We start from the raw sequence: 104,751 nt of genomic DNA, 5'->3' as shown, positions 1-104,751 counted from the left end.
AAGATACGTGCGTCGTAGGTAACGAACCTACGCTTGAACTCTTTAACCGGACGGTTGCGCTGTCTCGCCACTTTGCGGGAACCCGCTACCCGTCTGCACACCTGTTGAGCCAAGTTACTGGACAAGCCGAACCGGGCTCGAATCTCGTAGTAGCAAAGGGATTGCAGTTTGACCGCGTTGACGATCTTCTCCGGCGTGTTCTGGTTGACCCAGTTCAAGGCTTGGCCAAAAGCCTCCATCGTCGCGTCCAATTTGGCGGCTTGCGACTGGGACGCCTTGAGCTTACAGGAGACGGTCAGGACTTGGCTCATAAGTTCATTGTACTTCATCAAAGCGCATTCCTCCCGGCACTGACCCTACGGGTACAGTGCGGGGCTCCTGCGATTTCTAGCTGAATCTATTTGAGAGAGATAGTCTCCTCTGCCATGCGCTGCCCCAGACGACCACCCCCAACCCCTCTTCCACCCTGGGAGAGGAAATGCCTGCTCTAGGGGATCCGGGTCCGCAACAGTTCAAGTGGGCTAATGGGGGATCCCCCTCGAGAGGGGAGAGACTCAGCTCAGCAATATCCGTGCCTAGTCAAAGCAGAGGGCTATTGTTAAGGAATCTAAAGTAAAGTTGAGCTTTTGATATCACTGTTGCCGTCTTGTTACCGAAAGCGCTATCGTCTAAGCATCAAAGCTTTTTTCAAAGCTGCTTTATGGGCCCTGGAGGAGCGACCCCTCTGGGGCTTCTTCCATCCGGCTGCAGCTGAGAGGGCAAGGGATGGCTTTATGGGGTAGGGATCACTCCTCGGCGGACGGCAGGCCCCAGGGCGTGGCTGCCGATGTCAGAACGATAGTAGGCCTTGGGAAACTGCACTTGCTCCACAGCTGCGTAGGCTTGGCGCAGGGCCTCGGATAGGGTTGCCCCTTGGCCGGTAAGACAGAGAACGCGCCCGCCATCGCTCAGGAGCTGCTTGCCTGCCTGGCGGGTACCCGCATGAAACACCAACGCCCCCGTGGTGGCAGCTGCATCCAAGCCGGAGATGGGGATCCCTCGCTCGTAGGCATCGGGATAGCCTGGGGCTGCCATTACCACGCAGGCGGCATAGCCGGGTTTCCATTTGAGCTGGATTTGGGCCAGCCGTCCTTCTATACAGGCCAGCAGCACCTCGTCCAAAGGGTTTTCCAGCAAGGGCAGGATGACCTGAGCTTCGGGATCCCCAAAGCGGCAGTTGTACTCCAACACGTAGGGATCCCCACTGGGCGTGATCATCAAACCGGCATAGATCACCCCCTGGTAGCGGATGCCCCGCCGTTGCAAAGCCTCCAGGGTGGGATCCAGGATCTGGGTTTGGATGCGGGCCAACAGTTCTGGAGTGACCAGGTGATCCGCAGGGGCATGAGCTCCCATGCCGCCAGTGTTGGGGCCGGTATCGCCCTCGCCAAGGCGCTTGTAGTCCTGGGCAGGTGGCAGCGGCACACAAATCTGGCCATCGGTTAGAGCCAAAACCGACACCTCCTGGCCGGGGATAAACTCCTCGATCAGCACCTGATCGCCCGGCTTGGCCAGGGCTGCTTCCAGGGCTTGCACGGCTTCTTCCCGGTTTTGGGCAACGGTTACCCCCTTGCCGGCAGCCAGTCCGTCTTTTTTGATGACCACTGGGAAACTCTGGGAGTCGAGATAGGCCACAGCGGCAGATAGCTCAGCAAAGCCGGTAGCGCGAGCGGTCGGGATCCCCGCCTCTTGCATCAATTGCTTAGCCCAGAGTTTGCTTCCTTCCAGTTGGGCAGCGGCGCGGCTAGGCCCGAAAATGGGCAACCCTGCTGCCTGGAAGGCGTCCACGATCCCCTGCACCAAGGGCAGCTCTGGCCCTACCACCGTCAGGCGGATCCCTTGTACGGTAGCAAACCGCACCAGGCCTTCAATGTCGGTAGCCGCCAAAGCCACGGATTGACAGCGGGGCAGCTGCTGCATGCCGCCGTTGCCGGGGGCACAGTAGATCCGAGTAACCTGGGGAGACTGCAACAGCTTCCAGGCCAGAGCGTGTTCTCGCCCCCCAGATCCGATGACCAGAGCCTGCATGGTGTGCTATTCCGCTGTTTCTAAACCCAGCTTGCCTGTTTTCCGAACATCCCCCATTAGACCATGTTCTTGTACCATTTCTGGGGTGTTGGCGCACTCCGGTCAGTGGACGGCGAGAGAACGGCCCCGCCAAGTCCAGTTGCGGCCGGTGGTGGTGCGGATGGCCGAAGCCAAGATGATGGCCGCTGTCGCCCAACCCCCCACTGCCGTTAGCCACCAGTAGCAGAGGGGCAGATGCGCCCAATGCCGGAGCAGAAGCCGGATGGCCAATTGGGCCAGGATCCCTGCCAAGCTGGCCAACAGCACCTCCAGGGATCCCGTAGCCCCAGCCAGGATCACCCCCAACCAGGGCAAGCTGCAGATCCCCAAGACCGTACCCATTGCCAACACCGCCAAGGCCCAGTTGCGCTCCAGGCCCAGGAACCAGTTTTTGGTCCACCCTTCCCAAAGGGCAGCCCCGTTGGCATACATGCGGCTGCGCACCCGCGGCCCTCCCAGGCAAATTTGCAGGCCCAACCCCTGGGCTTTGATCCGTTGCCCCAGGGCCACATCCTCGATCACCACATCGGCCACTCCGGCATGCCCGCCAACTTGCTCGTAGGCAGAGCGGCGAAACAGCAGGAAGGGACCAAAGGCAAAGGCTTTGGGGTTGTCGGGATCGTTCACGGCGGCAAAGTTGTAACCCACCGCCAGGATGGTCATCATGATGGGTTGCACCAGCCACTCCGCCAGGCAACCGCACACCAATTGCGGCCCTACACTCACCAAGCCGCTGCCGCTTGCCAGCAAATGTCCTAAGGCCGCTTCAATGGCACCGGATCCCAGCCGCACGTCGCAATCCAGAAACAGCAAGTAGTCGGCTTCTACGCGGGCGACGGCTTGGGCACAGGCCCAGTTTTTGCCCACCCACCTTTGGCCTTTGGGACGGGGATCCCCCTTGAGCAGGTGTAGGCGCGGATCTTGCCGTTCGGCAGCCAGGGCTTGGGCCAGCTCCCAGGTGGCATCCGTGGATTCATCGTCCACCAACCACACCTGTAAAGGGGCAGAGGTGCTGTCCAGAATGCTGCTCAGGCAGCCCACCACGTTCTCGGCCTCGTTGTAGGCGGGCACGATCACCGCCAGCCGCTCCATCCCGGCCGCGATTTCCCCTGCCTGTTCCGCCGGGGGATCCCTCAGCCAGGGGGAAGCCCGCAACGCTCGCCTCAGTTGCAGGGCCACTAGGGCAATCGCCAAAGCTGTTAAGGACAATACCCCCGTTAGGATTTCTCGGATCCCCACTCCTGCTTCCCTCGTTGTTTAGATGTGCTCAGGAACAGATTCCCACCTCTAATGCTCTAGCTCTGGGATGGCCCAATGATTTTCTAGGCAGACAAAACCCCCTCTACGATATCGCCATAGGGCCGGGGAAAGATTAGCCAGACCTGGCGCTGGGTTTCCACCAAGGCACGCACCAAAGGGGAAAGATGGGCAATTTCTTCATAGCCACGCTCGGTTTTGAGCTGGATCCCTTGGTCATAAAAGCTATAGCCCTGGACATGGGCAGAGCGGATGCCCAAGTAACTTTCAGGATCCAGCCCGTCCTGCAGCATTTTGGCCTGCACGGCGGCCACCAGGGTTTGGCGTTGTTCCTCAGACAACTGGGTAATGTTGCGGGCCTTGAACAAATCCCGCTCCAAGTAGCGCCGCGACAGATCCGCCAAGATGGGATCCTTCCCCGACATGGCCCAGAGGCGCATGGGGTAGCTGAAGATGATATCGTCGGCAGCCAAGTAGAGGGGGAGCGGCAACTCGAAGGGATCCCCTTTTTGAGCCGCCAGCGAGGCCCAGCACCAAGCGCTGAGGATGGGATCCAGCTCAATCTCCCCCCTTTGCAGGAGCGCCTCTGCCCGCCTGAATAGCCGCTCCAAGATAAAACGGGCACAGAGGCTCTTGGGGTGCTGGTACACCTGGGTGTACATGAAATAGCGCACCACCAGGTAGTGCTCGATGGCCCCCAGGCCTTTGCGGGCGGGGATGGACAGGGATCCCGTCTCCGGGTCATAATCCAGCACCGTTAGGATGCGATCCAAGTCCAGGTGGCCGTATTGGGCACCTGTGAGCAGGCTATCCCGCATCAGGTAATCGAAGCGGTCGCAGTCCAGTTGGCTGGAGATGAGTTGCCCCACCAGCGGCAGGGGAAACTGCTTCTGCAGCACTTGCTGCATCTGGGCCGGCAGTTGGGGATCAAACTCCGCCAGCAGCGTCCTCACCTGGGGATCCTCCCGGAGAATGCGGGCCGTCCAAACCTCGTGTCGGCAGCCGAAGATCTCTTCCCCGGCATGGCTAAAAGGGGCATGGCCAATGTCGTGCAGCAGAGCCGAGGCCAAGGTTACCGCCCGATAGGGACGCAGCTCCGGGTGGCGATGGGCCAATTTGTCGAACAGCCGCCGCGTTACCTGCAGCACCCCCACCGAATGGGTAAAGCGGGATCCCTCTGCCCCGTGGAAGGTAAAAAAGGCCGTGTCCAACTGGCGAATGCGGCGCAGCCGCTGAAAGGCCGGTGTATCGATCAGGCGAATGAGCAGAGCCTCAACCGCGTCCCCTCCATTCAGGCTGATGGCGCCATGCAGGGGATCGTGGTAGGTGCGGGACTTGCAAAACCGTAGCGGCATACTCCCACCATACCTCGCCAATTTTGGGATCCTTGGCTAGCCTGTCTGGGGGTGCTTCCCGCCTCGCCCTATCTATGCCCGCTTTCCCATGCCTCTCTCTGCAAAGGATGCCAGCACCCGAACCCCAGAAAACTCGACTCCAAGACAACAAGACAGCTGGGTGTTCCTCCTCTCCCTGCTGATTTTGATACTCAGTTTGGGGCTAACCGGCTGCTCTGCCAGTTCTGGATCCCCTGTTGTGCCCAGCCCACCCACCCTCACCCGCTACGTTGCCCTGGGAGCCAGCGATGCCGTTGGCTACAACGCCTCCATATCCTGTGATGGCCCAGCCAACGCCGCCGGCACTCGACCCCAGCGCTCAGAGCCCCTGGACTGCCCCAATGGAACGAGCTATGTGCCCCGCCTGGCTCGCTTGCTGCCCGGCCCAGTGGAGCTTATCAACCTGGGCCGTTCGGGAGCGGTGCTCAGCCCCGCCATGCAAGCCCTGAGGCAGGGGATCCCGGCCAATTTGCTGCAGGATCAAGTGCCGCGCCTTCCCCCCGATGCCACCCTGATCACCATTTGGGTGGGCGGAAACGATACCAACGCCATCGCTCTGGCGGCGGCTCAACGGGCTCTCCAAGGTGAGGATCCCTTGCCCTTCGTCGATCAGCAGATCCGACAATTCGCCGCCGATTACCAAACCCTGCTGCAAGCGGTGCGTGCCCGTGCCCCTCAAGCTCGCCTGGCGGTGGCCAACCTGCCCAACTTCGCCCTGATTCCTCTGGGTCAGCAGCAACCCAGCAGCGTGCGCCAACTGCTCTCCCTGATCTCGGTTGGCCTCACGCAACGGGCCATCAACCCCTTAAGCCAACAGGGGATCCCAGTGGTGGACTTGCTCTGCGATCCCCGCTCCTACCGACGCGAGTCCTTCTTTCCCGGCCCGCTGGCCGACGGCTTTCACCCCAACGACCGGGGCTACGCCGATTTGGCCGATGCCTTCTTGAGCGCCCTTCGGCAACCGCTCCCTCCCCAAACCCGCTGCCCTCCCTTTAGCGAGGTGGGATCCCTGCAATGGGATGCGGCGGCAGAGTCCGCCCTCCGAGGTTTTCTCGCAGATGGGTACAGGCCGGCACAATAGGATCCCTGCACCGGGCAAGGGATCCCAAAGGCGCTTAGACGATCCAGCCACGGAGAACGGGCCAGTTTTAGGAAGCAGCTACCGCTGCCGAGGAACGCCGCCGCCGGCCCAGAGCACCCGCTACCGGCTCCGGTTGGGTTTCCACACTCAGGGAAGACACAGACTCCTCTTCAGGGGATTGCACAAAAACCGCCACCGTGGGCTTGCCGGGCAATTGTTCTCGCAAGAAACGGCGCACCACCCGCTCCACTTCGCCCTTAAGGCCGGCCCAGTCGATGTCCAGGCTGCCCCGCTCCAGCGAGCGAGCAAATTGGGGCCACGCTTGCCGAAGGGTGTTCTCCAGAAGGGGTTTCAGGTCGGATCCCTTGAGTTGGTTCCCTTCCCCCGCCAAGCCAAAGGTTTGCACCTGCGGGGTGCAGAGCAACTGGCCGCTGCCGTCCAGGCTGATCACCACCGTCACCATACCGTCTTTGGCGATCTGCTGCCGCTCCTGCATCATCTCATCCATCACCACTCCATCGTGGGAAGCGGCGATCATCTGTAGGCCAGAGGGGACGCGGCCTGTGATGGCAATGCGCTCCCGGTTCACCTCCACCACATCGCCGTTGTCGATGATCACAATGTTTTCCCGCGGGATCCCCATGCTCATGGCGGTTTCGGCGTGCTTGACCAGCATGCGGTATTCCCCGTGGGTGGGGACAAAGAACTTGGGGCGGGTGAGGGCAATCATCAGCTTCTGGTCTTCCTGGCAGCCGTGGCCGGAAACGTGCAGGCCCTTGTCTTTGCCGTAAATGACATTGGCTCCCAGCTCCATCAGCTTGTCGATGACCCGCGAGACCGCGATGGTGTTGCCAGGGATCGGGTTGGCCGACCACACCACCGTGTCTCCTGGCTTGATTTGCAACTGCGGGTGCTCACCGTTGGCGATGCGGGTAAGAGCAGCCAGCGGTTCTCCCTGGGATCCGGTGGTGAGGATGATCACCCGGTCATCCGGCAGGCTGTTGATCACATGCATCGGCTGCAGCGTCTCGTCCTTGCAGCGGATGTAGCCCAAGCGCCGCGCATGAGCCACCACGTTTAGCATGGAGCGGCCCAGCAGAGACACCACCCGACCTTGCTGTTCGGCGATCTGCAGCACCAAGTTGAGACGATGTACCGAAGAAGCAAAGGTGGTGATGATCACCCGTCCCTTGGCTCCCGCAATGGCCTTGGTGAGACCGGGCACCACTGAGGCTTCAGAGGGGGTGAACCCCGGCACTTCCGCGTTGGTGGAGTCGCTGATCAGGCAGAGCACTCCCTTTTCCCCATGTTCGGCCAACCGCTGTAGATCAAAGTACTCCCCATCCACCGGCGTGTGGTCGATCTTAAAGTCGCCGGTCTGAATAATGACGCCCACAGGCGTGTGCAGAGCCACCGTAAAGCTATCGGCAAAAGAGTGGGTGTTGCGAATGAATTCGGCAAAAAAGTGCTTACTCAAGGGAACGATTTCACGGGGGCCAACAGGACGCAGCTCTGTGCGGTTGAGCAGGCCCACCTCCCGCAGTTTCTCTTCCAGCAACGCCAGCGCCAATCTGGGGCCGTAGATGACCGGAATATCAAATTCCCGCAAGTGATACGGGATGCCACCGATGTGATCTTCGTGGCCGTGGGTAACCACCATCCCCCGCACTTTGTCGCGGTTTTGCTTGATGTAGGTCATGTCCGGCAGCACGATGTTCACGCCGTGCATGCTCTCATCGGGAAAAGCCAAACCGGCATCCAAGAGGATAATGTCGTCCTCGTAGCGGAAGGCCCATGTGTTTTTGCCGATCTCCCGCTCGCCGCCCAGCGGAATCATCTGAACGGAAGAGGTGGATTGTGGGATTACAGAACGAGAAGCAACTGAAGAACGTGGTGTTGGCATATGGGTTTAGATCCTCAACAGTAAAAAAACAAAAACAGAAATGGGCACAAGCTATCCCCAACAAGGCTGTGGGTGAAAGCTGAACTCAGCCGCCGCAACTTATTTGCTTCCCAAGCTGGGAAAGAGCTTTTCGGGGAAAAAGCCACTTACCCACAGGTCAAACGCCACAAAAGAGCCCCTTGCAAACCCCTGAAAACCGTGGTCATGGCAGAAGCAAAGCCTAAAAATGCAATCATGAAACTTTCGTCGCCATTTGTTCGGATCCCTTCGATTCAGCCAGTAGGCCCATCTCTTCAAGCACCTGTCGCAAAACCTGCAGAGAACTGGGCTGTAGAGGCGCTAGGGGAAGGCGCGCCCGACCCACTCGCCAACCCTGCATCTCCAATGCGGCCTTAATTGGAACTGGGTTGGTCTCGATGAATAAAACCTTGAACAACGGAAACAGGCGCAGGTGGTGGGCCAAAGCTTGATCGTGTTGCCCCCTGATGTAGCTCTGGATCAGCTCCTGCAACTGCAACCCAACCAGGTGGCTGGCTACACTGACCACCCCGCTCCCCCCCAAAGATAGGAGCGGCAACGTCAGAGAGTCATCCCCCGAATAGATGGCGAAACGCGAGGGAGTGAGTCGCCGAATTTCCGAAGCTACATCCATCATACCACTGGCTTCTTTGATGGCGACAACCGTTTCCAATTCTGCCAATTTCGCTACAGTCTCCGGCTGTAAACTGGCCCCTGTCCGACTGGGAATGTTGTAGAGCAAGATGGGCAGGTCACTGGCTTGGGCGATGGCCTTGAAGTGCTCATAAAGGCCGGCCTGGGTAGGCTTGTTGTAGTAGGGCACCACCTGCAGAGAGCCATCCAAACCGAGTTGAGCGGCCTTTTTTGTGGCTTCAATGGCCTCACGGGTGGAGTTGGATCCCGTCCCGGCGATCACCTTAGCCCGACCGGCTACGGCATCTCGCACCACGCGGAACAGCTCGTATTCCTCTTGCCAAGTCAGGGTGGGAGACTCGCCCGTAGTGCCACAGACCACCAGGCCGTCGCTGCCGTGGGTTGCCAAGTAATCGGCCAAACGAGCGGCCTCATCGTAGTTAAGCTCCCCCTCATCGGTAAAGGGGGTAACCATGGCCGTCAGCACTCGACCGAAGTTCACCGATTGCTTCTCCCCATCAACCACACCAATCCGACGATTAACCGGGCGACCCAGATGAGACCAGTTTGTTTTTCCATCATACCTGCCTTTGCGTTAGGGATCCCGCTTGCCTGCCCTGCCAAGGCCCAGTTTGTGCCTCACCCGGTTGCCACAAGCTGGATAAAAGGGAGATAACAAAGAAGACAGACCGTTTGAACACGGAATGTATAGCCATTTGCCAATCCTGCCCCTACCTTTGGGGGGAGCAGCCTTTCTACCGACACTTGAGGATCCCTATGGACGCCCTAACTGCCCTGAAAGAGCGCATTTCCGCCGACAAATTGGATCCCAGCCGCCGTTTATCGGAAGCGGAGATCCGAGAGCTGGTGGCTTATGCTACGGAAGCTCCTTCTTCCTTCAACATTCAGCACTGGCGGTTTGTTGCGGTCACCGACCCGGAAGACAAAGAGCGCCTCAAATCTCTGGCCTACAACCAACAGAAGGTGGCGGATGCATCGGTGGTGTTTATCATCCTGGGGGATCTGCGGGGGTATGAGAAACTGCCTGAAATTGTGCAAAGAAGCGTTGCTGCCGGGATCCTCCCCCCCGAAAAAGCGGAAGGCTGGGTGAACATGGCCCAGGCAACCTATCTCCACAATCCCACCTTGGCGCGGGATGAAGCGATTCGCTCTGGGGCGATGGCTGCCATGGCGCTGATGATCGCGGCTCAGGCCAAGGGTTTGGTGAGCGGGCCGATGATCGGCTTTGATCCGGAAGGGGTAAAGCGGGAGTTCGGCATTGCCGACCGCTACGTGCCGGTGATGCTGCTGGCGGTTGGATATGCGGCAGCGGGTAACCTGCCGCGCAAGCCTCGCTTGGGGGTGGATGAAGTTCTGGCCTTTGGGCGAGGGCGGGAGTTTTAGCCCCAGACTCAGGTGGGATCCCTGTCGCCCTCTCCTGGGCTCCTACCGGCATCAAGCCTTGAGAAAATGAACCAGCTGTTGCAAGCGATCCCAAGCGGCACCCCTGGCGAGAATCTCGCGAGCTTGGGCGATCCCGGCTCTCCAATCGGGGGCCACTCCGGCCACCTGCAGGGCCAAAGCAGCATTCAAGGCCACCACATCCTGCTGGGCAGGCGTCCCGGATCCCTGGAGAACTTGGGTGAGGATGGCGGCATTTTCCGCCACATCCCCCCCCTTGAGAGCTTGGGTGGGTGCCAGGGTCAGCTCGTAATCTGCAGGGTTCAAGACTTCCGTCCGTACCAGCCCACCGGACAGGATGCCCAGATCGGTGGGTTGCTCCAGACCGGCCTCGTCGAGACCTTCGCGGCTGTGCAACACAATGGCCCCTTCCCGTCCCAACAGGCGCAGGGCCTCTGCCATTACCGGCACCAGCTCCTGGGCGTAAACCCCGATCACCTGGCGGTTGGGATAGAGGGGGTTGACCAAGGGCCCCAACAGGTTGAAAATGGTGCGAACCTTGAGGGCCCGCCGATAGGGGATCACCGCCCGCATGGCCGGGTGCCACTGGGGAGCAAACAAAAAGGTGATGCCCACTTCCGCCACAGCCGCCCGCACCCGCTCTGGCTCAGCCCCCAAGTTCACCCCCAGGGTCTCCAGCACATCCGCCGAGCCGACCTTGCCAGAGGCCGAACGGTTGCCATGTTTGACCACCGGGATCCCGGCTGCACTGACCACAAAGGCCACCGCCGTGGAAATGTTAAAAGTGCTGGCCCCATCGCCGCCGGTGCCACAGGTATCCACCAGGAGAGGCAAGTCCAGCGGGGATCCCAGCGAAGCCCGCTGTAGCACTCGTGCCATGCCGGCCAGTTCACCAGCGCTCACACCCTTGGCTTGCAGGGCCGCCAGAATCGCCCCCGACACCACATCTGGCACTTGGTTCTGGAGCCAACCGTTCATCAACTGTTCAGCTTGGGCTTCGCTGAGAGATTGCCGATCCAGCAACTGCCCCAAAAGCTGTGGCCAAAGGTCAGCCGTTTCCGTCATGGGTCGGGATCCTGGGTGTCAGCGGGTACTTATAGTAGCGTATCCCGCCTCTGGGTCACTTGCCTCGTGCAGGTCGGGCCATGCTGATAGTTGGTATAGTGGGTCTGACCTGGGCCGTTTCCGGCCTCGGCAGGGTGCGTTCTATTCTTCTCTTCCCTCCCGGAGGTTGTGATGAACCCTCCAACTAACCCAAGGGCTTGCAGCCCGCTTGCACGAGCGGGAGCCTTCGCCCCCATCCATGTTGTGGGCGGGGGGTTGGCGGGGACAGAAGCTGCTTGGCAAATTGCCCAGGCAGGGTTGCCTGTCATCCTTTCGGAGATGCGCCCCGTGCGTCAGAGCCCGGCCCATCACACCGATCAGTTGGGGGAGCTGGTGTGCAGCAACTCCTTTGGGGCTGCAGCCAGCGATCGGGCGGCAGGGCTACTCAAGGAAGAACTGCGACAACTGGGATCCCTGGTGATCGCGACGGCGGATTGCCATGCAGTGCCGGCAGGAGGGGCATTGGCAGTGGATCGGGCCCGCTTCAGCCAGGCTCTCACGGAAGCCATTCAAAACCATCCCCGCATCACCCTGCGTCGGGAGGAGGTGACGGAGATCCCGGAGGGCATTGCCGTCCTCTGTACCGGCCCTCTGACCAGCGATCCCCTGGCCAAGGCACTGCAAGCCTTTACGGGCCTGGAGTACCTGAGCTTTTTTGATGCGTCTAGCCCCATTGTTACCGGGGATTCGTTGAACCGAGCGGTGGTGTTTCAGGCTTCCCGCTACGACAAGGGGGAAGCAGCCTATCTCAACTGCCCCATGACGGAAGCGGAGTACGAACGGTTTTGGCGGGCGCTGGTGGAGGCGGAGCAGGCGCCCCTCAAGGATTTTGAACGGGAGGAGCGCAAGTTTTTCGAGGGCTGCTTGCCGATTGAAGAAATGGCGCGCCGTGGCAAAGACACCCTCTGTTTCGGCCCCTTGAAGCCGGTGGGGCTGGTGGATCCGCGCACGGGATCCCGTCCTTACGCGGCGGTGCAGTTGCGGCAAGAGGACAAAGCAGGGCAGCTGTGGAACTTGGTGGGCTTTCAAACCAACTTGAAATGGGGAGAACAGCAGCGGGTCTTTCGCCTCATCCCCGGCCTGGAACAGGCGGAGTTTGTCCGCTTTGGGGTGATGCACCGCAATACATTTTTGAATTCGCCCCAGCTTCTGTGGCCGACCTTGCAATTTCGTCGCCGACCCACGCTGTTTGCCGCCGGCCAGTTGGTGGGCACCGAGGGCTATGCCTGCGCGGTGGCAGGGGGATGGTTGGCCGGACAGAACGCCGCCCGCCTGGCTCTGGGGTTGCCCTTGATCACGCTGCCCCCCGAGACGATGATGGGATCCCTGTTTCAGTTCATCAGCAGCGCCGATCCCAGGCACTTTCAGCCGATGCCGGCCAATTTTGGGCTGTTGCCGGATTTGGAGGGGCGCAAGCTTCGCAACAAGCAGGAGCGCTATGGCCGTTACCGGGATCGGGCTTTGGCTGCTCTGAAAACGACTGGGTTGGTGCGCCAAGTGCAAACCGCCTAGGGGAGCTTGGAGCGTGTTCCCGACCATTGCGATCCAAGTCAAAGTCGAGATTGAGCGTTATCGTCATTTGAAACTAGATTGAGACACTTCCTAGGCGTTTCGCGACCGCCCCCAGCCCCTCTCCCTCTGGGGGAGGAGAGTCGGGAAGCAATGCCACAGAAATATTTAGAAATGTTTCATTCCTATGCCGCGGTAGCAGATCCCAAAACGAGCTGTCAAAAGCTGGGCAAACCTGTTGGCTACCTTCCCTCTTTCTGCTGCTCACAAGACAAAAGGGCGCGCATGGACTCCAACAGTTGGGGTGCCCTCTGGGTTAGGTCTTGATAGAGGCAAATTTGCTGTTGGCAGCGGGCCAGGTTATGGGCTTTGCGGCTGGGGTAGCGCTGGGGATCCCAATTCCAGTAAGCGTCTTCAAACCAATCCTGCAAAAAGCGCATCCCCAATTCCAGAGTAATCAGTTGGATCCCTTGGAGAAGGAGTTCCGGTTGTAGGGCGTGCAAGTTCCCGGTTTGGGCATAGCCCCGCAACCCGGCTAGGATCGCCTCTGGCTGAAGGGTATTTCCTCGTTTGCCCCAGGAGCGCAGGGCATCCCCCAATTCAACATAGAGATTGTGATACATAAAGGTGTCCAGATCCACCAGGCCCACAAATCGCCCCTGCTCATCGAACAAAAAGTTGTTGAACTTGAGATCGGCATGGATGATTTGAGTTGGGATCCCCGAGGGCAGCAGAAGATTGGGCACAGTTTCGATTAAAAACTGCCATTCTGCCTGCACTTCTGGGGCCGGCTCATACTGGCGTAGCTGTTGCCAAAGGTGAGCCGTATCGTGAAAATGCGGGATCTGGAAGCGAAAACGATAGTCCATCTGGGCCAAGAGTCGATGCAGGCGTCCAACGGCTGCCCCCGCCTCTTCCAGATAGCCCCAATTGGGAGGAGTTGGGTGACAGGATCCCGGCAGACAATCCATGACCCGCCACAGCCCTTCTGCCCAGGACAAGTGCAGGGATCCATCGCGAGCGCGGCGGAATTGGGGGACGGGGAAGCCGTGTTGTCTCAGCCATTGGCCGATGGCTTGACCATCTTCAGTGACAGCAGGATCAAATCGGGGGTGAAGGCGCTGGACGATGAAGGATCCCTCAGAGGTGTTGAGTTTCCAAGTTTGGTGAATGAGGCCCACTCGGATGGCTTCGGGTGGCTCTGGATCCCCCAGTTGAAAGTGCTGGACAAGGGGATCCAGCCAAGTCAGGTCAAGCATAGGCAAGGAAGAAATCTATTCAAGCTTGGGGTGCTGGGTCGATCTTTTCGTTTTCAGAGCTGCCTCAAACTGCTTACCACAGCGGCGGCCTTTGAGGCTTACAGTTCAAGTTCTATTGAAGTGGCTTCATGTTGACGATTTTACCGTCCTCGATAAACAGGGCAAGTTGTTTGGGAGGGTGCAGCTTGTTATGCAACCACAGCCTTTTTGCGGCTCACCCGAACGGGATTTGTCGCCGAAACCCACTGCCCCATTGGCCGAGAACTCAGGTGTCGTTGTGGCAAACCCGCGAAAGAGCCCCATTTGCTACCTTAATGAAGGTTGCTGGCCGGACAACCGTTAGGTTCCCTCATCACCCCATGGATACCCGCCTAATCAACATTGGCTTTGGCAACATCGTCGCCGCTGGGCGTGTGGTCGCCATTGTCAGTCCCGAGTCAGCTCCCATCAAACGCATCATCAGCGATGCCCGCGAGAGGGGCCAGTTGATAGATGCCACCTATGGTCGTCGTACCCGCGCTGTCATTATCACCGATTCCGGGCACGTTATCCTCTCCGCCATCCAACCCGAAACCGTTGCCAACCGCTTCCTCACGGCCAAGCCCGGTTTGTCAGAGGAGACCGAGTGAAAGCCCATCGCTGTGAGCCGTTTGAGAAACCAGAAGTGAGATATCCTAAAACAAACCCAAACAAGTCAATTGCCCAGCCGTCTTGCGTCGGTCTCTGTCTATGCCAACCTCTCCTACCCCGGTTTCCTCTGAGTGTACGCAGCAGCAGGGATCCCTTCCGGCTCCTACCCCGCGCGGTCGCTTGGTGGTTTTGACAGGGCCCAGCGGAGTGGGTAAGGGTACGCTGGTCAACCAGTTGCGCCAGCGCCACCCCGAGCTGTATCTCTCGGTTTCGGTCACCACCCGCCCCCCCCGCCCCAGCGAACAGGAAGGTGTCAACTACTACTTTCGCAGCCGGGAGGAATTTCTCAACTTGATTGAAGCCAACGAGCTGTTGGAATGGGCACAGTATGCGGGCAACTTTTACGGCACTCCCCGCGAGATCGTGTTCCAAAAACTCAATCAGGGTCAGGATGTGCTGCTGGAAATTGAGCTGGCGGGGGCCCGTCAGGTGAGGCAACAGTACCCAGATGCCATTCGCATCTTTCTCTGTCCCCCTTCTCTGGAAGAGCTGGAACGTCGCATCCGCGAGCGCGGACAAGACTCAGAGGCCAGCATCGAGCGCCGCCTGGAACAGGCCCGCAAGGAATTGGATGCCCAAGACGAATTTGACTACGTGATTGTCAACGACAACCTGGAGCAAGCGCTGCAGGAGCTGGAAGCCCTGCTCTATCCCCCCTCTCCCTCTTCAAAGGAGCAGCAGCCCTAGCTTCTCCAGCCCCTTCCCGGAACGCTGGTGTCGGTGGTGCAGTAGCTCCAGATTGGGCCTAGGGTTAACTTTCGGTTAAGAAAAAAGCTGCTGGGGAGGGTAGTTTGGCTTTACCAAAAAACTGGGTCTGAAGCCCCGCCCTAAGGCCTACGGCCCGCTGCCGCGATGAGCACCGCTGCTGTGGAGGGGCAACCTGACACGGTAAGTGCTGTCGCAGAACCAGGAACCAGAATCCCCTGCCTTTAGGCAGGGGAGTATGTCAATTGTGAGATAATGGTAAAGCTGCGCTTTCTGTGCAGCCTCTGGTTCTAATCAGTTCTATCTGGCCAATTAGGGGATAGTATGCTGCACACACTATCTGGCCAATTAGGGGATAGGTCTCCAGCTCTGATCGGGATCCACTGTATCCTGGAGCTTTACGACTGCCCGGCCAAACTTTTGGATGATGCCTCTCTGGTGCAACAGGCTTTGCGAGAGGCAGCCAGACGCTCCAACTCCACCTTTTTGGGAGAGCTGTGCCATCCATTTGAGCCACAGGGGATTACAGCCCTCGCTCTTTTGGGGGAATCCCACATCTCCATTCACACCTGGCCCGAAGCGGGCTACGCGGCGGTGGATGTGTTCACCTGTGGTCGCCACACCCGACCGGAAGCGGCCTGTGAATATCTGATCGACGTGTTTCAAGCGCGACGATATTCCCTGCGCAAGGTGCCCCGCCGCACCGCGCAACCGACACTCCTGGAAGAGGCCCCAGACTCGGCTGAGGTGCTCACCTGCGAAGCGAGCCGACGAAGGCGCTGAGATCTTCGCCAATCGCAGCTTTTTCCAAACTGTCATGGGGGCCATCTGTAGGCTGGGTGGGATCCGATTCACCCCAGAGGTCAGTCTATGTTGCTGGAAAAAGCTGTAGCGAGGTGCTTATGAGCAGCCCGAGAAGTTTCTTCTGGGTTCAGGAGTACTTTACCCCTTGGGACTACACCGCCCGTGCCGTCACGCGCATCTTGGCCTACCGAAAAACCCCTTTCCAGGAGATGCTGATCGCCGAGACGGGGGCCTTCGGCAAGGGTCTGATGCTGGATGGGCATTGGCAATCCACTACCGTGGATGAGTTTCTGTACCACGAGGCTTTGGTTCATCCGGCTATGGTGCAGGTCGTGCAAGCGGGCGGGATCCCCCGGCGGGTACTGGTGTTGGGGGGGGCAGAAGGGGCAACGCTGCGGGAGGTGCTGCGTTGGCGCTCGGTGGAGCAGGTGGTGATGGTGGACATCGATGGGGAGGTGGTGGCAGCCTGCCGAGAGCACCTGCCGGAAATGCACCAGGGATCCTTTGAAGATCCGCGGGTGGAGGTGGTGATTGCCGATGCCTTGGATTTTCTCCAGGAAACAGGCCCCATTTGGGATGTGATCCTTTCCGATCTCTCCGATCCCATTGAGTCCGGCCCTGCCTATCGCCTCTTCACCCAGGAGTTTTTCCGCCAGATCCGCTCCAAGTTGCAGCCCGATGGGGCTTTCACCATCCAAGCCGGGCCGACGGGTCCGGTTGAGCTTCATCAACACACCCGCATTGTTCGCACCCTGAAAACGGTGTTTGCCGCTGTGCAGCCCTACGCCATCTATGCCCCCACCTACGGTGGCCCGCTGGGTTTTGCCCTGGCAGCTCAGGATCCCATCTCCCCCAGGCCAGAGCCGGAGCAGATCGACCAGATTCTGAGCCAACAGTTGGATCCCGAGCGAGGGGCACTGCAATTCATCGATGGCATCACCCTTCTGGGCCTCTACCAAGTCCCAGCTCACCTGCGCCGTGCCATTGCCGCCGAGACCACGGTTTATACCCTGGACAACCCGCCTCGCATCGAATAAGGGGCTATCCAGCACCCCGAAGGGATCCCAGGAGAGTTTGTCTTTGGTGCCATAACTTGGTAGATTCGTCTGCAGCCGAATTTTGCTTCCCTAATGAGAGTCTTGGTTATTGGTGGTGACGGATACTGTGGCTGGGCGACAGCCCTGCACCTATCCAACAGGGGTTATGAGGTGGCCATTCTCGATTCCTACGTCCGCCGCCTCTGGGATCTGCAACTGGGGGTTTCTACCCTGACCCCCATTGCCCAGCTAGAGCAACGGGTGGATCGCTGGAAGGGGCTAACCGGCAAGGACATTCCCATCTTTGTCTGCGACGTTACCAACTACGAAGCCCTGATCTCCTGCATGCGCCGCTTCCCGCCGGAGGCCATTGTTCACTTTGGCGAGCAGCGCTCTGCCCCTTACTCGATGATCAGCCGCGAACACGCGGTAATGACCCAGGTGAACAACGTGGTGGGCACCTTGAACATCCTCTACGCCATCAAAGAGGAATTTCCCGATTGCCACCTGGTGAAGCTGGGCACCATGGGTGAGTACGGCACCCCCAACATCGACATTGAGGAGGGGTACATCACCATCGAGCACAATGGCCGCAAGGATACCCTGCCCTACCCCAAGCAGCCGGGATCCATGTATCACCTCTCCAAAGTACACGACAGCCACAACATCCACTTCGCCTGCCGCGTGTGGGGCCTGCGGGCCACCGACCTCAACCAAGGGGTGGTATACGGCGTGCTCACAGAAGAAACCGGCATGGACGAGGTGCTGATCAACCGTCTCGATTACGATGGCGTATTCGGCACAGCTCTGAACCGCTTCTGCATTCAAGCGGCCGTGGGCCATCCGCTGACAGTGTATGGCAAGGGCGGCCAGACCCGCGGTTTCCTGGATATCCGCGACACGGTGCGCTGCGTGGAGCTGGCCATTGCTCACCCTGCCGAGCCGGGCCAATTCCGGGTGATGAACCAGTTCACAGAGCAATTTAGTGTTGAGCAACTGGCGTTGCTGGTGCAAAAGGCGGGAGCCACCATGGGCCTGAAGGTGGAAATCAACCACCTGGAGAACCCCCGCGTCGAGCTGGAAGAGCACTACTACAACGCCAAAAACACCAAGCTCCTAGACCTGGGCCTCCAGCCCCACTATCTGTCCGATTCCCTCTTGGATTCGCTGCTCAACTTTGCTCTCAAGTACAAGGATCGGGTGGATGTGCGGCAGATTTTACCCAAGGTGAAGTGGAAAGGTTAACTCTCCAGGCAAGCTTGGGCCAGGCTCAGCCAGCCGCGCGCCAGGTTGTCCAGGTTATAGCCGCCTTCCAAGCCGAAGAGGGTTTTGCGGGTCACCTGCTCCAGGCAAAGGCGGGCCATGCGGCCAAAGGCTTCCGGCTCTAGCTGCATACCGGCCAGGGGATCCCCTTTGGCACAGTCGAAGCCGGCGCTCACCAGCAGCAAATCCGGCTGGAACGCTTGCAAGAACGGCAAGATCTTCTCGTCGAGGGCCTTTTTGTAGGCCAACCAATCCGAGCCAGCAGGCAAAGGCACGTTGCAGAGGTTGCCGTGGATCCCGGTTTCGCGAGCGGAGCCGGTGCCGGGGTAGAGGGGAAACTGATGGATGGAGGCATAGGCCAGTTGGGGATAGCGCTCCACCACCGCCTGCGTGCCGTTGCCGTGGTGAACATCCCAATCGAAAATCGCCACCCGCTTCACCCCCGGCTGATCCAGCGCCCACAGCGCCGCAATGGCTGCGTTGCTGAATAAACAAAACCCCATTGCCCGTTCTGGCTCTGCGTGATGCCCAGGCGGACGACACAGCACCAGCGCTGGCTGAGCGGTGGTCAAAACCGAGGCAGAGCCGGCAATCCAAGCTCCCACAGCCAGGCGCGCCGCTTCAAAACTTCTCTCCGAGAGAGCAGTGTCGGCATCAATGTGTCCCCCACCTGCTGCTGCCAACTCAGCCACCTGTTGAATGTGCCGACGCGAGTGTACTCGCTCCAGCTCTGCCAGCTCCGCCAAGGGGGGATCCCGCCATTCCAACTGGTTGGCAAAAGGGGCACCACGCAGCGCCTTAACAATGGACTGCAAGCGAGCCGGACGCTCGGGGTGAAATGGCCCAGTATCGTGGCTGAGGAAAATATCAGAATAGTAAACAGGCAACATGGGCAGAGGCAACAAGCTAAGGCAACGCCTTTGCAGTGTAGCTTAAGCCCGCCCCCTCTATCCGTAGAAGACCTCTGACATGGATCCCGCATAGGGGTCAAGGCCAAAAGAGGCTTGTTGGAGTTTTTGATTGACCACATCCCGCACTACCGACCGCAGCAATTCCAGCTCAGAGGAATTGAGTTGATCGCGGCTGGGACACTCATCGGCAGCCAGCCACATGTAGATGGCGGGGACCCGGTTTAGGATCTGCTGCATCATCGCTTCCCGCTCCCTAGCGTCATGAAACACCTGTTGATGGGGGTGCTCAGTGGAGAGGATAGTTTCCAGTTCTCCCAATGCCAGGTACTCAACAATATTAACCAACATCTTTTCCATGATGAATGTCCCTCCTAAAAATCCCTGTCGCTCTTAAAAACAGACATTAAACAAAAAACGCTGCTTCCCCATCTTCCTCCGCTGCTTTTGGCACTGGATTTTGCCTACAAGCCGACCATTTAAGCCGGTTGCAGTTAAGTCTGCCGTCGGGAAGAAGTTTCGGTTTCGTTCGTAAGATCCTCTTGTGCAGCCAATCCTTGCCTCCTCTATTCGCCTCGTTTGCCTTTCCACTTGCCGCTGAAAGCAGCCAATAGGAGCCATCAGCAGCTGGAAAATCTTTTTGCTGGTATTCAGTACCAACGAAGAATTATCAGCGTTCAAGAGAAACAAGGTAGAGCGTTTAACAAAGACTATAGAAACTCGACTGCAAAAGGCAGGAAGATCTTACTCAGCTATTTGTCATTCACTACCCTAACACGTGACTGTGTAAGAAATTGCGGGAATATTAAGAAACTTACATATTTCTTGACAATTGACTAAAACTTCTGTCTGTCAAGGAGGCCCTGGAAGGCAGTTAAAGAGTTGTAAAGAGCAACTCTTCCCTTGGCTCCAAGCTCTGAAGAACTGCCAAATCCAGGGATCCAAAACAAATAGATTTAGCCTGCTATGGGCAGATCGACTCGCTGAGCCTGGATCCAGAAAGACTCTAGGTCATAGTAGTCCCTTTCCTGTTGCATAATCACATGGACAATGAGATCGGCATAGTCGATCAGTATCCAAGAGGCCGATTCCTGCCCTTCGATGCGGCGCGGAGTTTGTTTCCACTCGTCCCAAACCTTTTCCTCAATTGCTCGGGCAATGGCGCGGACTTGCGTAAGCGAGTAGCCGCTGACCAGAAGAAAGTAATCTGCCAAAGTGGAGACTTGGGATACATCCAGCAGAACGATATCGCCACCTTTTTTCTCTTCTGCCGCGCGAGCTGCACTCAGCGCCATGCAATAGATGGGATCCCCAGCAGGGGCAGGCATGAGATGTAGCAACTAAAACCCTCCTGAAACGACTGAGTTAACCTAGGACACCGCTTTTTCTAAAGGATGTAACAAAAAATGATTCCGAGTCATGAGTGTGCGCGGATGAACCACCTGATTCCGGTCTAGCAAAAATTTTAGGCTCAAGTCACATACTCCCACTACGGTTTTAGACAAATCTACAAAAGCCATCTGCCGCAACCGCTCCAATTCTGGGCTGTTGCCCCGATTCGGCTCCAGGGCATCGGCCACGAAAACCACGCAACTGAGCGGATCCATGCCGGGCTGCCCTAGCGTGTGGTTGGCAATGGCCGCCAAAATCTCCGGATCCTGTACCTGAAACTGCTCCCGCGCCACCAGGGATCCCACCTCAGCGTGCAGGATGTGAGGTTCGGCCCGCTCAATTTCATCCAGCTCCCGTTCCTGAGCCACCCTTTGCAACAGTTGCTCCGGCGGGAAAGCCTTGGCCAAGTCGTGCATCAGCCCTGCCCAAGCAGCTTTCTGCTCATCCAGCCCGTAGTGGGCCGCCAGCTGTCGGGCCATCCCCTCTACCCCCAAGATATGGCGGAGGCGAGGAGGAGACACCCGCTCCTGTAGCCAGGCCAACACCTCTTCCCGCCCCAGTTGAGTGCCCATCGCCCTAGTCATTCTGCAGCTTCAGCACGGCCATAAACGCTTCTTGGGGCACATCCACCGTTCCCACCGCCTTCATGCGTTTTTTCCCCTCTTTTTGTTTTTCCAAAAGCTTGCGTTTGCGGGTCACATCTCCTCCGTAGCATTTGGCCAAGACGTTTTTGCGCAGGGCTGGTATGGTTTCACGAGCAATCACCTTAGAGCCAATTGCCGCCTGAATGGGCACTTCAAATTGATGGCGTGGGATCAGCTCCCGTAACTTGGCAACTAGGGAACGGCCTACATAAAAAGCTTTATCCCGATGCACAATCGTGGATAGAGAATCCACCACATCGCCGTTGATCAAAATGTCCAAACGCACCAAATCATCGGCGCGATAGCCAATCATTTGGTAGTCCATGCTGGCATAACCACGAGTGCGTGATTTCAATTGGTCGAAAAAGTCGGTGACCACTTCCGCCAGGGGCAGCTCATACACCAGCGTAGTCCGACCCTGCGCCAGATATTTCATGTCTTTAAAAGTGCCGCGTTTGGTCTCACACAGCTCCATCACGGTACCGACAAATTCCTCAGGAAGAATCACCTCTACCCTGACAATCGGCTCCTCAATGCTGGTGCGCTCGTTGGGGGGAGGCAGCTTGCTGGGATTGTCCACCCGAATTACAGAGCCGTTGTTGAGGGTAACTTGGTACACCACCGTCGGAGCTGTGATCACCAGATCGAGATTGTACTCCCGCTCTAGGCGTTCCTGAACCACCTCCATGTGCAGCAGGCCCAGAAAACCACAGCGGAAGCCGAAGCCCATGGCGCTGGAAATTTCTGGCTCAAAGTACAGGGCAGCATCGTTGAGCTTGAGCTTTTCCAGAGCCTCTTTGAGTTCGGCGTACTGATCGGAGCTGCTGGGGAACAGGCCACAAAACACCATCGGCTTGGCTTCTTTGTAGCCGGGCAGGGGCTCAGGAGCTTTGCGATTCACCAGTGTGATGGTATCCCCAACACGGGCGTGTTCCACGCTCTTGATGGCGGCGGCCATGTAGCCCACCTCGCCCGCATGTAGGGCATCCACCGGCTCTTGGTTGGGACGCATCACCCCCAGCTCGGTAATCTCGTATTCTCGGCCAGAGGCCATAAAGCAAATCTTGTCCCCCGTTTTCACCTCCCCGTCCATGATGCGCACATAGACGATCACGCCGCGATAGGCGTCGTAGTAGCTATCGAAAATCAAGGCCCGCAGGGGCTCCGCCACCGTATCCCGTGGGGGCGGCACCCGCTGCACAATGGCCTCCAGAATCTCTTGAATGCCAATACCCACCTTGGCAGAGGCCAGGATTGCCCCGCTGCAATCAAGGCCGATCACCTGCTCAATCTCGGCAATGACCCGCTCCGGCTCGGCCCCCGGCAGGTCGATTTTGTTGATCACCGGAATAATTTCCAGGTTGTTCTCCAGGGCCAGGTAGACGTTGGCCAGGGTTTGGGCCTCCACCCCTTGAGAGGCATCCACCACCAGCAGCGCCCCTTCACAGGCGGCCAGGGAGCGGGAGACTTCGTAGGTGAAGTCCACATGCCCCGGTGTGTCGATCAGGTTCAAAACATAATCTTGGCCGTCTTGGGCACGGTAGTTCATGCGGGCCGCTTGCAGCTTGATGGTAATGCCCCGTTCCCGCTCCAGTTCCATGCTGTCCAGCAGTTGCGGCTTCATCTCGCGGGCTGAAACGGTGCCCGTTTCCTGCAGGAGGCGATCGGCGAGGGTGGATTTGCCGTGGTCGATGTGGGCGATGATGGAAAAGTTGCGAATACGGGAGACAGGAACGCCGGTCATAAAAACCTGATCAGGGCAAAGATTTTTTACAATGCTAGCCTCTCTGCTCCCCTGCCTGAACTGAGGTTGCCCAGAAGTTGGCTGCCAAGGGGAGAAGACACAGCCCTTCTGCCGGACACCAGAGCACCCTACTGGAATTGGCCGGGACAGCTCCTTTCCGGCAGCGCTGACTAGAGCCGGTACAACAGACGTGCCGCTTGTGTGGCAGGGATGGGATCCGTGAAGATGGAAAAAGCCAGAACGAACTTAGGCGGTGTTGTCGCCAGCTCGCCAGGAGGCTATGGGTCTGACCCGACGGCAGAGGAAGCAGTCCAGAACCCTGCCCAAAGCACTACTTGTCTAACTTCTCAATGTAGGGGCGAATGTCATTGAGGTCGATGTAGCGGTCGGTGGCGTTGCGCAGCTCGCGGGCGATCATCCCTTCGGTGGAGACAACTGTAATCAGCGTGTTTTTGGAACGCAACAGCTCGACGGCCCGCTCAAAATCTCCATCGCCGCTAAATAGAATGATCCTATCGTACTGGCCAACGGTGTTGAACATATCGATTACTATTTCGATATCCAGATTTGCTTTTTGGGAGTACCGACCGGAGTCTTCATCTCGATATTCTTTGAGGATCTTGGTGCGCACAGTGAAGCCCATGCTGATCAGAGCGTCTCGAAAGGCCCTCTGATCATGGGGATCCTTGATGCCGGTGTACCAAAAGGCGTTGACCAATTCAACATTCGGCTGTGATCTAACAAAATAATCCAGCACCCGGCGTGGGTCAAAAAACCAGCCATTTTTCTGTTGAGCATAAAACATATTATTGCCATCAATAAAGATGGAAACCCGAGTGACGGGATGATGGTAAAACATAAAGCTTTTCCGAAAAAAGTAAGGTGAACTGGTCAGAAAAAGAGGATGAAAACGAGGTCACTGACTTTCCACAAGAGCTGCTTCGGGCAGCCAGCACCTTGCTGACACCAATCTCTCATCATAGCCAAAGGTGGGATCCCTTTCTCAAGAATTAACTCTGGGGAGAGGCACCCCTGTAAACCAAAGCGGGTTCCGGTTGCCGCAGGGCATAGCCGGATCCCGGTCGATCGGCTTGGCTAACGTACAGCTCCGCCAATTGTCGAGCCAGGTTACGGATGCGCCCAATGTAGAGGGTGCGCTCGGCTACAGCAATGACACCACGAGCGTCGAGCAGGTTAAAGGTGTGGGAGCACTTGAGCACATAGTCGTAGGCGGGCAGGAGCAGAGACACGGCCAACCGATCCGGCAACACCTGTTTCTGCAGTTTCTGTTGGGTGGTTTCGATCAAACGCTTGGCCTCGGCTTCGTAGAGCCGGAACAATTCCAGTAGCATCTCCGGATCGGAATACTCGAAGTTGTAATAAGATTGCTCGACCTCATTTTGGAAATAGATTTGTCCATAGGTAATCCGTCCCAGAGAAGGATGCTCATTCCAGCAGAGATCGAAAACCGAATCCACCCCCTGCAGATACATGGCCAGGCGCTCTAGCCCATAGGTAATTTCTACAGAAACCGGGCGACAATCTTGTCCGCCCACCTGCTGAAAGTAGGTGAACTGGGTTACTTCCATGCCGTCCAGCCACACTTCCCAGCCCACGCCCCAAGCCCCCAAGGTGGGAGATTCCCAGTCATCTTCCACAAAGCGAACATCGTGTTCTGCCGGGTTCACGCCCAAAGCTTGCAGGCTATTTAGGTACACATCTTGAATGTCATCGGGGGAGGGCTTGATCAACACTTGGTATTGAAAATAGTGCTGCAGGCGATTGGGGTTTTGACCGTAGCGTCCATCGGTGGGGCGGCGACAGGGTTCGACATAGGCCACTCGCCAGGGATCCGGCCCCAAGGCGCGCAAAAACGTGTGAGGGCTCATGGTGCCGGCGCCTTTTTCCAGGTCGTAGGGTTGCAGGATCAAGCAGCCCTGCTCCCCCCAAAACTGTTGCAGGCGAAAGATCAAGTCTTGAAAGGTGTGGGCTGACATGGCAAGGGTTGGGCAGAGATAGAGCAACCCCTATCCTACCAATCTGCTCTCCTCAGTCGAGCGGCTCTTCTTGATCGACTGGATCCGAGTAGTCCCACTCGATGGGGGGCATTTGGTCGAAGGCTTGTTTGAGGGCGCTCTCCCACAGTTTGCGCATCTTGGCCAGGTAGGGATCCCCGGTGCGCAGGCGCAGACGGTGGGTGACCTTGAACTGATCCGCTTGCACCATCACCAAATCGATGGGGGGGCCGACGGAGATGTTGGATTTCATGGTGGAGTCAATGGAGAGGAGAGCGCATTTGGCCGCATCTGCTAGCGAGGTTTCGTAGGAGAGGGTGCGATCCAAGATTGGCTTGCCGTATTTGGTTTCCCCCACCTGCAAAAAAGGGGTTTCCGGGGTGGCCTGGATGCAGTTGCCCTGGCTGTAGATCAAAAAGAGGGCCGGCTCCTCGCCTCGGATCTGTCCCCCCAACAACAGGCTGCACTGGGCGTCGATGCCGTCTTTTTCCAGCCAGGGCCGGTCTTGCTCCTGGATGTACCGAATCTTGGATCCCAGGTAGCGGGCCACGTCGTAGAGATGGGGGAAGGTGTGGAGATTGGAACTTTCCTGTTGGCGCAGATCCCGCTGCACTTCGGTCAAAACGCCCTGGGTGATGGACAGGTTGCCGGAGGTGCAGATCAAGATCACCCGCTCTTCGGGCACGGAAAAATCGAACAGCTTTTGGTAGGTGGAGACGTAGTCCACCCCGGCGTTGGTGCGGGAATCTGCCGCCATCACCAAGCCAAAGCGGGTGATGATGCCAAGGCAGTAGGTCATGCGAACGATGCGGCTCGGCTCTCTGATTGTAGAGGCGATTGTAGAGCATGACTCTAGTCAATAATAAGCTCAACTATACTGAAAATAATGTATAATATGTTCAGTACGGATTACTACCAGTTGATCTTTTCGAGTCTGCCAACATGGTAGCCAAAGCAAAGCAGAAAATTGGTAGTAAGACGACACGGAAACTGCGCTTTGGGTATTCTACTCAAAGCTTTGCGGGATACCGCCATTCTGTTTGGAAACAAACAGAATGCTATCGCTGCATAGTTGAACAGTGATGTTCAGCAGTGTTCAGCGTAAATGTATCAGATCCGCGATCTCTCAAGCTCCTCCAAAAATAGGCCAAGTCGATCAAGTCGATCCCAGCAGTTGAGGCCGGATCTTATGGACTCCGTCCCACTGTGGCGAGCGGCCACCTGATCTAGAGTGGGAAAGCATGGGCAGTGGGTGTGAGAGCATGGCTCCTTTGCAAGGACGACGCCGGCGGTTTTGGATCTGGAGCATGGTAGTCATCCTGTCCGGGTTTATGGGATCCCTGCTGGCGGGATCGGCCCAGAACCTGGGGGCACAAGCGCAGCAGAGCCTGACTCAAGCCCAACTGGAGCAGGCTCAATATGTGCGCAGTTGTGGCAGTTGCCATGTGGCGTTGCCCGCCCAAGTGTTGCCCACCGAAACCTGGCGACGGCTGCTGCAGGATCCCAACCACTATGGCCAGCAGATCCAGCCCCTGAGCGGTGTGGCTTTACAACTGGCCTGGGGCTATTTGCGGCCCAACTCCCGGCCCCTGCGACAAGGGGAACAGGTGCCCTATCGCTTGGCAGATTCTCGCTATTTCCGTGCCCTGCATCTGCAAGTGGAGTTTCCCACTCCTGTGCGGGTGAGCGCCTGTGTGGATTGTCACCCCAGGGCCAATGGGGGGGATTTTGCCAGCCTCTCTGCAGAATGGCAATCTTGAGGAGCGCAACTGAGGCAATGCAGGTGGATCTGGCCACCATTCTGTCAGGCTATGCCCAAGGCTACTTTCTGATGGCCGACGAAGAGACGGGATCCCTGGCTTGGTACAGCACCGACCAGCACGCGGTGATCCCCCTCGATGAGCGATTTCACTGCCCCCGTTCGTTGCGGCCCTTGGTGCGCAGCGGTCGCTTTCAGGTGCGGCTGAACTGCGCTTTTGAGCAGGTGGTAGAGGGCTGTGCCGCTCGTCACCAAACCTGGATTAGCCCCGAGCTGAAGCAGATTTACGCAGCTCTGCACCGGTCTGGCTTTGCCCACAGCTTTGAAACCTGGCAGGGAGAGACCTTGGCAGGCGGGATCCTGGGTATTGCCCTTGGGGCGGCGTTTATCGGCGAGTCCATGTTCTACCGCATTCCCAACGGCTCGAAGGTGGCCCTGGTGAAGTTGGTGGAGCACTTGCGAGAGCGGGGCTTTCGCCTCTTCGACGCTCAGTTGATGAACCCGCATCTGGCCCGTTTCGGCGCCTTTCTCATGGATGGACAAGAGTACCTGAAGCTATTGCAGCAGTGCCTGGGGATCCCTTGTCGGTTCGATTAGACCTGTGATGCTCAAAGCGACAGGCTTCCCAATAGCTGCTGTTAGATCATTGCAGCGGCTCTTGGTGGGAAACTTGGTGGAAAATGAGGGAGGACTCCACTCTGCTGCTGTGAGCGAATACATCCCGTGGTGGGCCAGCACATGGGATCCGCTCTGTTCCCGTCAGTGGCAGATGAGACTGGCTCGCAAACACCGTTCGTTGCCGTCTGTGCTCTTCTGCGCTCAGAACGAAGAACTATTATGCTCAGACCAAAGAACCATTAGATTAGATGGGCATTGTTATAAGGTGAGAGGAGTTCTCTACTGCTGTTGAGATTGTCATGAGCCAAAAGCTTCTGTTCGTCTGTCTGGGCAACATCTGTCGTTCTCCCACTGCTGAGGGCATCACCAATCACCTTTTGCGCAGCAGCGGCCATAAGGAAGCAATTATCTGCGACTCAGCAGGTACGGCAGCCTATCACATCGGCAGCCCCCCAGATAGGCGCATGCAACAAGCAGCCCGATGCTATGGCCTAGAGCTACAAGGCAAGGCCCGCCAGATTCGACCTGCCGACCTGCGCGAGTTTGACCTGATCCTGGCTATGGATCGACAAAATTACCGCGACATTCTCAGCTTGGATCCCCAGGGAAAATATGCCGAGAAAGTGCGCCTGATGTGCAGCTATTGCCGCTCTCATTCTGACGAAGAAGTTCCGGATCCCTACTACGGGGGTGAGGCTGGATTCCATTACGTGATCGAGCTGCTCTGGGATGCCTGTAGCGGCTTGCTGGAATCCCTGGTTCCCGGGATCCAATGCCCACCGTTGCCCCCCCGTGCTTGAGAGCTTGTGTGTTTATTTACAGTCAATTCAAATGGCGATGAGACGGTAGCCAGTACAATAGCTCCGTTTGCGATAGTCATTCCGAACAAGTTTGGGACATTTGTCCTGCCTTCGATCTCTAACCGGCCAACACAAACATACCCCTTATCTGTCTCCCAAAGCAGACTAGGGGAACCTGGGATCCCCAAGTTGCTTTCCTGCAGTCTGAAACAACCATATATCCTGGCCCAGAGGGATCCTCATCTAACTTAATTGCCTCTATTTCCGATGCTGCTCCGGCAATTTGTCGGATTCATCCTCATCAGCGTTTTGTGCAGATCGGGATCCACATAACTCCAGACACCGCGCCTTTGCTTAGGTACGGGCTGAGAAGGGAACTTCCGGCTCCTCCGAGCCAACGATGTACGGGTCGTCTCCAAACGAAGTGTATTCGCTGTAGAGCTCGTCAGCAGTCATGCTGGGCCGCAAAGCCTCAATCAAAAACTCGTCGACGATACGCTTACAAGCGGCAATTGCGGCTTCGAGGGTCTCAAACTTTCCGTACTCGTACTCTTTATATTTCTCCACATAGTGGAAGTTGTCGGCAACCACCACAGTAAATGGGCGCGCTGGATCGGAGCCGGGCATGAGGTGAGGTCTAATGCTGCTGTTACTTCCGACATTATACATTTCTCTTAAGGGTTTATCAATTAGAGGTTTCTAATAAAATAAGATCTTCTTGAATCGTTTGCCAGATGATGGACAAACTCACTTGAAAATACTCATGGATCACAATATTCCGCATTCCCCGCATTTCGTCCCATGGAATTTCAGGATGCGAAGCCTCCACCTCTGGTGGAATGCCGCGAACTGCTTCACCAATAATTGCAAGATTATACAAAACTGCCCCAACTGTCTTTCGATCGACTTGAAATTCATCGAACGTGATGTCTTTTATAAACTCTCGAATCTCTTCAATCGCAGCTAGCACGTCTCTTACTCTGTTCTGCCAATCTCTAGAAGGCACGAACCACCTCCCGGAGAACGGATTCTTGCAGATAGAGCTTGAGGGAGTCAGGCGTACCTAGATCAACCGGACTCTCTAAAATTTCCTCTAGATATCGTTTCAAGCGTACAAAAGTGAACAATCCAACTGGACGGTCAAACTCTACTAGCAGATCGATATCACTGTCTGTTTGCGCTTCATCCCTTGCTACTGAACCAAAGAGCATTAGAGACTTTACGCCAAAGTCCTTCAGAGTGTTCTGGTGATTTGCCAGTAATGTAAGGACTTCCTGTTTTTGCATTACCCAACCTGCAATGAAAAGAAAAGTCCATTAGGAATTATAGCTCACCTATTTCCTCTCAATTACGACTCAAACAAAGATTCATAACGCTTTGCAGGTCGCAGGCACAGTTGAGCCGAGGCACACCTTGCAGAGGACAGGGATCTCTGGGTTCCCGCAATGAGGGCATTTGAGCTTGCTCATCATCTTGTCTCTGGGTACATCTAACGGCACGCACATCTTGCCTTGCCATTAACAGCCAGTTCAAGAAACTTGTCGTCTTTGGGATCACGACACGTCGCCACGCGCTCTACAATCTCCACCAAGACGCCATCTCTAACAAAAGTGCTCAAGAACTCCATCCGTTCTTCCTCGGTTATATACCTTTCAAATCCTTTGCGCCGCAGGACATCGCTCAATTCTTCAACGGTCACACGTGAGATAAGCAATTTGCCTCTCTGTGTTGCCCTGTCAAAGACTTGACGAGTGACAGAACATCTCAACAGGAGCGCACTGATAACAACATTGGTATCAAAAACAAAGCATGGTTCATTCGACATTCAGCAGAGATTCCAGTATCTCAGGAGTTAAGCCACACTCCTGTGCTTTTTGGCTGATTTCATCTATGACAACCTGAAGGGGACGCGGTGGTACGATGAGGTCGCGCAGCCAAAGGTTAAGTAACAACTGAAACTTTCTTTGCAGGTCAGCAGGAATTTGACTGTAAAGTCTCGCTGTATCTGCATCCAGAGGAATGGTAATCACTGTGTTCATCTTTCCAACTCCTCGATGTTGGATATTATTACACTTGAGATTAAGTCGCGCTGGCTAACGGCTAAGCTCACCTGCTACTAACAGCTTTAGGAACTGCTCAGAACATAACACTGGGTCAGGTGCAGCGACTCGTTATGTTGTGTAGATTTTACACCGATTGCCTTTGCTACCTGCAGACCCCAGCGCCCCCTTACCAACAACCTTGACCAGGCACAACTCTGGCGCTGGCAACATAACGGTTGAACTCACCCGCCACCAGTATAGCTAAGCATACAAAGGTTGGCATGATATGGGTCGCTGGGCGTAGCCCCACATTGGTTTCCCAGAATCTTAAGGCGACAACCTTAACCTACCTAGCTATAGTTTTGGGTAATGACTAAAGTATAGCTTCAAGTCGGGTGCAGTGATTTGTTATGTTGCACTTACAATTGGTAGCAAATATTGATACGAGTTTCTAATTTGCTATTCAAAATCTTCATCATTAATCCTTTTCAATGAGGATTGATTGAATGCTTTAAAGGCTAGATTTGGGTACTGTTGCACAATAGCTCTCAATTCTTCAAAAACTGGGCTCGCACCCTCAACCCCAGTTACAACGCACCAGATACGCGCTCGTGTAAGTGCAACAAAGGCTTCGTTACGCTTCTGTAGTTCTGACTCTCCTCTCCAAGCTAATGGCTGGGTAGCACAATGAAATCTGCAAGCATAAACCTTCCACGCCTCATTGCCCTTGGCTCGGAAAATTGTTGAGATCGTGATGCAGTTATCCATGCGAAAGGTATCCAGATTTGTATCAACACCTGCAATAACGCTTTGGATACCTCGCCTTGAGAGTTTAGATTTTATTGCTTCAAAGTACTGCTGTTCTTTATCACCAGTGGGGCAAGTAATCAACAAGTCCCAAGGGTCGAAGCCTAACTTCAGATCTTCCTCCACTTGTTGAGCAATCCATTCCTGCTCTTCCAACTCATCCGAAAAAGTCTGGATGCGTAAAGGTGAGCCTAAAGCGTCCTTGTGAGGAAAATCATCACTGTCTATGGGGTGAGGGCTGTTTTTTGCCTCGCGCGTAACTGTGACTGTTTTGCCAGCTTTGACACTTGCATCTGAAAAATCTCCATCCAGAACAGTGTAACCTAGTTTTTCCCAATCCTCTTTGTTACTCACTCCTTGCAAACAACCCTCTTGTCGCAGTAAGCCCATGTTGATAGCGTGAGCAGCCATGAGAAGCATTTTAGGTGTTCGGTAGCATCGGTTTAAATTGTGTGCCTTGCGCAGTCCTCCTTCGTAGGTAGGGCTGGTTATGGTTCCATCAGGAAGTTTGTTCCCACCTAAATCTACTACTGGTGTTCCATCTGGATTAAGCCCAAAGATATGCAAAGGACGAGGTACCGTCAGGGTTCCAATCCCCTGTGCTTCGTCGTATGCCCAATAAAGTCGTTTTGGGTCAGATAAACTTTTATAAGCTAATCGATAGAAGGATGGGGGCAAATCCTGTCCTTCGTCTATCAAGATCGCATCAAAAAGTACAGGTATGTTCGGCACCCTTTTCTCCAGATCATCGCAAACATACTCAAAAGCCTCTGATGGAGAGCAGTTGCGCCCCATCCTCTCTCTTACATCCTTGACACTCAGAGGACGTATTCCCGATTTTTGGGCTAAGTTACGGTAGAAACCGTTACGCTCTCTTGAACCCCAAGCATGTAGTACTTGTACATTGTGCCAGTTTGGCTCTACATCTCCTTCATCCTGCCGAACCATTTCACGATAGTAAAGACTGATTAAACCTATGATTTGGTCGTAAAGTGCCTGTGTAAAAAACACAAAAGCAATTTTCCAGTCAGGGTGCGCGGCATGGATTTTTGCGGCTCTCTTGGCAAATAGAACGGTTTTCCCTGTTCCTGCTAATCCTCTAACACGCTGAGGGCCATCTGGAACCTCAAAAGCTACCTTTTGCTGTTGATCGTCCAGAAAACGAAGGCGAGATTCCAGATAATGGATGACTCTTACAGGATTTTCGGGTGGCGTTCCTGTGGGTATGGCTCTAGGTTCTTGTCTTGGTAGCGAACCGCCCAGTAAAGCAACTATGTTTTGCCACTGTTCATCAGATAGAGGACGCTGTGGATTTTCGCAAGCGCCCAACTGTAGTTTTTCTCGGAGAGTCGATGGCTTCAGATCCTCCTCCAGCAAAACAACGCCATGGGTACACGGCAAGTCAGAAAATCCTTTATCTTGCCATTCTTGCTCTTTAACAAAGGGTAATACCACTCTGTAGTGTGAGGCGACCAGTCCTCGTGTTTCTCTTCGTTCTGTGAGTTTCGCACTTATTGCAAACATGCCATCCTCAGCTTGAAGCATAGGCAATTCCTCTTCCCTATGCCAATTAGTCATTTTCCACTGATGCCCTTCGATACTTTCAATGTTAGCGATACTGCACCCTTTACACTCAAATACCCACAATCCTAAATCTCTGTGCATAAAGATAACGTCAGGTTCTCTGGTGAGATTGCCTGTGCGTTTAAAAATTGGATACCTAAAGTAAGCTACGCATGGCTCATTCTGAAATGTCTTTTTGAGGCATTCCCAAAACTTTTTCTCTGCTGTGTTTGGGTTAAGTGGAGCATAGTTCTGGAACTTACCTTCTGACATGCTGCTTCCAAATGACTAAACTAAATCTATTTGACTAATAAGACAAGCAATATGACGTCTGAACTCACCCGCGGCCACTGGCTTTGGATGATATGAATAGCTTAGCATACGGTCGGGTGCAGTGACTTGTTATGTTGTGTAGATTTTGCGCTGATCGCCTCTGCTACCCACCGACCCCAGCGCCCCCTTACCAACAACCTTGACTAGGCACAACTCTGGCGCTGGCAACATAACGTTAAAGCTCACCGGCGGCAATGAAGCGCAGCGGAATTGCCGTCCGAGTGCAGCGCCTTGTTAGCGATTTTCATTGCTTTCATCTTTCAACGCGGCGCCTGCAATTACCAACCCAGCTCCAACAATGAGCAACGCCCAACCCCATTGCAACTGCACTGACTGCATAGCCATGTCTGCTAAACCCCGAAACGGATTGCCAGCAAGCTCTGTTTCCATCTGACTTTTCATGTCGGATATTTTCATTTGGAAATTTATAAAAGTAAAAGCCATTACGGCCAAACTACCAACACCGGTGAACCATAGACCTTTATATTTCTTCGTGAGTACAAGCACCAAGGAGACTATCGCCAAAATCAATATCAACGTTCCATCACCTTTGCCATTTTGGAAATAGTTCATATTGCCCATGATCGGGACGCTCACGATAGGCGCGAACACCCCGATGAAAAGAACGATTGAACCGATTAGGCCGAGGATCTGTTTTGTGTTCATGGTTTCTCCTTTGTTGTATCGCTAACATGTGTTTCTGCAGCTAGATGACTGATAATCACCTAAGAAGCAGACTTTTCCATCGCCTAGTGTAATGCTACCCTAATTTGTCTGTATAGTCAACATTTTGAGCGATAATTACCTCCAAAGGGTTTTTATCTGGCTGAATGAGCATTAACACACCCATACCTAGACCCAGAAAGCTCCTGGAGCAAGTCAGTGATGCCCTCCGGGTCAAACACTACTCCTACCAAACCGAGAAATCTTATCTTCTCTGGATCCGTCGCTTTATCTTGTTTCACAACAAGCGACACCCCAAGGAGATGGGCGGCGAAGAAATCAACGCCTTTCTCACTCACCTGGCGGTGGAGGGTAAGGTTGCCGCTTCCACCCAAAACCAGGCTCTCAGTGCGCTGTTGTTCCTTTACCGAGAAGTGCTGCATCTGGAGCTAGACCTTGACCTAGACGCCGTGCGAGCCAAACGGTCACGCTATTTGCCTACGGTCTTAACCCCTGAGGAGGTCAAAGCCATCATTGTGCATCTATCCGGGATCCATCGCTTGGTGGTGCAGGTGCTGTATGGCAGTGGCTTGCGATTGGCGGAAGCCCAGCAGCTCCGGGTCAAAGATGTGGATTTTAACCAACGGCAACTGGTGATTCGCAATAGTAAAGGGATGGAGAGCCGGTTAACGATGCTGCCAGAAACCTTAGTGGAACCTTTGCAAGAACACTTGCTCTGGGCAAAGCGACAACATCAGCAGGATTTGGAACAAGGATACGGCTCAGTCTATCTGCCATTTGCTTTGGAGCGCAAGTATCCCAATGCGGAGCGGGAGTGGAGCTGGCAATATGTCTTTCCGGCAGAAAGGTTATCTCAGGATCCTCGCACTGGCATCACCCGCCGCCATCATTTGCATGAGTCTGGATTACAACGGGCGATTAAACAAGCTGTCCAAAAAACCGGGATCCCCAAGCGGGTCAGTTGCCACACCTTCCGCCATAGTTTTGCCACTCATCTCCTGCAAAACGGCTACGACATCCGCACCGTCCAAGAATTGTTGGGCCACAAAGATGTCAAAACCACCATGATTTACACCCATGTGCTGAATAAAGGCGGGCGCGGGGTGAGAAGTCCATTGGATCCTTTGGATCCTTAGAAGGGGACGCTCTCTGGGGAAGGGATCCTCTTCCCCTTTACAGTACCTCAGCGATCATTGCGAATTATTACGACCTTGCCGCCATGCTCCCAGCAGGGATCCGTTTCTCTGGTAGAACGGGAAACAGACAATAGGGGATCCTGCCTATCGCGTCAGCGGGACGGAGTCCTTTCCCCAGTTCACCCCATCTTTTGCATTGCACGACGGAGAGCGACCGCATGTTTACTCTGGTTAAGCCCATCACCCGCCACGTTACCCCTGCCGAGGTAGGGGATCGCCGCTTGATGAAGGTGGTGTATGTGGTGTTGGAGCCGCAATATCAGAGTGCCCTGACCGCAGCAGTGCAGCACATCAACGCCCACAACTCCAAGCTGGCGGTGGAGCTGTCCGGCTATCTGGTGGAGGAGCTGCGGGATCCCGCGGGCTATGAGGCTTTTCGGCGGGATCTGGAAACGGCCGATGTCTTTATTGGATCCTTGATCTTCATCGAGGACATTGCCCAGAAGGTGGTGCAGGCGGTGCAGCCCCTGCGGGAGCGGCTGGATGCGGTGGTGGTGTTTCCCTCCATGCCGGAGGTGATGCGCCTGAACAAGATGGGATCCTTTTCTATGGCGCAGCTGGGCCAGTCCAAGAGCGCCATTGCCCAGTTCATGCGCAAGCGCCAGCAGGGATCCAACTTCCAGGAGGGGATGCTGAAGCTGCTGCAGACGCTGCCCAAGGTGCTGAAGTATCTGCCCTTCGACAAGGCGCAGGATGCCCGCAACTTCATGCTCAGCTTCCAGTACTGGCTGGGGGGATCCCGCGAGAACCTGGAGAACTTTTTGCTGATGCTGGCGGATCGCTACCTGCCGGGGATGCGGGGGCAGCTCTCCTTTGCCGAGCCGGTCACCTACTTGGAGATGGGCATCTGGCACCCCTTGGCGCCGCAGATGTTTGCCAGTCTGGCGGAGTATTTGGATTGGTACAACGCCCGCGAGGATCTGCCGCAGGACGTGAAGGATCCCTTGGCTCCCTGCGTGGGATTGGTGCTGCAGCGCACCCACCTGGTGACGGGGGATGATGCCCACTACGTGGCCATGGTGCAAGAGCTGGAGTCGCGCGGGGCGCGGGTGGTGCCGGTGTTTGCCGGGGGTCTAGATTTCTCCAAGCCGGTGAACGAGTTTTTCTGGAACGCGCAGAAGACAGCGCCCATTGTGGATGTGGTCGTGTCGCTAACCGGGTTTGCCCTGGTGGGGGGGCCGGCGCGGCAGGATCACCCCAAGGCGGTGGAAGCGCTGCAACGGCTGAATCGCCCCTACATGGTGGCGCTGCCCTTGGTGTTTCAATCGACGGAGGAATGGGCTGCCAGCGACCTGGGGCTGCACCCGGTGCAGGTGGCTCTGCAGATTGCCATTCCCGAGCTGGACGGGGCCATTGATCCCATCATCCTCTCAGGGCGGGACGCGGCCACCGGCAAAGCCCATGCCATGCAGGATCGGATCGAGCTGATCGCGGCGCGGGCCATTAAATGGGCCAATTTGCGGCGCAAGCCCAAGCTGGAGAAGAAGATCGCCATCACCGTCTTCAGCTTCCCACCGGACAAAGGCAATGTGGGGACAGCAGCCTACTTGGATGTATTTGCCTCTATTCACCGGGTGATGCAGGCCCTGGCCCACAACGGCTATGACCTCGGCCCCGAGCTGCCCAAAACCCCGCAGGAGCTGATGGAGTCCATCCTGCACGATCCCCAGGCCCAGTACGCCAGCCCGGAGCTGAATGTGGCCGCCAAACTGTCGGTGCGGGAGTACGAGGCGCTGACACCCTACGTGAAAGCCATCGAGCAATACTGGGGGCCAGCGCCGGGGCACCTGAATACCGATGGGCAAAATCTGTTGATCTACGGCAAGCACTTTGGCAATGTGTTCATCGGGGTGCAGCCCACCTTCGGCTATGAAGGGGATCCCATGCGGCTGCTTTTTTCCAGGTCAGCCAGCCCCCACCACGGCTTTGCTGCCTACTACACCTACCTGGAGAAAGTTTGGGGGGCGGATGCGGTGTTGCACTTTGGCACCCATGGATCCCTGGAGTTTATGCCGGGCAAGCAGATCGGCATGTCGGGCGAGTGCTATCCGGATAATCTAATTGGATCCCTGCCCAACCTGTACTACTACGCCGCCAACAACCCCAGTGAGGCCACTATTGCCAAGCGGCGGGGCTACGCCTGCACCATCAGCTACCTGACGCCGCCGGCAGAAAACGCCGGCCTCTACAAGGGGCTGCAAGAGCTGCGGGAGATGATCGGCTCCTACCAAACCCTGCGGGAGGGGGCGCGGGGCATCGCCATCGTCAACGCCATCTGCGACAAGGCGCGGCTGGTGAACCTGGACAAGGATGTGGAGTTGCCCCAGGGGGACGCCGCCCAGTTGAGCTTGGAAGAGCGGGACAGGGTGGTGGGCAAGCTCTACGCCCAGCTGATGGAGATCGAGTCGCGGCTGTTGCCCTGTGGTCTGCACGTCATTGGAGCGCCCCCCACAGCAGAGGAGGCGATTGCCACCCTGGTGAGCATTGCCAGCATCGACCGCCCGGAAGAAGGGATCCTGGGTCTGCCGCGCATTCTTGCCCAAAGCCTGGGCCGGGACATCGACGAGATCTACCGCAACCGGGATCGGGGACACCTGGCGGATACGGAGCTGCTGGATCGCATCAACAAGGCCTGCCAGAAGGCGGTGGCGGCGCTGGTGCAGGAGCAGACCGACGCCCAGGGCCGGGTCGCGCGGGTGGCCAAGCTCAACTTTTTCAACATGGGCCGGCAAGCCCCCTGGTTGGCAGTCCTAAAAGAAGCGGGCTACCCCCAGGTGGATCCGGATCTTTTGAAGCCCTTGTTTGAATTTCTGGAGGAGTGCCTCAAGCAAATTACGGCAGATTATGAGCTGGGATCCCTGCTGCGGGCCTTGGAAGGGGAGTACATTTTGCCGGGGCCGGGGGGGGATCCCATCCGCAACCCCAATGTGTTGCCGACAGGGCGCAACATCCACGCTTTGGATCCCCAGTCTATCCCCACGGCAGCCGCCATCCAGTCGGCGGAGATGGTGGTGGAACGGCTGCTGGCTCGCGAGATGAGCAGTAACGGTGGCCGGTACCCGGAAACCATCTCGGTGGTGCTCTGGGGCACCGACAACATCAAGACCTACGGGGAGTCGCTGGCGCAGGTGCTGTGTTTGCTGGGGGTGCGACCCAAACCCGATGCCCTGGGGCGGGTGAACAAGGTGGAGTTAATCCCCTTAGAGGAACTGGGCCGGCCCCGCATTGATGTGGTGGTGAACTGCTCGGGGGTGTTCCGGGATCTGTTTGTTAACCAGATGGACCTGATCGACCGGGCGGTGAAGCTGGCGGCCGCAGCGGTGGAGCCACCGGAGCTGAACTTTGTGCGCAAGCACGCCTTGCAGCAGGCAGAAGAACTGGGGCTGACGTTGGAGCAGGCGGCAACGCGGGTCTTTTCCAACGCTTCCGGATCCTACTCCGCCAACATCAACCTGGCGGTGGAAAACAGCTCCTGGGAGGACGAGAGGGAGCTGCGGGAGATGTACCTATCCCGCAAGTCCTTTGCCTTTGGCTCGAATCTGCCTAACCAGCAGATGCGGCAGCTTTTTGAAGCCAGCTTGAAGACGGTGGATGTGACCTTCCAGAACCTGGACTCCTCGGAGATCAGCCTGACCGATGTCAGCCACTACTTCGACGCGGATCCCACCAAGCTGGTGCAGAGCCTGCGCCCCGACGGCAAGGCCCCCTCGGCCTACATGGCAGATACCACCACGCCCAACGCCCAGATCCGCACCCTGAGCGAAACCATCCGTCTGGACGCCCGCACCAAGCTCCTCAACCCCAAGTGGTATGAGGGGATGCTCAAGCACGGCTACGAAGGGGTACGGGAGATCGCCAAGCGGTTGGTCAACACTTCGGGCTGGTCGGCCACGGCAGGTGCGGTGGACAACTGGATCTACGAAGAAACCAACGAGACCTTCATCAAGGATGAGGCCATGCGGCAGCGCTTGATGAACCTCAACCCCCACTCCTTCCGGCGCATTGTCGGATCCCTGCTGGAGGTGCATGGGCGTGGTTACTGGCAGACTTCCCAGGCCAATATCGAGCGTCTGCAGGAGCTGTATCAGGAGATCGAGGACAGAATCGAAGGGGTGGAGTAATTAATATGGTTGTTTCAGGTTAGCGTGAGACGTCTGGGCTACTGTTCGCGCCAGCGGGACGGAGTCCTTAGACCTTACGTGAAGTCGGCAAAAGCTGCAACCATGGCCGGATCCTTGCCCAGGGCTTCTGAAGCAGCAGTGGATCCTGCCAAGTTCGTTGATTACTCTATGAATCCAGCTAATCCTGGAAATCAAGGCAAGTGGATTGCCTTTGCAGAGCTTGGCTATGATGTCAGTACACCAGAGGGAAGAAGGGTGGGATTTGCTCACATTCTGCAACAGGTTACTGCTGCTCTGCCTTGCGCCTTAGCCGGGGATCCGTTTCCAACACCCTATGGAAGCCGCTATCGAGTCAAGATTGAAATTTTGGGCCTCAATCAGAAAAAAGGCACTTTAGTGACCGTGTGGCAGGTTGATAAGGAAAGTTTAATCCCTCGTTTGGTCACCAATTGGCTAGAGGTACACAATGATGAGTAAAACCACTTCTAGAATCAAGCCATACAGTAGAGTCAAAACTGTGGCAGATGTCAAGGAGTATTTCAGCGAGACCACTATTCCTGCTGGAACTCAGGGATCCATTGTGGAATGTTACTCAGATCCCACTGAAGGCTATGCGGTTGATTTAGCGGTTCCGGATTTGAGCTTGGTAGGAGGTTTTCGATATTTTAATCTCATTCTTTTTCCCGATCAGTTTGAAGTCATAGATCCCGAAACATGAAGTATCCAATGTTGAATGGACGTTCCCTCTACCCCACCAATCCGGCCCAGCGTAGGTAGCCCTCCACCAGTTGGGATCCGGCCAGAGCCGCCACCCCTCCACCCAAGGCCAGGTAGGGGCCAAAGGGGATGGGTTTTCCCAAGCGGGCTTGCCCCAATCCCATAGCCAGCAGGCTGCCCACCAGGCCAAGCCCGCAGCCCAAGATCAGGGTGACCGCCACCCCCTGCCAGCCCAACCACATGCCGATCAGGGCCAACAGCTTGCCATCTCCCCCGCCCATAGCCTCCCGCCCCAAGACCCAACGGGCCAAGAGGCCAATGCCCTCCAGCAGCCAGAGGCCCAGCACAGCTCCCGCAATCCCTTCCACCAGTGACAGGCCTGTAGCGGCCAGGGATCCGGATCCCTGGAGCCACGGCAGAGCCAGGCGGGCCAAAAGCCCCACCACCAGGCCTGAACGGGTCAGCTCCTCCGGCAGCAAAAAGGTATCCAGATCGATGAGCGCCAGGGCCAACAGCCAGCTCAACAAGATGCAGGTGAGGATCCCTTGGGCAGAAAACCCCAAAGCGCCGATGCTGAGGGCAAACAGGCCCATTGTCAACGCCTCAACGGCAGGGTAGCGCCAGCTAATCTGCGCTCCACAATGGCGGCAGCGACCGCGCAGCAACAACCAGCCCAGGATGGGAATGTTCTCCGTCGGGCCCAGCGGCGTCTTGCAGCTTGGACAATGGGATCCGGGATGGAGCAGAGAAAGACCCTGCGGCAGACGATAGACCACCACATTTAAGAAGCTGCCCACACAGGCCCCCAACACCAGCACCAGCACCCAGCCCAGTAGGCGCAGCTCCCAGGTGCCGTTCGCATCAGCGTTGCTCAGCCACATCATGCTCAGCCACATCATGTGAGCGTTGTGCAGTAGGGGAGAATCTCGAGCATGGCAGCCATTCCCATCGCGTCGGCAGGACGGAGTCCCTAAAGGCAGAAAAAGGAAGGATCTGCTCTGTCAGCGCCGACCTCGTGCCTCACCGCAGCGGCTCCAATTGCTGCAGCGGAATAAAAGTTTCCTGGGGCAGCAGGATGGGGAACTCGGAAAAGATCAGATCCCCTCGCAGGGTACGGCGGTGAATAACTACCCCCCGCGGAGGTTGCTCCAGCACTTCCGGTCGATGCTGCAGATGAAATTGATAAATCTGGCGAGCCGCTTGAAGCAGAGCGCTGTCCATGAGCTGTTTTCCTACCTTGCCAAGTTCACGACTACCCTAACGACCTTCCCATTGTGTCAGCGAGACGGAGTCCTTGCTCGTTAGCGGGATAGGATCCTCAAGCCCTTTTGGGTCCCTGACGTCCTCAGGCTTTTTTTGGAGATGCTTAGGGCCCCTTGAAAGCCGGGGATCCCTCAAGCCGAACACCTGCTTCTTTCTAAGAGAAGAGACAAACTGCCCTGCCCCCGCCAAGCCTAAACCTAGGATATCGCTGCCGAGAACTCATGGGTCATCTCCACCCACTCAATATCGCAATACCTGTCCGAAGAACGGAAGCAACTGATGGAGTACTGGGGAGTTGTCGACAGCCGTCCTAAGATGGCTTGCCGTCAGGGCTGGGGGAGATCAAATCTGGGCCGATGCTGTAGGAGGAGCCACGGTAACTGGGTTTGGGATTGAGCTTGTCTTGAAAGCGGGTGATGATCTGGATGGTGCGCTGTACATCCGCCGGAAAGATCACCACCAGGTCTCCGGGTTCGGCTTTCTCCAGAGCGGTTTCGATAGCAGTTGCCTCATCCAAGATTTCCTGCAGACGATCCCCTGCCTTTTCCTGTTCCCAACCCTGCCGGATTAGGGCGGCCACCTCGCCTGGTTCCCGTCCTCGCCGGTCATCATCTTCTTTGACAATGGCTCGGTCGAACATGCGCGCTGCCAAGACTCCCAGCTCTCGTAGGTCGCTGTTGCGCCGATCCCCAGGCCCGCCGATAACCCCAATTTTTCGTTGGCAATCCCAGCGCTCTAGGGTACTTTGAATGGCTTCGTAACCTGCCGGGTTGTGGGCATAGTCCACCAACACCTGGTAGCCCCCTACATCAAACAAGTTGAGGCGACCGGGGGTCTGGGCTACAGAACTGGTGAAGGTGCCCAGCGCCATGCGGATGTCGTCGATGGAAACCCCGTGCAGGAAGGCTGCCAAAGTAGCGGCCAGCACATTTTGGATCATGAAGCTGGCCTTGCCAGAGAGGGTGAGGGGAATTTTGGTTACATCTTCTATGCGCAGTTTCCAGCCCCGTTTCAAAATGGAGATGTGGCCCTCTTCATAGACAGCTGCTATGCCCCCGGAAGCAATGTGCTTTTGAATGAGGGGATTTTCCGGGTTCATGCTGAAATAGGCCACTGTCGCCTTGACATTGGCGGCCATGGCTGCCACCAGACCATCATCGGCATTCAGGACGGCGTAGCCCCGCTCGTGTACCGCTTCCACCAAGACGGATTTGACGCGGGCCATGTCTTCTAGGGTTTCGATATCCCCCAACCCCAGGTGATCTGAGGTTACGTTGAGCACCACGCCAATATCGCATTCCGGAAACCCCAGCCCCTCTCGCAAAATGCCGCCTCGCGCCGTTTCCAGCACCGCCACTTCTACAGTGGGATCCCTGAGCACCAGGCGGGCGCTGTGGGGGCCGGTCATGTCTCCCTTGGCAATTTGATGGTTTTGGATGTAAACGCCGTCGGTGGTGGTGAAGCCGACCCGCTTGCCGATGCCTTTGAGGATGTGGGCGATCAGGCGGGTGGTGGTGGTTTTGCCGTTGGTGCCGGTGACGGCCAGGATGGGGATGCGGGTGTGGCTGCCGGGGGGAAAGAGCATGTCGATGATGGGCTCAGCCACATTGCGCGGGATCCCTTCGCTGGGGGCCAGGTGCATGCGCAAACCCGGAGAAGCGTTCACCTCGACAATGCCGCCACCGGTTTCGTTGACGGGCTGGGCAATGTCCGGGCAGATGAGGTCGATGCCCGCCACATCCAGGCCGATGATCTGAGCTGCCCGTTCGGCAATGAAGGCGTTGTAGGGATGGATGATATCGGTGCAATCGACGGCGATGCCTCCGGTGCTCAGGTTGGCGGTGGATTTGAGGGTGCAATGTTCTCCTTTGGGCAGCACCGTATCCAGGGTGTAGCCTTTGCTTTCGAGGATACGCAGGGTCATGTCATCAACGCTAATTTGGGTCAGCACGTTTTCGTGGCCAAACCCCCGCCGCGGATCCCTGTTGACTTCGTCAATCAGCTCTTGAATGGTGGAGCGGCCATCTCCCACCACATAGGCTGGGATCCGCTTGGCCACAGCCACCAGCTTGTTGTTGATCACCAGCAGTCGGTAGTCATCCCCCACCAGGTGCTTTTCCACCAACACCACATCGGAGTATTGGCTGGCGGCATCGTAGGCGATCTCGGCGGCTTCCAGGCTGGTGATGTTGACGGTGATGCCCTTGCCGTGGTTGGCGTTAAGGGGCTTGATCACCACCGGAAAGCCCCCGACATCCTCGATGGTGGCTGCCAACTCGCTGCGGCGACGCACCGTATAGCCCTTGGGCACCGGGATCCCCATGTCCTGCAGCAGTTCTTTGGTGGCCCGCTTGTCGGCGGCCAGGTCGGCGGCAATGATGCTGGTTTTTTCAGTGGTGGTGGCTTCGATGCGCTTTTGGTAGACGCCGTACCCCAGTTGCACCAGGGATCCCTTGTTGAGGCGCAGATAGGGGATCCCGCGCAGGGCGGCCTCGTCCAGCAAAGCTTGGGTGCTGGGGCCGAAGCGGACGTTCTCTCGGATCTCTCGCAACTCTTGAATGTCCAGTTCTAGGTCGCGGCGGTAGTCTTCTCCGTCCACCAAAGCCTGACAGAGGTAGACTGCAGCTTTGGCCGCAAAGCGCCCGGCCTCTGCCTCTTGATACTCGAACACCACGTTGTAGGTGCCGGGGGTGGAGGTTTCGCGGGTGCGGCCAAAATCCACTTTCATGCCGGCCAGAGTCTGCAGTTCCAAGGCCACATGCTCCACCACATGGCCCATGAGGGTGCCCTCTTCCACCCGTTGCAAGAATCCCCCATAGCAGCCGCGGGAGCACTGGTGTTCCCACAGTCCCGGCAACAGGGCCTCCAACCTTTCTTTGAAACCCGGGATGGTGTTGGTGGGTCGCTCCTGCAAGTCTTCCAGATCAAGCCGCATTTGAATCAGCTTATGACGACGGATGCTCCAGTAGTTGGGGCCACTGAGAACGCGGATGGATCGGATGCGCATAGGGTCTAGGGGAAACAGCGGGGAAGGGGACAGATAACTTAGGGTCGTTTTAGGGTCGTTTTCAGGATGCCGGCGCAGGAAACTGCCAAGGACTACATCCCGCTGGCGCGACCAGCCCTAATCTACACTCCCTTTGCCAAGGTCGAGAAAGAGTATCCTTTAATACAATTCTTTCGGCAGGCGAGCAAGGTTAAGACAACGCAATGGATCCCGCTTGACCACATCGGTACAGTGGGGGGCAGACGGGTCTGCGGCACATGGAAAGAACCTATCTGCTGGGGTTGGGCTGGATCTTGGGCCTGCTGGTGCGGGCTTGGCCCCAGGCTGCCGGGTGGGGCTGGGGGATCCTGCTGGGATTGGGGCTGGCGGGATCCCTGCTGTGCCGGCGGCAACCGCGTCTGGCCCGCACTTGGCTGGCGATGGGTCTGGTGGGGTGTCTGGCTTGGAATTACCTGGGTTGGCGGCAGCCTTTTCCCGGGCCGACGGATATCAGCCTGTTGGCCCCCCAGCAGCAGATGAACTTGGTGGGCACCGTCCTCTCGGAACCTCGTCCCACCCGCAGCGAACGGCGGCAATTTTGGCTGAGAGCAGAGCAGGTGCTCAACGCCGACTCCACGGCCCGCCAGGTCAGCGGCAAGCTCTACGTCACCACCGGCCCTGAGGCCCTCCAGGACAAGGATCTCCACCCCAACCAACGGGTGCGCCTGACGGGATCCCTGTACCTGCCCAGTCCGGCCTTGAACCCGGGCAGCTTTGATTTTCAAGCCTACCTGCAGCGCCAGGGGGCTTTTGCCGGCTTCAGCGCCCGTGAGGTGATCCTGCAGCCGGGGGGAAGAGGTTGGGGGGGCTGGGTGTTGCGGCGGCGGGTGCGAGAGGCGTTCGTTGCTGGATTGGGGGAGCGGCAGGGGAATCTGTTGGCTTCCTTGGTGCTGGGATCCCGGGCCGCCCAATTGGATTTCGACTTGCAGGATGCCTTCCGGGAAATCGGCATGGCCCATGCGCTGGCCGCCTCTGGGTTCCATGTGTCGCTGTTGGTGGGGGTGGTGTTTGTCCTGACACGGCGGTTGGCGGTGCGCCTGCAGCAGGGGAGCATCCTGGCGGTGCTGGGGCTTTATACCGCCCTCACGGGGTTCAGCCCTTCGGTGTTGCGAGCGGCACTGATGGGGGCGGCGGCCATGCTGGTGCTGACGGAGCCGCGCCTGGAAGGAAAGGTGAAGCTCAATCCCCTGGGGACGCTACTGGTGGCGGCAGTTTTGCTCTTAATCTACGAGCCGCTGTGGATTACAGACCTGGGGTTTCAGCTCAGCTTTGCCGCCACCCTGGGCCTGCTGGTCGGAACAGCCCCAATTGTTTCCCGGCTGGACTTTTTGCCTCCGGCTGTGGCCACCGCCTTGGCCGTTCCGCTGGCAGCCCAGATCTGGACCTTGCCGCTGCAAGTGGCCATCTTTGGCCGCATCCCCACCTACTCGCTGCTGGCCAACCCGCTGCTGCTGATTCTGCTGGTGCCGCTGCTGGTGGCGGGGTTCGGGGTGGCGTTTGGGGCTTTGCTCTGGCCGGGGCTGGGATCCCTGCTGGCCCGGCCCTTGACGTTTTTGATCACGCCTTTAATCAACTGGGTGAACTGGATGGCCAGCTGGCCTCTGAGTTCCTACTACACCGGCCGGGTCTCCCTGCTCCAGTGCCTGCTCCTCTACGGGGCGCTGGTGGCCCTAACCTTTTGGCCGCGGTGGCGACAGGCCTTCCGCTGGCAGGGCACAGCCCTGATCATGGCCGCCATCCTCCTGGGTCCAAGGATGTGGCCGGGGCCGCCGGTCCAAATTACCGCCTTGGCCAGTGGACGAATTCCCATCCTGGCCATTCAAGCGGAAGGGCGCCACCTCTTGCTCAACAGCGGGGATCCCCGTTTGGCAGAACGCACGGTGTTGCCCTTTTTGCGGCAGCAGGGCTTGCACCGTCTGGACGGGGCGGTGGCCATGACCTCCGCCGGCTCTGCCAATGGCGGCTGGGAGATCCTGCTGTCGGCTTTCTCCAAAGGAGTACGTCCCGCCAACGCGATTGGGCAATTCTGGGATGGGGGAGGGGCTAATGCGGCTTCCGAAAGTTACCTGCGTTCCCTTAGTGCCGTGCAAGCTGCCCAGATCCCCTATCAGGTGCTGCAGCCAGGCGATCGGATGCCTTTCTCGGAGCGGCTGCGGCTGCAAGCTGTCTACACCAATCCCCTGGTGTTGACACTGGAGGCTGAGGGATCCCATTGGCTGCTGCTGGGCTCTGCCGGCACCCATGTGCAAGCCGAGCTAACCGGATCCCCGCTGATGCCGGCCCAGATCGACTGGCTGTGGTGGGACGGGGGATCCCTGATTTTGGATCTCCTGGAGCGCTTTCAGGTGCAGGCGGGCATTAGCTCTGGCCCTGTCAGCGAAGCAGTGACTGCCTGGTTTCGGCAAAAACAACGGCCCCTCTACGTAGCCGATCGAGCTGGAGCGGTGAGCTGGTCGCGACGGGGAGTGCAAACCCTGAGGGCGCAATTGGAGTAGGGCCGGTTTCCAGACCAGGCAGCTTTCTCAGCAGCCTCCCAGTTATCCTGTTTTTGCAACTACGAGCCTCAATCGTTCTCAAGCGTTAATTATTGATTCATGACTGCCTTATGAGCATAGCTGCCAATTAGGCTAAGAATAGCCTCAAGAGGTTTTGCAGCGGGTGATCCATGTCCAAGGCAGAGATGGCGCTGAGCTTTCTGGCCCAGATTCCTCCCGGCTATCTCAACCTGATGGGGTATGTGGACGAGTCGGAAGTGAATGGGCCGGGCTGCCGTGCGGTGGTGTGGGTGCAGGGCTGCTTGCGGGAGTGCCCAGGCTGTTTCAACCCGGCTTCCTGGCCGTTTGTCATCCATCAACTGGTGAGCGTGACCGACCTAGCAGCCCAAATCCTAAGCAACCCCAAAAATCAAGGGGTAACCTTCTCCGGCGGGGAACCCTTCTGGCAGGCTCCTGCCCTGGCCAGCTTGGCGCGGCTTCTCAAGGCCAAAGGGCTGACAGTGATGTCTTTTACCGGCTTTACCCTAGAACAGTTGCACTCCCCCCAAGCTCCTCCCGGCGCCCAGGAGCTGCTGCAAGAGCTGGATATTTTAGTGGACGGCCCCTATCTCCAATCTCAGGCCATTCACTCCCCCCACTCGCTGGTCTCTTCCCGCAACCAGCGGGTGCACGTCTTCAACCCCGCCTTGCAAAACCAGCTTAATTGGGCCAGTGACCAGGTGGAAATTCATATCCTCAAAGATGGAACCCGCATCGTTACCGGCTACGGCAGCCAGTTTCTCCTCGACGAGGCAGGCTCTTGAACTGCAGTGATCCTTTATCCTACACCTGCAGCGGTTCCCTGAGACAAGCGGGCAGTTGCCAGCACATCTCCAGCCAGTTTTTTAGCTCTTCCGGTTGGCCCATGAGGCTCATTTCCACCAGCAAAATGGCGGCCCGGTCGGCGGCGCCTTTGGATCCGAGACGAATTAGGGCAGACAGGCTCTCTTCCCGCCAGCAGATGGATACCCCCTGCCGGATCAAGGCCTGGGCGGCAGCGGGAATGCATGAGGGTGGCACCTGGATGTCTCGCCGCTCGTAGTCGACAGTAGGTAGCATGAACGGCAACCCAAATCTTTATTATGTTTTAATCTTCTTCCCTTTTCGCCTGTCCGTCACGGGTCTTTGCAAAGTATGAAGTGATCTTTTGTGAACTTTGTAGAGAACTCGACATCGTTGAGAACAGTGGGTAAGCAAGCGCGGGATCTCTCGCGGGATCCCTGGAGAAAACTTAAAAGATAGCGGCGATTTCTCAGCCTCATTTCCCCACAGCCGCGAGAATGGCTGCATGCGCAGGAGATGGGGAGATGCGAGCAGAAGGTTGGGAGAGGCGGGTTGGTCGCTGGTTGCCCAAGGCCACCCTTGCCGGAGCCGTATTGATCCTAGTGGCGATGGGCAGGCCGCTGCGACTGGTGGGCAACGGAGAAAATATGGTGGTGTTCACCTGGGGAGGGGGGGTGAGCCCGATGGCTTTGCAGCCAGGTCTGCATTGGGTGCCGCCTTTTGTCTCGCGCACGGTTACCTTCGATGTAAAAACGCAGGCCCTCACCTGGAAGGACAACGACCCGACTGCCTACGCGCCGCGGCTGGTGGCCCTTTCTCAGGATGGGCAGCAGATTGCGGCTGAGGCGACGCTGCAGTTTCGCATTGTGGACGCCCCCAAGGTCTATACGCAACTGGGGGAAAATTACCTGGATCGCATCGCCCCCATCGTCCGGTCGGTCATTCTGAATGAGACCAGCGGCTTTTCCGCCCAGGCTCTGTATTCTACCGAGCGTCCGCTGCTCCAGGGCCAAATCCGCGAACGGGTGGCTCTTCTGCTGAAGGAATACGGCATCGAGGTTTTGGATTTTCTGCTGCGGGATGTGGATTTCGATCCTGATTTCGTAGCGGCCATTGAGGCAAAGACCATTGCCGAAAATCAACTGGCGCAAAAGCAATTTGAGATCGAGCAGGCCCGCCAAGATGCCCGCGCCATCATTTCTCAAGCTGAGGCAGAAGCCGGTCAATTGAGAGCCAAAGCACAGGCCCTCACCCAAAATCCGCAGTACCTAGAGGTGGTCAAAGCCGCGGTACTGGGATCCCGTCTGGAAACTTTGATCACCAAATAACTCAACAGGAAATCAATCCTTTTAGCCTGTCCCCAATTTCCTCAGCTCTTCTCACCGACCCTAAAACGGGAGCAGCCGCCATGTATCCAACAGGAGAAGCACCCCACAGCAGAGCCGGTTGGCTAACCGCGGGAGGGATCGCCGTCTTGGCGGCCCTGGGAGTGCTCCGCGCTTGCCTGTACGTCACTTTGCCCGGACATGCCACTGTAGTTTTCAATACCTTTTCCGGGTTGCAGAAGGGGCGGGTGGAACTGCCAGGGGCCATCTTCCGGATCCCAGGGATCGAGACGCCGATCACCTACACCGTGCTCACCCGCGTTTGGGAGTTTACCAACGACCCCGCCTCGGCCAATGCCATCAGCAACGCCATCACCGTGAACACCGCCGATGGGCAAGCCTTTGCCATCGATGTAGCCATTGCCCTCAAGCCCAACCTCGCCACTTTGGACGAGCTGCACGCCAACATCGGCGAGAACTATCTTTCCACGGTGGTGGTGCCGGTGGTGCGCTCCAAAATCCGGGATATCTCCGCCTCTTTCAATTCGGAAGACTTTTACCGGAAAAGCCAGCGGGCTGCCATCGAACAACGAGCGCTGGACTTGATTCGCCAAGAGATGCCCACTGTCAACCGCGATGGCCAAACCCTGCCTCTGGTGCAGGTGGAGGGCCTGTTTCTGGGCAACCCCGATTTCCCACAAGCCTTAAGAGACTCGATTGAACGCAAACAGGTGGCCTCGATTACAGCACAAACGGCGGCAGTGCGGGCGCAAATTCAGGAAAAAGAGACCGAGCGGCTGCTGATCTTGGCGGCGGCCAACCAGCGGGCCATTGAGCTGAAAGGACAAGCGGCAGCGCAGAACGCGCAACTGGCGGATCTGCTGTTCTACGAGAAGCTGCAAGAGCGCATCCAAAACCCGACGGGCTCGCTGCCCCCTTTGCGCATCATCCGCGTCGAGGGAGATGCCACCGTGTTTCTCAATGTGGATCCCCATCAGGCAGCCCTGCAAAGAGGGCAGTAGGTTCAGCAAAGTTGCGGAGTACAGTCTTAAAAACCTGGGTGTAGAGTGTGTCTAGATACGAGGGCTGAGGGATGCCGTTTGAGTTCGTTGACATCCTACCGCCAGGGGTCTGGGCTGGGATCCCTCGTAGAGTTGCGCCGAATCCAACTCAGGGGGAAAGCTCGTACTCGATGCAAGGCTAGGTTTTACCGCCATGAACTCCCGCCTGACTCACACCCCCTTTCCCCGTCTAAACCCGAAGCTGGCGGAGGCGGATCATGTTTTGGTGGTGGACGATCAGGCCAGCAGCCGCCTCTACATCGGTGAGCTGTTGCGGTCGGCCCACTTCCGCGTGAGCGAGGCCACCAACGGCGAAGAGGCTTTGGAGGCTGTGGAGCGGCTTCGGCCAGACTTGGTGCTGTTGGATGTGCTGATGCCGAACATGAGCGGGTTTGATGTCTGCCGACAACTGAAAGCCAATGAGCTGACCCGCCTGATCCCCGTTGTGCTGATTACAGCCCTGACCGACCGCTCCAATCGCCTGATGGGGATGCAGGTGGGGGCCGACGACATTTTGACCAAGCCCTTCGATCACGTGGAGCTGCTGGCGCGGGTACGCTCATCCATCCACCAAAAGCGCTTGAACGAAGACCTGGATCACGCTGCCAGGGTGTTGTTTGCCATTGCCCGCGCTGTGGAGAGCCGGGATCCCACCACGGGTGACCATTGCGAACGCTTGGTGGCCATGGGGGAACAGTTTGGCCGTTACTTGGGGCTGTCTCGTCAACAGATCAAGGCCCTGCGCTGGGGCGGCTACCTGCACGACATCGGCAAAGTCGGGATCCCGGATGCGATTTTGTGCAAGCAGGGCAAGCATACCCCGGAAGAATGGGAGATCATGAAATCCCATGTGTTGATTGGCGAAGACATTTGTCGGGGCTTGCGCACCATGCAGGATGTGCTGCCGATCATCCGCCACCACCACGAGCGTTGGGATGGCAGCGGCTACCCGGATGGGCTGGCAGGCGAAGAGATCCCTCTGTTGGCCCGCGTCTTTCAGGTGATCGACATCTTCGACGCTCTGATCTCCCCTCGCCCCTACAAACCGGCCCTGACCGCCGAACAGGCCCTGGAAGTGCTGCGGGAGGAAACCCGCAAGGGCTGGCGGGATCCGAACTTGGTGCGCGAGTTTTGTGACTTTATGTTTGTTACGGCCTTTAATCTGCTGGAGGCGGGATAGGGGCTAGGGTTCCGGGCCAGGCTGGACAGGCAGCTTTTGGGGTTTGGGCGACGACAACTACTCCGGCCACCGGGATCCCGGCAGCGGCCAACACCTGCTGGGCGGCTTGAACGGTAGAGCCGGTGGTGTAGATGTCATCCACCAGCAACACCGGTGTGGCCGGAACTTGTTTCAGGGCAAAGGCCCCGGCCAAGTTGTGCTGTCGTTGCAGCGGGTTGAGCTCATGTTGAGCCGCTGTGGCCCGCACCCGCACCAGAGCCTCAGGCCAATGTCTCAGACCTGTCCGCTGGCAAAAGGCTTGGCTGATCAAGGCGGCTTGGTTGTAGCCCCGCTGCCGCAGCCGCTCTGCATGCAGAGGGATGGGCACCACCGTGTAGGCCCCAGGGGAGCCTAAAGAGGTGGACTGGCTTTCGACCCAACGGGATCCCAGCCATTCTCCCAAAACCGAGCCAATGCGCCGTTGTCCTTCGTACTTCAGGCAATAGATGGCCCTGCGCAGCGCCCCCCGGTGGATCCCCCAGGCGTAAAGTGGCCAAGGCGAGGTGGTGACTGGCCAAGTGGCAAGGCGCTCCGCCTGCAACCGCCTTTGACAGTCTTGACAGAACACGGCCTTGGCAGGGCGCCGGCAAAGCGGACATGGAGGCACAATCCACCAATCTAACCAGCCCATCGTCTGCTAGGGATCCTTTCTGGTGTGCAGAGTCTCCTAAAAAGCTGAGGCAAGGGGGGAACGAGGCCGAAATTCAGACTCGGCCAGGCTAACAGCCCAGCAGTCCATCCCCAAGTTGACGCTGGGATCCCGCCTTGCTAGGATTCAATATCGCCGGATAATTCAACCGGATAAAATTTAAGCCGTGACCTTCTCTGCCAGCCCATGCCCACCATTCAGCAACTGATCCGTGAGGAGCGCAGCGTTGCCGCTCGCAAAACCAAGTCCCCTGCCCTGAAGGCTTGTCCACAGCGGCGGGGGGTTTGCACCCGAGTGTACACGACAACGCCCAAAAAGCCCAACTCGGCCCTGAGAAAAGTGGCTCGCGTTCGCCTCACTTCCGGCTTTGAGGTCACTGCCTACATTCCTGGCATCGGCCACAACCTGCAGGAGCACTCTGTGGTCCTGATTCGCGGTGGGCGGGTTAAGGATTTGCCCGGCGTGCGTTACCACATTATCCGGGGCACCCTCGACGCTGCAGGGGTCAAAGACCGCAAACAAGGCCGCTCCAAATACGGGGCGAAACGGCCCAAGCCGGGCCAAGCTCCAGCCGCCGCTGGCAAGAAAAAATAGCTTTGCCCTCACCCTCAACCCTCCATATCCCACTCGTCATCTTTCTTTCTGCCATCCCCATCTGAACAAGCAACCCAGCTCCTATGTCTCGCCGCAACCGTGCCCCTCGTCGTGATGTGCCCCCGGATCCCAAGTATGGGAGCCGTCTGGTTACCATGCTGATCCGCAAGTTGATGATGAGGGGTAAGGCATCCCTGGCTGCCAGGATCCTCTATGAAGCTCTGGACATTGTGCGGGAGCGCACTGGCCAAGACCCACTGCCCTTGCTGGAAAATGCTGTTCGCAACGCCACCCCACTGGTGGAGGTGAAAGCCCGCCGGGTGGGCGGAGCCACTTATCAGGTGCCTGTGGAGGTGAGAGGAGAACGGGGCACTTCCCTAGCGCTGCGCTGGTTGGTGACCTTTTCGCGCACTCGTCCAGGTCGCACCATGGCCGCCAAGTTGGCCAATGAGCTGATCGATGCAGCCAACGAAACCGGCAGCGCCATTCGACGGCGGGAAGAGGTGCATCGCATGGCCGAGGCCAACAAGGCCTTTGCCCACTACCGCTACTGAACTAGCCTGGCGGAGCAGTGGAGACTTTTGCGATCCCTGTTCTGCCCAGCCCGAGTTCCAGCGAGGTGGAGAAAAATCGGCAAAAAAGATTAGAATTGTAAAGGATTTTTTAGTTTGCCCAAGTCGCAGGGCGACGAGGATTGGGAGGTTGACGTGGCACGCACAGTTCCCCTAGAACGAGTCCGAAACATCGGCATCGCGGCTCACATCGATGCTGGCAAGACCACGACCACAGAGCGGATTCTCTTCTACTCCGGTCTGGTACACAAAATTGGCGAAGTTCACGACGGAACTGCGGTCACCGATTGGATGGCCCAGGAGCGGGAGCGGGGCATCACCATCACCGCTGCGGCCATCACCACCCGTTGGACTAAGCGGGATCCCGCAAATCCTTCCCAGCCCCTCTCCGGCGCACCGGAGTACACCATCAACATCATCGATACTCCTGGGCACGTCGATTTCACCATTGAAGTTGAGCGCTCCATGCGGGTGCTGGATGGGGTGATCGCCGTCTTTGACTCGGTGGGCGGCGTGCAGCCTCAGTCTGAGACCGTCTGGCGGCAAGCCAATCGTTACAATGTGCCCCGCATTGCCTTCGTCAACAAAATGGATCGCATGGGGGCCAATTTCCTCAAGGTTTACAACCAGATCCGGGAGCGCCTCAAGGCCAATGCCGTGCCCATCCAACTGCCCATCGGTGCCGAAGACGGGTTTTGCGGCATTGTTGACTTGGTGCGGATGCAAGCCCGCATTTATATGGATGAGATCGGCAAAGACATTCGTCCGGCCCCCATCCCTGAGGAGATGAAAGATCTCGTGGCGGAGTATCGGGCCAAGCTGGTGGAAGCAGTGGCCGAGACGGACGAAGCTCTGATGGAAAAGTACTTCGCCGAAGAAGATCTGAGCGAAGCCGACTTGATGGCGGGTCTGCGCAAAGGCACGATCAGCGGCCAAATTGTGCCCATGCTGTGTGGCTCTGCCTTCAAGAACAAGGGAGTCCAGATGCTGCTGGATGCGGTGGTGGATTACCTGCCCTCGCCTGTGGATATTCCGGCCATCAAGGGGGTGCTGCCGGATGGCTCAGAAGTGTCCCGCCGTGCCAGCGACGATGAGCCCTTCTCCGCCCTGGCCTTCAAGTTGATGAGTGATAAGTACGGGGATCTCACCTTTATTCGCGTCTACTCGGGGGTGTTGACCAAAGGTACTTATGTGCTCAACTCCACCAAGAACAAGAAGGAGCGAATTTCGCGGTTGGTGGTGCTGAAGGCCGATGAACGCTTGGACGTGGATGAGCTGCGGGCAGGAGATCTGGGAGCTGTGGTGGGCCTCAAGGACACCACCACCGGAGACACCCTCTGCGACGAAAATGCGCCGGTGATCCTGGAGTCTCTGTTTATCCCAGAGCCGGTGATCTCAGTAGCGGTAGAACCCAAAACCAAAGCCGATATCGATAAGCTCTCCAAGGCCCTGCAGGCCCTGGCCAAGGAGGATCCCACCTTCCGCGTGTCTGTGGATCCCGAGACCAATCAAACCATCATCTCTGGGATGGGCGAGCTGCACCTGGAGATCTTGGTGGATCGGATGCTGCGGGAGTTCAACGTAGAAGCCAATGTTGGTAACCCACAGGTGGCCTACCGCGAAACCATTCGCAAGCCGGTTAGCCGCGTGGAAGGCAAGTTTGTTCGCCAGAGTGGTGGCCGCGGCCAGTACGGCCATGTGGTTATCGACCTAGAGCCGGCGGAGCCGGGTACAGGATTTGAGTTCGTTTCCAAGATTGTGGGTGGCGTTGTGCCCAAAGAATACATTGGGCCAGCCGAGCAAGGGATCCGAGAAGCCTGCGAATCCGGTGTGCTGGCGGGCTATCCCTTGATCGACATCCGCGCCACCCTGGTGGATGGCTCCTACCACGAGGTGGACTCCAGCGAAATGGCCTTCAAGATCGCCGGTTCGATGGCTCTGAAGGAGGCTGCTCGCAGGGCAAGCCCTACCCTGCTGGAGCCGATGATGAAGGTCGAGGTGGAAGTCCCTGAAGCCTTTGTGGGGGATGTCATCGGGGACATCAACGCCCGCCGCGGCCAGATGGAGGGGATGAATACAGAAGGCGGCATTACCAAAGTCAATGCCAAGGTTCCGTTGGCGGAGATGTTTGGCTATGCCACCGACATTCGCTCCAAAACCCAGGGTCGAGGCACCTTCACGATGGAGTTCAGCCACTACGAGGAAGTTCCTCGCAGTATCGCCGAAGCCATCATTGCCAAAAACAAAGGAAATGAGTAGCTGACTGAAACCAAAAAGGAAGTGACGATTCATGGCACGCGCTAAGTTTGAACGCACCAAACCCCATGTCAACGTTGGCACCATCGGCCATGTTGACCACGGCAAGACCACCCTGACGGCTGCCATCACCACCACCTTGGCTGCTTTGGGTCAGGCTACAGCCAAGCGGTACGATGAAATCGACGCAGCGCCAGAGGAAAAAGCTCGCGGCATTACCATCAACACCGCCCACGTCGAGTATCAGACTGCCAACCGTCACTACGCCCACGTGGATTGTCCCGGCCACGCCGACTACGTGAAGAACATGATCACAGGCGCGGCTCAGATGGATGGGGCCATCTTGGTGGTGTCTGCAGCTGATGGTCCCATGCCCCAAACACGGGAGCACATCCTGTTGGCCCGTCAGGTAGGGGTGCCCAGCTTGGTGGTCTTTCTGAACAAGGCAGACATGGTGGACGATCCAGAGCTGCTGGAGTTGGTGGAGCTGGAAGTGCGGGAGCTTCTCTCCAAATACGACTTCCCCGGCGACGACGTTCCCATCATCAGAGGATCGGCGCTGAAAGCCCTAGAAAGAATGACCGCCAACCCCAAAACCCAGCGGGGCGAAGATCCTTGGGTGGACAAAATTTATGAGCTGATGGATGCGGTGGACTCCTACATTCCCACGCCTGAGCGGGATGTGGACAAGCCCTTCCTGATGGCTGTGGAGGATGTCTTCTCGATTACTGGTCGGGGCACGGTGGCCACGGGCCGGATCGAGCGGGGCCGCATCAAAGTGGGCGAAACGGTGGAATTGGTGGGCCTGCGGGAAACTCGCTCCACCACTGTTACTGGCCTGGAAATGTTCCAAAAAACCCTCGATGAGGGGATCGCCGGCGACAACGTTGGTGTGCTGTTGCGGGGCATTCAGAAGAACGAAGTGGAGCGCGGCATGGTGCTGGCCAAGCCCAAGACCATTACTCCTCACACCAGCTTCGAGTCTGAGGTGTATGTCCTCAAGAAAGAGGAAGGAGGTCGCCACACGCCGTTCTTCGCCGGCTATCGTCCTCAGTTCTATGTGCGCACCACCGATGTAACCGGCACCATCTCTTCCTTCACGGCTGATGACGGATCCCAGCCGGAGATGGTGATGCCTGGTGACCGCGTCAGGATGACGGTGGAGCTGATCCAGCCCATCGCCATTGAGCAGGGGATGCGCTTTGCTATCCGCGAGGGTGGCCGTACCGTCGGAGCGGGTGTTGTCTCCAAGATCCTGAAGTAAGCTACTTTTTCTCGGCAGGGATTGAGTGCCGACGGCCCCAGACCAACTCAGTTGCGATAGTGGCGCGGAGCACTTTCCCTGCCAGCTTTTTTGAGTCCCCCTTTTTCTGGATTGCTCTCCGGCCATGCCTACCTTGACTCAACAGAAAATTCGTATCCGCCTGAAGGCTTACGATCATCGGCTGCTGGATACTTCCTGCGACAAAATCGTGGATACGGCTCGTCGTACCGACGCCGTGCCGGTTGGCCCGATTCCTTTGCCTACTCGGCGCCGCATCTACTGTGTGCTGCGCTCCCCCCACACCGACAAGGACTCGCGGGAACATTTTGAAACCCGCACCCACCGGCGCATTATCGACATCTATTCCCCCTCTTCCAAAACCATCGATGCTCTCATGAAGCTGGATCTGCCGGCAGGGGTAGATATCGAGGTGAAGCTGTGATGGATCTGCAGGGATCCCCCGCTTTCGCAGTCATTTCGTAGAGCTTGGATGAGGGCAGCAGCGGGTGACAACATCGGTTGATCCGGTCGATCGCGATAGTGGTGCAGACCCCTCTCAGGGGTTGGCAACTCCAGGAGCGGCCCAATCCCCCATCCCGGTTTTGGTGGTGGGGGCCTTGGGCAAAATGGGGCGAGAGGTGGTGCGAGCCGTTGCCCAGACGCCCGACATGAGGTTGGTGGGGGCGGTGGCCCGCTCTCAACTGGGCTCGGATATTGGCGAGGTGCTGGGCCTGGGATCCCTGGGGGTGGAGATTACCGACGACCTGCCGGGGCAGTTGCTGAGGTTGTCGCAGCGGAGCAACCGCGGCGTGATGGTGGACTTTACCCATCCTCGGTCGGCCTTTGAACATGTTCGCTCGGCCATTGCCTTTGGCGTGCGTCCGGTGGTGGGGACGACGGGCCTGACGCCGGAGCAGGTGGAGCGGCTGCGGGATCTGGCGGACAAGTCGGGTGTGGGCTGTTTAATCGCGCCCAATTTCGCCATCGGCATGATTTTGCTGCAGCAGATGGCGCTGCAGGCGGCCCAGTATTTTGACCATGTCGAGATCATCGAGCTGCACCACAACCGCAAAGCGGATGCCCCCAGCGGCACGGCTCTGCAGACGGCCCAACGGCTGGGGCAATTGGGCAAGGCCTTTAACCCGCCCGTTCGCGACAGCGGGACGGAGTCCTCAGTGGAAGAAAAAGAGCTGATCCCCGGTGCGCGGGGAGGGCTCTCTGGCCCCAACATCCCCATTCACAGCGTTCGTCTGCCGGGGTTGATCGCCCACCAGGAGGTCATCTTTGGTGGGATGGGGCAAACCCTCACGTTGAGACACGACACCACGGATCGGATAGCTTTTATGCCGGGAGTGATCCTGGGGATCCGCAAGGTGCTGCAGCTCAAAGGTTTGGTCTACGGGCTGGAGCAAGTGTTGAGCTAGCCGGTCAGGGGAGGGATCCCGGCCTCATCCAGAATGCGGGGGATGAGGTGCTCGGCTTTGACGGCCATCAGATGCACCCCATGGCAGATCTGGCGGGCCTGACGCACCTGTTCGGCGGCAATGCGGATCCCTTCTTCGAGGGGGTGGGCGGCGTTGGCCAGCCGCTGGATAATCTCGTCTGGGATCTTCACTCCTGGCAGGTTGCGGTTGATAAACTCGGCATTTTTGGCCGACTTGAGCAAAAAGATGCCGGCCAAAATGGGCTTGCCGGCGGGACGGCCCAACTTATCCATGAAGCGCTCCAGTTGCTCAAAGTCGGTGACCATCTGGCTTTGGAAAAATTGGGCTCCGTTTTCCAGCTTGCGGTGGAAGCGCCGCTCCAGGCCGGAAAAGCTGCCCGATTGGGGTTCTACCGCTGCCCCTGCCAACAGATGCGTGCCCCCATCCGGGAGAGGTTTGCCATTGCAATCGAGGCCATTGTTCAGCCGTTGGATAAGCTGCAGCAAGCGCACCGACTCCAGATCGAATACGGGGCGGGCATCGGGGCAATCGCCGATGTGGATGGGATCCCCGGTGAGGGCCAACACATTGCGCAGGCCGAGAGCTGAGGCCCCCAACAGATCCCCCTGGAGGGCCAGGCGGTTGCGATCCCGACAGGCCAACTGCAGGATCGGTTCAACGCCTGCCTGATGCAACAGCAGCGAAGCTGCCAACGGGCTCATGCGGGCCATGGCTCGGTTGGAGTCCGTAATGTTGATGGCATGCACCCGCCCCTTGAGCTGCTGGGCCAAAGACAGCAGGGTGCTGGTGTCGGATCCCTTGGGGGGGGTGATCTCGGCGGTGAGCAGAAATTCCCCCCGCTGGATGGCCTGGGCGAAGCGGGACAGGGGAGGTGATGAGGGGATCAGGGCCACAATTCCTGAAGGAAAGGTAAAACGGCTGGCTTATTATCGACTTTTCCGGGAGGTTTTTCCAGACAGGTCGTCCTTTCTCAAGGCTTGGGCGAGGGAAGGGGGCTGGGCGGGGGCTGCACCCGCATTTCCCCCAGCCATATCTGGGGATCCCCCTGTTGCAGATGCTGCCGCCAATCTTGTGCGGCTGCAGGAGGGATCCCGTCCGGGCTTAAAGTCCAGCTCCAGCCGATCACCTGAGGCCAGCGCTGCGCCTCCAGACCTTCCAGCAGCGGTTGAGAGGTTGCTGAGCCCGGAGCCGGCCCGCGGATCACCACAGGCACTTCCGGGTTGAGGGCCTCAAGGCGGCGGTACAGCGGTTCAAAAGCGGCGGGATCCCCCGTTACCTGTAGGCTCAGCCAGTCCATCCCAGGGAAGTTAGCCCAGGCGGACACGGCCTCTGCATCTTCTCCGTCCAGCTCCACCACCCAGAGCAAATTGGCCGAGGACTCCGTCCCGCTAACGCGAACAGAGCGCAGGGTTTGCATCAGGTGTTGGTAGGCCCGTTGTTGCAGCGAGGACTCCGTCCCACCAAAGGGCTCCCCACCGCTACCGCGAGCGCGTTCGGGATCCCCGTCGCCAACGACGACGGCCAGGATGATGGGGGTGGCAAAGCGCTGGATCCCGCGGGCCCAAGAGCGCAAGGTCTCATCGTGATCCCCATTGGCCAAGGCAGAAAGTTGGGCTGGATCTAGCCGCAGGCGCAGGTAGGGGACTGAGCCGCTTTCCCGCAGGCGACTGGCCAACTGCTGTGGAAAGTCCTGGCGGGGATCCCAGAGGTGATCCACGGCTGCCCAGGCGGGGGGTTGACCGATGGCCTGGCGGTAGGACAAGAGCTGATCCCAAGTGGGAATGCCCGGCCAAGCGACCCCGTGATACAGCCGACCCGGAGGTGGCGGCAGCGGCCTACCCCGCAGAAAGGGGGCGGAATCGGGTGGGATTGGCGAGGTGAGAACAACCTCCAGCCGCAGCGGCGGCAAGACCTCACCGGCAGGGGGATGCGGCAGGGAGAAAGGGAGGATCCAACTGCGCTCCTGGAACTGGCCTCGGATGATCTGCTGAGGGTGAAAGTCCTGGGGAGGTGGCAGCGGTTCCAGCGGGTCTTCCCCCCAGAAAGCCCGTTGGATTACCAAGCGCACCCCTGCGCCGGGGTGGATCAGAGGCGTGGTGGTATCCAGGTGAAAGCTACCCCTGAGGCGGGTGGACGTCTCATTGGGCTCAACCCGGAAGGAGAAGGTGAGCTGGTCAGATCGGTAGGTGCCTGGAGCGGGGGAAGCAGTGGGGGGTGGGGATCCCGGCTGCCATCGGAGGCTCTCGCAGTCGGTGCAGGGGAGAATGGCCTGCGGATGGAGCGAAACGGGAGCCTCGCGGGCGGATTGCAGTTGCTCAGCAGTGATGACAAAACTGGCCCAAAGGTGTTTCAGACGGGGCTCCCGACCAGGCTGAATATCGGAAAAGGATCGGCCTTCGGGAGTGGCCGTCCGCGTGCCGGCAGCCGTGCCGTCCAGAGGCACCGTGGAAACTGGGTCGCCAGCACATCCCCCCAAAAAAACGACCGACAAGATCAGGGGCAGCGCCCAGCAGATTAAGGGTTTGAGTTTGCAGTTGGATGGCTGCCTCTGGGATTCCTGGATCATGGCTTCACCTCAATACACCACTCCTGCCCGGCTACCGAAGGGAGTCGATGCCGCTCTCGTCTTGTGGACGGTGCGGTTCCCGACGGGGCACCAACGCAAACGGCCAGCAAGATCCCTTTCCCTCCGGTTGCTAGAGGGATCTTCCCCCAAAGGCCGGCTCCCCAGGTCTGATCCCGATCACAGCCTTGGCCGCAGCGGAGCCGGCACTGTCCGGACCAAATGCAAGCCATGAAACGCCGGCCTACCCCTGTGGCACTGCCGCCGCTTCCGGGTAGATGACCAACATCCCCTCGTAGAGGATTTGGCCGGGCTGCACCTCCAGGCGGTCAATGCGCACGCCGGGATCCAACTGAATGGGGAAATCGGCCAGGCCGGGGATGGGGATCTCTTGGCCTTCGCTCACCCAGAGGGGATTGACCAGCCGCAACCGGTTGGGGCCTTGGGCTTCTAGGCCGGTCAGCACCGTCACCGGCGCTTCCACCCCTTCCGGAGTGGTCAGGTTAGCCTGGATGCGCAGCCGACCCTGTTCCAGCGTGACCTGAGGCTGGCGGATGAGAAAGGGCACCACTTGGCCCCCAACGGGCAACTGCACCTGGGCCTGGGCCAGTTGGGCTTGGATGAGGGGAGCCTGAAGGGTGCGGTTCAGGTCTTCCTCGGTGAGGCGTAAACTCACCTGCACCGGCACAGGGGCCAATAGCCGCAGCGGGCTCCGTCCCTGGATGGCTTCGCCCACATTGAGGCGAATATCCTGGCCCCGCAGCCGCAGATGGCTGACCTGAAAGCCTTGATAGCTGAGGTTGTCTCCCGACACCTGGGCCTGAGGGATCTGCCCGTTCAAAATCTGGGCGTCGGAGCCGGCAATCTGTACCTGCAGGTTATCGACCCTCTGAACCTCCGAACGGATCCAAGCGGCCACCAAGGGGCTGAGAAGGGATCCGGCAATCTGGGCAAATCCGGGGGGCCAAGGCCAAAACATGGTGGGTAGGCTGAGCAGCAGAGCAAACCCCAGCCGCTGCCCCGCTTGCGAGAGCCGTTGGCGGCGACAGGTTGCCGATTGGGTTTGGAGAGGAGACGGATCTGGACTGGGCCGATGGCAAGACGTGAGCAGCACTGGATACCTCGGGAGCAACAACAAGCGATGGTTTCCACCCAACTACGACCAGACTAGGGCAGGACTTCTCCGCCGAACAGAGGGATCCCCCGCACACTTGGAGAGGCTATCCATCCGTCAACTGCCACCAAAGATACCCCAGCCGCAGGTAGTGAAGCCGTAGCCAGGGCAAAGGGAAAGAGCGGGGCGGCTGGCGAAACAGAGCGCTCATCTGGGAAGGGATCCCGGCAATCTCCTGGGCCAGCATTTTGCCCGCCCACACTGCTGTGGCCACACCGCTGCCGTGATAGGCCAAGCCGTACCACAGGCTGGGATCCGCCGGCGAAGGGCCAATATGGGGGTGAAACTGCCGAGAAAGGCAGACCAGTCCATTCCAGGCGTACTCGATCTCCACCCCTTCCCAAGCAGGGAAAAGACGATAGAGCTGTCGAGTCATCCAAGTGCGCAACTGCTGTCGCTCCGTCGGGGTATCGCGGGTGCCACCCCGTCCCCCAAACAGCAGGCGCCCATCCGGCAGCAGACGGTAATAGAACAGCAGCCGCCGCATGTCGTAGAGCGGCGTCGGATCCCACCACCCTTGCGCTTTCTGCTCCTGAGGCGTCAGAGGTCGGGTGACCAGGATGTTGGACAGTGCCGGCAGCAGGGATCCCGCCAGTTGGGGATACAGGGCCTCTGGGGTGTAGCCATTGGTGGCAATGACCAAGTGCCGAGCGCGCACCGTTCCTCCCAGCGTGTGACAGATGTGTTGGGATCCCACCTTTTCCCAGGCCGTGACCGGACTGCCGCTGTACAGCTTCGCCCCCCACCGGTGGGCCGCTTGGGCCAGTCCTTGGGTGAGCTTGAGGGGGTTGAGGCCAAACCCCACCCCGATGTGCAAAGCGCCGTGGTTCTCTTGGCTGTTGAAGCCGCGTTCCCGCAGCTCTTTGGGGTTGAGGAGCTGGGCCGGGTAGCCCGCCACCTGAGTACAGATCTGGTACTCGGCCTCCAATTCCGACCATGCCTGTGGACGATGGGCCACTGCATAGCAGCCCTGTCCCTGAGCCTCTAGGGAGAAGCCCTCGCTGGCCGCCAGCTCCTGAACGGTTTCCACTGCCTGCCATTGATCCCGGTAGTAGCGCTCTGTCTCTGCCAGGCCCACCCGCCGCACCATCTGGGTGTGGGTAAGGTGGCTCGACCCCACCCCGCAAAAGCCGCCATTGCGTCCCGAGGCCCCCCAACCCAGGGATCCCGCCTCCAGCAGACAAGCATGGATGCCGTGGTCGCGGGCCAGGTGCAAGGCCGTCGATAGCCCCGTCAATCCTCCCCCCACAATGACCACCTCCGCGCCCACCTGCGCTTGCAAAGGTGCCGGATGCCGCCAACCGGGATCTGCTATCGTGCTGTCCCAGTAGCTGCCGACCGGGCAGGCAGGATCGTAGGTGCTGGCAGGATAAAGGCCCTTTCTCATACGAGCAATGGGAAGAACATCTTGCTGGGCAACGCCGAAGTGCTCGGTACCGCTGAGGCGACCGGTCGCAGGACAAGTGCTGAAGGGGATCCCCTTACTCCTGGGCAACGCTGTCGCAACCGGCAGCAGCGGCCTCCATATCGGCAGGGGTATTGCAGTCCAGGAAGATCTCAGGAGTGTAGAGCTCCACCTCCTGTACCCGCCTGCCCAGATCCTGCAACAACCGGCGCAGGCCCAGGGTTTCTTCTCGGAGATCCAACAGCTTTTCCCGCAAGCGCCTGTCGATCAGGGTAGGGTGCCCCCGTCGCCCTCGATGCACCGGCACAGTAACCCAAGCGCGATGGCGCAGATGGTACTCCAGCAAGCTGTGGTAGATCCACGCCGGGCGGGGCTGATCCACCGCCGAAATGGCCAGCACCTGAAAATCGGCAGGGATCCCTTCCACCCCTACCCGAATGGAGTGGGTCTTGCCCAGCTCAGGAGCCGGATTGACCAGCACCTCTGCCCCTGCCAAGTGGGGTTGGGCTGCCGCCAGATGCTGGGATCCCAGCACCACCCAGGGTTGAAACCCCGCCTGTCGCCACTGAAAAATCTGGTAAGAGAGCAGGGTTTGCCCGTCTTTCCAGGGCAGAAAGGCTTTCGGCTCTCCCATCCGCGTGGAAAACCCAGCCGCCAAGATCAGCGCATGCAGCTTCGGCTCATTTGCCAAGGAGCTTCACCAGCAGAATGCCAAACAAATATAGAAACGTCACAGCCCCGGCCAAAAGGCTCTGGGTGAGGGGATCCGTCGAAGGGGTGAGAATGGCCCCCGCCACCACCGCGCCCAGAACCACGTAGCGCCAGCCCTTGAACATCTGCTCGGCAGTCACCAGCCCCAGCGCCCCCAGCAGCGCCTGCAAAATCGGCACCTGAAAGGCCAGGCCGGTGCTGAACAGCAGCAGCAGCACAAACTCGAAGTAGCGGTCGATGGACCAAGCCTGATCCACCACCCCTTCGCCGTAGCGGATGAAAAAGTTAAGCGCCGCCGGAATGAGGAGATAGTAGGCAAAGACCAAGCCGGCCACAAAGAGAAGGCTGGATCCCAGCACCACCGGCCCCAGCAGCTTGCGCTCCTTCACGCTCAGCCCCGGCAAGACGAAGCGGGCAATTTGGTAGAGCAAAAAGGGTGTGGCCAGCAATAGCCCCGAGTAGGCCGCCACCTTCACAGAAACGAAAAAATACTCCCCCGGCGCCAGTTGCAAAAAGGTAACCCCCCGAGCGGGCACCTCCAGCAGGGCGACAATGCGGTTCACCACGGCAAAGCAAGCGATGATGCAGATCACCACCGCGATCACGCTGGCCAACAGGCGGCTGCGCAGCTCTTCCAAGTGCTCCATCAAGGTCATCTCGACCTCGTAGGGAAACTCCGGATCCCGCACCCGACCAGGCTCAGGGGCCGCCGCGGCTTGCTCCGGGGACTCGGTCTCAGAGGCAAGGGTCATGGGCCAAGGTGTAACGAAACGTTCCCCGCTATCTTAGCGCTGCCCCCTCTCCAGGGAAAAGCACTTGTCGAGCCGCTATAGGGGGATGTAGCCCTGGCCTGTTAAGGGGATCCCGGGGCCTGAGCAGATGAAACTGGGAAGGGGAGCGGTTGCAATTTCTAGCGCTTGCCCAAGCCCAGCGCCTTTTCCACCTGCTGGGCGGCGTAAGCCATGGCAAAGCAGCAGATAAAGTAGATCAGGCCGATAAAAAACAGCACTTCCCGCTGGGTGCCCAGCCAGTTGGGGTTAGTGAACACCACCCGCCCCGCCTGCAGCAGGTCGATGAGGCCGACAATGAACACCAGCGACGTGTCTTTGAAGAGGGTGAGGAACTCGTTCACCAGCGCCGGAACGGCTGCCCGCAGTGCCTGGGGCAAAATCACCAGAGCCGTCACTTGAAAGGGGTTCAAGCCCAGCGCCCGTGCCGCTTCTAGCTGGCCCAGCGGGATTGACTGCAGGCCGCCCCGCACGTCCTCGGCCACGTACACGGCTGTAAACAAGATGAAGGCCACCTCCGCCCTGATGATCAGGTTGACGCTGATCCCCCCCAGAAAGAAGGGCACCAACAGCCAGGCGGCAAACAGAATGGTGGTCAGAGGCACCCCCCGCACCAGCTCGATCACCAGCGTGCAGAAGATCCGGATTACCGGCAACGCCCGATTGGCCCGGCCCAACGCCAGCAACACCCCAATGGGGAAGCCGATGATCATGGCGGCTGCCGCCAAGATCAAGGTCAGCAGCAGTCCAGACAGTTGCTCAGCCCGCACTGCCGGCCAAGGGGGGCCCAGGTCGCCCAGCAGCAGCTGCAGACAGAGGGGCAAGATCAAGGCCCAAACCCAGATGGAAGCCAGCCGCCAGGATTCCCGTCCCCGACTGAGGGCAATAGCGGCAAAAGTCGCTCCAGAGCAAACCGCCAGCCACCCCTGCGACTGGGTTCCCAAAGGCAGGAACGCGGCTAAGCCCATAGCAGCTCCCAAGAGAATGAGGTAGTGCAGCAGCACACCGCCCCAAGCCCCCCCCGCTACCCCCAAGGTGGCCAGCACAATTCCCAACACCGCCCACACCCGCCACAGTTGGCTGCTGGGGTAGGTGCCGCTGGCAAAGATTTTCAGGTTGGCCGGGATCACCTCCCAGCGGGCTTGGGTGAACGCCCAGTTCCAGAACAGGGAAATTGCCCAGGCCAACACCAAGGCAGAGACCAAGGTGAGCAAGGTGCTCAGCCAGGAGTCGAACAGGTTGCGGCGCACCCAAGCCAGAGGACTTTGTTTCTCCCTGGGGGGGAGTACCTTTTCTTCTACAAGGGGAGAGGAGAGACTGCTGGGCATGGGTTAGCGCTCCACCAATTTGACGCGGGCATTGAGCCAGTTCATGCCGTAGGAAACCACCAGGTTAAAGGTCAGGTAGGTGGCCATGAGGATGGCGAACATCTCCACCGAGCGTCCCGACTGATTGATGATGGTGCTGCTGATGTTGAACAGATCGGAAAAGCCAACGGCAATGGCCAAGCTGGAGTTTTTGATCAGGGTGAGATACTGAGTGTTCAACGAGGGGATCATGATCCGCAGGGCCTGGGGCACAATCACCAAGCGAAAGGTTTCCAGCTCCGACAGGCCGACGGCCCGGGCCGCCTCCCACTGCCCCCGCGGCACCGCCAAAAAGGATCCCCGCACCACTTCGGCAATGTAGCAGCCGGTGTAGGTCACCAAGCCCAGCATCATGGCGGTAAACTCCGCCGAAAGCTGGATCCCACCCCGGAAGTTAAAGCGCTCCAGTACCGGGACATCCAGCCGCACCGGCGGCTCCGGGAAGATCACCCAACAGGCCACCGCCAGCAGCGCCACCCCCGCAGCCACCCACAGGTTCCGCTGCCGGGATCCCAGCTCGGGTCGGCAGACTAGGAGCAGCTTGCGGATCCCCCACCCAGCCGCGATTACAATGGCCAGCGCGGGAACCAGCCAGCCGCTGGGATCCAACCCGGGCAGCTTCACTCCCCGCTGGTTGATAAAGACAAGCCCGCCGATGGAGAGACTGTTGCGCACCCCCGGCAGGGTGAGGATCACCCCCTGGTACCAGAAGATCACGATCAGCAGCACCGGGACATTGCGAAAGATCTCGGTAACAACGGTGGCCAGCTGGCGGGCCAGCCAGTTGCTGGAGAGGCGAGCCATCCCCAGGACAAAGCCCATCGCCGTCGCCAACACAATGCTGACTGCCGACAGCCAGAGGGTGTTCACCGCTCCCACCACCAGCGCCTTCAGGTAGCTCTCGGAAGGGTCGTAGGGGATAAGCCCTTCGGTGATGCCGAAGTTGGCAGAGTTGCCCAGAAAGCGAAAGCCCAAGCTGATGCCCAGGCGACGCAGGCTGGCGAGGAGGTTCTGAGCAAGGATCCCGAACACCAGCAGCACGGCCACGACAAAGGCCACCTGCAGCAAGAGCTTCAGGATACGCTCATCCCGCCACCAGGGGGGGCGAAGGTGGGGCTGGTCAGACAGTGCAGTCATGGGGCGCAGGCAACAATCCAAAGTATGACAGGAAACAAGGGATCCCTGGCCGGTACTGACCAACCGGGATCCCTGTCCCAGGGGGGGCGACAGCTCCCGGATTTGCGATTAGCGGAAAGGCGGCGCGTACTGGATCCCGCCTTTGGTGTAGGGCTGGTTCAAGCCCCGCGGCACGCCCAAGGGGGTCAGGTGGCGGTTGAAGATCTCGCCGTAGTTGCCCACCGCCTTGATGACATTGACCACCCAATCCGGCTTCAGGCCCAGCAGCTCTCCCAGGTTGCCTTCCTGGCCCAAGAAGCGGCGAATGTCGGGATCCTCGGACTTGAGGAACTCGTCCACATTGGCGCTGGTGATCCCCTTTTCTTCTGCATAGAAGAGGGCGTAGACCGTCCAGTTCATAATGTCGGAGAAACTCTCATCTCCGTGGGGAACCAGCGGCCCCAAGGGCTCTTTGGAAATGATCTCCGGCAAGATCACGTGGTCGTCGGGAGAAGCCAAGCTGGCCCGGCGGGAGATGAGGGCGCTTTGGTCGCTGGTGATGGCATCGCAACGGCCCTCTTCGTAGGCGTTGAAAGAGGAATCATCGCCGTCGAAGGTTACTGGCGTAAAGGCAATGCCACGGGCGCGGAAGGTATCCGCCAAGTTCAGCTCGGTGGTGGTGCCGGCAATCACACAGATGGTGGCCCCGTTCAGGTCTTCCAGCTTTTCCACCCCCAGCGACTTCCGCACCATAAATCCTTGGCCGTCGTAGTAGGTGGTGGGGCCGAAGGTCACCGCCCACTCGCGATCCCGGGTGAGGGTCCAGGTGGTGTTGCGGCTAATCATATCGACCTCGCCCGACTGAATCGCAGACTGGCGATTGGCCGCCGTCAGGTAGACGTATCGAACCTTGTCCGGATCTCCAAAGAGAGCGGCAGCTACCGCCCGGCAGATGTCGATATCAAAACCCACATACTTGCCTTGGTCATCCAGGTTGCCGAATCCGGGCAGTTGGTTGTTTACCCCACAGATCAACTCGCCCCGAGCCTTGATGCGGTCGGTGAGCGGCCCCAGCTGCGCCCAAGCGGGAAGGGACTGCAGGCCCATAGACAACGCCAGTGCCCCGGCCAAGGGAGCCAATCCGTTCAAATGCTTTATCCAGTTCATAAAATTACCCCATGTCAATCCTCAAGATCTTCGTCGTCAACAGTCGTTCATACACGGCACTTCAACCGAGATACCGTGCCATCGGGTTACACTCCTGCCACACCCCACACCCCATAGAATGGTTTGCCATAGGCGCCTACGATTTTCTCAAAGCCTTACATGTCAGGGCGTATGGAAATGTTGCAGAGGCTACGGTTGTGGCTCGGCCAGTTCTGCCATGGTACCCATGCCTGCTTTGGTGAAACTTAGGGAGTCACCCACCCATGCAAGGATCCCCGCACATAAGGTCTTCACTCTCTCCGCAAAGTGCAGCCAGCGCTGACATTATCCAATGCGAAGATGTTCACAAATGGTACGGCGATTTCCACGTCCTCAAGGGCATTACCACCCGCATCCGCCGCGGAGAGGTGGTGGTGGTCTGTGGGCCTTCAGGTTCGGGCAAGTCAACGTTTATTCGCACGTTGAACCGCTTAGAAGAACACCAGAGAGGGCGCATTGTGGTAGATGGCATTGAGCTAACCAGCGACCTGCGCAACATCGATGCCATTCGCCGCGAGGTGGGCATGGTTTTTCAACAGTTCAACCTGTTTCCCCATCTCACGGTTTTGCAAAATGTAACCCTTGGCCCAATCCACGTGAAAAAGATGAAAAAAAGTGAGGCGATAGAGCGGGCTATGGAACTGCTAAGCCGCGTGGGGATCGCCGAGCAAGCAGAAAAATACCCGGGGCAACTTTCGGGGGGGCAGCAGCAGCGGGTGGCGATTGCCCGCGCCTTGGCCATGAATCCGGCGGTGATGCTCTTCGATGAGCCCACCTCGGCCTTGGATCCAGAGATGATCAAGGAGGTGCTGGACGTGATGCGGGAGTTGGCCCGCTCGGGGATGACCATGGTGTGTGTAACCCACGAGATGGGCTTTGCCCGCGAGGTGGCGGATCGGATTATCTTCTTCGACCGCGGCAAGATCGTGGAGGAAAACACCCCCCAAGAGTTTTTCAGCAATCCGAAAGAAGAGCGCTCCCGCCTGTTTTTATCCCAGATCCTTTCCCACTAGCGAGTCCTTCAGAAGGGGGTGAGGCGTGCCAGAAAAGCCCCCTCCGGCTCTTGATAGACAATCTGCCCCTGCCAGCCGTTGGCGTGGGCACACTGCAGCAGGGTTTCCGGATCTACAAATAGCCAGGGAAAGGGATCCCCCCGCTGGCCGTTGTACTCGGCTACAAAGTTCACTACCTTGGCTTTTGCCTCGCTCCCTTCCTGCCAATCTTCTGAGCCACCTGCTTCGAGGTGGGCAGGAGCGGCCAGCTTGCCAGAGGGATCTTCCAAGTTTTCTAAACGCCCTCCCTCTTCTGCCGGCAGATTCCGCAGATCTGCGAGGTCGCTGGCATCGCTCAAATCGGTGGAATCCAGGAGCAACTGGCCAGTGGGCTGAACCCAGTGGCGAGCCAGGCGCAAAAAACGCTCCAAGCCCGACAGGGATCCCGCCAAGCCGACGCCGTTCATCAGCAGGAGTAGGGTATCGAAGGGCTCTCCTGGCCCCGCCCAGTGGAAAAGATCGGCGGCAATGCGGCAACACACCCCCCGCTCTGCCATAATCTGCAAAGCCACAGGGGAGCGATCCAAGGCAGCCACGGCCAATCCTTCCTCCTGCAGCAGCAGGCTGTGGCGGCCCGTGCCGGCGCCGATGTCCAGCACCCGACCGCGGCATAGATCCAAAGCCATGGCCTCCACCTCCGGCAGCTCCTGGGTGAAGAACACCTCTGGGGAGACCACCTGGGGCTCTTCCGCCAACGGGATCCCCTCCAGGCCGTAGGCATGCAAGAGCAGGGATCCCTTGGCCTCTCCTCGGTGCCAGTCCCATAGGGCTTGCTCTAAGGGATCCTGAAGTGGGTAATTCTCGACAGCCTTTATCATGGAAGGGGAAAGCTAAACCATTGACCCGATGGCCATCGTCGCCTTTCTTTACGGTGCCGCTATCGTCCTTTTGCTGATTGCAGCAGTGGTTTGGGCAACATCTCGGCAGTTCAATGTGGAGACCGAGACGCAGATCGGCACCTCGCCAGAAGAGCCCTCCGAGACCTCATCCGTTCCCATTTCCATTGTGGAGCAGCTAGAGCGCCAATACCGCAACAGCCCTTCCTACCGTCCCGATCCGTGACATACTCCCGCACTCATGCTGATGCATAGTCGGAGATCCTTAGAGATCCTTGGAAAGATGACTTTTGAGGATTCCTGAGGATACAAGCAGTGTCTTTGCTGGCCAAAAGCTAGCGTTTTCTCTCTCTATAACATGAGATATATGGTTGCCAAGTCTCCACCACCCATTGTCTACATTGCCTTGGGGCTATTGCTACTCTGGGGCGGTCATCGCGCTTGGCAGGCGGGCTATGTTCGCTGGCCGGAAGGCATTTCTCTACCGCCAGTATCGCTGCCAGGGTTGGGGGGTGGAGCACAAGATCTGCTCCTGACCAGCGGCGAGCGCACCTTGTTTGCCGATAGCAGTCCCGCTGCCGTTGCCGCTGCAGAGCTGTTGCGCCAAGGTAACCTCAGCGCAGCCATCCCGGTGTTGGAGATGGGGCTGCAAAGCAACCGCAACGACCCGGAAGCTCGCATTTTCTTGAACAATGCCCGTGCCCAGCAGCAGGGCAGTCCCTTGAGCCTGGCGGTGGTGGTGCCCATCTCCAGCAACCCCAACCGCGCCAAAGAGACCCTGCGCGGGGTGGCGCAAGCTCAGGAGGAGCTTTTCCAACAGGGGGGAATCGGAGGACGGCTGCTGCGGGTAGTGATTGCCGACGATGGCGATAACCCTGAGCGAGCAGCAGCGGTGGCCAAAGCCCTGGTGGCGCAGCCTGAGATCTTGGGGGTGATTGGCCATAACACCAGCGATGCCACCCTGGCTGCAGCCGAGGTTTATCAGCCTGCCGGCTTGGCCATGATCTCCTCCACCTCCACCAGCACCCGCATCAGCATGCTGGGGGATGCCATTTTTCGCACCGTGCCCTCCGATCAAGTGGCCGGCACGCAACTGGCCCGTTATGCTCTCAACACGTTGCGGTTGCAAAGGGTGGCCATCTTCTACAACCCCAACAGCGCCTACAGCTCCAGCTTGCGCGATGCCTTTGCCTCCACCCTGACCAGCGAAGGGGGCATCGTGCTGGCGGAGTTCGACTTATCGGCGTCGGACTTCAACCCCCAGGCCAGCCTGCAAAGGGCCGTCGGCCAAGGAGCCCAGGTAGCTTTTTTAGCTCCCACGGCTTCCGTAGCCGAAAAAGCGCTGGCCGTAGCCCGCGAGAACGCTGTAGCTGGTAAGCCCCTTGCTCTTCTGGGCGGCGATGTGCTCTTCAGCCTCGCCACGTTGCAAGACGGGGGAGCAGCGGTAGAAGGCTTGGTGGTGGCGGTACCCTGGCATCCTCAGGTGCCTCGCAACCGCGAGTTTGCCCAGAAGGCAGCCCAGCTCTGGGGAGGGCAGGTGAGCTGGCGCACCGCTCTGGCCTACGACGCCACCCGGGTTTTCTTGCAAGCTTTCAGCCAAGGAGCCACCAGCCGCAACGCTGTGCTGGCCCGTTTGCAGGATCCCAACTTCCTCCTCCAGGACGGCGCTTCCGGAGAAGTGCGCTTCTTGCCCTCCGGCGACCGCAACGCTCCCAACGTGCTGGTGCGGGTTGAGCCCGGCAACCGCTCCGGTACCGGCTACGATTTTGTGCCTCTCCCCTAGGGATCCCGGCAGACGCTACAGTGGGGGATGCTCTCAATCTCCTCAGAATCGAATGGATCCCATGCCCACTCGGATCACAGCCTGCTTTCAGGCGCTGCGCAGCCGTGGTGAAAAAGCCCTCATCCCCTACCTCACCGCTGGGGATCCCAACTTGGAAACCACCTTTGAGGCTTTGCAGGTTCTGGATCAGAGCGGCGCCGATCTTATCGAGCTGGGGGTACCCTACTCGGATCCCTTGGCGGATGGGCCGGTGATCCAAGCAGCAGCCACCCGCGCCCTCAGTCGGGGAGTCACTTTGGGCGCCATTCTACAAGGCTTGCGCTGTCTCTCGCTGCAGGCCCCCCTGATCCTGTTCACCTACTACAACCCCATCCACCAGCTCGGCATCCCCAACTTTCTGCATCAACTGCGGCAGGCCGGCTGTGCCGGCTTGGTCGTCCCCGATCTGCCTCTGGAAGAGGCGGGATCCCTGCGACAAGCAGCCCAGGCCGAAGAGATCGACCTCATCCTGCTGGTGGCCCCCACCAGCCCCCCGGAGCGCATGCGCCGCATTGCCCAGCAGTCCAGTGGCTTTGTCTACTTGGTCAGCACCACCGGCGTTACCGGCGAACGGGCCACCCTGGAAAAGCGGATCCCGGCTTTGCTGCAGCAACTGCGCCAACAAACCCCCCTGCCGATTGGGGTGGGCTTCGGCATCTCCACTCCCGACCAGGCCCGCCAGATCGCTCTCTGGGGAGCAGATGCGGCGATTGTGGGCAGCGCATTTGTGCAACGGCTGGCGAAAGCCCCCACGCCTGAAGAGGGACTGCAGCAAATAGCCCACTTTTGTCGAGCCCTCAAAGCGGCTCTGCAAGAGGTGACCCCTCCAGAGTGTTAACTTCTGTTCAGGAAGGTGCCCACTCAGACTGCTTCCATCTCAAAACAAATGTTTACATTTTGTGAGCCAGCCCGCAGACCCATTTCCCCCCTGCTGCGCCCCATAGTCCAGGGATCCCAGGCTAAGCAGACATTTTGGTATCGATGGGTTTGTAAATCTTCACAAAACACTCATCCCTCCCGCGATATAAAATTAGGCTGGATGCTCGGCTGTCTGAAAGTCGCAGAGGTTCTTGACCTATCTAAAAATTGGGGGGTTCGGTGGGGGGTCTGCTGCCACGGAATCCTTGATTTTTGGGGGTCAAAGAGGATCCCGCAAAAAAGCTTGGGATTCGGCTTTTGGGAGGTTCAGCCAGTCGCTCACCACTTTTTGGAAAGACCAGAAGGAGATCCATCATGCAAGATGCTTTTACCCGGGTGATCGCTCAGGCAGATGCACGCGGTGCCTTTTTAAGTGACCAAGACTTTGACCGTTTGGCGGCTTTGGTGGCAGAGGGCAACAAGCGCCTAGATGCTGTCAACCGCATGACCAGCAATGCCGCCCAAATCGTAACCAATGCAGCTCGCTCTTTGTTTGCTCAAGAGCCAGATCTGATCGCTCCCGGCGGCAATGCCTACACCAACCGCCGCATGGCCGCCTGCCTACGGGACATGGAGATCATCTTGCGCTACATCACCTATGCCACTTTGGCCGGGGATAGCTCTGTGCTGGAAGATCGCTGCCTGAACGGCCTGCGGGAAACCTACATTGCTCTGGGGGTGCCCACCACTTCTGTGGCCAACGGCATTGCTGCCATGAAGAAAGAAGCGCTGGCCAAGATCATGGATCCGAAAGGCATCACCCCTGGCGACTGCTCGGCGCTGCAAAGCGAAGTGGCCAGCTACTTCGATAAGGCTGCTGCCGCCATCGTTTGAGCTTTGGGTCGAAGCTGGCTTAGTCGTCCCTTTTTAGATCGGTTAGATCCCTTCATTTCTGATAGGCAGGTGGAGATCCAGTCCGCCTTTCCTACAGAATGTTCGTTAACAACACAATTGATGAATTTAGGAGTTGCAAGGTGAAAACCGTCATCACTGAAGCGATTGCTGCCGCTGACAATCAAGGGCGTTTTCTGAATGCCAGCGAGCTGCAGGCCGTGAATGGTCGTTACCAGCGTGCTGCTGCTTCTCTGGAAGCGGCCCGTGTCCTAACCAACAATCAGCAAACCCTGGTGCGGGAAGCGGTGCAGGAAGTGTTCAAGAGGTTCCCTTACTTGACCCAGCCGGGTGAAATGGGCCACGGCGATGTGTTTCAGGCCAAGTGTGCCCGCGACATCGGCTACTACCTCCGCTTCATCACCTATTCCCTGGTTGCGGGTGGCACCGGCCCCCTCGATGAATACTTGGTAGCCGGGCTGCGGGAAGTGAACCGCTCCTTTAACCTCTCTCCGAGCTGGTACATCGTGGCTCTGCAGTACATGAAGAGCCGCGCTCTGGGCATGCTGAGCGGTCAAGCGGCCAACGAAGCTGCCATCTACTTCGATTACGCCATCAACGCCCTCAGCTAAGGGATCCCAGGGCAAAGATCCCCGCTTGTTGGGAGGGGACGATCTCTTTCTTCGTCTTCCAAGTGTGTATCTCTCCAGAGCAGGCGGCGGCTCCAGAGAGGTCTATTCCACCTGTTTCTAGGTTGGCTTAGCGCTTCGGCTCCCTTTGAGCCAGTTGGGTTAGTCGCCTGCTCTCTAGTCTGGGGGAGTTAACCTCTGGGTTCTAGACATTGCCTGGTGGCAACGCGGCTGGCCCGCGAAAGTAGCCGGTACAGCTTATCCGGCGCTTGGTTGCCCCTGACAGTCCTCTAAACGAAATCTGATAATAATTGGGGAAAGCGATGTTTGGTCAAAGCACCACCAGCCCTGAAGCCCTGACAGAAGCCGGCAGCCGGGTTTACCGAGTTGAGTACACCGGTCTGCTCAACCCGCCCGATGCTCTGGCCACCTCTGCCAAAGTTCGCCGCAGCACCCTGAGCACCACCGTTCCCTACAGTCGGTTGTCTGCCGAGATGCAGCGCATTCTGCGGATGGGTGGCAAAATCGTGCAGGTCACTGCCTTGTCGGGAGCCAATGCCTCTCCCGCTCAGGGCAACGGCGCTGCTGAGTGAGGGAGGCCCGACGGCCGACTGAAGTTACCGGCAAGGTTGCCCAGGTGTCATGAACAGCTCTGCAACGGTTCGTATGGCATCCAACACGGCGGTGCTGCCGCAGCAGCTCACTTGGGAGCAGGCGATAGCCCGGCTGCAGGGGGATGACTTGCAAGATCGCTACTATGCTGCCTGGTACCTGGGCACAGTTCGGGATCCAAGGGGGGTAGAGCCGCTGCTTTTGGCGTTGCAGGATGAGCGGGATCGCACTGCCTTGGGGGGCTATCCTCTGCGCCGCAATGCCGCTAAGGCCCTGGGGCAAATTGGGGATGCGCGGGCCGTGCCCGGTTTGATCGAGGCGCTCACTTGTACCGACTTTCATGTGCGGGAAGAGGCTGCCTATGCCTTGGCTCAATTGGGGGACAAGCGAGCGGTGGATCCCTTGCTGGCACTGTTGCAGTCCCGCGAGCAGGAGCAGCCCTGGGAAGCCCTTATCGAGGCCTTGGGTCAGCTTCAGGCCACCGAGGCTGAGGCAGCGATCCGGCCCTTTTTGAACCATCCCTCTGAGCGGGTGCGTTCGGCAGCGGCTTGGGTGCTCTACCGCTTTACGCAAGCCGAGGAGCTGACCCAAATCCTAGTGGCGCTCCTGGCCCACTCCAACTCCAGCTTGCGACAGGCCGCTTTGTTCGACCTGGCCGAATCGGGATGGGTGGCGGGGGCACCGCTGTTGGCAACAGCCGACGTAGCGCTCAACCTGCGCATCAATGCTCTGAAGCGGCTGTTCGATGTGGCGCTTCAGTTGGGGCGGGTACCGCCGGCTCAGGTGGCGGCAGCGATCCTTCCGCAACTGGAGAGGCTCTTTTAGGATTTTGGGGCGCTCAGTGCCTTTGATTTAGATCATTTCAGATGCTTCAACTGTACCTTTGACTATTCGTTGCCTATGTCCTCCGCCTCGGCTGCTCAAGCGTTTCCCATTGCTGTGGCTCAACTGGCAGCAGAATTGGAGCAGGCCACGTCGCCTGAGGACTTGCTGCGGGTGGTGAGGGCGCTGGGCGCTTTAGGCCAAGTGGAAGGGATCCCCATCTTAATTCGCGCCTTTGGGTTCAATCGCCCTGCAGTGGGGGAAGCCGCCCTGGAGGAAGTGCTGCGCTTTGGGGAGGCGGCGGTGCAGCCCTTGCTGAGCCATATTGACGGTTTCGATTACGGGGCGCGGGCCTATTCGGTGCGGGCTTTGGCTCGCATTGGCCATGGGGATGCCTACCCCTTTTTGGCAGAAGCCATTGTGGCGGACTTTGCCCCCAGTGTACGGCGGGCGGCGACCCGCGGGCTGGGACGGGTGGCTGCCAAGCGGCCCTTGCCCGATCAAGAGCGAGCCTTGCACCTGTTGCGGCAATGCCTTGCCGATGCCGATTGGGGAGTCCGCTATGCCGCCGTCGGATCCCTGACGGACTTGGCTCTCCAGGGTGAACAGTCCCTGCGACCCTCAGTCGAGGCTGCGCTCCAGATGGCCCTGGAAGATGCCGATCCTCTGATCCCTCTCCGCGCCCAGATGAGCCGGCAGGAATTGGCTGCCGAGCCTTAGCTTCCCTGCCCCACTGTGTTTTTCTTAAGTTTTTCTCGTTTTTTTAGGAGCACCATCTATGTCCCTTCCGTTGCTTGCCGATCGCCCCACCACCCAAAATGAACGGGTGCCTCGCTACTTTGTGCCCAGCGACGAAACCCCGCCCGTCTACCGTCCTGACGACCCGACAGGTATCGACAACATCATTCGCGCTGCCTATCGCCAGATCTTCAGCGAGCATCTGATGCTGGAGAGTTATCGGCAAAAAGCTCTGGAGTCCCAATTGCGCAACGGGGCAATCTCGGTCAAAGAGTTTGTGCGCGGCCTGGGCAAGTCGGAGGTGTACCGGGATCTGGTCATGGTTCCCAACGACAACTACCGCTTCATCGAGGTCACCTTCCAGCGCTTTTTGGGTCGGCCCACCTACAGCCAACAGGAGCGCATCAAGTACTCCATCATCGTTGCCACCAAGGGGCTAGATGGCTTCATCGACGCTGTGGTGGATAGCGAAGAGTACAATGCCGCCTTTGGGGACGATGTGGTGCCTTACCAACGCCGTCGCCTGTCGGAAAAGCCCGCCAACCTGGTAACCCCCCGCTATGGAGCTCGTTGGCGCGATGTCTCCGGCGTGAAGCGCTCGACGCGGGAAGTGGTGCGCACCTATCGTCTCACCCGTCCTCCCAAACCCGGGGATCCAGAAAACTTCCTCAACATGGCCCGCATGCTCAATCCCAAGCCGGCTGCACGGCAAAACATCAGCGTCTTCGATCTGAAGATCCCTGACATGACCACCAACCGCCGCTAGGACTGGACGAACTCCCCAATCCGCCGGGCCGATCGATCCGCTGCTGTTCGGGTGGGTCGGCTCGCCGCTGTGTTTGAGCAGGATTCGTTATAATCTGGGTGATGCTTCTTAACACTTGGGTCGCATGAAGAATCCGGTTGTGCAGGCTTTTTTTGTCGGCAAGGCTGTGGCAGACGTTCTGCGCGAGCGTTTGGAAAGCACCCTCACCGATATTGCCGGGGAAGTGGGCAAGGTGTGGGCCGAGCTGCAGGAGGGCTGGCAAACCTTTGCCCAGGATGTCATGACCCGGGCTGAGGCAGAAGCATCCATGGCCGCCCAGGAAAGGGTGCCGCTGCCTTTCCAGACAGAAGATTTGCAGGCAACTCTGGACGACTTGCGGGCGGAAGTGGCGCAGCTGCGCTCCGAGTTGCAGAAGTACCGGAGTCGAAACGCTTGAACGCGAGCCTTTTGGGATCCCGGACTTCTTTGGGATCACAACCCGTCAAGCCCTATACCGCCTACCGCTGGGCCCGGGAGAACTATACTCGCCAGGGCCGCATGCTGGACATTTGGCGATTTGTGCTCACCTGGCTGTTTTACCTTTGGCTGGATCAGCAGGCTTGGAGCTATGGGGGACAACCCACGCCCGAGCGAAAGGCCCAGCGCCGCCGGACCAGAGCCATTTGGATCCGCGAAACGCTGCTTAACTTAGGCCCTACTTTTATTAAAGTGGGGCAGTTTTTCTCCACCCGCGCCGATCTCTTCCCCTCGGAATATGTCGAGGAGCTCTCCAAGCTGCAGGATCGGGTGCCTGCTTTCAGCTACGAACAGGTGGCGGCAATTGTGCAGCAGGAGCTGGGCAGGCCGATAACCCAAATCTACAGCTACTTTGATCCCACCCCTTTGGCCGCTGCCAGCTTGGGGCAGGTGCATCGCGCCAAGCTCAAAACCGGGGAAGAGGTGGTGGTGAAGGTGCAGCGTCCGGGGCTGACCCGGCTGTTCACCATCGATTTGGAGATCTGCCGTGGGATTGCCGAGTTCTTTCAGTATCGCACCTCTTGGGGCGGGCCGGGCCGCGACTGGATCGGCATCTACGAAGAGTGTCGGCGCACCCTCTGGGAAGAGGTGGATTACCTCAATGAGGGCCGCAATGCCGATACCTTCCGTCGCAACTTTCGGGATATGCCGCAAATTGCTGTTCCCAAAGTGTATTGGCGTTACACCTCTCCTCGCCTGTTGACATTGGAATACCTGCCGGGGATCAAAATCAGCGATTACGAAGCCCTGAGCGCGGCGGGGCTGGATCGCAAGGTTTTGGCTCGTCTGGGGGCAGAGGCTTATCTGCGGCAACTGCTCAAGGATGGTTTTTTTCACGCCGATCCCCACCCCGGCAACATTGCCGTGAAGCCCGATGGCACGCTGATCTTCTACGACTTCGGCATGATGGGCCGCCTGCCCTCCGATGTGAAAGAAAAGCTGATGGGCACGCTGGCAGGTGTGGTCTCCAAAAATGCCGATCGGGTGGTGGCCTCGCTGGTGGAACTGGGGGTGCTGGTGCCCACCGCCGATCTGGCTCCGGTGCGCCGCTCGGTGCAGTACATGCTGGATCACTTTATGGACAAACCCTTTTCCAGCAACTCGGGAGAAATCTCGGTGGCGGCCATCAGCGAAGACCTCTACGAGCTGGCCTACGATCAGCCGTTTCGTTTTCCGGCTACCTTCACCTTTGTGATGCGGGCCCTGACCACGCTGGAGGGATTGGGGAAAGGGTTGGATCCGGAGTTCGACTTTATGGAGGTGGCCAAACCCTTTGCGGAAGAGCTGATGAGTTTAAACGGAAGCAAGACTGAGACCCTCTTGGCCCAGGTTGGCCGTCAAGCGGCTGAGTTCACCAGCAGCAGCCTCAGCTTGCCGCGCCGGATCGAATTGACCTTGAGCAAGATAGAACAAGGGGAGCTACGCCTGCGGGTGCGATCCAGCGAGACGGAGCGCTTGCTGCGCAAGCTGAACAACACCGGGCTGGGAGTCATTTACGGGGTGTTGTTTGCGGCCTTTTTTTTGAGCGCAACTCAGCTCTTTTTGGCCGGACATGCTACCTTAACGGTTATCACTTTGGTTTTGGCTGCCCTCGCTGCTCTTGCTTTAATCAGAGTACTCTTAAGGTTGAATCGGTCAGAGCGATTGATGTGATGCGACGATATGCCTGCGCTACGGATCCCGGCAAGATCCGCAGCAGCAATCAAGATGCCTGCTACTGCGATCCAGAGGGGCGCTATTTTATTGTTGCCGATGGTATGGGAGGACATGCTGCCGGGGCTACAGCCAGCCTGTTGGCTGTCGAGACCATCCGAGAATATCTGGATCGAGGCTGGAAAAACGTGCCGGCACCCCGGTTGCTCAGCGAAGCCGTAGAAGCAGCCAACAGTGCCATCCTCAAGGATCAGCGGGAAAATCCAGAGCGGGCAGACATGGGCACTACGGTGGTGGTGGCCATGGTGGATCCCAATGACAACTGCTGGAGCGCTCACATCGGTGATTCTCGCCTCTATCGCCTACGGGGATCCGAAATGCAGCAAATGACCGAGGATCACACCTTAGTGGCTCGCTCCATTCGACTGGGGGAGCTGACCTATGAGCAGGCCCGGATTCACCCTTGGCGACATATTCTCGAGCGCTGCCTGGGCCGACCCGATGCGGGTCCACCTTCTGTGCAGCCGATTACAGTTTACCCAGGGGATCGCCTGTTGTTGTGTAGCGACGGCCTAACTGAGGAGCTGGACGACGAAGTGATCATCGAGTATTGCCTGCAGGTGGAAGATTTGGAGCAACTTCCCCTAAAGCTCATCGAGGCGGCCAAAGAGCGGGGCGGGCGAGACAACATCACAGTAGTGATTGCCGAATACGCCTAGTTTGCGCCCGGCTAAAGACGGTATTGGCGGTACACTTCGCTGGCAGCCCGGTGCAGCAGGGAGTGGCGATACACGAGGCGGTTGAGGTCTTTGCCGTAGCCGCCGCCGATGACGCAGGCGACAGGATAGCCCTGCTTTAGACAAGTGTTCAGCACTTGCATGTCCCGCCGAAACAGGCCCTGGTCGCTAAGGGCCAGCTTGCCCAAGAGGTCTTCTTCGTGGGGATCCACACCGGCATCGTAGAGCACCAGGTCAGGGCGCACCTGAGCCAACAGATCGGGCAAGTGGTCGGCCAAAGTCTGGAGATAGGCTTCATCTTCCATGCCTACCGGCAGGGGCACGTCCAGGTCGCTCTGTTGTTTGGTGGCGGGGAAGTTGGCCTCGCAGTGCATGGAAAAGGTGAACACCCGCGGCTCGGAGCGAAAGATCCAAGCAGTGCCATCTCCTTGATGGACATCCAGATCCACGATCAAGAGCCTTTGCACCAGCCCTTGCTGCAGCAGGACTTGGGCGGCAATGGCCAGGTCGTTGAAGATACAAAAGCCGGAGCCGTAGGCAGGGAAGGCATGGTGGGTGCCGCCGGCGGTGTTGCAGGCCAGGCCGTGGCGCAGGGCCAATTGGGCGGTCAAGACGGTACCCCCCACCGCTCGACAGGTGCGCTGCACCAGCTCCGGGCTCCAGGGCAGGCCGATGCGCCGCTGCAGCTTGGCCTCCAGGGATCCCTCACAGTAGGCCCTGACGTACTCAGGGGTATGTACCGACTCAATCCAGGCGAGAGGGGGCAGCTCAGGGTGGTGCACTTGTTGGGGGCGGATCACCCCTTCCCGCAGCAGCAGCTCTTGCAAGAGGCGAAATTTCGGCATGGGAAAGCGATGGCCCGGCGGCAGGGGGGCACTGTAGTCGGGGTGGTAAACAATTGGCAAAGACATCAAGGGCAACTGGATTGACGGCGGCGAGCATGGCCTATGACGGCTCCAGTGCTTATGGTAGAGGTAGCCCGCTCCTGCCGGATCCCTTCGAGACTCTTGCAAACCTGTTCTCCGTACCGCCGCGATTCCCTATGTTTACTGCGTCGGATCCCTTTTTGGGTCGCCTCTTGGCTCAGCGTTATCGACTCGTACATCTGCTGGGACAGGGGGGCATGGGGCGAGTCTATTTGGCTCAAGATTTGCTCTTTGGTGGGGTGGAAGTGGCTGTCAAGCTGCTTTCCCAGCCGGCAATGGATCAGCGCACCCGCCTGCGCTTTGAACGGGAAGCGAAAGCCTGCGCGGCTTTGGGCCAAAAAAGCCTGCACATTGTCAAAGTCAATGACTATGGCCTTACCCCCGATGAGGTGCCTTTCTATGTGATGGAATACCTGAACGGCAAGACCCTCAAGGATATTCTGGCCGCGGGGGCTTTGCCTTTGGAGCGCTTTTTCCGGCTGGCCCGCCAAATTGGCCTGGGGTTAAAGGCGGCCCACGAGGGGATCCTCATGGAAGGGCAAAGGGTACAGGTGATCCACCGCGATTTGAAGCCGGCCAATGTGATCGTGGTGGCCGATGACAGTTTTGGGGAACTGGCGAAGCTGGTGGATTTCGGCATTGCCAAGCTGCTCAACAGCCATGAATCTTTGAGCTTTACCCATGCCTACCTGGGAACGCTGGCCTATTCTTCCCCGGAACAGCTGGAAGGGTTGCCGCTGGACGTCCGTTCCGATATCTACAGCTTCGGGATCATGCTGTACCAGATGGTGTCTGGCCAGATGCCCCTCAAGCCCACCACCGAATCTTTCCCGGGCTGGTACCAGGCCCACCACAAGCACCGGCCCATCCCTCTAGAAGACTGGGGACTGAAGTTTCCGCTGCCCGCCGGTTTGTCTGACTTGATCCTCGGTTGCCTGGCCAAAGATCCTGCCGCCCGCCCGCAATCGGTGGCTAACGTGTTGACGGAGCTGGAGCACATTCAAGCCAGAGCACAGGGATCTATTGCCCCTCAGGTCCCAGTCGCCTCGTCGGAAGAGGCTGCCTCTGGCCCACTTTCTGGAGGTCTCCCTGCCGCTGCGCCGTCCTTGGTTACAGCCGGTACTCTGCGGCTCAGGCCCCTGACGGCGGCCACGGAGGTCGAGAACGGGGGATCCCTGCTTTGGGTGCGCCTGATTCCCTTTCTGATGGGCGGGCTGCTGGGCTGGGTTTTGGTGAGTTGGCAATGGGGACAGTTGCTGCAGCGCCCCTCGGCCCCCCGTGTTTCCGGGCCAGGATCTCGTCCGGCAGTGGAAGATCCCATTGCCCCAGAGAATGTCCATCCTATGCCTGGGGAGCTTGTCCCTGAGCCCCTTGTTTTGGCTTCAGAGCGGAGCAAACGGCGGGACCCGGCACCGGAGCTGGAACCCTACAACAGGAGCGAGCCGGTGTTTCGCGCCTTTCCCCTGGAGACTTCCCGCGAGACGGTACGGGCCAGCCTGGGATCCCCCAGCCAGCAGGGGCAGGGCGCTTGGCCCAATACCGTGTACGACCTGTACCGCTTTGGCGGGGTGGACTTGGGCCTCACCTACGACGAATCCAGCCTGGCCCTGCGGCAAACCGAAGCTACCGTCACCGATGGCGTACCCACCCCGCAAGTGGAAGGCCTCTTGGAGGATATGCTGCAAGCCCCCTTGCCTGCTCAACTGCAGCGAGAACTGCAGGCTGTGCGCGAGGGACGTTCCGGGCGAGTGCAATTCCGCGTTGGCCCCTGGGCCGGCAGGATCGAACGCAACGCCCAAGGCCATCTTTACATGGCCCTCTGGGATCCCACGCTGCCCAGCGGTGCTCCACCCCCTTCTCCTGTCTCCTCTCCCACCCTACCCCCGGCTGCCCCTGTTGCCCGGCCTCCCAAGGCCCGTAACCTCAATTCAGCAGCAGGCGGCCCTCTTCCCGGCCAGACCATGCAGGAGCTGCTGCGCCGTGCGCGCGAATTGCGGGGGGACTGAGCCATGTCTGCTTCTGAAGACAAAAAGCCGCTGTTGGGCACCGTCGCTCGCTTCTTCAAAACCCTGGCCAGGCCCTTCCCTATCGGGCCTACGGCTCTCCTCAAACCCCCCGAACCTCCTCCCCCCAAGCGCCCGGTGCGCCTGCGGATTACCTGCCCGGGAGAGCCCCCTCGAGTGGTTGCCCTGAAGGGATCCGACATTCTCGGTCGCAGCCAGACGGTGGCCACCATTCGCATCCCTGCCCCCGCGGTGAGCCATCTCCACGCCCACATCCGTCCCCGCCCGGATTGGCGCCTGCCCGGTCTGGGTTGGCGGATCCCGTTGCCCCCTATTCTCTACTGGCTGGGGTGGAATGCCGGTCGCTACCAGCTAGAAGATCAAGACTCGACCAACGGCGTTTTCCGCCTCAAACCCTTCGGTGGTGTCGAGCGGGTGCGCCGGGTGATCTTGCGGCATGGCCAGCAACTGAGCCTTGGCCCGCCTCGGGATCCGGAGAGCGTCTGGATTCAAGTGCTGGATCCACCCCCACCACAGGTGTATGGGGTGCGCGGCTGCCTCATCCTGATGGTGGTCTTGGGGCTGGGGGCGAGGATTTGGATCGGCCATGAGTGGAGCAAGTTCTCAGTGGAGCCACCCCTCTCCGCAGATCGCAACCCCCTGATCGTCCTGGCCGGGGATCAGCAGACGGAGCTGCGCCGCCATCAGGGGGACACCTACCGGGAGCTGCCCGACCTGGAAGCTTTTGGGCCGATTTTGCCCAAGGTGGTGGTCGCCGCTGAAGATCACCGCTTTTACTCCCACTTTGGGGTGGATCTGCTGGGCATTGCCCGCGCCTTCTGGGTGAACCTGCGCTCGGGGGAAGTGCAGCAGGGGGGCAGCTCCATCAGCCAACAACTGGCCCGCACCGTGCTGCGGGACTACACCGGCTCCGGCAACACCTTCGGGCGCAAGCTGCGGGAGGCCGTCGCCGCCCTGAAGCTGGAACAGCGCTACAGCAAAGACGAAATCCTCGCTCTCTACCTCAACAATGTTTACCTGGGCAACGGCATCTACGGCTTTGAGACTGCTGCCCAGTTCTATTTCGGGATCCCAAGCCGCCAGCTCAGCCTTTCCGAAGCTGCGACTCTGGCGGCCATTTTGCCCGCGCCCAATGCCTTTAACCCTGTCGCCAACTATGATGCCGCCGTTCGGGGCCGGGATCGGGTGTTGGATCGCCTGAGCGAGCTGAAAGTCTTCCCCGAAGAGGAGATTCGGCGGGCCCGGCGCAGTCGCCTCACCCTCAACCCCCATTTGCGCTCCCAAACCTCGACAGTTGCTCCCTACTTTTACAGTGCCGTCTTCCAGGAGCTGCGGCAGCTCTTGGGCCAAGACCTCTCGGCAGAGGGCAACTTCATCATCGAAACCACGGTGCATTTGCCCTACCAGCGTTTGGCAGAGCAAGTCCTGGCCCAAACGGTGCGCGAGTCCGGATCCCGCTTGGGCTTCAGCCAAGGCGCTTTGGTCAGTCTCGACAGCCGCAACGGTGAAGTGCTGGCTTTGGTGGGCGGGATCGACTACAACGCCAGCCCCTTCAACCGGGCTACCCAAGCTCAAAGGCAGCCGGGCTCCACCTTCAAAGTGTTCACCTATGCGGCTGCCCTCACCCAGGGGATCCCTCTCTCCCAAGTGTTGTCTTGCGAGCCCCTCACCTGGGGCAACCTCACCTTTCGGGGCTGTCGCTCGGGATCGGCCCCTATGGATTTGGCCCGCGGCCTGATCCTCTCCGAAAACGTGATTGCCCTGCGGTTGGCCCAACAAGTCGGTCTAGAGCAAGTGGTGGCGACGGCCCGGCAAATGGGCATCCAATCACCGTTGCAACCCTATCCTTCTATGGTGATCGGCACCATGGAGGTGAACTTGCTGGAGTTGACAGCGGCCTTCACTCCTTTTGCCAATCGTGGCCTTTGGTCAAGGCCCCACACCATCCGCCGCATCTTGGATAGCAGCGATTGCGCCAACCCCAACGACTTTCGCACCTGCCGTGAGATTTACCCTGGTCGGGAGGATCCCCGTTCTCAGCGACTTGTCTTACCAGAAACCGTCGCCCAACAGATGACAACCGTACTGCAAGGGGTGATCAGCTCCGGCACCGGTACTACTGCCCGGCTCGGCATTGGAGAAGCCGGTAAAACCGGCACCACCACCGCCAACAAGGATCTGCTCTTTATCGGCTACACGCCCAACCCTCCCCTGGTGACCGGCATTTGGCTGGGCAATGATGACTCTAGCCCAACACGAGGAAGCAGCAGCATAGCCGCTCAAACTTGGGGAAATTACACGAGGCAAGTCATTACCAATAGTTTGACGATGGTTCAATAGAGCAACTCCGAGAGCAGCCTTGGCAATTGGCAACCCCAAATCCTGACAACCCGACAGAAAACTCTCCTGCATCCCAAGTGAGAAATGCCTAATAACCAGTTTGGCCGTACCCCTCAATAAACCCACAATCTAGGTTCACCCACTTTCTCAGCGCAGATCTCGGCCAAAGGGCAACAACGACAAAATAATTAACTTCATGTGTTGTTTGGCAAAGGGGATCCCAACAATGGTGATTGCCAGAATCACAGCCCAGAAGAGATGGTTAAGCACCAACGGCCAGCCAAACAGCAATAGCCAGATGACGTTAAAGATCAGCAGCAGCGGGCTGTTGGCATCGGGATACTCCACCACTTCCTTTCCGAAGGGGGCAAGCACTGCAAACCCCAGTTTGATGCTCTGCCAGCCAAAGGGAATGCCGATGATTGTCAGGCAAAGGCTCAGTCCTCCTAAGATGTAGCCCAAACCTGTCAGCAAACCCCCGAAGATTAGCCAGATGATATTGCCAATCAAGCTCATGATTCAGATCCTCCACCGTTGAGACCAAATTGCAGGGTACAAGAGCAGAACTAGCCTTCCTGTTCGACATCCATACTCTAACCAGCTGTTGGCCAAGACTGGGATCCCAAAATCTGCTTCTTTCCTGGGCTCTAGCGTTCTGCGTCACCGAGGGGAGCGGGCTCCATCACCGGAGGCACTGCGGCCCTATTCACCTTGCAGGGCAGAATGCGGTTTAGAAAGCGGAGGATCCCCCAAACCCAACTGACGGTGATCACCCAAAAGATCCACAGCCCGCTTGCCCACGGTTGCGGCAAGTCCAAGGCCATCCCCCCAATCATCGGGCCAAGGGCAAACCCCGCCGACCAACAAAGAGAGTTGACCGACAGATACACTCCCCGCAAGTGATCCGGTGCCAAATCCGCCACCAAAGCAGAGGCAGAGGGGTTGTAGCTCACCAACGCCAAAGAGAGCACCGCCAGCGCCAAGACTGCCACCACCGACCCCAATCCCGCCGCCAGACCGCTAAGCCAAACCAAGAGAAATCCTACCCCCCACATCAGGGCGGATCCCTGCAACCCTTGGATGCGCGTCCGGCGATTCAACCAACGGGCCACCGGCATCTGCAGCAGAGCGATCAAGGCCCCATGCAAGGCAAACAAAATGCCGATTTGCACCTCTGGGATCCCTACCCCATTGCGGAAGTAAAGGGGCATGCTGCTGCTGAGCTGGGCCACATAGGTGGTGAACAGGATATTCGACAGGCCAAACACCAAAAGGGAGCGATCTCTAAGGGCGGTTTTCCAACCTGCCAACACAGGCTCTGCTGCCGGACAAGTCGCCCGAGTTTCCCGGATAAAAAACCAAAGTACTGCCAGAAAGATTAGAAAAGTGACACCGTCGATTACAAACAAGAGCCGATAGGCCCCCGTCAGAGCCACCAGCGTGCTGGCCATAGCCACCCCAAGGCTGAGGCCCAGGTTATCCCCCAGACGGTTGAGAGCGTAGGCTTCGTTGCGCTGCTCACGAGTGGTTAGATCTGCTACAATCGCTTCCGCAGGCGGCCAGTACAACCCCTGCCCCAAGCCTGCAGCCATATTGGCCAGGGCAAAACTCCAGAAGTCATAGGAGAGCGCAAACCCAAACGACCCCAAGGTGGAAATAGCCAGAGAGAGGATCAAAGTGGAACGGCGCCCCCAAGCTCCATCGGCCATCGAGCCGCCCAGGATGCGGCCAAACACCCCGGCAAAAGCCATAATGCCTAGCCCCAGGCCCACTTGGGTGGCGGTCAGCCCCACCTGATTCACAAAAAAGAGACTGGCATAAAACAAGGTAAAGCCGGTTCCAGTTTGGGAAAGCAGCCGACCGATAAAGATCAGCCAAACCTGAAAACTGAGCTTCGGCCACCAAGAAGGGATCCACATGTTGAGTGCAGCAGGATGTTGAGTGCAGCAGGGGAGGGCCTACCTAGCCTACGGGATCCCGATCCTTGAGGCCAGGGCAAGGAGCCTGCTCTGACAAGTAAACTGAAAATTTGTGCAGCCAGGCTTGATGTTCGTTGCCAGAAGGCTCTTCACCCAGCGAGCCAGCAGACAGGGCAACCCATTTCCCCAACTCCAAATATTCGCTCAACAGCCGCGCCAACTTATAAACTCGATAATCGAGCTGCACTAAGCTACTTTTCATCTGCCCCAAAACACCCAGTCCTTTTCTGAGCCAACTTACAACCTTCAACCTTTCCCAAAACCTGCTGAGCAGGAAGCCAACCCCCATCTTGCTTGCTGCAGCCGAGGCGCAAGTTCCCTTTGCCCACAACAGAGCACCTGTAGCTCAGCCGCAAACCTGGACAAAGCTAGAAGAAGCTGTGCCTTACAGTTCTAGTACCAACAATTTTAACTAACGGGGGTGCGGGGGCAATAGGTCCCATGCTCTAGCCGCAGGGTGAGCACTGGGATACATGGATCCCCGCCATACCCCTGAGCGAAATCTGTAGTAAAGCCTACTTATGCTGGCGGTAACCTACAAGTACTGGGCTTATCCAGATGCCTCCCAACAAACCAGCTCACGGGCGGACGACGGGGATTGACCTGGTTTTGGAGCAATTCCTGACGACTTCAGAGGGCGCTTTTGGGAACGGCCCAAGGGCTTCAAAGCCCTGCAAGGCCAGCTGAGAAGGCTGCAACCCAGGGGGGCGAGAAAACAGCAGGGGTCTTGCCACTGGAAGAGAGCACCACTGCAGGTTGCCAGGATGCAGCAGGGCATTGCCAATGGTTGCCAAGAGTTTCATTTCCAGAGGGCCCATTGGCGTTGAGACCGAGGGCAGACCCTCTCTATCTTTTCTTTGTGGAAGATCTTTGTGGAAGACCTCAAGGCCAAGGGCTGGGCAAGGGGGATGTTGCCCAAGGATTGCGTCGAGGCTGCCTGGGGATAGATTCTCTGCCTTCTGGAGTGGGTTTGCTGGAAGGGTGGGGTGGACTTTGCCAAGGTTGACCCAAAAGGAAGCGGCCAAATCGGTTGCAAGTGCTGGGGGATGGTTAGCAACAGCTGGGCTGTCGGGGGGCCTCAGTGCCCTGAATGCCGGTACCGGGTGCATCGGGACTCAGCCTCAGCCTTGGGAACTGTGCTGGGTGGGTTAGAGGTTGTTTTGCGAGCTGGCAGTGCCTAGGGGGGAGGCTGGGGAAGGGGAACCGCCTGTCCAGTTGTTCTGTCGGGGGTTGTAGACCCAGACAAGTGGCGTGGGGCAGGAATGCCCGACCGCGAGGTAAGGACTCCGTCCTGCTGACGGGAAGGGTGGCCCGCGCTCTGTCCATAGGATGAGCGCCGGGAGGATGTCACTCTTGCCGACTTTGGTGTTCGCGCCAGAACTGCTCCGCAAAAGCCACCGTCGGGTGGAGAGGGGCACGGGGTTTGCTGCGCAGGGGCATGTTGGCTTCTTCAGGGGTGCGGTTGCCCTTGCGTTGATTGCAGCGTTCGCAAGCCGTCACCACATTGTCCCAACTGTGGGATCCCCCTTTGGAGAGGGGCACGACATGATCCAAGGTCAGATTGTGGGTGCTGCCACAATACTGGCAGGTGTGGTGATCCCGCCGCAAAACCTCCCGCCGATTCACAGGGGGCACGCGCCAAGCGCGCTCTTTGCCCTTGATGGTCAGGCGAATATGTTCGGGCACTTCAATGACCTGGCTGGGGGAGCGCACCTTCCACACCGGCACATTCATCATCGAGAGCGGTTCGGCTTTGCCTGTTAGCAGCAGCACGATTGCCCGCTTGATATTGACCCGGCTGATGGGCAAATAGTTTTGGGAAAAGACAACGATCGACTGTTCCAGAAGGTGGGTAGCGGCAGTCATGGCTCAGCTCTTCCATTTGCCGCCATTCTCCTGAGGAATCTGCCGAATGGCAAGCTTTTCCCCACCGCCATCGACACCGGCAGCGCTCAGACATTCAAGAGTTTCTTACGATCGCCAGCCAGACAGATGGGCTAGTATCCGGGTGATGGTTGGATCCCGTACCGCCCATGACTTACCCGCTGCACGTCGCCCTGGTTTGGCACCAACACCAACCCCTCTACAAAAGTCCGGTGGCGGGTAAATATCGCATGCCTTGGGTGCGCCTACACGGGATCAAAGATTACCTGGACTTGGTCTTGCTGCTGGAGCGCTATCCCCGCTTGCACCAAACGGTCAACTTGGTGCCCTCCCTGATTGTGCAAATCGAAGAGTATGTGGCCGGCTCGGCTTTTGATCCTTACCTGGAACTGACCCTATCCCCTGTCGAAAAGCTCGGCCCCGATCAACTGCGCTTTGTGGTCGAGCGTTTTTTCGACAGCCACTACCCCACCATGATCGAGCCCTACCCCCGTTACCGGCAGCTCTACAACCAACGGGAATCTCAGGGGGTGAACTGGTGTCTGCAGTACTGGACTCCGCAGGACTTCAGCGATCTGCTGGCCTGGCACAACCTGTCTTGGTTTGATCCCCTCTTTCAGGAGGATCCTGAGATTGAGGGCTGGATCAAAATGGGATCCGGTTTTACCCTGGCGGATCGGCAGCGGATCTACGCCAAGCAACAACAGATCCTCGGCGCCATCTTGCCCCAACACGCCAAACTGCAGAGCAACGGCCAACTGGAGCTGACCACCAGCCCCTATACCCACCCCATCTTGCCCCTGTTGGTGAGCGAGCGCTCGGCGCGGGTGGCTCGGCCAGGGTTGCCTTTGCCTCGCTACCCCTTTCACTGGGAGCAGGATGTCCACAGCCAACTGGAGCGGGCTAAGCAGATCTATCGGGAGCGCTTTGGCCGGGATCCGCGGGGCCTGTGGCCTTCCGAGCAATCCGTAAGCCCTGCCATTGTGCCGATTGTGCAAAAACAGGGCTTTGAGTGGATCATCTCCGACGAAGGGGTTTTGGGGTGGAGCCTGGGTCAACCGTTTCACCGCGATGGGCAGGGCCACATTCTGGAGCCGGAGAAGCTCTACCGCCCCTACCGCCTGGAAACCGAGCGGGGGGATCTGGCCATCGTCTTTCGGGATCACCGCCTTTCGGATTTGATCGGCTTCAGCTACAGCGCCATGCCCGCCGATGCTGCCGCCAAAGATCTCATCGGCCATCTGGAGAGCATCCGCAACCGCCTGCCCCAGGAGCAGCCCTGGCTGGTGACCATCGCTCTGGATGGGGAAAACTGCTGGGAGTACTACCCCCAGGATGGCAGGCCCTTCTTGGAAAACCTTTACACCCGCCTCAGCCAGCACTCCTCCCTGCGGCTGGTGACCGTTTCGGAGTTTCTGGATCAGTTTCCGCCCACCGAGTTTTTGCCGGCAGAGCAACTTCACAGCGGCTCCTGGATCGAGGCGGACTTCACCACCTGGATTGGGGATCCGGTGAAAAACCGCGCTTGGGAGCTCTTGGCTCAGGCCCGCCAGGTGATTCAGGATCATCCCCGCGCCAATCCCCAAGCCTGGGAAGCCCTCTGGGCCGCCGAGGGATCCGATTGGTTCTGGTGGTTTGGGGCAGGCCACTCCTCCGCCCATGATGCCGTTTTCGACCAGTTGTTTCGGGAGCACCTGCAGGCGCTCTACACTGCTTTGGGAGAGGCGGTGCCGACCGTGCTGCAATTTCCCCTGGAGGATCATGACGGCCTAGGGGATCGCCTGCCGCAGGGGTTTATCCACCCGGCCATCAACGGTCGTCCGGCAGAACGGGAGTGGAGCCAAGCCGGGCGGGTGGAGATTGGAGCGGCCCGAGGCACCATGCACCGCAACAGCATTGTTCGTCGCCTCTGGTACGGGTTCGATCACTTCAACCTCTACCTGCGGCTGGATTTTAACTCGGTGGTGCAGCGGCCCAGGCAATTGCTGGTGCTGTGGTTCTACCCCAACCGCGTCACCGTCAACAGCCCCATTCCCCTGCAGGGATTGCCGGCAGAAGCCCCTCTCAACTACCACTACCGCCACCTGTTGCGGTTGTCACTGCCGCCTCCCGGCACCGGCCAGCATCCGGCAGAGGTGCAAGCCCAGCTCTTGCAGGCAGGGGAGTACCACACCTGGCACGCCATCGGCCATCAAGTGAAGGCGGTGGTGGATGCCTGTTTGGAGGTGGCCATCCCCTGGAGCAATTTGGGCGCCCAGCCGGGTCAGGAGCTGCAATTTGTCATCCTGGCCGCGGATGGCGAGACCTTTCAGGAAGGGATCCCGCCCAAGGCCACCATTGCCCTGCGCAGACCCTGAGAGTGATGACCAGCAGAGCTTCAAGTTATGTCGCGCGATCTCTATCCCCCCATCGAGCCCTACGATCAAGGTTTTCTGGCGGTTTCCTCCCTCCACACCCTGTACTACGAGCAGTGCGGCAACCCGGCAGGCAAGCCGGTGGTGTTTTTGCACGGGGGGCCTGGAGGTGGGATCGATCCCATCTACCGGCAGTATTTCGATCCCAGCCGCTGGCGGGTGGTGCTGTTCGATCAGCGGGGCTGCGGGAAAAGTCGCCCCTATGCCGAGCTGCGGGAGAACACCACCTGGGATCTGGTGGCGGATATCGAGAAGTTGCGCCAGCATCTGGGCATTGATCGCTGGTTTGTGTTCGGGGGCAGCTGGGGCAGTGCCCTTGCCCTGGCCTATGGGCAAACCCACCCCCAATCCTGCCTAGGGTTTGTCTTGCGGGGCATTTTTCTCTTGCGCCCTTTTGAGCTCCGCTGGTTTTACCAGTCGGGGGCCGGCTACTTTTTCCCCGACGCTTGGGAACATTACCTGGAGCCGATCCCTCCCGAAGAGCGGGATGACCTGCTGGCAGCCTACCACCGCCGCCTAAACGACCCAGATCCCCAGGTACGGCTGAGGGCAGCTCGCGCCTGGTCCGTCTGGGAGGCCAGCACCAGCAAGTTGATCCCCAGCCCAGAGCTCATCGAGCGCTTTGGTCGAGGAGAGTTTGCCGAGGCCTTTGCCCGCATTGAGTGCCATTACTTTGTCCACGGCGGTTTTTTGGATCCGGAGGATCAGCTCCTCAGGGGGGTGGGACGGCTGCGGCATCTGCCGGCGGTGATCGTCCAGGGGCGCTACGACGTGGTGTGCCCGCCCATCTCTGCTTGGGAGCTGCATCAGGCTTGGCCAGAAGCAGAGTTTCGGATGATCCCCGATGCTGGCCATTCCATCACCGAGCCCGGAATCCGCACCGCCCTCCTGGAAGCCACCGATCGCTTTGCCGGTTTGTGAGCCCCGCCGAGCCAACCCAGTGCTGCCAGGGATCCCAAGACCTTGAAGAATTGCTACAGGAAGGCCGGCAAAACCTTGGGATCCAGCCCAGAAGCACGGCCAAGCCTATCGACAGTTGGCGATTTTGGGTTTATCACTGAGGGAGGGGCGGTGCAAGCTGCCCACACCTGGCTGGTGCATCCACCCAAGTGCTTCGCGGATTCAAGCTCATTTCTACTTCACCGTTTCCAGGGTCGAACCATGCAGAAACCAACCCATCTGTTCAAGCTTGCCCTAGCCCTGCCCATCTCCTTCTTGCTGGCAGATGCAGTTGTGGCCTACCCCTGCGACTCGGTTGGGGGTGAAGCTTACAACCACCACGGCTCCACGGTTCAGGTCAGCAGCGACGCCAACAGCTTCGGGGTTCAGTGGTCGCCTGCCTCCTATGCTGTCGGCAACGGCTTCATTGGAGTTGCCATTGAAACGGTGAACGGCGAGCAAGCCCAGAGCGCCATCAGCCGTCGTCTGTTCGGCCCCGCACTTCGAGTTCAGGGGGTGCAGGTGGTCGGCTTGCTCCAGGATGGTCCTGCTCAACGAGCCGGTCTGGCCCAGGGCGATATTTTGATTGGAGTGGATGGGCAGCGGGTCACCTCCGTGCAACATGTGCAGCAGATCATCCAAAATACCCCGGTAGGCCAATCGGTGCCGATTACCTTCCGCCGTGGTGAGCAGGTGCTGTCAACGGTGGTTGTGGTGGGGGATGGCCGGGTGTTGCGCCCCTTGATGCTGCAGCAGCAGTGAGCCTTGTCGGGATCCCTACCCGGAGCTCTCTGTGAATGCCAATTGGAGTTCGGGATGGGCTGTCTGGGCAGTTTGCGGCCTCAACGGCTTGCTGTTTTTGGCCCTGGTTGCTCTCATTCCTGTCATTTTGAAGCTGCGCTCGGCTCTTGGGGTCACAGAGCAGGCCATGGCCGATTGGCGAGAAGCAGCTCAACAGGCCTTGGCTCCCACTCCCGCTGAGTTGCTGCGTCTGCGGGATCGTCTGCGCGAGAATCGCCATACCCTTGCCCGCTGGCAACGTCGTTTGCAGTTCTGGCAAGGGATCCGCAGGGTGGCCGTTTGGCTGGGGCGTAGGCTTTGAGGGATATGGATAGCAACTATCCTGTCTCCAATCCCATCCGGTTGCAGGTCATGGCCAACGCTCTGGCGGGGATTGCCGAAGAGATGGGAGCCCGCCTCATCCGCGGTTCTTATTCGGCCAACATCAAGGAGCGGCGGGATTGCTCCACAGCTCTGTTTGACGCGCAAGGGGCTTGCATTGCCCAGGCAGCTCACATCCCGGTGCATTTGGGCGCCCTTTCGCAGGCGGTGCGAGCGGTGGTGGCAGCCAACCCGCGACCCGGAGATGTGTTTCTCCTCAACGATCCCTACCAGGGGGGATCCCATCTGCCGGACGTTACGGTGGTCGCGGCCATTCCCGGCTGGAGGGATCCCGACCGGATTTGCGCCTATGCTGTGAACCGTGCTCATCACGCTGATATTGGAGGGATGCGCCCTGGCTCCATGCCCGCCGACTCCACAGAACTTTGGCAAGAGGGGCTGGTGATCCCGCCGGTACGGCTGGCTGGGCTCTCTCTAGAAGGAGAGTTGTACTGGCAGGAGGATCTGCTGCGCCTAATCCTGGCCAATGTGCGCAATGCCGAGCAGCGGCGGGGGGATCTGCAGGCCCAGGTGGGGGCCAGCGCAGTGGGGATGAGCCGGTTTCGGGAGTTGCTGGCCCGCTTTGGAGAAGAGGAAGCTTGGCAGTTGATCGCGGGGGTGATCGAATACAGCCGCCGGCGGATGCGGGCGCAAATTCAGGCTCTGCCCGATGGGATCTACACGGCTGAGGATTGGTTGGAGGGCTACGGGGATCCGCCCGCGCCCCTTGAGATTCGGGTGCAGGTGGAGGTCAGGGGCGAGAAGCTGCGGGTGGACTTCACCGGTACCGCTCCGGCCATGGCGGGAAACCTGAATGCGCCGCTGGCCGTCACCCGCTCGGCAGTGTTGTTTGCCCTGCGTTGTCTGTTGGATCCCACGGCCCCCAGCAATGTCGGCCTGGAGGATCCCATCGAGATCGTGGCGCCGCCCGGCTGCTTGGTGAATGCCCAGTTTCCGGCAGCAGTGGTGGCGGGCAATGTGGAAACCTCGCAGCGAATTGCCGATGTGGTGTTCAAAGCTCTGGCTCCCGTGGCCGGATTGCGGAGCATCGCTCAGGGGCAGGGCACCATGAACAACTGTGTGCTGGGCAACCGCCACTTCACCTACTACGAAACCCTGGGAGGTGGTCAGGGGGCCAGCCGGCAACGACCGGGTTTGGACGGAGTGCATGTGGGCATGAGCAATACCCTCAACACCCCCATCGAGGCTCTGGAGCTGGAGTATCCCCTGCGGGTACTGCGCTACGAGCTACGCCAGGATTCCGGCGGCCATGGCCAACAGCGGGGCGGCTGGGGGCTAATCCGCTCCATCCAGACTTTGCAGGATTGCACCCTCTCCCTGCTCACCGAGCGGCGCCACTATGCCCCCCAAGGAGAACAGGGAGGCGGGCCAGGCCAAGTGGGGATCAACCTCCTCAACGGGGATCCCTTGCCTGGCAAAATCAGCCGCTCCCTAAAAGCCGGCGACGTGATCACCCTCTACACGCCGGGCGGCGGGGCTTGGGGCTCAAACGAGGATGAGCAGGCTCCCGAACCCAGGTAGCGCAGGTGGTCAAGAAACAACTGCTCGCAGCGGCGAAGCACCTCATCGCGGCTGGCGAAGTGCTCCAGCCTTTGCACTTCTTGACCTTTCTCAAACAAAATTAGGGTTGGCAAAGAGCGCACCCGATAGCGGCGCGGCAGCCAAAAATTGTCGTCTACATTCACCCGCAGTACTTTGACCGCCCCTCCCCACTCGGCTACGAGACGGTCGGTAATCGGCTGAATGAAGCGACACAGGCCACACCAAGGGGCGCCGAAATCCACCAAAACCAACCCATCACTTGTCAAAAGTTCTTGATTAAAAGCATCTAAAGCAACTTGCAAGGCCATCACTCCCAAACTAAAGAAGTTCTTTGGGATCATGCTACCAGGCAACTTGGCTGGCTGCAGAAACCATTTGGGGATGGAAAGCATAAAGAATCAATACAAAGCTGAATACCCCCAGATAGGCCCAGCGAAAAAACTCTTGGGGGCGCAGTTGCTGTCGCTTCTGCAGAATGGCCAAGCCGGGGATCACCGAGGTACGCGCCTTGAGATCGCGGAAGGCCTGCCCGTATTTCCGCTCCAGGCGGTGATCCCCATGCCAAACGGCAAACAGGTGGTAGGCAATGAGCCCAAGCGAGGTCACCACCATAAAGCTGGAGCCAATCCAAAGGGTATGGGCTACACACCAGATCACCTGGCCCACCATTTGCGGATGACGGGTGATGCGGATGATCCCGGTTTCAAACAGGTGGATCTCCGGCTTGCGAATGGCGGCGATCTCCAGCAAGTTGAAGGTGGCCGGATACAAAAAGAAAAAAGAGAGGGCAGACAAAAGAGCAACGGTGGTGCGAATGCCTGGGACGGCTTGGAGATCCCAGAGAATCACCCCGTCGTAGCGGTGGTTGAAAAAATAGATGAGCAACAGCGGTGCCAAACTGAGGCTCACCAGAGCAAAGAAGATGCGGTACAGACGGGATCCCAGCCAGCTTTCCCCCCAGGGCCGCAAGTAGGCCAGTCCGCTGTGAGCACAGGCAAACCCCAAGATCAGGGCTAACATTGTCCAATGGGATCCGTACTGGCCCAGCTTCTGCAGAAAGTCGCTGAAGGGGGTGAACAGCATCTTTTGGGTGACTCCTCTTCCGGTGTTGCTGTGGCTTATGCTTAAAAGTAAGTTACATTAGGTTCCCCATGCTCAAAACTTTTTTTCGGCGTCTTGTCAGCCTGCTCCTGTCTGTAGCCCTTTTGCTGGGCTCAGCGAGCTCAGTTGCTCAGGCTGCCCGTCTCACCGGCAAGTATTACGAAGACAGCATGACCCTGATCCAAACCCTACGCACCGTCCTTTCAGAAGGGGATCCCCTGATGAACCCGGAAGAGGCGCGAGCGGAAGCCATGCAAGCCATCCAGGAGTTTTCTGGGCGCTACCACGGCCATCGCTACGATAAGCTGCAGTCTTTTACCACTTTGCGCACGGTGTTTAACACGCTGGCCTCCCAGTACCGCACTTCCAGTCGACCTCTCAACCCCGAAAAGGTGGAGCGGGTGCTAATGCAACTGGATCGGGCCGAATTGGCCCTGCGCCGAGAAGGTTGAGCTTTTTTAGATCTCCGAGATCCAAATCACAGGCAAATCTCCTCGCTGTGGCCAAACTGTTCCCAGTCCCCGGAAGCCAGCATCTCCTCAGATGTCTTTTGTCAGATGTCTTTTGGAACCTGAAGGGGAAGAGTAAGGCTTTCTTGCTCATTTCGATTTTCGATTGAGGACTTGGGAGGTCGTGATGGTCAAAAATCGTTGGGTTTTGCTCTCGCTGCTGCTGATGGTTGGAGCTGTTGCTTCTCACCCAGCTTGGCTCCTGTCTCGCCCAGCCCAAGGACAGGTTGTTGGGGCTGCCGAGGAGGGATCCCCAGGCCCTTTTTTTGCGACGGACGGCCTGGCCCTGCGGGGCTATGACCCGGTGGCCTATTTCATCGACGGCAAGCCGGTCAAGGGATCCCCAGAGTATGAATGGGAGTGGGGAGGGGTAACCTGGAGGTTTGCCAGCGCCGACAATCGAGAGCGGTTTCGCAACAACCCAGAGCGCTTTGCCCCCCAGTACGGCGGGTTTTGTGCCTGGGCCGTGGCCCACAACTACCTTTACCCGGTGGATCCCTTTGCCTGGAAAATCGTCGATGACAAGCTGTACCTGAACGCCAACCAGCGGGTACAGCGTAACTGGGAGCGCGACATCCCCGGCTTGATCAAGAGGGCAGATGCCAACTGGCCAGCTTTGAGAAGCCGATAGGCCCAAGTCCCTCTGGCCTGGGGTTCAATGGGCGAGGCGCAGGGTCACCTTGATGCCAACTCGGTAGGGGCCGCTTTCGCAGAGTTCCAGCTGGCCTCCCATTTCTCTCAGGAGCCGCTCGCTTACCCGCCAGACGGCACAGCCCTCTGTTTGAATGGGCACATGGCATCGCCCCTCAAGGTTCCACCCCAGGCACAGTCGCCCCTCTTCTTCTGCGGTGGGATAGGGGTGCAAAGCCATCGAACCGTAGCGTAGGGTGCGGATGCCCCAGCGACACACTCCCAGAAGCGCCTGTACCAAGCCGTGGGGATCCGCCCAAACGGTGAGGCTGTCGGGGAGAAGGGGCACCTCAAAGGCCGAGGTGGGTTGTAGGGCCGGCCATTCGTAGCGAATGCCCTGATCCTGGGCCTGTAGGCGAGTTAGGCTGTACACATCCTGCAGGAGGGGGCGTAGTCGGGTCGGTTCCGGTCGCAGAGGTTGGATGGGCAGGTCATGGCGAGCCAGGCGGGTGTATTCCTCAAGCAGCTTGATCAGGCGCTCTACCGCCTCTTTGGCACTTTGCAGGTATTCCCGCTCCTCTTCGGGAGAGTCACATAGATCCGACAACACCAACTGCAGGGATCCCATCTGGCTGCTGAGGGGATTGCGCAGCTCATGGCCGATGCTGACGAGCAACTCTTGTTGAAAGGCTCGCATCACCTCAGAGCGTTCAAAAGCAAATTGCCAATCCACAGCCTCTTGCTTGTCGGCAGAGGCAGCTTGCTGGGGGAGTGGATCGGGTTTGGCTGCAGGCAAGGGTTTCCTCAAGAGGTGCTCCGAAGGAAAGACGGGGGATCCCGTCGAGGTTCAGATCCTTGGGTTTGGATCTTTGAGTTTTGGACAGCGAGGACTACGTCCCGCTGAGGCAATAGGGCTGCGGCAATACCCTATCTTATGGGATCCTACCCTTTTCTATCCGACGAAGTGGGCGCTGACCACCCGTTCAACCCCGGCCAGATCTCGGTGAACTTGGATCTGCCGATAGCAGCCTCTAGCTTGCAACTGCTCCGCCACCCAAGGGGCTTGGCCTCGCATCACTTCCACCGCCCAAAAGGAGTTCGGGGCCAAGTAATCCGGTGCTGCTTGAATCAGCAGCTGCAAGTGGGCTAGGCCATCTTCTCCGCCATCCAGAGCCTGTCGTGGCTCGTGCAGTCGCACCTCTGGCATGAGCGAGGCCAGCTCAGCAGAGGGAATGTAGGGAGGGTTGGAAACCAGGCCGCGCAGCCGTCCTCGCCAGGGATCCAAGGGCACAAACCAGGATCCCAGCAGCAACTTCACCCGCTCCTGCAGATGGTGGGCTGCCACATTGTCTGCTGCAATAGCCAAGGCCTCTGGGCTAGAATCCACGGCCAGAAGCCGCAACTGGGGGTGCTGATGGGCCAACGCAATGGCAATCGCCCCGCTGCCTGTACCCAGGTCGGCAAAACAGGATCCCGGCGGCAGAGGATTGGCCTGTAGCCAAAGGGAAGCCTGCTCCACCAGCAGCTCGGTCTCCGGGCGTGGGATCAGCACCGCCGGCGTCACCCGCAAGCTCAAGCCCGCCCACTCAACTTTGCCCAACAGGTACTGTAGGGGGATGCGCTCTTCCACCCTTTGCCGCCAAAGGGCCTGCACCTCCTCCAGGGGATCCCCCTCCCCAGCCGGAGCGCGACCCATCAACCGCTCCAATGGCCCCCACCCCAGCCGTTCTTTGAGCAAAATCTCAACTTCCTCGGCAGGGATCCCAGCCGCTTTTGCCGCCCTCAGGGCTTGGGCACGCCACTCTGTTAACCGCTTCACCAGAGCAGACTGGGATCCCATCAGGGGCTTAGGTTAACGCTGAGGCTGGGGACTTGCAGAAGGATTGGCAGGCCGGGCCAGGGATTGGATATACTCCAGCGCCGAGCGAGAGGGGATAAAGGCAATTTTCTGCACATCGGCCTGCGCGTCGGGGGCCAGCATACGCTCTACCACAATGGCCAGCGAGGTCACTTCAATCTGGGTTTTCCCAACCACATCCGGGTTCTGCGCCGCTGCCCGATCCAAAGCCCTCCGCAAATCGTTGCGGTCGAAGAAGAAGGGCACCACCTCATGGCCATCCTGCTCGATGGTCAGCAGCCCCTCTCCGGAGCGGCCATAGAACAGAGGCACACCAATCGCTTCTGCAGGCACATCTTGACCGGTTTCCTTCAGCACCTGCTTGGCTGCTTCCACATCAGAAGCCCGAGGCACCACCTCAAAATACAGGTCACTATTCTTGGCGCGCTCCTCTTCCGATTTTTCGTAGGCATACCCCAGCGAGAGAGGCACCACCCGGGCTTGACTGGCTATCTCGGGGTTGCTGGCTTTCACCTGCTCCAACATTTGTTGGGCTTGGGCTTGATCCAGCCAGAAGGAAACCACTTGGATGGTGCGGCCATCTCGCTCCACATTGGCGACAACGGGGGTGCCGTTCTGAGACACAATGGCAAAAACAGGCACCAGATTTAGCCGCTCCGCCACCTCTTGCCGGCTCATGGGGCCTGCCGCAGCCTGAGCCAGTAGGGCATTCTCCTGAGCCCAAACGGGAGTTACAGCCAAGCCCCCCCAAGCTGTTCCGATCAGGATCCCGGCTACGCCGCCCACCTGAGCTGCACAGCGGCAGAGGGAGCGCACAGGCGATACTACATTACAACGCGTCATTCTCATCTCAACTCCCGGCATCGCGCCTTGTTCTGGTTGCTATGGGGTCAGCTTCCTAAGTACTAACCAACAGCCTGGGGCAAATCAAAAGCTGCCTAGATTAAACCCGCTCAACAGGGCTTAGGCTAGCGATGCGGCACACTCTCAGCCTTAGGATCCCGGTTGGCCATCGCTGACAACACCCCGGCACACCTATCTTGAAGAGCGCTCTTGGGCCACCCTAGAAGCCAAGGTTAGAACATCTGCTCGACCTCTGTCGAGGGGCAAAGCCCCTATTTTGGGTGGGGATCCCGCATCACCCAATACTATATACGGAGTCGCATACAACTGATCCACGCTAGATGCAGATCCCTCCGAGGGTTGTGTACCCAGCTCTCCCATAAAACGCTGCCTATTCCAGCCTTGTTCGGCGGTGTCCTGATGTAGCCGCGCAAACGTGGCAGCTGCTGTTAACTTTTGTTAAGGTAGGGGTGCGAACCCACAGCTGTAGGGAGCATTGAGTCATGGCTAAGATCTTCACCGCTGAATTCAACCAATTTGAGACCATCAACGCTACTCAGGCCTGGTCTTTGTTTTTCACCATCAGCGCTTCCGATCGGCTGCTGGGTGACAACCCGGCTGTTGGCCGCTACCTAACGTTGGCTTTGTTCAGCGCCGTCCTCACCGGGATCCTGAATGTGCTGGTGGCTTCTTAGCTAGACCCTTTGCGGACGGAACGAGTTTTTTGTTAAGAGGCCGCCGGCAGAGGCAGCTTGACCTGAGACAAGGGGCTCCTGCTCTCAGGTTTTTTGATTTTGAATGGGAAAGGATCCCTTGTTCTCTTTGTGGGGCTGTCTTCCGATGAAAGCTGCTGGGATAGATTTCGCGGAAACGGATCACTTTGAGGCGCCGCCTCTGACCACCAAGTTGCCCCTGCTGCTGGCCCCGGCGGGGGATTGGGAGTGTGCCAAGGCGGCAGTGGAAAACGGAGCCGATGCCATTTACTTTGGGCTGGAGCGCTTCAACGCCCGGATGCGCGCCCGCAACTTTACGGAAGCGGATTTGCCGGAACTGATGGCCTGGCTGCACCGGCGGGGGGTACGGGGCTATGTTACTTTGAATACTCTGGTTTTTCCAAGGGAGCTGACGGAAGCCGAGGGATACATCCGCTCGATGATTGCGGCGGGGGTGGATGCGGTGATTGTGCAGGATATTGGCATCGCCCGCCTGATCCGGCATCTTTCCCCCGATTTCCCCATCCATGCTTCCACGCAAATGACCATCACCAGTGGAGTGGGAGCGGAGTTTGCCGCTGAGCTGGGCTGTGAGGTGGTGGTGCTGGCGCGGGAATGTTCCCTCCAGGAAATCGCCCAGATCCAGGCCTATCTGCAAGAGAAGGGATCCTCCCTATCTCTGGAGGTCTTTGTGCATGGGGCGTTGTGCGTGGCCTACTCGGGGCAATGTCTGACCAGCGAGGCGCTGGGGGGGCGTTCGGCCAATCGGGGGGAATGTGCCCAAGCCTGCCGCATGCCCTATGAGCTGGTGGTAGACGGGATCCGCCGCGACTTGGGGGAGAAGCGGTATCTGCTCAGCCCTCAAGATTTGGCCGGGCTGGAGGTGCTGCCGGAGCTGGTGAAGCTGGGGATCCGCTGTCTGAAAATTGAGGGCCGGCTGAAATCCCCAGAATATGTAGCCAATGTAACGCGGGTGTATCGGCAGGCGTTGGATGCGCTGGGGGTGGGACAGCCGTGGCAGCCCTCGCAACAGGAACGCTACGAGCTGGAGATGAGCTTTTCTCGTGGGCTCTACACAGGCTGGCTGCGGGGCATCAACAACCAGGAGCTGGTGCACGCGCGGTTTGGCAAGAAACGGGGGGTTTACCTGGGGCAAGTGGTGGGGATCCAACAGGATCAGGTGGGGATCCGGCTGGAGGCACCCCTCAAAGCCGGGGACGGCGTGGTGTTTGACCAGGGGCAGCCGGAGTTGCCGGAGCAGGGGGGGCGAGTTTACCGGGTGCAAGAGAAGCAGGGGCTGGCCTGGCTCAGCTTTGGAGAGGGGGTCATTGATCTCAAACGTCTGCGGGTGGGGGATCGCCTCTGGAAGACCAGCGACCCGGAACTGGAAAAGCGCCTGCGCCAAAGCTACGCCGGGGATCACCCCCGCTTTCAGCGGCCTGTCCACATGGAGGTTCACGGCCAAGTGGGATCCCCGCTGACGCTGATCCTGCGGGATGAGCAAGGCCATACGGTGCAGGTGGATTCGCCGCTGCCCCTGGAAGCTGCCCACCGCCAACCCCTCACCACCGAAAAACTGCGACAGCAACTGGGCCGTTTGGGCTCCACTCCCTTCAAGTTGGGATCCCTGCACAATGCCTTGCAGGGGGAGGTAATGCTGCCGGTGAGCCTGCTCAACCAGATGCGCCGACAAGCGGTGGAACGCCTACAAGCTCTGCGAGCTCAGCCCCCGCGCTGGCAACTCAATCCCGAAGCTCACTGGCAAGATCTGGTGCCTTCTCAGGAGGAGCCCGAAAGGGGATCCCCGCAGTTGGTGGTGTTGGTGCGGGATCCGGCACAACTGCCGGCGGCGATAGCCAGCGGTATTAGGCAGATCTATCTGGAGTTTGAGGATCCCCGCCGCTATCGGGGGGTGATCCGCACAACCAAAGCCACCCATCCCGAGGTGGAACTGTGGGTCGCTCCGCCCCGCATCACCAAGCCAGGAGAAACCTGGATCCTAAAGCAAGTGTTGGTCGGCGGAGCCGATGGCTACTTGGTGAGAAATTACGATCATCTCCGTTTCTTTGCCGGGCAGCGCTGCATTGGGGATTTTTCCTTGAATGTGGCCAATCCCATCACGGCCCACTATCTCAAAACCCGCTACAACCTAGAGCGCTTGACGGCTTCCTATGACCTCAACCATGAGCAACTGGGATCCCTGCTGCAAGCCGGCCCCGCTGGTGGGTACGAGGTTACCCTTCATCAACACATGCCCCTGTTCCACATGGAGCACTGCGTCTTTTGCGCCTTTTTATCCAGCGGAACGGATTACACCAATTGTGGTCGCCCATGTGAAAAACACGAGGTGAAGCTGAGGGACAGGGCCAATGTCGAGCACATTTTGAAGGCCGATGCCGGCTGTCGGAATACCCTCTACAACGGCAAGGCCCAAACGGGGGCAGAATATGTGCCGAAATTATTGGCCTTGGGCCTGCGCTATCTGCGCATCGAATTTTTGCATGAATCCCCCGCCGAGATCCAACAAACCCTGCACCGCTATCAGCAACTCCTACAAGGTCAACTCAGCGGATCCCAACTGTGGCAGGAGCTGAAGCTACACAGCCAATTGGGGGTTACGCGCGGGTCTTTGGAGAGTTAACGGCTGCGCTGTCTTTCTCTAGGGCGCCGGCTCTGCAGCTGTGCTCCGACCGGAGCAATGCGAAAAACATTCCGGCAAAGTTGGCGTAGAATTTCCTCAGGGTATTGTTATTCCCAGGTGCTTCCCCAACCTCTTCTCAGCTTTTTCTTTACCTCTGGTTGCCGTGAAACACACCCTCAGCGCCCTCGTGCAGGATCAGCCTGGCGTTTTAACCCGCATTGCGGGGATGTTTGCCCGTCGCGGCTTTAACATCGACAGCCTCACCGTTGGCCCCACCGAACGACCGGGGATCTCTCGCATCACCATGGTGGTGCAGGGAGATGAACACGATGTGGAGCAGATGACGAAGCAGCTCTACAAGCTCATCGACGTGCTGAAAGTTACCGATATCACCCATGTTCCCTGCGTGGAACGGGAGCTGATGCTGGTCAAGGTCAATGCCAGCCCCGATACCCGCTCCGCCATTATGGATGTGGCCCAAATGTTTCGCGCCCGGATTGTGGATGTGGCAGAGGAGTCTTTGACTCTCGAGGTAACCGGGGATCCCGGCAAAATGGTGGCCATCATCAAGATGTTGACCAGCTTTGGCATCCGCGAGATCGCCCGTACCGGCCTGGTGGCTCTCACCCGCGAGTCCGGCGTGAATACGGAATACCTGAAGCAACACCCCACCTTAGTTACCGTCTGATGGCCCCAGGAGAAGCGATGCCGAAGTCGGGGTGGAGGGGCCAGGGATCGGTTCTGCGGGGCACGATTAGCCTTGTGGCTATTGTGCTGGTGGGGCTGCTGGCCGGCTGCAGCCCTAGACCGCCAAAGCCGATTGTGCAGCAGGCCCTCGCCTATCAGATCGCTCATGTGTCCGGGCCGGTGGGATCCTTAGTGGGCAGCGACCGGTTGTCGGCACATCTGGAATTGCAGGATGTGAAAATCCGCCAAGATCGCCGTGAACCTTTGCTGTTAGTCTCAGGAGAAACCCTGGAAGGCCATCACCTCAGCGGTACCTACACCCTAATCGTGCATCCGCCGGGATCCCGCCGCCCCTATCGCCGCAAAGGGGATCCCTTCCAGCTCACCCTGGCCCACCAAAAGGCACAAACTGTTGCTACACAACGCTCGCCCGACCGCGTCAAAACCGTGCCCGAACGGTGGCTGCTGGCCTACAGCTCACCGGATTCCAAGACTTGGGAGGTCATCGACTTTCTGCCTCAGCCCGCACCGGCACCGGAGTTGCCTCCTGCCGGGCCAGAACCTACACTGCCGGCAACTGCACCTGCTGCCGCCGACGTCGGCAGGACGGAGTCCGATGGAGCTCCCAGCCCTACCAATACTTCTACTCCCACCTGAAGTAGAGCATGACTCTAGTCAATAATAAGCTCAACTATACTGAAAATAATGTATAATATGTTCAGTACGGATTACTACCAG

General features: G+C 58.6%; 98 protein-coding genes and 1 pseudogene. 51 read left to right on the top strand and 48 right to left on the bottom strand.

What is annotated here, in order from left to right; genetic code table 11:
- The 4 genes and pseudogenes from NW834_RS00495 to NW834_RS00480 form a co-directional block, all read right to left on the bottom strand.
- Positions 1–311: pseudogene (locus tag NW834_RS00495) on the bottom strand (RNA-guided endonuclease TnpB family protein); the annotation flags it as partial.
- 460 nt (positions 312–771) lie between these two features.
- Positions 772–2,067, bottom strand: coding sequence for a phosphoribosylamine--glycine ligase (purD, locus tag NW834_RS00490; protein WP_414419200.1), 1,296 nt, complete (start codon positions 2,065–2,067; stop codon positions 772–774).
- A 102-nt stretch (positions 2,068–2,169) separates the two neighbouring features.
- Complete coding sequence (locus tag NW834_RS00485; protein ID WP_414383000.1) at positions 2,170–3,345, bottom strand: glycosyltransferase; 1,176 nt, start codon at positions 3,343–3,345, stop codon at positions 2,170–2,172.
- Positions 3,346–3,428: 83 nt separating this feature from the next.
- A complete protein-coding gene (locus NW834_RS00480) occupies positions 3,429–4,718 on the bottom strand; it encodes an HD domain-containing protein (protein ID WP_414419201.1) in 1,290 nt (429 codons plus the stop codon).
- A 160-nt stretch (positions 4,719–4,878) separates the two neighbouring features.
- Here NW834_RS00480 and NW834_RS00475 point away from each other — a divergent pair, with 160 nt between their 5' ends.
- On the top strand, positions 4,879–5,838 hold the full coding sequence (locus NW834_RS00475) for an SGNH/GDSL hydrolase family protein (protein WP_414419202.1): 960 nt from the start codon (positions 4,879–4,881) through the stop codon (positions 5,836–5,838).
- Between the two features lie 67 nt (positions 5,839–5,905).
- On the opposite strand, the gene NW834_RS00470 is transcribed toward NW834_RS00475, so the two are convergent.
- Positions 5,906–7,741 carry a ribonuclease J gene (locus tag NW834_RS00470; protein WP_414374032.1) on the bottom strand — a complete coding sequence of 612 codons (1,836 nt, stop codon included), beginning with the start codon at positions 7,739–7,741 and terminating at the stop codon, positions 5,906–5,908.
- A gap of 232 nt (positions 7,742–7,973) precedes the next feature.
- A complete protein-coding gene (dapA, locus tag NW834_RS00465) occupies positions 7,974–8,894 on the bottom strand; it encodes a 4-hydroxy-tetrahydrodipicolinate synthase (protein ID WP_414329732.1) in 921 nt (306 codons plus the stop codon).
- Positions 8,895–9,169: 275 nt separating this feature from the next.
- On the opposite strand from dapA, the gene NW834_RS00460 reads away from it, so the two are divergent.
- Positions 9,170–9,796, top strand: coding sequence for a nitroreductase family protein (locus NW834_RS00460; RefSeq protein WP_011431721.1), 627 nt, complete (start codon positions 9,170–9,172; stop codon positions 9,794–9,796).
- Positions 9,797–9,847: 51 nt separating this feature from the next.
- Here the strand turns inward: NW834_RS00460 and trpD are convergent, their stop codons facing one another.
- Positions 9,848–10,879, bottom strand: coding sequence for an anthranilate phosphoribosyltransferase (trpD, locus tag NW834_RS00455; RefSeq protein WP_414419203.1), 1,032 nt, complete (start codon positions 10,877–10,879; stop codon positions 9,848–9,850).
- A gap of 171 nt (positions 10,880–11,050) precedes the next feature.
- Here trpD and trmFO point away from each other — a divergent pair, with 171 nt between their 5' ends.
- Complete coding sequence (gene trmFO, locus NW834_RS00450; protein ID WP_414419204.1) at positions 11,051–12,430, top strand: FADH(2)-oxidizing methylenetetrahydrofolate--tRNA-(uracil(54)-C(5))-methyltransferase TrmFO; 1,380 nt, start codon at positions 11,051–11,053, stop codon at positions 12,428–12,430.
- Positions 12,431–12,669: 239 nt separating this feature from the next.
- Here trmFO and NW834_RS00445 read toward each other — a convergent pair whose 3' ends face one another.
- Positions 12,670–13,686 (bottom strand): phosphotransferase enzyme family protein, encoded by a 1,017-nt coding sequence (locus NW834_RS00445; protein ID WP_414419209.1) that lies wholly within the window; start codon positions 13,684–13,686, stop codon positions 12,670–12,672.
- 359 nt (positions 13,687–14,045) lie between these two features.
- On the opposite strand from NW834_RS00445, the gene remA reads away from it, so the two are divergent.
- The 5 genes from remA to NW834_RS00420 all read left to right on the top strand — a co-directional run bounded on the left by remA (position 14,046) and on the right by NW834_RS00420 (position 18,167).
- Positions 14,046–14,315 (top strand): extracellular matrix/biofilm regulator RemA, encoded by a 270-nt coding sequence (gene remA / locus NW834_RS00440; protein ID WP_011431727.1) that lies wholly within the window; start codon positions 14,046–14,048, stop codon positions 14,313–14,315.
- Positions 14,316–14,415: 100 nt separating this feature from the next.
- Complete coding sequence (gene gmk / locus NW834_RS00435) at positions 14,416–15,063, top strand: guanylate kinase (RefSeq protein ID WP_369791759.1); 648 nt, start codon at positions 14,416–14,418, stop codon at positions 15,061–15,063.
- A 342-nt stretch (positions 15,064–15,405) separates the two neighbouring features.
- Positions 15,406–15,864, top strand: a complete 459-nt coding sequence (gene speD / locus NW834_RS00430; protein WP_414342990.1) for an adenosylmethionine decarboxylase — start codon at positions 15,406–15,408, stop codon at positions 15,862–15,864.
- 119 nt (positions 15,865–15,983) lie between these two features.
- Complete coding sequence (locus NW834_RS00425; RefSeq protein WP_414356308.1) at positions 15,984–16,922, top strand: fused MFS/spermidine synthase; 939 nt, start codon at positions 15,984–15,986, stop codon at positions 16,920–16,922.
- A 93-nt stretch (positions 16,923–17,015) separates the two neighbouring features.
- The gene (locus NW834_RS00420; protein ID WP_414419205.1) at positions 17,016–18,167 is read left to right on the top strand and encodes an NAD-dependent epimerase/dehydratase family protein; all 1,152 of its coding nucleotides are present in this window, start codon (positions 17,016–17,018) and stop codon (positions 18,165–18,167) included.
- On the opposite strand, the gene NW834_RS00415 is transcribed toward NW834_RS00420, so the two are convergent.
- From NW834_RS00415 to NW834_RS00380, 8 genes are all read right to left on the bottom strand, one after another.
- A complete protein-coding gene (locus NW834_RS00415; RefSeq protein ID WP_414419206.1) occupies positions 18,164–19,075 on the bottom strand; it encodes a histone deacetylase in 912 nt (303 codons plus the stop codon). The genes NW834_RS00420 and NW834_RS00415 overlap by 4 nt on opposite strands.
- A 57-nt stretch (positions 19,076–19,132) precedes the next feature.
- Positions 19,133–19,444: a hypothetical protein gene (locus NW834_RS00410; RefSeq protein WP_414350004.1), complete on the bottom strand. Its 312-nt coding sequence runs from the start codon at positions 19,442–19,444 to the stop codon at positions 19,133–19,135.
- Between the two features lie 605 nt (positions 19,445–20,049).
- Positions 20,050–20,421: a ribosome silencing factor gene (gene rsfS / locus NW834_RS00405; protein ID WP_011431734.1), complete on the bottom strand. Its 372-nt coding sequence runs from the start codon at positions 20,419–20,421 to the stop codon at positions 20,050–20,052.
- A gap of 42 nt (positions 20,422–20,463) precedes the next feature.
- Entirely contained in the window at positions 20,464–21,069 is a 606-nt protein-coding gene (gene yqeK, locus NW834_RS00400) for a bis(5'-nucleosyl)-tetraphosphatase (symmetrical) YqeK (RefSeq protein ID WP_414389772.1), read from the bottom strand.
- Positions 21,062–22,873: a translation elongation factor 4 gene (lepA, locus tag NW834_RS00395; protein WP_414350006.1), complete on the bottom strand. Its 1,812-nt coding sequence runs from the start codon at positions 22,871–22,873 to the stop codon at positions 21,062–21,064. The genes yqeK and lepA overlap by 8 nt, the downstream gene beginning before the upstream one ends.
- Positions 22,874–23,204: 331 nt before the next feature.
- Positions 23,205–23,732, bottom strand: a complete 528-nt coding sequence (locus NW834_RS00390) for an NYN domain-containing protein (protein WP_011431737.1) — start codon at positions 23,730–23,732, stop codon at positions 23,205–23,207.
- Between the two features lie 151 nt (positions 23,733–23,883).
- A complete protein-coding gene (gene glyQ / locus NW834_RS00385; protein WP_414419207.1) occupies positions 23,884–24,870 on the bottom strand; it encodes a glycine--tRNA ligase subunit alpha in 987 nt (328 codons plus the stop codon).
- A gap of 52 nt (positions 24,871–24,922) precedes the next feature.
- Entirely contained in the window at positions 24,923–25,687 is a 765-nt protein-coding gene (locus NW834_RS00380; RefSeq protein WP_414419208.1) for a peptidase, read from the bottom strand.
- Positions 25,688–26,195: 508 nt separating this feature from the next.
- Between NW834_RS00380 and NW834_RS00375 the strand changes: the two genes are divergently transcribed.
- The 3 genes from NW834_RS00375 (at position 26,196) to NW834_RS00365 (ending at position 28,065) form a co-directional block, all read left to right on the top strand.
- Positions 26,196–26,648, top strand: coding sequence for a hypothetical protein (locus tag NW834_RS00375; RefSeq protein ID WP_414391121.1), 453 nt, complete (start codon positions 26,196–26,198; stop codon positions 26,646–26,648).
- 17 nt (positions 26,649–26,665) lie between these two features.
- Positions 26,666–27,244: a leucyl/phenylalanyl-tRNA--protein transferase gene (gene aat / locus NW834_RS00370; protein WP_414418972.1), complete on the top strand. Its 579-nt coding sequence runs from the start codon at positions 26,666–26,668 to the stop codon at positions 27,242–27,244.
- A gap of 320 nt (positions 27,245–27,564) precedes the next feature.
- Positions 27,565–28,065, top strand: coding sequence for a low molecular weight protein-tyrosine-phosphatase (locus NW834_RS00365; protein ID WP_011432541.1), 501 nt, complete (start codon positions 27,565–27,567; stop codon positions 28,063–28,065).
- Positions 28,066–28,419: 354 nt separating this feature from the next.
- Here the strand turns inward: NW834_RS00365 and NW834_RS00360 are convergent, their stop codons facing one another.
- From NW834_RS00360 to NW834_RS00330, 7 genes are all read right to left on the bottom strand, one after another.
- On the bottom strand, positions 28,420–28,692 hold the full coding sequence (locus NW834_RS00360) for a hypothetical protein (RefSeq protein WP_414347213.1): 273 nt from the start codon (positions 28,690–28,692) through the stop codon (positions 28,420–28,422).
- A gap of 58 nt (positions 28,693–28,750) precedes the next feature.
- Positions 28,751–29,071 (bottom strand): DUF86 domain-containing protein, encoded by a 321-nt coding sequence (locus NW834_RS00355; protein WP_414418968.1) that lies wholly within the window; start codon positions 29,069–29,071, stop codon positions 28,751–28,753.
- A complete protein-coding gene (locus tag NW834_RS00350) occupies positions 29,061–29,351 on the bottom strand; it encodes a nucleotidyltransferase family protein (protein ID WP_414418969.1) in 291 nt (96 codons plus the stop codon). Before NW834_RS00350 ends, NW834_RS00355 begins: the two co-directional genes overlap by 11 nt.
- 203 nt (positions 29,352–29,554) lie before the next feature.
- Complete coding sequence (locus NW834_RS00345) at positions 29,555–29,890, bottom strand: putative toxin-antitoxin system toxin component, PIN family (protein WP_414329508.1); 336 nt, start codon at positions 29,888–29,890, stop codon at positions 29,555–29,557.
- Entirely contained in the window at positions 29,880–30,104 is a 225-nt protein-coding gene (locus NW834_RS00340; RefSeq protein WP_414418970.1) for a hypothetical protein, read from the bottom strand. Before NW834_RS00340 ends, NW834_RS00345 begins: the two co-directional genes overlap by 11 nt.
- Positions 30,105–30,566: 462 nt before the next feature.
- Positions 30,567–32,750, bottom strand: a complete 2,184-nt coding sequence (locus NW834_RS00335) for a DEAD/DEAH box helicase (RefSeq protein ID WP_414418971.1) — start codon at positions 32,748–32,750, stop codon at positions 30,567–30,569.
- Between the two features lie 294 nt (positions 32,751–33,044).
- Positions 33,045–33,476, bottom strand: a complete 432-nt coding sequence (locus tag NW834_RS00330) for a hypothetical protein (protein ID WP_414419420.1) — start codon at positions 33,474–33,476, stop codon at positions 33,045–33,047.
- Between the two features lie 164 nt (positions 33,477–33,640).
- On the opposite strand from NW834_RS00330, the gene NW834_RS00325 reads away from it, so the two are divergent.
- From NW834_RS00325 to NW834_RS00315, 3 genes are all read left to right on the top strand, one after another.
- Entirely contained in the window at positions 33,641–34,630 is a 990-nt protein-coding gene (locus NW834_RS00325; RefSeq protein WP_414419051.1) for an integron integrase, read from the top strand.
- 218 nt (positions 34,631–34,848) lie between these two features.
- On the top strand, positions 34,849–38,811 hold the full coding sequence (locus NW834_RS00320) for a magnesium chelatase subunit H (protein WP_414419052.1): 3,963 nt from the start codon (positions 34,849–34,851) through the stop codon (positions 38,809–38,811).
- A gap of 102 nt (positions 38,812–38,913) precedes the next feature.
- On the top strand, positions 38,914–39,288 hold the full coding sequence (locus tag NW834_RS00315) for a DUF6883 domain-containing protein (RefSeq protein WP_414330567.1): 375 nt from the start codon (positions 38,914–38,916) through the stop codon (positions 39,286–39,288).
- A 269-nt stretch (positions 39,289–39,557) separates the two neighbouring features.
- On the opposite strand, the gene NW834_RS00310 is transcribed toward NW834_RS00315, so the two are convergent.
- From NW834_RS00310 to cphA, 3 genes are all read right to left on the bottom strand, one after another.
- Complete coding sequence (locus NW834_RS00310) at positions 39,558–40,412, bottom strand: prepilin peptidase (protein WP_414426182.1); 855 nt, start codon at positions 40,410–40,412, stop codon at positions 39,558–39,560.
- 136 nt (positions 40,413–40,548) lie between these two features.
- The gene (locus NW834_RS00305) at positions 40,549–40,749 is read right to left on the bottom strand and encodes a hypothetical protein (RefSeq protein WP_414330572.1); all 201 of its coding nucleotides are present in this window, start codon (positions 40,747–40,749) and stop codon (positions 40,549–40,551) included.
- A gap of 352 nt (positions 40,750–41,101) precedes the next feature.
- Entirely contained in the window at positions 41,102–43,798 is a 2,697-nt protein-coding gene (gene cphA / locus NW834_RS00300; protein WP_414343096.1) for a cyanophycin synthetase, read from the bottom strand.
- A 257-nt stretch (positions 43,799–44,055) separates the two neighbouring features.
- Here cphA and NW834_RS00295 point away from each other — a divergent pair, with 257 nt between their 5' ends.
- Together NW834_RS00295 and NW834_RS00290 are read left to right on the top strand one after the other, a co-directional pair.
- Positions 44,056–46,332 carry a ComEC/Rec2 family competence protein gene (locus NW834_RS00295; RefSeq protein ID WP_414419055.1) on the top strand — a complete coding sequence of 759 codons (2,277 nt, stop codon included), beginning with the start codon at positions 44,056–44,058 and terminating at the stop codon, positions 46,330–46,332.
- Between the two features lie 170 nt (positions 46,333–46,502).
- Complete coding sequence (locus tag NW834_RS00290) at positions 46,503–47,135, top strand: 4Fe-4S single cluster domain-containing protein (RefSeq protein WP_414330282.1); 633 nt, start codon at positions 46,503–46,505, stop codon at positions 47,133–47,135.
- Between the two features lie 19 nt (positions 47,136–47,154).
- On the opposite strand, the gene NW834_RS00285 is transcribed toward NW834_RS00290, so the two are convergent.
- Positions 47,155–47,430, bottom strand: a complete 276-nt coding sequence (locus NW834_RS00285; RefSeq protein WP_414330279.1) for a hypothetical protein — start codon at positions 47,428–47,430, stop codon at positions 47,155–47,157.
- A gap of 248 nt (positions 47,431–47,678) precedes the next feature.
- Between NW834_RS00285 and NW834_RS00280 the strand changes: the two genes are divergently transcribed.
- The 3 genes from NW834_RS00280 to NW834_RS00270 all read left to right on the top strand — a co-directional run bounded on the left by NW834_RS00280 (position 47,679) and on the right by NW834_RS00270 (position 50,720).
- A complete protein-coding gene (locus tag NW834_RS00280) occupies positions 47,679–48,482 on the top strand; it encodes a prohibitin family protein (RefSeq protein WP_414413669.1) in 804 nt (267 codons plus the stop codon).
- An 80-nt stretch (positions 48,483–48,562) separates the two neighbouring features.
- The gene (locus NW834_RS00275) at positions 48,563–49,501 is read left to right on the top strand and encodes a prohibitin family protein (RefSeq protein WP_414328732.1); all 939 of its coding nucleotides are present in this window, start codon (positions 48,563–48,565) and stop codon (positions 49,499–49,501) included.
- Positions 49,502–49,694: 193 nt separating this feature from the next.
- Positions 49,695–50,720, top strand: coding sequence for an HD-GYP domain-containing protein (locus NW834_RS00270; RefSeq protein WP_414328730.1), 1,026 nt, complete (start codon positions 49,695–49,697; stop codon positions 50,718–50,720).
- Here the strand turns inward: NW834_RS00270 and NW834_RS00265 are convergent.
- Positions 50,698–51,390, bottom strand: a complete 693-nt coding sequence (locus NW834_RS00265; RefSeq protein WP_414328728.1) for a ComF family protein — start codon at positions 51,388–51,390, stop codon at positions 50,698–50,700. The two genes, NW834_RS00270 and NW834_RS00265, sit on opposite strands and share 23 nt — an antisense overlap.
- Before the next feature lie 204 nt (positions 51,391–51,594).
- On the opposite strand from NW834_RS00265, the gene rpsL reads away from it, so the two are divergent.
- The 6 genes from rpsL (at position 51,595) to dapB (ending at position 57,518) form a co-directional block, all read left to right on the top strand.
- The gene (rpsL, locus tag NW834_RS00260) at positions 51,595–52,002 is read left to right on the top strand and encodes a 30S ribosomal protein S12 (protein WP_414349901.1); all 408 of its coding nucleotides are present in this window, start codon (positions 51,595–51,597) and stop codon (positions 52,000–52,002) included.
- 83 nt (positions 52,003–52,085) lie between these two features.
- A complete protein-coding gene (gene rpsG, locus NW834_RS00255; RefSeq protein WP_011432554.1) occupies positions 52,086–52,556 on the top strand; it encodes a 30S ribosomal protein S7 in 471 nt (156 codons plus the stop codon).
- 153 nt (positions 52,557–52,709) lie between these two features.
- On the top strand, positions 52,710–54,833 hold the full coding sequence (fusA, locus tag NW834_RS00250; RefSeq protein ID WP_011432555.1) for an elongation factor G: 2,124 nt from the start codon (positions 52,710–52,712) through the stop codon (positions 54,831–54,833).
- Between the two features lie 31 nt (positions 54,834–54,864).
- On the top strand, positions 54,865–56,094 hold the full coding sequence (gene tuf / locus NW834_RS00245) for an elongation factor Tu (protein WP_414413642.1): 1,230 nt from the start codon (positions 54,865–54,867) through the stop codon (positions 56,092–56,094).
- A gap of 124 nt (positions 56,095–56,218) precedes the next feature.
- The gene (gene rpsJ / locus NW834_RS00240; protein ID WP_414328725.1) at positions 56,219–56,536 is read left to right on the top strand and encodes a 30S ribosomal protein S10; all 318 of its coding nucleotides are present in this window, start codon (positions 56,219–56,221) and stop codon (positions 56,534–56,536) included.
- Between the two features lie 121 nt (positions 56,537–56,657).
- Complete coding sequence (gene dapB, locus NW834_RS00235; RefSeq protein WP_414419077.1) at positions 56,658–57,518, top strand: 4-hydroxy-tetrahydrodipicolinate reductase; 861 nt, start codon at positions 56,658–56,660, stop codon at positions 57,516–57,518.
- On the opposite strand, the gene NW834_RS00230 is transcribed toward dapB, so the two are convergent.
- The 9 genes from NW834_RS00230 to NW834_RS00190 form a co-directional block, all read right to left on the bottom strand.
- On the bottom strand, positions 57,515–58,432 hold the full coding sequence (locus tag NW834_RS00230; RefSeq protein ID WP_414419056.1) for a methylenetetrahydrofolate reductase: 918 nt from the start codon (positions 58,430–58,432) through the stop codon (positions 57,515–57,517). The genes dapB and NW834_RS00230 overlap by 4 nt on opposite strands.
- 77 nt (positions 58,433–58,509) lie before the next feature.
- Positions 58,510–60,030: a hypothetical protein gene (locus NW834_RS00225; protein WP_414419057.1), complete on the bottom strand. Its 1,521-nt coding sequence runs from the start codon at positions 60,028–60,030 to the stop codon at positions 58,510–58,512.
- A 316-nt stretch (positions 60,031–60,346) separates the two neighbouring features.
- Positions 60,347–61,216, bottom strand: coding sequence for a DUF2993 domain-containing protein (locus tag NW834_RS00220; protein WP_414415692.1), 870 nt, complete (start codon positions 61,214–61,216; stop codon positions 60,347–60,349).
- Between the two features lie 106 nt (positions 61,217–61,322).
- On the bottom strand, positions 61,323–62,771 hold the full coding sequence (locus tag NW834_RS00215; protein ID WP_414419058.1) for an NAD(P)/FAD-dependent oxidoreductase: 1,449 nt from the start codon (positions 62,769–62,771) through the stop codon (positions 61,323–61,325).
- Entirely contained in the window at positions 62,758–63,372 is a 615-nt protein-coding gene (locus tag NW834_RS00210; RefSeq protein ID WP_414349906.1) for a nucleotidyltransferase family protein, read from the bottom strand. The genes NW834_RS00215 and NW834_RS00210 overlap by 14 nt, the downstream gene beginning before the upstream one ends.
- Positions 63,362–64,048 (bottom strand): twin-arginine translocase subunit TatC, encoded by a 687-nt coding sequence (gene tatC, locus NW834_RS00205; RefSeq protein ID WP_414356410.1) that lies wholly within the window; start codon positions 64,046–64,048, stop codon positions 63,362–63,364. The genes NW834_RS00210 and tatC overlap by 11 nt, the downstream gene beginning before the upstream one ends.
- 254 nt (positions 64,049–64,302) lie before the next feature.
- Positions 64,303–65,508, bottom strand: coding sequence for an amino acid ABC transporter permease (locus NW834_RS00200; RefSeq protein WP_414399846.1), 1,206 nt, complete (start codon positions 65,506–65,508; stop codon positions 64,303–64,305).
- A 3-nt stretch (positions 65,509–65,511) separates the two neighbouring features.
- Complete coding sequence (locus NW834_RS00195) at positions 65,512–66,684, bottom strand: amino acid ABC transporter permease (RefSeq protein WP_414419059.1); 1,173 nt, start codon at positions 66,682–66,684, stop codon at positions 65,512–65,514.
- 108 nt (positions 66,685–66,792) lie between these two features.
- A complete protein-coding gene (locus NW834_RS00190; protein ID WP_414419060.1) occupies positions 66,793–67,830 on the bottom strand; it encodes an amino acid ABC transporter substrate-binding protein in 1,038 nt (345 codons plus the stop codon).
- Positions 67,831–68,093: 263 nt separating this feature from the next.
- Between NW834_RS00190 and NW834_RS00185 the strand changes: the two genes are divergently transcribed.
- Positions 68,094–68,882 (top strand): amino acid ABC transporter ATP-binding protein, encoded by a 789-nt coding sequence (locus tag NW834_RS00185; RefSeq protein ID WP_011432567.1) that lies wholly within the window; start codon positions 68,094–68,096, stop codon positions 68,880–68,882.
- Positions 68,883–68,890: 8 nt separating this feature from the next.
- Here NW834_RS00185 and NW834_RS00180 read toward each other — a convergent pair whose 3' ends face one another.
- Positions 68,891–69,739 (bottom strand): class I SAM-dependent methyltransferase, encoded by an 849-nt coding sequence (locus NW834_RS00180; RefSeq protein ID WP_011430146.1) that lies wholly within the window; start codon positions 69,737–69,739, stop codon positions 68,891–68,893.
- 28 nt (positions 69,740–69,767) lie between these two features.
- On the opposite strand from NW834_RS00180, the gene NW834_RS00175 reads away from it, so the two are divergent.
- From NW834_RS00175 to NW834_RS00120, 12 genes are all read left to right on the top strand, one after another.
- Positions 69,768–69,983 (top strand): hypothetical protein, encoded by a 216-nt coding sequence (locus NW834_RS00175; RefSeq protein ID WP_011430147.1) that lies wholly within the window; start codon positions 69,768–69,770, stop codon positions 69,981–69,983.
- 141 nt (positions 69,984–70,124) lie between these two features.
- Positions 70,125–71,540: an ABC transporter substrate-binding protein gene (locus tag NW834_RS00170; protein WP_414419061.1), complete on the top strand. Its 1,416-nt coding sequence runs from the start codon at positions 70,125–70,127 to the stop codon at positions 71,538–71,540.
- A gap of 61 nt (positions 71,541–71,601) precedes the next feature.
- Positions 71,602–72,417 carry a tryptophan synthase subunit alpha gene (gene trpA / locus NW834_RS00165; RefSeq protein WP_414329025.1) on the top strand — a complete coding sequence of 272 codons (816 nt, stop codon included), beginning with the start codon at positions 71,602–71,604 and terminating at the stop codon, positions 72,415–72,417.
- Positions 72,418–72,809: 392 nt separating this feature from the next.
- Entirely contained in the window at positions 72,810–73,331 is a 522-nt protein-coding gene (locus tag NW834_RS00160; protein ID WP_304411987.1) for a phycocyanin subunit beta, read from the top strand.
- A gap of 140 nt (positions 73,332–73,471) precedes the next feature.
- Positions 73,472–73,960, top strand: coding sequence for a phycocyanin subunit alpha (locus NW834_RS00155; RefSeq protein ID WP_011432574.1), 489 nt, complete (start codon positions 73,472–73,474; stop codon positions 73,958–73,960).
- A 320-nt stretch (positions 73,961–74,280) separates the two neighbouring features.
- Positions 74,281–74,550, top strand: a complete 270-nt coding sequence (locus NW834_RS00150) for a phycobilisome linker polypeptide (protein ID WP_011432575.1) — start codon at positions 74,281–74,283, stop codon at positions 74,548–74,550.
- Between the two features lie 73 nt (positions 74,551–74,623).
- Positions 74,624–75,394: a HEAT repeat domain-containing protein gene (locus tag NW834_RS00145; protein WP_414399851.1), complete on the top strand. Its 771-nt coding sequence runs from the start codon at positions 74,624–74,626 to the stop codon at positions 75,392–75,394.
- A gap of 75 nt (positions 75,395–75,469) precedes the next feature.
- Positions 75,470–76,111, top strand: a complete 642-nt coding sequence (locus NW834_RS00140; RefSeq protein WP_414419063.1) for a HEAT repeat domain-containing protein — start codon at positions 75,470–75,472, stop codon at positions 76,109–76,111.
- A gap of 58 nt (positions 76,112–76,169) precedes the next feature.
- Positions 76,170–76,895 (top strand): phycobilisome rod-core linker polypeptide, encoded by a 726-nt coding sequence (locus tag NW834_RS00135; protein WP_414406383.1) that lies wholly within the window; start codon positions 76,170–76,172, stop codon positions 76,893–76,895.
- A gap of 124 nt (positions 76,896–77,019) precedes the next feature.
- Positions 77,020–77,331, top strand: coding sequence for a DUF6825 family protein (locus tag NW834_RS00130; protein ID WP_414419064.1), 312 nt, complete (start codon positions 77,020–77,022; stop codon positions 77,329–77,331).
- A gap of 29 nt (positions 77,332–77,360) precedes the next feature.
- Positions 77,361–79,064 carry an ABC1 kinase family protein gene (locus NW834_RS00125; RefSeq protein WP_414426181.1) on the top strand — a complete coding sequence of 568 codons (1,704 nt, stop codon included), beginning with the start codon at positions 77,361–77,363 and terminating at the stop codon, positions 79,062–79,064.
- Positions 79,064–79,783, top strand: coding sequence for a PP2C family protein-serine/threonine phosphatase (locus NW834_RS00120; protein WP_414349919.1), 720 nt, complete (start codon positions 79,064–79,066; stop codon positions 79,781–79,783). Before NW834_RS00125 ends, NW834_RS00120 begins: the two co-directional genes overlap by 1 nt.
- Before the next feature lie 11 nt (positions 79,784–79,794).
- On the opposite strand, the gene NW834_RS00115 is transcribed toward NW834_RS00120, so the two are convergent.
- Positions 79,795–80,712 (bottom strand): histone deacetylase, encoded by a 918-nt coding sequence (locus NW834_RS00115; protein WP_011432582.1) that lies wholly within the window; start codon positions 80,710–80,712, stop codon positions 79,795–79,797.
- A gap of 131 nt (positions 80,713–80,843) precedes the next feature.
- On the opposite strand from NW834_RS00115, the gene NW834_RS00110 reads away from it, so the two are divergent.
- Complete coding sequence (locus NW834_RS00110) at positions 80,844–82,733, top strand: serine/threonine-protein kinase (protein ID WP_414419066.1); 1,890 nt, start codon at positions 80,844–80,846, stop codon at positions 82,731–82,733.
- 3 nt (positions 82,734–82,736) lie between these two features.
- Positions 82,737–85,091 carry a transglycosylase domain-containing protein gene (locus NW834_RS00105; protein WP_414419067.1) on the top strand — a complete coding sequence of 785 codons (2,355 nt, stop codon included), beginning with the start codon at positions 82,737–82,739 and terminating at the stop codon, positions 85,089–85,091.
- A 147-nt stretch (positions 85,092–85,238) separates the two neighbouring features.
- On the opposite strand, the gene NW834_RS00100 is transcribed toward NW834_RS00105, so the two are convergent.
- The 4 genes from NW834_RS00100 to NW834_RS00085 form a co-directional block, all read right to left on the bottom strand.
- A complete protein-coding gene (locus NW834_RS00100; RefSeq protein ID WP_414343163.1) occupies positions 85,239–85,607 on the bottom strand; it encodes a YccF domain-containing protein in 369 nt (122 codons plus the stop codon).
- A gap of 131 nt (positions 85,608–85,738) precedes the next feature.
- Positions 85,739–87,010 carry an MDR family MFS transporter gene (locus NW834_RS00095; RefSeq protein WP_414419068.1) on the bottom strand — a complete coding sequence of 424 codons (1,272 nt, stop codon included), beginning with the start codon at positions 87,008–87,010 and terminating at the stop codon, positions 85,739–85,741.
- Positions 87,011–87,053: 43 nt separating this feature from the next.
- A complete protein-coding gene (locus tag NW834_RS00090) occupies positions 87,054–87,272 on the bottom strand; it encodes a hypothetical protein (RefSeq protein WP_414331694.1) in 219 nt (72 codons plus the stop codon).
- A gap of 1,145 nt (positions 87,273–88,417) precedes the next feature.
- Positions 88,418–88,936 (bottom strand): HNH endonuclease, encoded by a 519-nt coding sequence (locus tag NW834_RS00085; protein ID WP_414350223.1) that lies wholly within the window; start codon positions 88,934–88,936, stop codon positions 88,418–88,420.
- 167 nt (positions 88,937–89,103) lie between these two features.
- Here NW834_RS00085 and NW834_RS00080 point away from each other — a divergent pair, with 167 nt between their 5' ends.
- The 5 genes from NW834_RS00080 to NW834_RS00060 all read left to right on the top strand — a co-directional run bounded on the left by NW834_RS00080 (position 89,104) and on the right by NW834_RS00060 (position 95,010).
- Positions 89,104–91,311 (top strand): glycoside hydrolase, encoded by a 2,208-nt coding sequence (locus NW834_RS00080; RefSeq protein ID WP_414419069.1) that lies wholly within the window; start codon positions 89,104–89,106, stop codon positions 91,309–91,311.
- 27 nt (positions 91,312–91,338) lie between these two features.
- Positions 91,339–92,289 carry a prolyl aminopeptidase gene (gene pip / locus NW834_RS00075; protein ID WP_414329348.1) on the top strand — a complete coding sequence of 317 codons (951 nt, stop codon included), beginning with the start codon at positions 91,339–91,341 and terminating at the stop codon, positions 92,287–92,289.
- A 240-nt stretch (positions 92,290–92,529) separates the two neighbouring features.
- Complete coding sequence (locus tag NW834_RS00070) at positions 92,530–93,069, top strand: PDZ domain-containing protein (protein WP_238376905.1); 540 nt, start codon at positions 92,530–92,532, stop codon at positions 93,067–93,069.
- Between the two features lie 31 nt (positions 93,070–93,100).
- On the top strand, positions 93,101–93,409 hold the full coding sequence (locus NW834_RS00065; protein ID WP_414329349.1) for a hypothetical protein: 309 nt from the start codon (positions 93,101–93,103) through the stop codon (positions 93,407–93,409).
- A gap of 5 nt (positions 93,410–93,414) precedes the next feature.
- Positions 93,415–95,010, top strand: a complete 1,596-nt coding sequence (locus NW834_RS00060) for a hydantoinase B/oxoprolinase family protein (RefSeq protein ID WP_414419070.1) — start codon at positions 93,415–93,417, stop codon at positions 95,008–95,010.
- On the opposite strand, the gene NW834_RS00055 is transcribed toward NW834_RS00060, so the two are convergent.
- Positions 94,947–95,339 (bottom strand): thioredoxin family protein, encoded by a 393-nt coding sequence (locus NW834_RS00055; RefSeq protein WP_041437173.1) that lies wholly within the window; start codon positions 95,337–95,339, stop codon positions 94,947–94,949. The genes NW834_RS00060 and NW834_RS00055 overlap by 64 nt on opposite strands.
- A 34-nt stretch (positions 95,340–95,373) precedes the next feature.
- A complete protein-coding gene (locus tag NW834_RS00050; RefSeq protein ID WP_414419071.1) occupies positions 95,374–96,114 on the bottom strand; it encodes an NnrU family protein in 741 nt (246 codons plus the stop codon).
- Positions 96,115–96,182: 68 nt separating this feature from the next.
- Here NW834_RS00050 and psb27 point away from each other — a divergent pair, with 68 nt between their 5' ends.
- On the top strand, positions 96,183–96,584 hold the full coding sequence (gene psb27 / locus NW834_RS00045; protein WP_414419072.1) for a photosystem II protein Psb27: 402 nt from the start codon (positions 96,183–96,185) through the stop codon (positions 96,582–96,584).
- A gap of 223 nt (positions 96,585–96,807) precedes the next feature.
- Positions 96,808–97,272, top strand: a complete 465-nt coding sequence (locus tag NW834_RS00040) for a YHS domain-containing (seleno)protein (protein ID WP_414419078.1) — start codon at positions 96,808–96,810, stop codon at positions 97,270–97,272.
- 24 nt (positions 97,273–97,296) lie between these two features.
- On the opposite strand, the gene NW834_RS00035 is transcribed toward NW834_RS00040, so the two are convergent.
- The 3 genes from NW834_RS00035 to NW834_RS00025 all read right to left on the bottom strand — a co-directional run bounded on the left by NW834_RS00035 (position 97,297) and on the right by NW834_RS00025 (position 99,972).
- A complete protein-coding gene (locus NW834_RS00035) occupies positions 97,297–98,067 on the bottom strand; it encodes a sensor histidine kinase (RefSeq protein ID WP_414419073.1) in 771 nt (256 codons plus the stop codon).
- Positions 98,068–98,223: 156 nt separating this feature from the next.
- The gene (prmC, locus tag NW834_RS00030) at positions 98,224–99,111 is read right to left on the bottom strand and encodes a peptide chain release factor N(5)-glutamine methyltransferase (protein WP_414419074.1); all 888 of its coding nucleotides are present in this window, start codon (positions 99,109–99,111) and stop codon (positions 98,224–98,226) included.
- Between the two features lie 12 nt (positions 99,112–99,123).
- Positions 99,124–99,972: a Tic22 family protein gene (locus tag NW834_RS00025; RefSeq protein ID WP_414406836.1), complete on the bottom strand. Its 849-nt coding sequence runs from the start codon at positions 99,970–99,972 to the stop codon at positions 99,124–99,126.
- A gap of 503 nt (positions 99,973–100,475) precedes the next feature.
- On the opposite strand from NW834_RS00025, the gene NW834_RS00020 reads away from it, so the two are divergent.
- From NW834_RS00020 to NW834_RS00005, 4 genes are all read left to right on the top strand, one after another.
- Positions 100,476–100,667 carry a hypothetical protein gene (locus tag NW834_RS00020; RefSeq protein WP_011432601.1) on the top strand — a complete coding sequence of 64 codons (192 nt, stop codon included), beginning with the start codon at positions 100,476–100,478 and terminating at the stop codon, positions 100,665–100,667.
- A 145-nt stretch (positions 100,668–100,812) separates the two neighbouring features.
- Positions 100,813–103,326 (top strand): peptidase U32 family protein, encoded by a 2,514-nt coding sequence (locus tag NW834_RS00015; protein ID WP_414419075.1) that lies wholly within the window; start codon positions 100,813–100,815, stop codon positions 103,324–103,326.
- 163 nt (positions 103,327–103,489) lie between these two features.
- Entirely contained in the window at positions 103,490–104,014 is a 525-nt protein-coding gene (gene ilvN / locus NW834_RS00010; RefSeq protein WP_011432604.1) for an acetolactate synthase small subunit, read from the top strand.
- A gap of 17 nt (positions 104,015–104,031) precedes the next feature.
- On the top strand, positions 104,032–104,670 hold the full coding sequence (locus NW834_RS00005) for a hypothetical protein (RefSeq protein ID WP_414419076.1): 639 nt from the start codon (positions 104,032–104,034) through the stop codon (positions 104,668–104,670).
- Positions 104,671–104,751 lie beyond the last annotated feature (81 nt).

This window comes from Synechococcus sp. R60.1, from assembly GCF_047461835.1.
Classification (GTDB): domain Bacteria; phylum Cyanobacteriota; class Cyanobacteriia; order Thermostichales; family Thermostichaceae; genus Thermostichus.
Note: the sequence above shows the minus strand (reverse complement) of the source record. Positions and strands in the feature narration are given on the sequence as shown.

Excerpts from the sequence above, each read along its gene's own strand:
- cphA (WP_414343096.1), bottom strand. The coding sequence starts at position 43,798 with ATGCGCATCCGATCCATCCGCGTTCTCAGTGGCCCCAACTACTGGAGC.
- NW834_RS00420 (WP_414419205.1), top strand. The coding sequence starts at position 17,016 with ATGAGAGTCTTGGTTATTGGTGGTGACGGATACTGTGGCTGGGCGACA.
- purD (WP_414419200.1), bottom strand. The coding sequence starts at position 2,067 with ATGCAGGCTCTGGTCATCGGATCTGGGGGGCGAGAACACGCTCTGGCC.
- NW834_RS00345 (WP_414329508.1), bottom strand. The coding sequence starts at position 29,890 with ATGTCGAATGAACCATGCTTTGTTTTTGATACCAATGTTGTTATCAGT.
- NW834_RS00040 (WP_414419078.1), top strand. The coding sequence starts at position 96,808 with ATGGTTGGAGCTGTTGCTTCTCACCCAGCTTGGCTCCTGTCTCGCCCA.
- pip (WP_414329348.1), top strand. The coding sequence starts at position 91,339 with ATGTCGCGCGATCTCTATCCCCCCATCGAGCCCTACGATCAAGGTTTT.
- NW834_RS00140 (WP_414419063.1), top strand. The coding sequence starts at position 75,470 with ATGTCCTCCGCCTCGGCTGCTCAAGCGTTTCCCATTGCTGTGGCTCAA.
- aat (WP_414418972.1), top strand. The coding sequence starts at position 26,666 with ATGCAGGTGGATCTGGCCACCATTCTGTCAGGCTATGCCCAAGGCTAC.
- tatC (WP_414356410.1), bottom strand. The coding sequence starts at position 64,048 with ATGACCTTGATGGAGCACTTGGAAGAGCTGCGCAGCCGCCTGTTGGCC.
- NW834_RS00185 (WP_011432567.1), top strand. The coding sequence starts at position 68,094 with ATGCAAGGATCCCCGCACATAAGGTCTTCACTCTCTCCGCAAAGTGCA.
- NW834_RS00015 (WP_414419075.1), top strand. The coding sequence starts at position 100,813 with ATGAAAGCTGCTGGGATAGATTTCGCGGAAACGGATCACTTTGAGGCG.
- NW834_RS00275 (WP_414328732.1), top strand. The coding sequence starts at position 48,563 with ATGTATCCAACAGGAGAAGCACCCCACAGCAGAGCCGGTTGGCTAACC.
- speD (WP_414342990.1), top strand. The coding sequence starts at position 15,406 with ATGCTGCACACACTATCTGGCCAATTAGGGGATAGGTCTCCAGCTCTG.
- NW834_RS00175 (WP_011430147.1), top strand. The coding sequence starts at position 69,768 with ATGGCCATCGTCGCCTTTCTTTACGGTGCCGCTATCGTCCTTTTGCTG.
- NW834_RS00050 (WP_414419071.1), bottom strand. The coding sequence starts at position 96,114 with ATGCTGTTCACCCCCTTCAGCGACTTTCTGCAGAAGCTGGGCCAGTAC.
- NW834_RS00005 (WP_414419076.1), top strand. The coding sequence starts at position 104,032 with ATGCCGAAGTCGGGGTGGAGGGGCCAGGGATCGGTTCTGCGGGGCACG.
- rsfS (WP_011431734.1), bottom strand. The coding sequence starts at position 20,421 with ATGCCTGCCCCTGCTGGGGATCCCATCTATTGCATGGCGCTGAGTGCA.
- NW834_RS00100 (WP_414343163.1), bottom strand. The coding sequence starts at position 85,607 with ATGAGCTTGATTGGCAATATCATCTGGCTAATCTTCGGGGGTTTGCTG.
- NW834_RS00115 (WP_011432582.1), bottom strand. The coding sequence starts at position 80,712 with ATGTCTTTGCCAATTGTTTACCACCCCGACTACAGTGCCCCCCTGCCG.
- NW834_RS00110 (WP_414419066.1), top strand. The coding sequence starts at position 80,844 with ATGTTTACTGCGTCGGATCCCTTTTTGGGTCGCCTCTTGGCTCAGCGT.
- NW834_RS00150 (WP_011432575.1), top strand. The coding sequence starts at position 74,281 with ATGTTTGGTCAAAGCACCACCAGCCCTGAAGCCCTGACAGAAGCCGGC.
- prmC (WP_414419074.1), bottom strand. The coding sequence starts at position 99,111 with ATGGGATCCCAGTCTGCTCTGGTGAAGCGGTTAACAGAGTGGCGTGCC.
- NW834_RS00105 (WP_414419067.1), top strand. The coding sequence starts at position 82,737 with ATGTCTGCTTCTGAAGACAAAAAGCCGCTGTTGGGCACCGTCGCTCGC.
- NW834_RS00070 (WP_238376905.1), top strand. The coding sequence starts at position 92,530 with ATGCAGAAACCAACCCATCTGTTCAAGCTTGCCCTAGCCCTGCCCATC.
- NW834_RS00460 (WP_011431721.1), top strand. The coding sequence starts at position 9,170 with ATGGACGCCCTAACTGCCCTGAAAGAGCGCATTTCCGCCGACAAATTG.
- NW834_RS00265 (WP_414328728.1), bottom strand. The coding sequence starts at position 51,390 with ATGGGCTGGTTAGATTGGTGGATTGTGCCTCCATGTCCGCTTTGCCGG.
- NW834_RS00330 (WP_414419420.1), bottom strand. The coding sequence starts at position 33,476 with ATGAACACAAAACAGATCCTCGGCCTAATCGGTTCAATCGTTCTTTTC.
- gmk (WP_369791759.1), top strand. The coding sequence starts at position 14,416 with ATGCCAACCTCTCCTACCCCGGTTTCCTCTGAGTGTACGCAGCAGCAG.
- NW834_RS00200 (WP_414399846.1), bottom strand. The coding sequence starts at position 65,508 with ATGCCCAGCAGTCTCTCCTCTCCCCTTGTAGAAGAAAAGGTACTCCCC.
- trpD (WP_414419203.1), bottom strand. The coding sequence starts at position 10,879 with ATGACGGAAACGGCTGACCTTTGGCCACAGCTTTTGGGGCAGTTGCTG.
- NW834_RS00325 (WP_414419051.1), top strand. The coding sequence starts at position 33,641 with ATGAGCATTAACACACCCATACCTAGACCCAGAAAGCTCCTGGAGCAA.
- NW834_RS00335 (WP_414418971.1), bottom strand. The coding sequence starts at position 32,750 with ATGTCAGAAGGTAAGTTCCAGAACTATGCTCCACTTAACCCAAACACA.
- remA (WP_011431727.1), top strand. The coding sequence starts at position 14,046 with ATGGATACCCGCCTAATCAACATTGGCTTTGGCAACATCGTCGCCGCT.
- glyQ (WP_414419207.1), bottom strand. The coding sequence starts at position 24,870 with ATGTCAGCCCACACCTTTCAAGACTTGATCTTTCGCCTGCAACAGTTT.
- NW834_RS00365 (WP_011432541.1), top strand. The coding sequence starts at position 27,565 with ATGAGCCAAAAGCTTCTGTTCGTCTGTCTGGGCAACATCTGTCGTTCT.
- lepA (WP_414350006.1), bottom strand. The coding sequence starts at position 22,873 with ATGACCGGCGTTCCTGTCTCCCGTATTCGCAACTTTTCCATCATCGCC.
- NW834_RS00415 (WP_414419206.1), bottom strand. The coding sequence starts at position 19,075 with ATGTTGCCTGTTTACTATTCTGATATTTTCCTCAGCCACGATACTGGG.
- NW834_RS00130 (WP_414419064.1), top strand. The coding sequence starts at position 77,020 with ATGAAGAATCCGGTTGTGCAGGCTTTTTTTGTCGGCAAGGCTGTGGCA.
- NW834_RS00055 (WP_041437173.1), bottom strand. The coding sequence starts at position 95,339 with ATGGCCTTGCAAGTTGCTTTAGATGCTTTTAATCAAGAACTTTTGACA.
- yqeK (WP_414389772.1), bottom strand. The coding sequence starts at position 21,069 with ATGACTAGGGCGATGGGCACTCAACTGGGGCGGGAAGAGGTGTTGGCC.
- NW834_RS00425 (WP_414356308.1), top strand. The coding sequence starts at position 15,984 with ATGAGCAGCCCGAGAAGTTTCTTCTGGGTTCAGGAGTACTTTACCCCT.
- NW834_RS00145 (WP_414399851.1), top strand. The coding sequence starts at position 74,624 with ATGGCATCCAACACGGCGGTGCTGCCGCAGCAGCTCACTTGGGAGCAG.
- rpsL (WP_414349901.1), top strand. The coding sequence starts at position 51,595 with ATGCCCACCATTCAGCAACTGATCCGTGAGGAGCGCAGCGTTGCCGCT.
- NW834_RS00390 (WP_011431737.1), bottom strand. The coding sequence starts at position 23,732 with ATGTTTTACCATCATCCCGTCACTCGGGTTTCCATCTTTATTGATGGC.
- NW834_RS00120 (WP_414349919.1), top strand. The coding sequence starts at position 79,064 with ATGCGACGATATGCCTGCGCTACGGATCCCGGCAAGATCCGCAGCAGC.
- NW834_RS00305 (WP_414330572.1), bottom strand. The coding sequence starts at position 40,749 with ATGGACAGCGCTCTGCTTCAAGCGGCTCGCCAGATTTATCAATTTCAT.
- NW834_RS00410 (WP_414350004.1), bottom strand. The coding sequence starts at position 19,444 with ATGTTGGTTAATATTGTTGAGTACCTGGCATTGGGAGAACTGGAAACT.
- NW834_RS00310 (WP_414426182.1), bottom strand. The coding sequence starts at position 40,412 with ATGATGTGGCTGAGCAACGCTGATGCGAACGGCACCTGGGAGCTGCGC.
- NW834_RS00445 (WP_414419209.1), bottom strand. The coding sequence starts at position 13,686 with ATGCTTGACCTGACTTGGCTGGATCCCCTTGTCCAGCACTTTCAACTG.
- NW834_RS00080 (WP_414419069.1), top strand. The coding sequence starts at position 89,104 with ATGACTTACCCGCTGCACGTCGCCCTGGTTTGGCACCAACACCAACCC.
- NW834_RS00270 (WP_414328730.1), top strand. The coding sequence starts at position 49,695 with ATGAACTCCCGCCTGACTCACACCCCCTTTCCCCGTCTAAACCCGAAG.
- NW834_RS00280 (WP_414413669.1), top strand. The coding sequence starts at position 47,679 with ATGCGAGCAGAAGGTTGGGAGAGGCGGGTTGGTCGCTGGTTGCCCAAG.
- NW834_RS00025 (WP_414406836.1), bottom strand. The coding sequence starts at position 99,972 with ATGACGCGTTGTAATGTAGTATCGCCTGTGCGCTCCCTCTGCCGCTGT.
- NW834_RS00090 (WP_414331694.1), bottom strand. The coding sequence starts at position 87,272 with ATGAAAAGTAGCTTAGTGCAGCTCGATTATCGAGTTTATAAGTTGGCG.
- NW834_RS00060 (WP_414419070.1), top strand. The coding sequence starts at position 93,415 with ATGGATAGCAACTATCCTGTCTCCAATCCCATCCGGTTGCAGGTCATG.
- NW834_RS00095 (WP_414419068.1), bottom strand. The coding sequence starts at position 87,010 with ATGTGGATCCCTTCTTGGTGGCCGAAGCTCAGTTTTCAGGTTTGGCTG.
- rpsJ (WP_414328725.1), top strand. The coding sequence starts at position 56,219 with ATGCCTACCTTGACTCAACAGAAAATTCGTATCCGCCTGAAGGCTTAC.
- NW834_RS00180 (WP_011430146.1), bottom strand. The coding sequence starts at position 69,739 with ATGATAAAGGCTGTCGAGAATTACCCACTTCAGGATCCCTTAGAGCAA.
- NW834_RS00315 (WP_414330567.1), top strand. The coding sequence starts at position 38,914 with ATGGCCGGATCCTTGCCCAGGGCTTCTGAAGCAGCAGTGGATCCTGCC.
- NW834_RS00170 (WP_414419061.1), top strand. The coding sequence starts at position 70,125 with ATGGTTGCCAAGTCTCCACCACCCATTGTCTACATTGCCTTGGGGCTA.
- psb27 (WP_414419072.1), top strand. The coding sequence starts at position 96,183 with ATGCTCAAAACTTTTTTTCGGCGTCTTGTCAGCCTGCTCCTGTCTGTA.
- NW834_RS00470 (WP_414374032.1), bottom strand. The coding sequence starts at position 7,741 with ATGCCAACACCACGTTCTTCAGTTGCTTCTCGTTCTGTAATCCCACAA.
- NW834_RS00360 (WP_414347213.1), bottom strand. The coding sequence starts at position 28,692 with ATGCCCGGCTCCGATCCAGCGCGCCCATTTACTGTGGTGGTTGCCGAC.
- trmFO (WP_414419204.1), top strand. The coding sequence starts at position 11,051 with ATGAACCCTCCAACTAACCCAAGGGCTTGCAGCCCGCTTGCACGAGCG.
- NW834_RS00135 (WP_414406383.1), top strand. The coding sequence starts at position 76,170 with ATGTCCCTTCCGTTGCTTGCCGATCGCCCCACCACCCAAAATGAACGG.
- NW834_RS00085 (WP_414350223.1), bottom strand. The coding sequence starts at position 88,936 with ATGACTGCCGCTACCCACCTTCTGGAACAGTCGATCGTTGTCTTTTCC.
- NW834_RS00340 (WP_414418970.1), bottom strand. The coding sequence starts at position 30,104 with ATGAACACAGTGATTACCATTCCTCTGGATGCAGATACAGCGAGACTT.
- NW834_RS00380 (WP_414419208.1), bottom strand. The coding sequence starts at position 25,687 with ATGACCTACTGCCTTGGCATCATCACCCGCTTTGGCTTGGTGATGGCG.
- NW834_RS00350 (WP_414418969.1), bottom strand. The coding sequence starts at position 29,351 with ATGCAAAAACAGGAAGTCCTTACATTACTGGCAAATCACCAGAACACT.
- NW834_RS00195 (WP_414419059.1), bottom strand. The coding sequence starts at position 66,684 with ATGACTGCACTGTCTGACCAGCCCCACCTTCGCCCCCCCTGGTGGCGG.
- NW834_RS00480 (WP_414419201.1), bottom strand. The coding sequence starts at position 4,718 with ATGCCGCTACGGTTTTGCAAGTCCCGCACCTACCACGATCCCCTGCAT.
- NW834_RS00320 (WP_414419052.1), top strand. The coding sequence starts at position 34,849 with ATGTTTACTCTGGTTAAGCCCATCACCCGCCACGTTACCCCTGCCGAG.
- trpA (WP_414329025.1), top strand. The coding sequence starts at position 71,602 with ATGCCCACTCGGATCACAGCCTGCTTTCAGGCGCTGCGCAGCCGTGGT.
- NW834_RS00375 (WP_414391121.1), top strand. The coding sequence starts at position 26,196 with ATGGTAGTCATCCTGTCCGGGTTTATGGGATCCCTGCTGGCGGGATCG.
- NW834_RS00290 (WP_414330282.1), top strand. The coding sequence starts at position 46,503 with ATGTCCAAGGCAGAGATGGCGCTGAGCTTTCTGGCCCAGATTCCTCCC.
- NW834_RS00020 (WP_011432601.1), top strand. The coding sequence starts at position 100,476 with ATGGCTAAGATCTTCACCGCTGAATTCAACCAATTTGAGACCATCAAC.
- rpsG (WP_011432554.1), top strand. The coding sequence starts at position 52,086 with ATGTCTCGCCGCAACCGTGCCCCTCGTCGTGATGTGCCCCCGGATCCC.
- tuf (WP_414413642.1), top strand. The coding sequence starts at position 54,865 with ATGGCACGCGCTAAGTTTGAACGCACCAAACCCCATGTCAACGTTGGC.
- NW834_RS00285 (WP_414330279.1), bottom strand. The coding sequence starts at position 47,430 with ATGCTACCTACTGTCGACTACGAGCGGCGAGACATCCAGGTGCCACCC.
- NW834_RS00190 (WP_414419060.1), bottom strand. The coding sequence starts at position 67,830 with ATGAACTGGATAAAGCATTTGAACGGATTGGCTCCCTTGGCCGGGGCA.
- NW834_RS00295 (WP_414419055.1), top strand. The coding sequence starts at position 44,056 with ATGGAAAGAACCTATCTGCTGGGGTTGGGCTGGATCTTGGGCCTGCTG.